The 115,343-nt window shown below is 40.5% G+C and carries 104 protein-coding genes (2 of these 104 running past the window's edge); 65 read left to right on the forward strand and 39 right to left on the reverse strand.

Going from position 1 to position 115,343, the window contains the following annotated elements; all coding sequences use genetic code 11:
* A protein-coding gene (locus BC659_RS08315) for a glycosyltransferase family 2 protein (RefSeq protein ID WP_133474253.1) crosses the window boundary here: on the reverse strand, positions 1–472 show its 5' portion. The gene continues 422 nt to the left of window position 1, outside the view; the window shows 472 of its 894 coding nt (coding positions 1–472); its start codon is at positions 470–472; the stop codon falls past the left edge of the window.
* Between the two features lie 27 nt (positions 473–499).
* Here BC659_RS08315 and BC659_RS08320 point away from each other — a divergent pair, with 27 nt between their 5' ends.
* Both BC659_RS08320 and BC659_RS08325 read left to right on the forward strand, forming a co-directional pair.
* The gene (locus BC659_RS08320) at positions 500–1,405 is read left to right on the forward strand and encodes a glycosyltransferase (RefSeq protein WP_133474254.1); all 906 of its coding nucleotides are present in this window, start codon (positions 500–502) and stop codon (positions 1,403–1,405) included.
* A gap of 34 nt (positions 1,406–1,439) precedes the next feature.
* Positions 1,440–2,393: a class I SAM-dependent methyltransferase gene (locus BC659_RS08325; RefSeq protein WP_133474255.1), complete on the forward strand. Its 954-nt coding sequence runs from the start codon at positions 1,440–1,442 to the stop codon at positions 2,391–2,393.
* A 7-nt stretch (positions 2,394–2,400) separates the two neighbouring features.
* Here the strand turns inward: BC659_RS08325 and BC659_RS08330 are convergent, their stop codons facing one another.
* On the reverse strand, positions 2,401–2,637 hold the full coding sequence (locus BC659_RS08330) for a hypothetical protein (RefSeq protein ID WP_133474256.1): 237 nt from the start codon (positions 2,635–2,637) through the stop codon (positions 2,401–2,403).
* Positions 2,638–2,796: 159 nt separating this feature from the next.
* Here BC659_RS08330 and BC659_RS08335 point away from each other — a divergent pair, with 159 nt between their 5' ends.
* Positions 2,797–4,092 carry an aminotransferase class V-fold PLP-dependent enzyme gene (locus tag BC659_RS08335; RefSeq protein WP_133474257.1) on the forward strand — a complete coding sequence of 432 codons (1,296 nt, stop codon included), beginning with the start codon at positions 2,797–2,799 and terminating at the stop codon, positions 4,090–4,092.
* A 73-nt stretch (positions 4,093–4,165) separates the two neighbouring features.
* On the opposite strand, the gene BC659_RS08340 is transcribed toward BC659_RS08335, so the two are convergent.
* The 5 genes from BC659_RS08340 to BC659_RS08360 form a co-directional block, all read right to left on the reverse strand.
* Entirely contained in the window at positions 4,166–4,291 is a 126-nt protein-coding gene (locus BC659_RS08340; RefSeq protein ID WP_133474258.1) for a 30S ribosomal protein THX, read from the reverse strand.
* Positions 4,292–4,379: 88 nt separating this feature from the next.
* Positions 4,380–4,649 (reverse strand): HU family DNA-binding protein, encoded by a 270-nt coding sequence (locus tag BC659_RS08345; protein WP_133474259.1) that lies wholly within the window; start codon positions 4,647–4,649, stop codon positions 4,380–4,382.
* A 297-nt stretch (positions 4,650–4,946) separates the two neighbouring features.
* Positions 4,947–5,252, reverse strand: coding sequence for a DUF4286 family protein (locus BC659_RS08350; protein WP_133474260.1), 306 nt, complete (start codon positions 5,250–5,252; stop codon positions 4,947–4,949).
* Positions 5,253–5,276: 24 nt separating this feature from the next.
* Positions 5,277–6,047: an exodeoxyribonuclease III gene (locus BC659_RS08355; RefSeq protein WP_133474261.1), complete on the reverse strand. Its 771-nt coding sequence runs from the start codon at positions 6,045–6,047 to the stop codon at positions 5,277–5,279.
* A 10-nt stretch (positions 6,048–6,057) separates the two neighbouring features.
* A complete protein-coding gene (locus BC659_RS08360; RefSeq protein WP_133474262.1) occupies positions 6,058–7,413 on the reverse strand; it encodes a hypothetical protein in 1,356 nt (451 codons plus the stop codon).
* Between the two features lie 79 nt (positions 7,414–7,492).
* Here BC659_RS08360 and BC659_RS08365 point away from each other — a divergent pair, with 79 nt between their 5' ends.
* Entirely contained in the window at positions 7,493–8,224 is a 732-nt protein-coding gene (locus BC659_RS08365) for an LOG family protein (protein WP_133474263.1), read from the forward strand.
* A 96-nt stretch (positions 8,225–8,320) separates the two neighbouring features.
* Here the strand turns inward: BC659_RS08365 and metH are convergent, their stop codons facing one another.
* The 8 genes from metH to BC659_RS08405 all read right to left on the reverse strand — a co-directional run bounded on the left by metH (position 8,321) and on the right by BC659_RS08405 (position 19,907).
* On the reverse strand, positions 8,321–11,038 hold the full coding sequence (gene metH / locus BC659_RS08370; RefSeq protein WP_133474264.1) for a methionine synthase: 2,718 nt from the start codon (positions 11,036–11,038) through the stop codon (positions 8,321–8,323).
* Positions 11,039–11,052: 14 nt separating this feature from the next.
* Entirely contained in the window at positions 11,053–12,069 is a 1,017-nt protein-coding gene (locus BC659_RS08375) for a homocysteine S-methyltransferase family protein (RefSeq protein ID WP_133474265.1), read from the reverse strand.
* A 238-nt stretch (positions 12,070–12,307) separates the two neighbouring features.
* Complete coding sequence (locus BC659_RS08380) at positions 12,308–13,219, reverse strand: DUF5777 family beta-barrel protein (protein WP_133474266.1); 912 nt, start codon at positions 13,217–13,219, stop codon at positions 12,308–12,310.
* 26 nt (positions 13,220–13,245) lie between these two features.
* Positions 13,246–13,776 carry a YceI family protein gene (locus BC659_RS08385; RefSeq protein WP_133474267.1) on the reverse strand — a complete coding sequence of 177 codons (531 nt, stop codon included), beginning with the start codon at positions 13,774–13,776 and terminating at the stop codon, positions 13,246–13,248.
* A 19-nt stretch (positions 13,777–13,795) separates the two neighbouring features.
* Positions 13,796–14,401, reverse strand: coding sequence for an OB-fold protein (locus BC659_RS08390; RefSeq protein ID WP_133474268.1), 606 nt, complete (start codon positions 14,399–14,401; stop codon positions 13,796–13,798).
* Between the two features lie 176 nt (positions 14,402–14,577).
* Positions 14,578–15,192, reverse strand: coding sequence for a recombination mediator RecR (recR, locus tag BC659_RS08395; RefSeq protein WP_133474269.1), 615 nt, complete (start codon positions 15,190–15,192; stop codon positions 14,578–14,580).
* 94 nt (positions 15,193–15,286) lie between these two features.
* Positions 15,287–16,705 carry an Ig-like domain-containing domain gene (locus BC659_RS08400; RefSeq protein WP_162847392.1) on the reverse strand — a complete coding sequence of 473 codons (1,419 nt, stop codon included), beginning with the start codon at positions 16,703–16,705 and terminating at the stop codon, positions 15,287–15,289.
* A 61-nt stretch (positions 16,706–16,766) separates the two neighbouring features.
* Positions 16,767–19,907, reverse strand: coding sequence for an ATP-dependent helicase (locus BC659_RS08405; RefSeq protein ID WP_133474271.1), 3,141 nt, complete (start codon positions 19,905–19,907; stop codon positions 16,767–16,769).
* Between the two features lie 240 nt (positions 19,908–20,147).
* Between BC659_RS08405 and BC659_RS08410 the strand changes: the two genes are divergently transcribed.
* Entirely contained in the window at positions 20,148–20,648 is a 501-nt protein-coding gene (locus BC659_RS08410) for an SRPBCC family protein (RefSeq protein WP_133474272.1), read from the forward strand.
* 104 nt (positions 20,649–20,752) lie between these two features.
* On the opposite strand, the gene BC659_RS08415 is transcribed toward BC659_RS08410, so the two are convergent.
* The 3 genes from BC659_RS08415 to BC659_RS08425 form a co-directional block, all read right to left on the reverse strand.
* Positions 20,753–22,234 (reverse strand): glycoside hydrolase family 10-like protein, encoded by a 1,482-nt coding sequence (locus BC659_RS08415; protein ID WP_246027102.1) that lies wholly within the window; start codon positions 22,232–22,234, stop codon positions 20,753–20,755.
* A gap of 85 nt (positions 22,235–22,319) precedes the next feature.
* On the reverse strand, positions 22,320–22,766 hold the full coding sequence (locus tag BC659_RS08420) for a MarR family winged helix-turn-helix transcriptional regulator (RefSeq protein ID WP_133475111.1): 447 nt from the start codon (positions 22,764–22,766) through the stop codon (positions 22,320–22,322).
* Between the two features lie 122 nt (positions 22,767–22,888).
* Entirely contained in the window at positions 22,889–23,920 is a 1,032-nt protein-coding gene (locus BC659_RS08425) for a radical SAM/SPASM domain-containing protein (RefSeq protein WP_133474273.1), read from the reverse strand.
* Positions 23,921–24,036: 116 nt separating this feature from the next.
* Here BC659_RS08425 and BC659_RS08430 point away from each other — a divergent pair, with 116 nt between their 5' ends.
* The 12 genes from BC659_RS08430 (at position 24,037) to BC659_RS08485 (ending at position 35,421) form a co-directional block, all read left to right on the forward strand.
* Complete coding sequence (locus BC659_RS08430; protein WP_133474274.1) at positions 24,037–24,825, forward strand: glycoside hydrolase family 25 protein; 789 nt, start codon at positions 24,037–24,039, stop codon at positions 24,823–24,825.
* A gap of 67 nt (positions 24,826–24,892) precedes the next feature.
* Positions 24,893–25,603 (forward strand): Crp/Fnr family transcriptional regulator, encoded by a 711-nt coding sequence (locus BC659_RS08435; protein WP_133474275.1) that lies wholly within the window; start codon positions 24,893–24,895, stop codon positions 25,601–25,603.
* An 86-nt stretch (positions 25,604–25,689) separates the two neighbouring features.
* Complete coding sequence (locus BC659_RS08440; RefSeq protein ID WP_133474276.1) at positions 25,690–26,211, forward strand: hemerythrin domain-containing protein; 522 nt, start codon at positions 25,690–25,692, stop codon at positions 26,209–26,211.
* Positions 26,208–28,607 (forward strand): heavy metal translocating P-type ATPase, encoded by a 2,400-nt coding sequence (locus tag BC659_RS08445; RefSeq protein ID WP_133474277.1) that lies wholly within the window; start codon positions 26,208–26,210, stop codon positions 28,605–28,607. The genes BC659_RS08440 and BC659_RS08445 overlap by 4 nt, the downstream gene beginning before the upstream one ends.
* Before the next feature lie 92 nt (positions 28,608–28,699).
* The gene (gene ccoS / locus BC659_RS08450) at positions 28,700–28,852 is read left to right on the forward strand and encodes a cbb3-type cytochrome oxidase assembly protein CcoS (RefSeq protein WP_133474278.1); all 153 of its coding nucleotides are present in this window, start codon (positions 28,700–28,702) and stop codon (positions 28,850–28,852) included.
* Positions 28,853–28,883: 31 nt separating this feature from the next.
* Positions 28,884–31,013 (forward strand): cytochrome-c oxidase, cbb3-type subunit I, encoded by a 2,130-nt coding sequence (gene ccoN, locus BC659_RS08455; protein WP_133474279.1) that lies wholly within the window; start codon positions 28,884–28,886, stop codon positions 31,011–31,013.
* Positions 31,014–31,024: 11 nt separating this feature from the next.
* A complete protein-coding gene (locus tag BC659_RS08460) occupies positions 31,025–31,186 on the forward strand; it encodes a CcoQ/FixQ family Cbb3-type cytochrome c oxidase assembly chaperone (protein WP_133474280.1) in 162 nt (53 codons plus the stop codon).
* 25 nt (positions 31,187–31,211) lie between these two features.
* Positions 31,212–32,372: a cbb3-type cytochrome c oxidase N-terminal domain-containing protein gene (locus BC659_RS08465; protein WP_133474281.1), complete on the forward strand. Its 1,161-nt coding sequence runs from the start codon at positions 31,212–31,214 to the stop codon at positions 32,370–32,372.
* 4 nt (positions 32,373–32,376) lie between these two features.
* Positions 32,377–33,789 carry a cytochrome c oxidase accessory protein CcoG gene (gene ccoG / locus BC659_RS08470; protein ID WP_133474282.1) on the forward strand — a complete coding sequence of 471 codons (1,413 nt, stop codon included), beginning with the start codon at positions 32,377–32,379 and terminating at the stop codon, positions 33,787–33,789.
* A 45-nt stretch (positions 33,790–33,834) separates the two neighbouring features.
* Positions 33,835–34,275 carry a FixH family protein gene (locus BC659_RS08475; RefSeq protein ID WP_133474283.1) on the forward strand — a complete coding sequence of 147 codons (441 nt, stop codon included), beginning with the start codon at positions 33,835–33,837 and terminating at the stop codon, positions 34,273–34,275.
* Between the two features lie 10 nt (positions 34,276–34,285).
* Complete coding sequence (locus BC659_RS08480; protein WP_133474284.1) at positions 34,286–34,726, forward strand: FixH family protein; 441 nt, start codon at positions 34,286–34,288, stop codon at positions 34,724–34,726.
* A complete protein-coding gene (locus BC659_RS08485; protein WP_133474285.1) occupies positions 34,723–35,421 on the forward strand; it encodes a sulfite exporter TauE/SafE family protein in 699 nt (232 codons plus the stop codon). The genes BC659_RS08480 and BC659_RS08485 overlap by 4 nt, the downstream gene beginning before the upstream one ends.
* Positions 35,422–35,695: 274 nt before the next feature.
* On the opposite strand, the gene BC659_RS08490 is transcribed toward BC659_RS08485, so the two are convergent.
* A complete protein-coding gene (locus tag BC659_RS08490; protein ID WP_133474286.1) occupies positions 35,696–36,094 on the reverse strand; it encodes a VanZ family protein in 399 nt (132 codons plus the stop codon).
* 225 nt (positions 36,095–36,319) lie between these two features.
* On the opposite strand from BC659_RS08490, the gene BC659_RS08495 reads away from it, so the two are divergent.
* The 7 genes from BC659_RS08495 (at position 36,320) to BC659_RS08525 (ending at position 45,644) form a co-directional block, all read left to right on the forward strand.
* Complete coding sequence (locus BC659_RS08495) at positions 36,320–37,027, forward strand: hypothetical protein (protein ID WP_133474287.1); 708 nt, start codon at positions 36,320–36,322, stop codon at positions 37,025–37,027.
* Between the two features lie 9 nt (positions 37,028–37,036).
* Positions 37,037–38,569: a M20/M25/M40 family metallo-hydrolase gene (locus BC659_RS08500; RefSeq protein ID WP_133474288.1), complete on the forward strand. Its 1,533-nt coding sequence runs from the start codon at positions 37,037–37,039 to the stop codon at positions 38,567–38,569.
* Positions 38,570–38,677: 108 nt separating this feature from the next.
* Positions 38,678–39,082, forward strand: coding sequence for a DoxX family protein (locus BC659_RS08505; RefSeq protein WP_133474289.1), 405 nt, complete (start codon positions 38,678–38,680; stop codon positions 39,080–39,082).
* Positions 39,057–40,253, forward strand: a complete 1,197-nt coding sequence (locus BC659_RS08510; protein WP_162847393.1) for a sensor histidine kinase — start codon at positions 39,057–39,059, stop codon at positions 40,251–40,253. Before BC659_RS08505 ends, BC659_RS08510 begins: the two co-directional genes overlap by 26 nt.
* A complete protein-coding gene (locus tag BC659_RS08515) occupies positions 40,240–40,944 on the forward strand; it encodes a LytR/AlgR family response regulator transcription factor (protein ID WP_133474291.1) in 705 nt (234 codons plus the stop codon). Before BC659_RS08510 ends, BC659_RS08515 begins: the two co-directional genes overlap by 14 nt.
* A 299-nt stretch (positions 40,945–41,243) precedes the next feature.
* Positions 41,244–44,249 (forward strand): SusC/RagA family TonB-linked outer membrane protein, encoded by a 3,006-nt coding sequence (locus BC659_RS08520; RefSeq protein WP_133474292.1) that lies wholly within the window; start codon positions 41,244–41,246, stop codon positions 44,247–44,249.
* Positions 44,250–44,273: 24 nt separating this feature from the next.
* Complete coding sequence (locus tag BC659_RS08525) at positions 44,274–45,644, forward strand: RagB/SusD family nutrient uptake outer membrane protein (RefSeq protein ID WP_162847394.1); 1,371 nt, start codon at positions 44,274–44,276, stop codon at positions 45,642–45,644.
* Between the two features lie 59 nt (positions 45,645–45,703).
* Here BC659_RS08525 and BC659_RS08530 read toward each other — a convergent pair whose 3' ends face one another.
* The 4 genes from BC659_RS08530 to BC659_RS08545 all read right to left on the reverse strand — a co-directional run bounded on the left by BC659_RS08530 (position 45,704) and on the right by BC659_RS08545 (position 48,053).
* On the reverse strand, positions 45,704–46,504 hold the full coding sequence (locus tag BC659_RS08530) for an anti-sigma factor (protein WP_133474294.1): 801 nt from the start codon (positions 46,502–46,504) through the stop codon (positions 45,704–45,706).
* The gene (locus BC659_RS08535) at positions 46,505–47,047 is read right to left on the reverse strand and encodes an RNA polymerase sigma factor (RefSeq protein WP_133474295.1); all 543 of its coding nucleotides are present in this window, start codon (positions 47,045–47,047) and stop codon (positions 46,505–46,507) included.
* A gap of 69 nt (positions 47,048–47,116) precedes the next feature.
* Positions 47,117–47,494 (reverse strand): glycine cleavage system protein GcvH, encoded by a 378-nt coding sequence (gcvH, locus tag BC659_RS08540; RefSeq protein WP_133474296.1) that lies wholly within the window; start codon positions 47,492–47,494, stop codon positions 47,117–47,119.
* A gap of 205 nt (positions 47,495–47,699) precedes the next feature.
* Positions 47,700–48,053: a hypothetical protein gene (locus tag BC659_RS08545; RefSeq protein WP_133474297.1), complete on the reverse strand. Its 354-nt coding sequence runs from the start codon at positions 48,051–48,053 to the stop codon at positions 47,700–47,702.
* Between the two features lie 72 nt (positions 48,054–48,125).
* Here BC659_RS08545 and serS point away from each other — a divergent pair, with 72 nt between their 5' ends.
* Entirely contained in the window at positions 48,126–49,397 is a 1,272-nt protein-coding gene (serS, locus tag BC659_RS08550; protein WP_133474298.1) for a serine--tRNA ligase, read from the forward strand.
* Positions 49,398–49,418: 21 nt separating this feature from the next.
* Positions 49,419–50,372 (forward strand): alpha/beta hydrolase, encoded by a 954-nt coding sequence (locus BC659_RS08555; RefSeq protein WP_133474299.1) that lies wholly within the window; start codon positions 49,419–49,421, stop codon positions 50,370–50,372.
* A gap of 63 nt (positions 50,373–50,435) precedes the next feature.
* Here the strand turns inward: BC659_RS08555 and BC659_RS08560 are convergent, their stop codons facing one another.
* From BC659_RS08560 to mqnC, 6 genes are all read right to left on the reverse strand, one after another.
* A complete protein-coding gene (locus tag BC659_RS08560) occupies positions 50,436–50,978 on the reverse strand; it encodes a L,D-transpeptidase family protein (protein WP_133474300.1) in 543 nt (180 codons plus the stop codon).
* Between the two features lie 267 nt (positions 50,979–51,245).
* A complete protein-coding gene (locus tag BC659_RS08565) occupies positions 51,246–52,130 on the reverse strand; it encodes an outer membrane beta-barrel protein (protein WP_133474301.1) in 885 nt (294 codons plus the stop codon).
* 106 nt (positions 52,131–52,236) lie between these two features.
* Complete coding sequence (locus BC659_RS08570) at positions 52,237–53,349, reverse strand: anti-sigma factor family protein (RefSeq protein WP_133474302.1); 1,113 nt, start codon at positions 53,347–53,349, stop codon at positions 52,237–52,239.
* Positions 53,350–53,364: 15 nt separating this feature from the next.
* Positions 53,365–53,856: an RNA polymerase sigma factor gene (locus tag BC659_RS08575; RefSeq protein WP_133474303.1), complete on the reverse strand. Its 492-nt coding sequence runs from the start codon at positions 53,854–53,856 to the stop codon at positions 53,365–53,367.
* Positions 53,857–53,968: 112 nt separating this feature from the next.
* Positions 53,969–54,184: a hypothetical protein gene (locus BC659_RS08580; RefSeq protein ID WP_133474304.1), complete on the reverse strand. Its 216-nt coding sequence runs from the start codon at positions 54,182–54,184 to the stop codon at positions 53,969–53,971.
* A gap of 147 nt (positions 54,185–54,331) precedes the next feature.
* On the reverse strand, positions 54,332–55,456 hold the full coding sequence (mqnC, locus tag BC659_RS08585; RefSeq protein WP_133474305.1) for a cyclic dehypoxanthinyl futalosine synthase: 1,125 nt from the start codon (positions 55,454–55,456) through the stop codon (positions 54,332–54,334).
* Positions 55,457–55,607: 151 nt separating this feature from the next.
* On the opposite strand from mqnC, the gene BC659_RS08590 reads away from it, so the two are divergent.
* The 4 genes from BC659_RS08590 (at position 55,608) to BC659_RS08605 (ending at position 59,956) form a co-directional block, all read left to right on the forward strand.
* The gene (locus BC659_RS08590; RefSeq protein WP_133474306.1) at positions 55,608–56,813 is read left to right on the forward strand and encodes an aspartyl protease family protein; all 1,206 of its coding nucleotides are present in this window, start codon (positions 55,608–55,610) and stop codon (positions 56,811–56,813) included.
* A gap of 104 nt (positions 56,814–56,917) precedes the next feature.
* On the forward strand, positions 56,918–58,153 hold the full coding sequence (locus BC659_RS08595; RefSeq protein ID WP_133474307.1) for a M16 family metallopeptidase: 1,236 nt from the start codon (positions 56,918–56,920) through the stop codon (positions 58,151–58,153).
* A gap of 49 nt (positions 58,154–58,202) precedes the next feature.
* Positions 58,203–59,483 carry a M16 family metallopeptidase gene (locus BC659_RS08600; RefSeq protein ID WP_133474308.1) on the forward strand — a complete coding sequence of 427 codons (1,281 nt, stop codon included), beginning with the start codon at positions 58,203–58,205 and terminating at the stop codon, positions 59,481–59,483.
* 110 nt (positions 59,484–59,593) lie between these two features.
* The gene (locus BC659_RS08605; RefSeq protein WP_133474309.1) at positions 59,594–59,956 is read left to right on the forward strand and encodes a phage holin family protein; all 363 of its coding nucleotides are present in this window, start codon (positions 59,594–59,596) and stop codon (positions 59,954–59,956) included.
* Between the two features lie 121 nt (positions 59,957–60,077).
* Here the strand turns inward: BC659_RS08605 and BC659_RS08610 are convergent, their stop codons facing one another.
* From BC659_RS08610 to BC659_RS08620, 3 genes are all read right to left on the reverse strand, one after another.
* Positions 60,078–60,470 (reverse strand): arsenate reductase ArsC, encoded by a 393-nt coding sequence (locus BC659_RS08610; RefSeq protein WP_133474310.1) that lies wholly within the window; start codon positions 60,468–60,470, stop codon positions 60,078–60,080.
* An 11-nt stretch (positions 60,471–60,481) separates the two neighbouring features.
* On the reverse strand, positions 60,482–61,330 hold the full coding sequence (locus BC659_RS08615; protein ID WP_133474311.1) for an arsenite methyltransferase: 849 nt from the start codon (positions 61,328–61,330) through the stop codon (positions 60,482–60,484).
* A gap of 80 nt (positions 61,331–61,410) precedes the next feature.
* A complete protein-coding gene (locus BC659_RS08620) occupies positions 61,411–61,746 on the reverse strand; it encodes an ArsR/SmtB family transcription factor (protein ID WP_133474312.1) in 336 nt (111 codons plus the stop codon).
* Positions 61,747–62,101: 355 nt separating this feature from the next.
* On the opposite strand from BC659_RS08620, the gene BC659_RS08625 reads away from it, so the two are divergent.
* The 7 genes from BC659_RS08625 to BC659_RS08655 all read left to right on the forward strand — a co-directional run bounded on the left by BC659_RS08625 (position 62,102) and on the right by BC659_RS08655 (position 68,380).
* Entirely contained in the window at positions 62,102–62,293 is a 192-nt protein-coding gene (locus BC659_RS08625; protein WP_133474313.1) for a hypothetical protein, read from the forward strand.
* Between the two features lie 82 nt (positions 62,294–62,375).
* On the forward strand, positions 62,376–62,738 hold the full coding sequence (locus BC659_RS08630; protein WP_133474314.1) for a PadR family transcriptional regulator: 363 nt from the start codon (positions 62,376–62,378) through the stop codon (positions 62,736–62,738).
* Between the two features lie 20 nt (positions 62,739–62,758).
* Positions 62,759–64,987 (forward strand): PspC domain-containing protein, encoded by a 2,229-nt coding sequence (locus tag BC659_RS08635; protein ID WP_133474315.1) that lies wholly within the window; start codon positions 62,759–62,761, stop codon positions 64,985–64,987.
* A 98-nt stretch (positions 64,988–65,085) separates the two neighbouring features.
* Positions 65,086–65,481, forward strand: a complete 396-nt coding sequence (locus BC659_RS08640; protein ID WP_133474316.1) for a hypothetical protein — start codon at positions 65,086–65,088, stop codon at positions 65,479–65,481.
* A gap of 196 nt (positions 65,482–65,677) precedes the next feature.
* Entirely contained in the window at positions 65,678–66,502 is an 825-nt protein-coding gene (locus BC659_RS08645) for a hypothetical protein (protein ID WP_133474317.1), read from the forward strand.
* A 203-nt stretch (positions 66,503–66,705) separates the two neighbouring features.
* On the forward strand, positions 66,706–67,791 hold the full coding sequence (gene gcvT, locus BC659_RS08650; protein WP_133474318.1) for a glycine cleavage system aminomethyltransferase GcvT: 1,086 nt from the start codon (positions 66,706–66,708) through the stop codon (positions 67,789–67,791).
* Positions 67,792–67,909: 118 nt separating this feature from the next.
* Complete coding sequence (locus BC659_RS08655; protein WP_133474319.1) at positions 67,910–68,380, forward strand: septal ring lytic transglycosylase RlpA family protein; 471 nt, start codon at positions 67,910–67,912, stop codon at positions 68,378–68,380.
* On the opposite strand, the gene BC659_RS08660 is transcribed toward BC659_RS08655, so the two are convergent.
* Complete coding sequence (locus tag BC659_RS08660; protein ID WP_133474320.1) at positions 68,358–68,759, reverse strand: hypothetical protein; 402 nt, start codon at positions 68,757–68,759, stop codon at positions 68,358–68,360. The two genes, BC659_RS08655 and BC659_RS08660, sit on opposite strands and share 23 nt — an antisense overlap.
* 263 nt (positions 68,760–69,022) lie before the next feature.
* Between BC659_RS08660 and BC659_RS08665 the strand changes: the two genes are divergently transcribed.
* The 15 genes from BC659_RS08665 to BC659_RS08735 all read left to right on the forward strand — a co-directional run bounded on the left by BC659_RS08665 (position 69,023) and on the right by BC659_RS08735 (position 91,031).
* Positions 69,023–69,361, forward strand: a complete 339-nt coding sequence (locus tag BC659_RS08665) for a single-stranded DNA-binding protein (RefSeq protein WP_133474321.1) — start codon at positions 69,023–69,025, stop codon at positions 69,359–69,361.
* A gap of 90 nt (positions 69,362–69,451) precedes the next feature.
* A complete protein-coding gene (locus tag BC659_RS08670; protein WP_133474322.1) occupies positions 69,452–70,180 on the forward strand; it encodes a 2-phosphosulfolactate phosphatase in 729 nt (242 codons plus the stop codon).
* 281 nt (positions 70,181–70,461) lie between these two features.
* Positions 70,462–74,229 (forward strand): DEAD/DEAH box helicase, encoded by a 3,768-nt coding sequence (locus tag BC659_RS08675; protein ID WP_133474323.1) that lies wholly within the window; start codon positions 70,462–70,464, stop codon positions 74,227–74,229.
* Positions 74,230–74,406: 177 nt separating this feature from the next.
* A complete protein-coding gene (locus BC659_RS08680; RefSeq protein WP_133474324.1) occupies positions 74,407–77,268 on the forward strand; it encodes an outer membrane beta-barrel protein in 2,862 nt (953 codons plus the stop codon).
* A gap of 387 nt (positions 77,269–77,655) precedes the next feature.
* Positions 77,656–78,360: a GNAT family N-acetyltransferase gene (locus BC659_RS08685; protein WP_133474325.1), complete on the forward strand. Its 705-nt coding sequence runs from the start codon at positions 77,656–77,658 to the stop codon at positions 78,358–78,360.
* A 38-nt stretch (positions 78,361–78,398) separates the two neighbouring features.
* Positions 78,399–79,622: an argininosuccinate synthase gene (argG, locus tag BC659_RS08690; RefSeq protein WP_133474326.1), complete on the forward strand. Its 1,224-nt coding sequence runs from the start codon at positions 78,399–78,401 to the stop codon at positions 79,620–79,622.
* On the forward strand, positions 79,619–80,620 hold the full coding sequence (gene argC / locus BC659_RS08695) for an N-acetyl-gamma-glutamyl-phosphate reductase (protein ID WP_133474327.1): 1,002 nt from the start codon (positions 79,619–79,621) through the stop codon (positions 80,618–80,620). Before argG ends, argC begins: the two co-directional genes overlap by 4 nt.
* Before the next feature lie 28 nt (positions 80,621–80,648).
* Positions 80,649–81,800: an aspartate aminotransferase family protein gene (locus BC659_RS08700; protein ID WP_133474328.1), complete on the forward strand. Its 1,152-nt coding sequence runs from the start codon at positions 80,649–80,651 to the stop codon at positions 81,798–81,800.
* Between the two features lie 92 nt (positions 81,801–81,892).
* Positions 81,893–82,855 (forward strand): N-acetylornithine carbamoyltransferase, encoded by a 963-nt coding sequence (locus BC659_RS08705; RefSeq protein ID WP_133474329.1) that lies wholly within the window; start codon positions 81,893–81,895, stop codon positions 82,853–82,855.
* A 6-nt stretch (positions 82,856–82,861) separates the two neighbouring features.
* Positions 82,862–83,644, forward strand: a complete 783-nt coding sequence (gene argB, locus BC659_RS08710; RefSeq protein WP_133474330.1) for an acetylglutamate kinase — start codon at positions 82,862–82,864, stop codon at positions 83,642–83,644.
* Complete coding sequence (locus BC659_RS08715) at positions 83,644–84,729, forward strand: M20 family metallo-hydrolase (RefSeq protein ID WP_133474331.1); 1,086 nt, start codon at positions 83,644–83,646, stop codon at positions 84,727–84,729. The genes argB and BC659_RS08715 overlap by 1 nt, the downstream gene beginning before the upstream one ends.
* Positions 84,726–86,063, forward strand: coding sequence for an argininosuccinate lyase (gene argH, locus BC659_RS08720; protein WP_133474332.1), 1,338 nt, complete (start codon positions 84,726–84,728; stop codon positions 86,061–86,063). Before BC659_RS08715 ends, argH begins: the two co-directional genes overlap by 4 nt.
* Positions 86,064–86,139: 76 nt before the next feature.
* The gene (bamJ, locus tag BC659_RS08725; RefSeq protein WP_246027103.1) at positions 86,140–86,862 is read left to right on the forward strand and encodes a BamJ family beta-barrel-assembly machinery protein; all 723 of its coding nucleotides are present in this window, start codon (positions 86,140–86,142) and stop codon (positions 86,860–86,862) included.
* Between the two features lie 146 nt (positions 86,863–87,008).
* Entirely contained in the window at positions 87,009–89,819 is a 2,811-nt protein-coding gene (locus BC659_RS08730) for a TonB-dependent receptor (RefSeq protein WP_133474333.1), read from the forward strand.
* A 117-nt stretch (positions 89,820–89,936) separates the two neighbouring features.
* The gene (locus tag BC659_RS08735; RefSeq protein ID WP_133474334.1) at positions 89,937–91,031 is read left to right on the forward strand and encodes an MBL fold metallo-hydrolase; all 1,095 of its coding nucleotides are present in this window, start codon (positions 89,937–89,939) and stop codon (positions 91,029–91,031) included.
* 72 nt (positions 91,032–91,103) lie between these two features.
* Here the strand turns inward: BC659_RS08735 and BC659_RS08740 are convergent, their stop codons facing one another.
* On the reverse strand, positions 91,104–91,922 hold the full coding sequence (locus tag BC659_RS08740; protein WP_133474335.1) for a GLPGLI family protein: 819 nt from the start codon (positions 91,920–91,922) through the stop codon (positions 91,104–91,106).
* A gap of 167 nt (positions 91,923–92,089) precedes the next feature.
* On the opposite strand from BC659_RS08740, the gene BC659_RS08745 reads away from it, so the two are divergent.
* The 5 genes from BC659_RS08745 (at position 92,090) to BC659_RS08765 (ending at position 97,318) form a co-directional block, all read left to right on the forward strand.
* Positions 92,090–93,913, forward strand: a complete 1,824-nt coding sequence (locus tag BC659_RS08745; protein ID WP_133474336.1) for a sensor histidine kinase — start codon at positions 92,090–92,092, stop codon at positions 93,911–93,913.
* Positions 93,914–93,927: 14 nt separating this feature from the next.
* Entirely contained in the window at positions 93,928–94,611 is a 684-nt protein-coding gene (locus BC659_RS08750; RefSeq protein WP_133474337.1) for a response regulator transcription factor, read from the forward strand.
* Positions 94,612–94,778: 167 nt separating this feature from the next.
* Positions 94,779–95,969 (forward strand): glycine C-acetyltransferase, encoded by a 1,191-nt coding sequence (gene kbl, locus BC659_RS08755; RefSeq protein WP_133474338.1) that lies wholly within the window; start codon positions 94,779–94,781, stop codon positions 95,967–95,969.
* Positions 95,970–96,006: 37 nt separating this feature from the next.
* Positions 96,007–96,843, forward strand: coding sequence for a penicillin-binding transpeptidase domain-containing protein (locus BC659_RS08760; RefSeq protein ID WP_133474339.1), 837 nt, complete (start codon positions 96,007–96,009; stop codon positions 96,841–96,843).
* Positions 96,844–96,919: 76 nt separating this feature from the next.
* A complete protein-coding gene (locus BC659_RS08765) occupies positions 96,920–97,318 on the forward strand; it encodes a QcrA and Rieske domain-containing protein (protein ID WP_133474340.1) in 399 nt (132 codons plus the stop codon).
* Here BC659_RS08765 and BC659_RS08770 read toward each other — a convergent pair.
* The gene (locus tag BC659_RS08770; RefSeq protein WP_133474341.1) at positions 97,308–99,104 is read right to left on the reverse strand and encodes a cytochrome-c peroxidase; all 1,797 of its coding nucleotides are present in this window, start codon (positions 99,102–99,104) and stop codon (positions 97,308–97,310) included. The two genes, BC659_RS08765 and BC659_RS08770, sit on opposite strands and share 11 nt — an antisense overlap.
* 70 nt (positions 99,105–99,174) lie before the next feature.
* Positions 99,175–100,641, reverse strand: coding sequence for a hypothetical protein (locus BC659_RS08775; RefSeq protein ID WP_211340757.1), 1,467 nt, complete (start codon positions 100,639–100,641; stop codon positions 99,175–99,177).
* Positions 100,642–100,829: 188 nt separating this feature from the next.
* Here BC659_RS08775 and BC659_RS08780 point away from each other — a divergent pair, with 188 nt between their 5' ends.
* Positions 100,830–101,327: a deoxycytidylate deaminase gene (locus BC659_RS08780; protein WP_133474342.1), complete on the forward strand. Its 498-nt coding sequence runs from the start codon at positions 100,830–100,832 to the stop codon at positions 101,325–101,327.
* A gap of 108 nt (positions 101,328–101,435) precedes the next feature.
* On the opposite strand, the gene BC659_RS08785 is transcribed toward BC659_RS08780, so the two are convergent.
* Positions 101,436–101,810, reverse strand: a complete 375-nt coding sequence (locus BC659_RS08785; protein ID WP_133474343.1) for a VOC family protein — start codon at positions 101,808–101,810, stop codon at positions 101,436–101,438.
* A 20-nt stretch (positions 101,811–101,830) separates the two neighbouring features.
* On the reverse strand, positions 101,831–102,859 hold the full coding sequence (locus BC659_RS08790; RefSeq protein WP_133474344.1) for an LLM class flavin-dependent oxidoreductase: 1,029 nt from the start codon (positions 102,857–102,859) through the stop codon (positions 101,831–101,833).
* 479 nt (positions 102,860–103,338) lie between these two features.
* On the opposite strand from BC659_RS08790, the gene BC659_RS08795 reads away from it, so the two are divergent.
* From BC659_RS08795 to BC659_RS08810, 4 genes are read left to right on the forward strand one after another with little or no spacing between them, the layout of a single operon-like run.
* The gene (locus BC659_RS08795; RefSeq protein ID WP_162847395.1) at positions 103,339–106,506 is read left to right on the forward strand and encodes a SusC/RagA family TonB-linked outer membrane protein; all 3,168 of its coding nucleotides are present in this window, start codon (positions 103,339–103,341) and stop codon (positions 106,504–106,506) included.
* Positions 106,507–106,523: 17 nt separating this feature from the next.
* On the forward strand, positions 106,524–108,074 hold the full coding sequence (locus BC659_RS08800; protein WP_133474346.1) for a RagB/SusD family nutrient uptake outer membrane protein: 1,551 nt from the start codon (positions 106,524–106,526) through the stop codon (positions 108,072–108,074).
* A 3-nt stretch (positions 108,075–108,077) separates the two neighbouring features.
* The gene (locus BC659_RS08805) at positions 108,078–108,761 is read left to right on the forward strand and encodes a hypothetical protein (protein ID WP_133474347.1); all 684 of its coding nucleotides are present in this window, start codon (positions 108,078–108,080) and stop codon (positions 108,759–108,761) included.
* A gap of 19 nt (positions 108,762–108,780) precedes the next feature.
* Complete coding sequence (locus tag BC659_RS08810) at positions 108,781–109,755, forward strand: hypothetical protein (protein WP_133474348.1); 975 nt, start codon at positions 108,781–108,783, stop codon at positions 109,753–109,755.
* Positions 109,756–109,912: 157 nt separating this feature from the next.
* Here the strand turns inward: BC659_RS08810 and katG are convergent, their stop codons facing one another.
* Positions 109,913–112,126 (reverse strand): catalase/peroxidase HPI, encoded by a 2,214-nt coding sequence (gene katG / locus BC659_RS08815; RefSeq protein WP_133474349.1) that lies wholly within the window; start codon positions 112,124–112,126, stop codon positions 109,913–109,915.
* A gap of 115 nt (positions 112,127–112,241) precedes the next feature.
* Here katG and BC659_RS08820 point away from each other — a divergent pair, with 115 nt between their 5' ends.
* From BC659_RS08820 to BC659_RS08830, 3 genes are all read left to right on the forward strand, one after another.
* Positions 112,242–113,177 carry a hydrogen peroxide-inducible genes activator gene (locus BC659_RS08820; protein WP_133474350.1) on the forward strand — a complete coding sequence of 312 codons (936 nt, stop codon included), beginning with the start codon at positions 112,242–112,244 and terminating at the stop codon, positions 113,175–113,177.
* A 122-nt stretch (positions 113,178–113,299) separates the two neighbouring features.
* Complete coding sequence (locus BC659_RS08825; protein WP_133474351.1) at positions 113,300–114,367, forward strand: Fic family protein; 1,068 nt, start codon at positions 113,300–113,302, stop codon at positions 114,365–114,367.
* A 28-nt stretch (positions 114,368–114,395) separates the two neighbouring features.
* Positions 114,396–115,343 carry the 5' portion of a sialidase family protein gene (locus tag BC659_RS08830; protein ID WP_133474352.1) on the forward strand. It continues 102 nt past the right edge of the window, so 948 of the gene's 1,050 nt are visible here — the first part of the coding sequence; its start codon is at positions 114,396–114,398; its stop codon lies beyond the right edge, outside the window.

Genomic DNA, 115,343 nt, shown 5'->3' on the forward strand with positions numbered 1-115,343 from the left:
ATTTCTCCTCCTGAAATGAATCTATGGAAGTGCCGAAATTTTTTTCGATGGAACAGCTGCTTTGTGCTTTTATTTCGATGGCTGTAGAAGACAGGAAAAAATATTTATGGCCGATTGCCTGTATTTCTTTCAGTAAGGGAGTATCCCAGTCGGGACAAACATACATGTCGTCATTGATATACAGGAGGTAGTCTGTTTGTGCCAGTGTTCTGCAGCTATTGAGTGCATAGCAAACACCTACATTTTCTGAACTGTAAGAATAACTGATATCCGGCTGGGCTTTTACCCAGTCTAAAGAACCGTCCTTCCCTTCATTGATATGTACAATGATTTCATGCTGAAAAGCAGAATGCTTCCTGATACTGTTGATACAGAGTTGCAGGTAAGCCAGATTGTTCCAGCTGGGTATCATGATAGAAAATACCGCTTCCGGATGAGTGTTGCCCTTATGTTTTTCTATATTTACAGCCATGCGATGCGATAAAAGTAAAAAGAGTTCATGATACTGCCTATTTCAGTGGTTTTATGTAGTTATAACGGGGCGCGTTTTATAAAAGAACAGGTGCTGTCTATACTTGGCCAGACTTATGCTATCATGGAACTTATTGTGGTAGATGATGCTTCTACGGATGACACCTGTGGCATTATCGCATCAATGGCGGAAGCTGATCACCGAATCAGGTTGTATCGTAATCCTGTCAATCTGGGCTTTTCCGCCAATTTTGAGAAAGCATTGCGTATGGCAGCAGCAGATATCATTGCTATTGCCGATCAGGATGATTACTGGCATCCCGCAAAAATCGAAAAAATGATGGCGGCATGGCGGACGGATGTACCATTGATTTATTGCGACTCTATTCGTTTTACAGATAAGCTACCTCAAAATCCCCTTCCCAATAAAAAGAACCGCAAACTGGAAGGCGATGACCCTAAATGTATTGGTATCTTCAATACGATCAGTGGTCACGCTATGCTCTTACGTAAATCATTACTGGATAAAGCATTACCTATACCTGCGGATGTGTATTACGACTGGTGGCTGGCCGTGGTGGCTATGTGTAATGGATCGGTACAGTTTTTACCTGAAATACTGGTGTATCAAAGGGCACATGATCAGAATGTAACAATTCAGCACTTATCAGAAAAAGCATTGCGAAAGCAATTCAGGCAAATGCTGGTTAAACACCTGGCAGCTTTTTCTGCAATAAAAGGGATGAAAAGGGAAGATGTATTGTTTTTTCAAAAACTTGAATATTATTGGAAGCAAAGGCTGGAAAGGGGTTGGAGCTTAGGTCTGTTTCTTTTTTTATTGAAGTATAGAAAAGTATTGTATGCATACAAGAAACGAAAACTTCCTCTTATCTCTGAGTTGAAACATAGTTTTCTTTTTGCTTTCGGCAGATAGCAATACTTTTAGAAGAAATAATTATTATCAGGTAATGAAACAGATGAAATGTAGAATATGTCATAATGAAGATAATAACAGCGTATTTTCTACTCGGGAAATGATGTTTGGATTTAGAGATACTTTCACATATATCGAATGTGTATTGTGTGGAACAGTTCAGATTAGCGAGATACCATCAAATATTGGAAAATATTATCCTTCTGATTATTATTCATATACACAAAATAAAAGTGATTCTTTTTCTTTTAAAGATTGGCGGAAGGGTAAAGTGTTTCAATATTATTATGGAAAAAAAACGATCATTGGGTTTTTACTTGCTGCTTTCAGCAGTAAGCCACCTCTCTGGATGAAAAAAGACTACTTTGATCTAAACCATAAAATATTGGATGTAGGCTCTGGCTCAGGAAAATTATTGCTGGAAATGAAGAGAGGGGGTTTCAAATATCTTACTGGAGCAGATCCTTTTATAAATGCAAATATTCAATATGAGAGTGGTGTCACCATTTTTAAAAAAGCATTTACGACTATTGATGAAAAATTTGATTGTGTCATGTTTCATCATTCTTTTGAGCACATGGATAATCCTGAAGAAATTTTCAAACATCTTTTCAATACACTCACTGATAATGGGTTTGCCTTGATAAGGATTCCGGTTGCTGATTCTTTTTCTTATAAAAAGTACCATGAAAACTGGGTGAATCTAGATCCTCCAAGACATTATTATCTTCATACCGATAAAAGCATTGAAATTTTAGCTAAAAAAACCGGACTAAAAATCATGGATAAATTTCGTGATGCTAACCAGTTCCAGTTTTATGGAAGTGAATTGTACAAAAATAATATACCACTGGAAGATTATAATAAAGGCTTGTATCCAGATTATTTTAGTAAATCACAAATTAGGGCTTTTCGAAATGAAGCAAAAAAATTGAATAAAATCAATGAAGGCGATTGGGCATGTTATTACTTGCGAAAGAATAAATAAATATTTATTAATTATTTTCGAAAGATGTCACTTCTTTTTCTTTCTTCCACCATCTCCAGCCAATATAGCCCATAATGGCAAGAGGAGCACCTGCCAGGTAAATAATCGCGGAGTTTAATGCTTTGGCGGGCCCTTCACCTAACTGAGAAGCAGTTTTGGTACAGATAGAACACTGAGCATCTGCGAATTGACTTATCAGCAGTAACAAAGCTCCACAAATCATCATCTTACATACCTGCTTCATACCCAAAAAGTTTTTACAAAGATAAGATTATAAAACAGAGAAATAAGAAACATGGAATAAGGAATCAGGAAGGGCATATTTCACTTTCACTTTCTCGTTTCATATTCCTTATTTCTTTGTTCCTCTGTTTTTCTTATCTTTCTTGTTCAACAATATGCTATGCAACAACGCAGACAGTTTCTACAAAAGATGGGTTTGCTGGCGGGCGCATTTTCAGCAAACAGTCTTTTTGAACAGGCGCATGCCGCTGAATGGGAGGCTGCGCAGAAAAGAGTGGCTTCCATTGCCCCGGAGCTTACGGCGGCAGATGAGGATTACTGGAGTGTGATTCAACAAGGTTATACGGTGAACCCTAATCTGATTAACCTGAACAATGGAGGTGTAAGCCCTTCACCAAGAATTGTACAGGAAGCTGTGGAGCGTTTTAATAAATTATCGAACGAAGGCCCTTCTTATTATATGTGGCGGATACTTGATCAGGGTCGCGAACCACTCAGGTATAAGCTGGCCACACTGGCTGGCTGCTCACCAGAGGAGATAGCCATAAACCGAAATGCTACGGAAGCATTGAATACGGTTATTTTTGGGCTGGACCTGAAAGCGGGTGATGAAGTGATTGGTACCAAACAGGATTATCCCAATATGATTCAAGCCTGGCGACAAAGGGCTTTACGGGAAGGGATTGTATATACACAGATCAATTTTGATTTTCCGATAGAAAATGATGAGGCCATTGTAGCTGCATTTGAAAAAGCCATTACACCCCAAACAAAAATTCTGCACCTCACACATATCATTAACTGGATCGGACAAATCCTGCCAGTTAAGAAAATTGCACAGATGGCTCATAAAAGGGGTATTGAAGTAATTGTAGACGGTGCACATTCTTTTGGTCTTCTTGATTTTGCAATACCGGATCTGGAATGTGATTATTTTGGAACCAGCCTGCACAAATTTCTAAGTGCCCCGATTGGCAGTGGTATGTTATGGATAAAAAAAGAAAAAATTGAAAAGATATGGCCCCTGGTATGTAATGATAAGCCTAGAGGCAATGATATCCGAAAGTTTGAGACCCTGGGAACCCGGAGTTTTCCCATTGAACAGGGAATAGGTGAGGCATTGAATTTTCACAATGCTATAGGTGCTAAAAGAAAAGAAGAACGTATCCGTTACCTGAAAAATTATTGGGCCGGAAAGGCAAGAGAAATTCCCGGTGTAAAAATCCACACATCCTTTAAACCAGCATATGCCTGCGCTATCTGTGGTGTTTCGGTAGAAGGTATGACTCCTGCACAACTTGATCAGGCGCTATTCAATACCTATAAAATTCATACTGTAGGAATTGTATGGGAAAATATCAGCTGTGTGCGTGTAACACCACATGTATATACCAAACCCTCCGATCTTGATAAGCTGGTATTTGCGCTGGAGGAAATAGCAAGGAAGAAAATGTAGGATGTAGGACGTCAGATCTCAGATGTCAGATATAAATTGATATCTGGCATCTGAGATCTGACATCTGCCATCATTAATTGGCTTTCGCGGCAGCCTTTTTTGCTTTTACAGCAGTTGCTTTTGCGTTGGCGGGGCGGCTTTTGCCGAAAGAACCTTTGAATCTTTTACCTTTTGCGGTTTTTTTATCTCCTCTACCCATGGTACAGTTATTTATTAAATGAATAATAGTGAGGGGCAAAAATAGAAAAACCCCGCGAAAGCGGGGTTCAATTCTTTTTTTCGCCAGATTAGATCTTAGCGCTCAGCTCTTTACCAGCTTTGAAGCGGGCAACTTTTTTAGCTTTGATTTTGATAGTCTCACCAGTCTGAGGGTTACGACCTGTACGTGCAGCACGCTTAGATACAGAGAAAGTACCGAAACCTACCAGGGTAACTTTGTCACCTTTTTTCAGGGTTTTGGTTACTGTATCAACAAAAGAATCCAGAGCAGCGTTAGCTTGTGTTTTTGTAATACCTGCATCTTCTGCGAGTTGTGCGATCAATTCAGCTTTGTTCATAGATGTGTTTTTAGATGTATTTTAATAAGAGAAACAAATTTATTGGCTTTTAGCAAACAGCAAAATATTTTTCAAACTTTACCTTCTTTTTGTGAATACATAAAACCCAATTCCCCAAAGGATTTCAGCCGATTTTTCTGAAAATAAAATATGATGTTTCAACGATGTATTTCGCTGAAACCCTTTATTTTCAATGGTTTCAGGCGAAACTCGCTGAAACTCGCTGCCAAAGCGGGTTTCAGAGCAATATAGCGAAGTTTTTGCATTACCAAAATGAATTTGCAAAACTATCCACACTCAATTCACAACCTGCATTAATGACCGAAAACCAGCAAACTGGTCGCCCCATTCATTAAAGGCATCCTGCCGGAGAGCGGCTGCAAAATCGCGGATATAACGATCGTAATCTTCACGGGTAGGTGCCATATACTGCGTAGCATAGGTAGGCCCTTCCGTTTCATCAACTTCGAGTACCCTTACAAACCTGAAATCGGAAAAGCATCCTGTCTGCATTACTTCGGGTATGTGTTTGTCTTTCATCCATGCTACCCAATGATCATGAATGGGCCAGGCAAGCTGAATGGTAACATTATAGATATACATAGGGATATAATTTGCTTACACTGATCAGGTGGTTAGTTCCAAAAAGATCGGACAATGATCGCTGTGTTTTACATCCGGATAGATAGCAGCGGCCTTTAACTTGTCGTTCAGGTTATCGGTAATACTGATATAATCAATACGCCAGCCCTTATTTTGCAGCCTTACGGAAGGGAAACGCTGGCTCCACCATGAATAAGCCCCTTTTGCATCAGGATTTGCATAACGGAAAGTGTCTGTCCATTTACTGGCAAGAAACTGATCCATCCAGGCCCTTTCTTCCGGTAAAAAACCGGATGATTTCTTATTGCCTTTCGGATCATGGATATCTATTTCAGTATGTGCGATATTGTAATCCCCCGTAACAATGAGTTTCTTTCGTGTTTTCCGGAGTTGTTGTAAATAATTGAAAAATTCATCCAGCCATTGGTATTTATAGGTCTGTCGCTCATCTCCACTGGTACCAGACGGAAAATACGCATTGATGAGTGTGAGATCTCCAAAGTCGGCACGTATTACCCTCCCTTCGGCATCGCTTTGCTCAATACCATTGCCATACAAAACATTGTCGGGTTTTATTTTAGTAAAAATAGCCACACCACTATAGCCCTTCTTCTGTGCAGAGAACCAGAAAGTATGGTAACCTAATTTTTCTATGGCAGCAACATCTGCATCTTCTTTGTTGGCCTTGGTTTCCTGTAAACAGATAATATCTGCAGGATCGCTTGCCAGCCAGTCTGTAAAGCCTTTTTTCATGGCAGCACGTATGCCATTAACGTTGTATGATATTATGCGCATGTACTGATTTTTATGGGTAAAACCTGCAAAAAGCGATCATTAATAATTGATTCAGTTTTTCAGTTTCTAAAGATGCATCAAAAATAGCAATCCGCTCAGGTAAATACTTTCCTTTTGCTATAGCAATTTCTTTTTCATCCAATCTGATTAGTTTTAAACTGTTCCTGTCGGCACAGTGAATTACAAATGCCTGATTTCCGAGGAATCCTTTTATCTGGTATTCAAGTAAAATATTTCTGGGTGTAGAAATTCCTTCGATAGTGATAACAGAACTACTGTCGTAACCATTACTTATCTTGTTTAAAAAGATCTTTTTCTCAGGCACACCTATATTTTTATGGATACTGAAACGTGCAATGGTATCATTGTCTTTTAATAGTACGTGTACAGGACCTGGCAAAAATTGAGTAAACACATCTGCCTGACTAAGAAAATTGAAATCCGGATTTATTTCGGTTATCAATTTTAGTGTATAGTTTTTATCTCTGATAACATCGCGACACTCTTGTCTCAACTGAACAAAATCAGATTTATTCTGGTTTCCTGTTGCATTGATTACATTGGCAATAGGGGTATTCTCACCTATATTTTTATTTTTCCCTTTTGCTATTAATTCTTCATAAAAATGATCCCCGAACCTTAGCATTTCAGATTCACTATGGCGTTGATACGAAAAAATATCCTTCTGTGTTTTTGTTTGAATGATAGGATACTTGCTGATTTCCGGCAGAATAAAATTATCTGCATAAAAAGGCGGAGGTGCTTTTATTTCAATCATATCAGTCATATTCTGCTCATCCAGCAAACGACCGATACCCAGATTCAGTATATCAGTAAAGCCTTTTGGTGTGGCAGCAAGATTGGTGGGAATAATGCCAAAACCATTACCGTTTCCGGTACTTACACAAATGGTAAGAACGTCATTTGATAAGATTTTTTTCTGGTGGTTCACAAATAAAACACCTAGCTGAAGAATTGATTTGGCTCGCCTGAATACTAGTGAATCTGACAGGTACTGTGGTTGACTGGAATAAAATGTATATGGATCATATTCATAAATGTCGATGTACAAATGCAGGGTTGAAGTATCGGCATTAGTAAAATAAATGCTGGTATTTGCATTCAGCTTTAGGTTTTCTATTGGAAGGATACGTAAAGCTGTATCGTTGATGCTTGCATTCTTTTTGGCGAGTAACTGCTCATTTAATTGCTTTATAAAAACCGATCTTGTATCAGCCATTGAGAAGTAACTCATCATAGGCCCCATCATTGAAAAGGTTCTCACCTGTTCGAGTATTACATTTTGCTGTGCAGTAGCAGACAATAAACAGAAGATGGATATAATAAAGAGGCTGAATTTTCTCATAAAATTGTTAAGTATGGTTAGCTTTCCAATTAGCAGCAAATTTTATGCTAATTTGAATTTTTTATCAATTTAATACGAAATGGAGAAAACAGAAAGATTCATTCCTGCTCAGGAATCGGTTTATTTGGATGGCCCCAAACCCAGGATTAATGAATTATCATTTGCGTGGCAGATTTTCCGGCAGTTTATAAAAGGGTTCCGTACCCTGCACTTCGTGGGTCCTTGTATTACTGTATTTGGTTCTGCGCGATTTAAAGAAAATCACCCATATTATCAGGCAGCTGTTGAATTTGGTAAACGTATTGCTGCACTGGGATTTACCACCATGACTGGTGGCGGACCCGGTATCATGGAAGCTGCCAATAAAGGTGCCTATGAAAACGGAGGACAGTCTGTGGGTTGTAATATCAAATTACCTTTTGAACAGTACCCTAATCCATTTATGCATAAATGGATCACTTTCGATTATTTCTTTATCCGGAAAGTATTGTTGGTGAAATATTCCTATGCTTTTGTAATAATGCCAGGTGGTTTTGGTACCATGGATGAGTTTTTTGAAACACTAACACTTGCGCAAACAAAAGTGATTAACGATTTTCCGATTGTTCTGTATGGCAAAGATTATTTCCAGCCCCTGTTAGATAGTATTGATGAAATGGCAAAACGTGGTACCATTTCTGAGGAAGATAAAAAACTCATTTTTCTCACTGATGATATCGATGAAGCTATGAACTACATACAGACCTATGTTCGGAAAAATTATACAGTAAAACCGAGAAGACGGTTGTGGTGGTTGTTTGAAAAAAGGTGAGAAACAGAAAAATAAGGAATATGAAATAACAAATCAGGAAGTATAGTCGTTACCAATTTTCTAATTTCTTATTTCATGTTCCTTATTTTTTATTCCTTATTCTAATACCGGACTTAACCATCTTTCTGCTTCGGCGAGTGGCATATTCTTTCTTCTGGCATAGTCTTCCAGTTGATCGCGTTGAATTTTGCCTACGCCGTAGTACTGGCTTTGCGGATGTGAAAAATACCAGCCACAAACGGAAGATGCAGGATACATAGCCAGACTTTCTGTTAGTTCAATACCAATAGTTTCAGTGGCCTGTAACAGTGCAAACAGCTTGTGTTTTTCTGTGTGATCCGGACAGGCAGGATAACCGGGTGCCGGGCGAATACCTACGTATTTTTCTTTGATCAACTCATCATTACTAAGACTCTCTGTTGTGTCGTAACCCCAATATTCTTTTCTGGTTTTCAGGTGCAGGTATTCTGCAAATGCTTCAGCTAAGCGATCGGCTAATGCCTGCAACATGATTTTATTGTAGTCGTCGTGATTGGCTTCAAAGTTTTTGATATGTGTATCTATACCATGAATGGTTACAGCAAAAGCGCCTATAAAATCCTTTTTACCACTGGTTTTAGGGGCAATAAAATCTGCCAGTGATAAATTCGGCTGGCCCGGTGCTTTTTTAATCTGTTGGCGAAGGAAAGATAAAGTGATAATAGTGTTTCCGGCATTTACGCTTACATCATCATCTTCACTGGCGGCTTCCCAGAAACCAATGGTTCCTTTGGCTGTGAGCCATTTTTCAGCTACGATTTTATCCAGTAAAGCGTTGGCATCGTTGTATAATTTGGTAGCTTCCTTTCCAACAATAGTATCTGTAAGTATATCGGGGAAATTACCATGCATTTCCCATGCAATAAAAAAGGGTTTCCAGTCTATATAGGGTCTTAGTTCACTCAGGTCCACATCAGCAAATACTTTGGTACCTGTAAACTGCGGTTGGGTAGCATTGAATCCGGCCCAGTCAATGGCAGCCTTATGTTGCAGTGCTTCCTGGTAAGGCAGGTATTGTTTGATGCTTTTTTTGTTATCGAAACCTTCTTTCAGTTTAATGTATTCTTCTTCCGTCGCTTTCAGGAAAGAGACTTTCTGTTCTTTATTTAACAGCGAACCTGCTACGGTAACACTTCTGGAGGCGTCTAATACATGCACTACACCATGCTGGTATTCGGGAGCAATTTTAACGGCGGTATGCATACGGGATGTGGTAGCACCACCTATTAAAAGCGGTTGTGTCATATTTCTACGCTTCATCTCTTTGGCAATATGCACCATCTCATCCAGAGAAGGGGTAATAAGACCACTTAAGCCAATGATATCTGCATTTTCTTTTTGCGCTGCATCCAGAATTTTGTCGGCAGGCACCATTACACCCAGGTCAACAATATCATATCCGTTACAGCCCAGTACTACACCGACAATATTTTTACCAATATCATGAACATCACCTTTTACGGTGGCCAGTAAAATTTTTGCAGCACCAGCTGCTTCTGTATTAGCGGTTCCGGATGCAAGACTGGCTTTTCTTCTTTCTTCTTTTTCAGCTTCTATATAAGGCGTAAGAACAGCTACGCTTTTCTTCATTACACGTGCACTTTTCACTACCTGTGGTAAAAACATCTTGCCTGCACCAAATAGATCGCCCACTATGTTCATGCCATCCATTAATGGGCCCTCGATTACATCGAGTGGTTTAGGATATTTTAAACGGGCTTCTTCTGTATCTGCTTCAATATAATCTGTGATGCCATTGATAAGGGAATGTGCCAGACGTTTTTCAACTGGTTCATTGCGCCATGCTTCATCTTTTACTTCTACTTTGCCCTTTGCTTTAACTGTTTCCGCAAAAGCGATAAGTTTTTCAGTGGCTTCGTTATTGTCATTGTTTTTGTTCAGCAGTACATCTTCACAAAGCTGACGCAAGGTGGGCTCTATTTCATCATATACTACGAGCTGACCTGCATTTACAATTCCCATATCCATGCCTGCCTTGATAGCATGAAACAGGAATACAGAGTGAATGGCTTCTCTCACATGATCGTTACCCCTGAATGAAAAAGATACATTTGATACACCACCACTTACTTTGGTGAGTGGCATCAGTCTTTTAATTTCACGGGTAGCTTCGATAAAATCTACTGCATAGTTGTTATGCTCCTCAATACCGGTGGCAACAGCGAAAATATTCGGATCGAAAATGATGTCCTGTGGAGGGAAACCTACTTTTTCAGTAAGAATTTTATAGGCGCGATGGCAGATTTCAATCTTCCTTTCTTTCGTATCGGCTTGTCCAACTTCATCAAATGCCATTACAATAACGGCAGCACCAAAGGCTTTGCAGATAAAAGCCTGCTCAATAAATTTCTCTTCTCCTTCTTTCATGGAGATAGAGTTCACAATGCATTTACCCTGTACACATTTAAGTCCGGCTTCAATGATCTCAAACTTGGAACTGTCGATCATAATCGGAATCCTGGCGATATCAGGCTCACTTTGCAGCAGGTTCAGGAAAATGGTCATGGCTTTTACGCCGTCTAGCAGCGCATCATCCATGTTTATATCCAACACCTGTGCGCCGCTTTCCACCTGCTGACGTGCCACTGATAAAGCTTCTTCATATTTATTCTCACGGATGAGTCGTGAGAATTTTTTGGATCCGGTAACATTGGTACGTTCTCCAACATTTACAAAATTGGTTTCCGGACGAACCACCAGTGGTTCGAGTCCTGATAACCTGAGATAAGGCTTGATAGTAATGGTCTCGCTCATGTATAAGTCTTGCATTAAGCCAAAACGGTTTCCACAAGGGGAAGCTGTCTTGGAGTAATTGTTTTAACGTGATCGGCAATATGTTTGATATGATCGGGTGTTGTTCCGCAGCAACCTCCAACAATATTTACAAAGCCTTGTTTTGCCCATTCTTCTATGAAATGTGCTGTTTGATGTGGTGCTTCATCATATTCACCCATGGCATTGGGTAAACCGGCATTGGGATAGGCCGATGTGTAACAGGCTGCGATCTGGCTCAGTTCTTCAATATGCGCACGCATTTCGGCAGCTCCTAATGCACAGTTTAAACCTATACTTAACGGCTCAGCATGCATCACTGAAGTATAAAAAGCTTCCAGTGTTTGTCCGCTGAGTGTTCTGCCAGATGCATCGGTAATGGTACCGCTGATCATAATCGGTAGTTCGGGAATACCTGTTTCTCTGAAAAATTGCTTGGCCGCAAAAATGGCACCTTTTGCATTGAGTGTATCGAAAATGGTTTCAATCAGTAAAATATCAACACCACCATCTACCAAACCCTTAATCTGTTCTTTATAAGCCGTAACTACTTCATCAAATGTAACAGCCCTGAATCCGGGATTGTTAACATCCGGTGAAAGGCTTAGTGTTTTATTCAGTGGTCCGATAGCACCGGCTACATATTTCGATGTGGCACCGGGGTTTTCGGCCATAAATTCAGTAACAGCATCTTTGGCGCATCTGGCTGCAGCCACATTTAATTCATAAGCCAGCGATTGCATATCATAGTCTGCCATGGCAATGGTGGTACTGCTGAAAGTATTGGTTTCAATAATATCAGCCCCCGCAGCCAGGTATTGTTTATGAATGCCTTTAATGATGTTGGGTTGCGTAATGCATAAAAGGTCATTATTGCCTTTTACATCGCAATGCCAGTCTTTAAAACGTTCACCGCGATAATCAGCCTCTGTAAGTTTATGACGCTGGATCATGGTACCCATGGCCCCATCAATCACTAAAATCCTTTTTTCCAGTTCTTTCCGAATACTCATATTCTTTTATTTAGGGCAAAACTTAACTGCCATAATAATATGTTACCGGACTAAAAAACGTAAGGAGAATATGACTATAGGTCTCGTGTACGTTTATTAGTTCGATTTTGTCCCGATACAATCGGGATGACAGGCCGAACAATAAACAAATCCGCCTGTGTAGAATACAAAGATAAATAAAAACCAATAAAAAACCCCTGATTATCAGATCAGGGGTTTTTTACAAGGAGAATAGTAATTACTTGTTTTTCTTTCCGCCCAGTGTGAAAATGCGGGAAATGTTGAAGCCATACCTGATATCGCCTTTACCCCATGAGCCAAAAGTTTCATGAATAAAGGTATGCTCATTCATACCGATAGAATTGGTAAAATGCAACTGGAATACGTGGCCACCCGTTTGTATGTCTACACCGATGGAAAGAGGATTGTAAGTGCCATCAAAACGCTGTGTCTGCACAAAGTATTCGGCATTGATACTTACCCGTTTACTCACTTTTTGACGGGCGAGGAAGCCTATGGAGAAAAGATCCTGTGCGCCCCCGGTTAAAAATAACTTTCTGTTATACCGGGTATAAGTAGGAGATATCTGCAGAGAAGTATGTTCATTGAATTTACGGGCCACCATTAACTGAGCGGTATAATACATCCTGTCTTTGGTTTTTACATTGAGTGTGGGATCAGCATAACGAACGCCACGATAGGCCATAGCACCTAATAGGGAAATGGTGACCGGAACGTTTTTCGTACCTGATTGCTGACGCAGTATCCGGTATTTTAAAAAGCCATCGCCTTCTTTGTTGGTACCTGTTCTGCCAATACCGATCATCAGGTTATCTGATAAACCAAAATCGAAACCTATACGTGCCGACACAAAGTCCAATCCAAACAGGTTATAAAAGCCCTGGTTCAGTGGGGCAAATCGGTGGTTGATGCGAAAATCCATACTGCCTTTTCCCGTAATTTCAACTGTTTGGGTGGTAACAAGGCGGGTGGAATAGAACGTATTCAGTGTGCGTTCTGTTTTGTTCTTGTCTTCTGCGGCACTTGCACTGTCCTGCATTTTAAACAGGTCTACTTGCTGTGCATGGGCAAAAAAATGGGTACAGATCAGGCATAATACTGCCAGTGACCTTTTTAGCAGGGTCTTCATACAGGTGTTTTATATGGATGAAATGATTACTGGTATTGACAGCTTACCTCAACATCTACTTTCTCAGTAACAGAGGATGCGTCGATTTTGAAATCTTTAAGTGAAATCACAAAAGAGCCACGAGCAGTGGGTTTGCCAGCCTTTATTTCTACAACACCATTCACTGTTACATTTTTAGTAACACCATGCATGGTAAGATCTCCTTTTACACTTACTTTATAACTGCCGTCTTTTGTAAAGTTTACTTCTTTCAGGTTAACGATATTTCCCTTGAAATCTGCCCTGGGAAACTTGGTACTTTCGGCATACTGATCGTTAAAGTGCTCCTGCATTTCTGCCAGCTTGAATTTAAAACCTTTCATCAGCAAGCTGAAAGTGAGCTGGCCATTATCGGCAATCCTGCTGGTTACTTCGTTATTTACGGCTTTAACATCACCATCAGTAGGCGATTCGAATGTAATTCTGCCATTACGGGTGGCAAAAACTTTTTGCGCATCGGCCTGAAACCCGATGAATAAAAATGCTGTTACAACTGCTAAAATGCTGATCTGCTTCATACTTACTGTTTGTCCTTTCTTATTTTACTAATACGCCTTCATTGATAACTACATTGGCATCCGGAATATAACCGGTACAAATGCCTTTAAATGTAATGGTATCTCCTGCTTTCAAAGCGCCTGGATCTGTTTTAAATGTACAATTGATCACAAAAAACGGATCGTTCGTTTTAAAATCTACGACAATATTGCCATCCTGGTTTGTCGTTACACTCATTACTTCTCCTGTTATCTGAATGGCTTTATCCAGGTAAAGACCGTTTGCCTTGGTTTCGTCTGCTACAAAAGCTTCAAATAACTGTTGTGCTGTAACCTGTATGCCTTTCTCACTGCTTACATCTCTGTGCTCCCTCGCATACACAAAATACACGGTTAGGCTTACTGAAAGAGCGATTCCTATAAGCCCGATCCATAAAAGGTTTTTAGCCTTCTGGAAATTGGCCAGTATGTACACCAATAAACCTGCAAATGGAAAGAGCAAAATAGCAAGTAACCACAAGATCTTTGTATTATTCTCAATATCAGTACGTCTGAAGACCTGAATCAACGCTAAGATCAAAATAATGATCCAGATGATGCCTGTACAGATCAATCCAGCAACAATACCCGCAAATTCAAATTGCATAACTCTATGTTTAGATGGATGAATAAAACCTCAACGACCTGTTTTGTTCACTGTATGGAAAGGTACAGCAGGATGACGAGGAATAATTCAATGTTTAAACTGCAATTTAAGCAATCCCATCCATACCAACAATTACGAATGCCTCTGTAAAAGGTTGCTTTTGCCCTAAAATTCTGTTATTTCACATATTGCTGAACGGGTAGACGATTGGCAATGCTACGGGCCAGGGTCATTTCATCGGCATATTCCAACTCACCGCCAAAAGCAATGCCCCTGGCAATGGTGGTTACCCGGCAGGGTAAATGAGCCAGTTTTTTCTGGATATAGTAAATAGTAGTATCACCCTGAATATTCGGGTTAAGGGCAAAAACCAATTCTTCCGTTTCTTCTTTTTCGATACGTGAAACCAAAGATTCGATACTCAATTGATCGGGGCCTATACCATCCAGCGGAGAAATAATACCTCCAAGCACATGGTAAGCACCATTAAACTGCTGGGTACTTTCAATGGCTATTACGTCCCTGATATTCTCTACCACACAAATCAGTTTCTGGTTGCGCATGGAGTTGGCACAGATGGAACAAATGTCTCCATCACTGATATTATGGCAACGCTGGCAGAACTTGATATCTCTTCGCATCCTGGCAATGGTTTCACCAAAATGCTGTACATCATTTACTTCCTGTTTCAGTAGGTGTAAAACCAGTCGCAATGCTGTTTTCTTGCCAATACCAGGCAATTTGGCGAACTGTGCCACCGCATTTTCAAGTAAAGAAGAAGGAAGTTGCATAAAGCAAAGATAGCGACCAAGGGAGTAAGTTTCAAGCTACAAGATATGAGTAAGAGAGGCAATTAGCAGCCAGAAGCTCGCAGCTCATAACAGCTTACTGCAAAGCAATCGTAACCTCATTATCCCAATTGGCGCGTATATTGAGTGTTCTGGGTATGCTTATCACACGTTCGGGCTGTTGTTTTTTCCCTGCACTGAAATGTCCGGTATCCCATTTGCCATTTTTATTGGTATCGTACAATATTCTTACATCATAGGTTCCGGGTTTAAACCTTTTAATGGTAAAATCGTTCACAGTTACCGGATAAGAGGCAGTGATCTCCTCATTTTTTACCAGTTGAATAATGGGGTGCAATGAGGTGTCTATATTCGGAAGGCGAAAACGAACCGTACCGTATTCTGTTTCTTTACGTGATAGAATGGTTACGGTATCAGATTTTGGTAGGGTAACTGCATTTGTATCGGCCAATGCTTCTTTCTGCATAATCAGCTTATAAACCATATTTTCTTTCCACGGATAATCAATGATGAGCTTCTTCCGTGTAGAGTCAAGGTTAACCTTATAACCTTGTATCGCTTTGAAATTGCTGTCCAGTAATGCTATTTTAGTGGTATCAACAGCGAATAATTTTCTGTTGAAATACAGGGGCAGGTCACTCATCAGGTCCTGCTGACCATTGTCGAAAACCGGCAGGTATCGTAAGCGTCTGTCATCCTTCAAAGAAGGAGGCAAGGCCGCACCGGCATCTGTAGCTGTTTTCGCTGGTTTGGGTGATTCAATAAATGCATATAAAGTATCGCCTGAAGTATTGCCGTTTATGGTAACCGGTCCATTCCGGAAAGCAAATAATTCAGTGCTGTCAAATACTTTATTATAGCTGTTTTTATTTACTACATAGGCAGCAAAAGTACCAGCAGGCAGGTTTTTGAAACTGAATTCACCCTTACCATTCAGTCTGGTATAAAAACGGGGCTGTAATTTTTGAATGGCCGAATCGGAAAGATCCCGGTGAAGTACTACCCAAAGTGTACTATCTATTTTTCCTGTTTCTGCAACGATCACTTTACCAGCGTAGGTATTGAAATCAATAGTGGGACCCGTTGAAAAAACATACCGGAAGTTTCTGGCAATATTTTCTTCATTCACATCCTTGATGGCTGATCCGAAGTCGATGGAATAAGTGGTATTGGGTTCAAGCGAATCACGAAACTTAATTGTAACATTTCTTAGTTTGTAATCAGCAGCGGGTGTGGACTTAAGTACGGGAGAATAAATAATATTTTCCGAAGTATTGTCCAGTTCTACAAACTCATCGAAACTAAGGGTAATGTTTTTGGTTTTTACGTTAACGGCAGAATCTTTCGGCAGGGCCATTACCAGCCTGGGTGGTAAACTATCTCTATCGCCGCCACTGGGTGGCACAATATTGGCGCAGGATCCTGCGAACATAACCACCGATACAAGCAGTATCAGTAATTGAACAAATGAACTGGTAGATAACTTTCGTTTCATGAATGATGCAAACTTACAGGCTTTCCTCCTTAGTGGGCTGTGCTTCGGATGAAAATTCCTGTTAATCATCTGTTTCTTCAGCAGTATCATGTAAAGCCACTACCATTTCATTGGTTTTTACAAACTGGCACCAGCGGCATTCTTCTTTACCACAACCCGTATAAAAATCTCTCGCCTGAATACTACCCCATACTTTTTCTATTTGTTGGGTAACTGTAGTGATATCGCTTTCGGTAATGATTCTTTTTTCTTTCAGATAACCTTTCTTTTTGTCTGGTTCAATAAAATCGAACTCTGCACTTACCGCCTGCCAGTTTTTAGCCGGATAATGATCAACCAGTATTTTATAAAAAACAGCCTGACGCCAGTAATCCTCGCCATTCGGTTCTTTTTCATTGGGAGGGTTCAATTTTTTAATACCTTTTTCTGCATCACCGGTTTTATAATCTACCACATTCACCTGTTTGCCATCGAATTCCAGTTTATCAAGTTTCCCTTTTAATGGAATACCCTTTACGGTTACATTTCGGATATTGGTTTCCACTGCTACGATCTTATTCCATTCGTTACTGTAGCGGTGATAGTATTCCTGTAACACCTGTTCGCCCTGCTCCATTCGCCTTGCAAATTGTTCTTTGGTGAAATTTTCTCTGTGGCGGTTCATGTACCATTTGAAATCGCCGATAAACTCCTGTACATCCGGAAAAACCTGTTCGCGCTGTTGCATTTTCTGGAATAACGATTGTAATGCATGGTGAACGGCGGATCCAAACTCCGTCGCTTCAGACTTGCCGGAAGGAACACGCACGAGGTTATTAAAGTAAAACTGTAACGGACATTTCAGGTAGTTATTCAATGCCGTTACATTCATCACAAATTTGTCGAGGAGCTGTGTAATGAAGTCGGCTTCAATTTTTTCGATTTCAGGTTTTTGCTCTTTTTCAAGTGCCAGGATGCTGAATTCGGCAATCGTAGATTCGTCCAGATTTACCGAAGAAAAAGGCAGTGAATGCTCTTCTCTTATCTCTGCAATAAACATGGATGGTTCAATCTCTTTGCCATCTTTGTTCGTCTTTGCATACGAAATATGCAGTTGCTTAGCTGCCCTTGTAATGGCCACATAGAATAACCTGCGCAGTTCTTCTTCTTCACTATGTGCCGGTTGTGAGGAAAAAATAGTATCCGGTAAACTATAGCCATCACCACGTTTTCTTTTCTTTTCCCAGTTTGCGGAATTGCAACCTGCGAGAAATACATATTCATACTCGAGCCCCTTGGAACCATGTGCAGTTAATAAGTTCACCGCCTGATCTGTTCCACTCACCCTTACCAATGGAAGCGATAACCCTTCTTTTTCCATAAGGTCGAAAATGTTGATGAGTTGTTGCAGGCTGAGTGTGGGATTACGGTGTGTTTCTTCTTTGATAAAATCAAAAAGCCCGGTAAGCAATTGCAGCAACCAGTGTTTATCCTCACTTCGCATAATAAAAGACAATACACCCGCTTCCCTGATGATATTTTCAAATAATTGCTGAAGGGTACAGTTGGGTACATCTTTAATGAGTTGCTCAAGTGCCGATTGGGCATTTCTTAAACCGGCAATTTCCTGGCTGAACAGATCAGGTAACGGACCCTGCAATTTTTCTGCTATGAGTTGTCGCAGTGATATCTTTTTGTCACCAAATCTCCTGTCTGCTACTTCTGCACTTAACTTGGCAATTTCAATCGGAGGAATACCAAACCAGTTATAGTGTAGAATTTCGAACAGCATTTCATCGCCACCAAAAGGAATATCATGCTCAGCCGCAAGGTATCTTAAAACCTCTACCAGTTGTTTACCCAATGGCTCCTGAAGAATATTTACATTCCGTTTGCTGTAAACAGGAATTCTTTTTTGCTGGAAATACCGTGCCAGTTCTTCCCCATATTTATTCTCGCGATAAATGATGCTGATATGTCCGGGCTGGACCCCCTGCTGTATTAATGACGCTACCTGAAGGGTAATATGTATCATTTCCTGCCGTGGATTTGCATACTCAAATACCTGCGGAAGTTCTTTTAACTGATTGAGTTGTGTGTTGGCAGCAATCAGTTCTTTATTTAAACCTTCTAATTTATTTACGAGTCTTTCCTGGTTTCTTTCTATAAGCGTTTTTGCCGTATCCAATATGGGTTGGGTGGAACGATAGTTATTGGTTAAAATAACGGTATGCAAGGCTTCTACATATTGCCTGGCAAAAGCTTCCATATTCTCAACATTGGCACCCTGAAAACGGTAAATGCTCTGGTCATCATCTCCCACAACAAAAATATTCGGCACTTCCCAGTAATTGATGAGGAGTTTGATCAATTCATTTTGTGTACCACTGGTATCCTGAAACTCGTCTACTAAAATATACTGGTATTGTTCCTGATAACGGGCCAACAGGTTCTTGTTGTTTTTGAAAGCGTCGATCACCCAGTTAATCATATCATCAAAATCATAACGATTTCTTTGGCGCATCATTTGCTGGAAGCGGGAGAATTCGTCTACGGCAGCACGTAGTTTTTCCATCTTCTCTGTTTCTTCATCAATCTTATTCTTTTTAAGATCTCCCTTTTTATTGACCCCGCTATTGCGCTGATAAATAAAAGCTTCTCTGGTAGGTAATTCTGTAATGTATACGTCAATCCGCGATTTAATAAAATCTGCTGTCCAACCCTCTCTTTTCATGGTACTGAACAATTGCTGCAGGTTCTTGATCTCATAATACACATCACCCCTGTAACGTTTCAGTGCATGGTTTTTGGGGAAGCCATCAATCAGTTCTTTGAGTAGAGCAATTCTTTCCAGATCAGAGATAGGATCCAGTGACGTTTTTTCAAACATGGAAAGATTATCCTGGATCACATCATTGCAAAAAGCATGGAATGTGCAGATATTAACCTTATAAGCATCTGGACCAATAAAACCCAGTAACCGCTTACGCATGGCTACCACACCGGCATCTGTATAAGTAAGACAAAGGATGTTTTCTGGCTGTGTATCGGTTTCGAGCCGCAGCTTACCGATTCTGGCTCCCAATATCTGCGTTTTGCCGGTGCCGGGTCCGGCGATTACCATTACGGGTCCTTCCAGCGTATCTACAGCGTTTCTTTGCTGTTCGTTAAGGCCCTCATATATTTTCCTGAATTGTGCCAGTTGCTGTTCACGGGTAATCATGGAATAAAGATAGTTGAAACAGGAGAACAGCAGAAGTGGGGATACAGCATGATTTGGTAGAATGGCGCCTGGAATGATTTTTTTGCAGGGAGAAAGGAAGAAGGGGAGTTGTATAACAGTTGATTAACTAATTGCCAATATGAATGGGAATGGTCACTTCATTTGCTTTTTTAAATAGCAGAAGCACCCTCATGAACTGAACATTTTGGTTGATGGGCTGTTATAAGTTGAAAGAGTAGCATGTCGAAAGTATATTCATTGAAAACAGTGCAACGGATACCCATATCCTTGGATACTGCATGGAATTTTTTTAGCAGACCGGAAAACCTTAAGGAAATTACGCCTTCCAATCTTGGCTTTAACATCATTAGCAAGCATCATGGTGAGCATATGTACCAGGGGCAGGTAATTGAATACAAGGTTAGCCCTCTACTGGGTATTCCCCTTTACTGGATGACGGAAATTACACATGTAGAAGACATGAAATTTTTTGTAGACGAACAGCGTTTTGGTCCTTATAGTTTGTGGCATCACCAACACCATTTCAAAGCTATTGATGGCGGTGTGGAGATGACTGACATTGTGCATTACAAATTACCACTCTGGATACTGGGCGATATTGCAAATACCGTAATGGTACGTAGTCAGCTGCGACAAATATTTGCATATCGTTTTTCGGCGGTTGAAAAACTTTTTGGTATATGGCCAGGTGTACAGAACAGAGAAGTGACTTTTGGTTAAGGTATTATATGGATGGTACCCTGCTTTACACTAACACTGGCAGATATCGCAAAACTCAATGTATAACAGCCCTAACAAATAGTATAAAGAATCTATAGTAAAGCTTAGTATAACAATCTCAGCGGGCTCACATTGTTATCCGTATCTACAGAGGCAACCAATATTTTTTTACCCCTGGCTTCAGGATATTTATTGAGATCTATGATAGCGGTTTTATCTCCAACAATAAATTCAATGAGCTGACTATTTCCAAAGTCCGGGTCTGCAGATCCATGGTTCATGAATACAGCAAAGCCTTTTATTTTTTCTTCTCCTTTATAGGCAAGTTTATAAGTATGTTCATTGGTTTTTTCTATCAGTGGTTGGGGTGGTATGGTATTGTCGATCCAGAACATAGGGGGTACCAGTGCAGGATATCGGTAATAATTTAGCTGCAAACTGTCGTTCCAGCCATTCGGGTTTTTATTGAATATGCTGCTGCTGTAATAAATGCTTCCCTGCGTATTTTCATAACCCCTCAATGCTTTTATCTGCTCAGGTATTTCATTTCTGTTTTTCCAGGCTGTATTCGATCCTGCTCTGTAAATACCATGGCCAATATATAAATGCCTCTCGTAGCTATGTTCGTTCCACCAGCGTAGGAGAATATCATAACTCGCTAATTTATGTCCCCTTTCCCAGTATAATTGTGGTACGATATAATCAATCCATCCCTTTTGTAGCCAAAGTAATACATCTGCATACAATTCATCATAATTGGTTGGGCCGGAGCGGGTTTCACTACCCATCGGATCCTGGCTCTTATTGCGCCATACACCAAATGGACTGATACCGAATTTTACTTTTGGGTTGGCTTTTCTGATCGTTTGTTGTAAGAGTACAATAATACTATCGCAATTACTTCTTCTCCATTCGTCTTTGGTCATTCCTTTTCCATATTGTAAAAAAGTAACCTGATCCGGGAACTCACTACCGGGAATTTTATAAGGGTAGAAGTAATCGTCCATATGAATGGCATCAATCTTATACCTTGTTACAATGTCTTTTACTACTTCAGCAACATGTTTTCTTACTTCCACCAGACCGGGATTGAAATACTTTTTATCTCCATAATTCACGAACCATTCAGGATGTTGTTTGGTAATATGATTAGGTGCCACTGATGAACGAAGAATATTAAATACCGCACGATATGGATTGAGCCAGGCATGAAATTCCATTCCACGTTTATGGGTTTCCGTAATCATAAACTCAAGGGGATCATAATAGGGGCTGGGTGGAAGCCCTTGCTTACCCGTGAGGTACTCACTCCAGGGTTCCAGCGAAGAGGGATAAAAAGCATCTGATGAAGGTCGGATTTGTACAATCAATGCATTCATGCCATTGCGGTGATGCATTTCAACCATTCTGATGAATTCTGCCTGTTGTTCTGCAACGGAAAGGGTTCTTTTACTGGGCCAGTCAATATTTTCAACAGTGGCTACCCAAACACCCCGAAACTCATAGTTGGGAGAATACTGGGCAGACAGTTGCAATGCTTGTGTAGACATAACCAGTATGAGGCAGAAATGCAGCAATAATTTCATACTTCAAAGATAAACCAGCTATGATGGTAATGCCTCTGATGTGGAAGAAATAGAAAAAAGGGTTCCGAAATTAACAATTCAGTATTTATTCCCGCATTTTATCGAGCAGCTTATTGAGGGTGGCAGCTTCTGTTTCAGAAAGATTCTGGATCAGCTGGTCGATCTCTGCATTTTTTTTATCAAGCTTATCAAGCAGCGACAATCCTTTTTTAGAAATACTTACATCGACCAATCGTTTATCTGCTGAACAGACCTTCTTTTCAACCAGTCCCTTTTTTAATAGTCTTTCAACGATCCGGCTGGTGTCGCTCATTTTATCGAGCATACGGGAACGTATTTGCAGTGTACTAAGTGGTTGCTGACAGCCTCTGAGAATACGAAGGATATTATACTGTTGAGGTGTAATGTCATCCGGATCAAGCATGGTTTTGATTTTTTCATTCAACCAGTTGGCAGAATAAATGATATTCACAGAAGCCTTCTGGTATTCATTCCTGAAATGCTGTTGTTGTATATCTTTTTCAATACCCATAGCTGTAAATGTAGTAAAAATTGATAAGGTGGGGAGTGAATGGTGAATGGTCAATGGTGAATCATTTTTTTGCTAAACCTACCAGGTAACTATTCACCATTGACCATTGACCATTCACGACCCTAATCCTGCCACACACTCAACCCCTCACTACAGTTGGCGCAGATATCTATATTTTTTCTGCTCGTCATTAATTCTGTTCTGAACTGACGATAATTATCATTGTTCCAGATTTCCCTGAAGCTTTGTGATTTCAGGTTGCCGAGCTGGTGCATGGCATCTTTATCAAAACAGCAGGGTACAACCAGTCCATCCCAGGTTATTACATTGGCATGCCAGAGTTTCCAGCATCGGTTTGTTAAGCCGCTTTTTACCCTCATCTTACCGGTATTATCCTTTTTGTAGCGGCTGTATTTATGATTGTCGGGAATCAGTTGGTGAGGATCATTTTCATAATCATATACCTGGGCCGTTTTAAAACGAACCTGGTCAACGCCAATCTCTGCACCCAGCTTTTTTACTTCTTCAATCTGGTGCTCATTTGGTTTTACAACCAGGAACTGGAAAAAGATAAACGGTGTTTTACTCTTCAGCTCTTTTTTCCACTTTACAATATTTCTTGCACCTTCCAGTACTTTCTCCAGTTTTCCACCTACCCGGTATTGCTGGTACACATCCTGTGTAGTGCCATCAATAGAAATGATTAATCTGTCGAGACCACTCTCTACCGTCTTTTTTGCCTTTTCATCAGTAAGGTAGTGTGCATTGGTAGAAGTAGCTGTATAAATGCCTTTGTCATGCGCATATTTCACCATTTCCAGAAAATCAGGGTTCAGGTAAGGTTCCCCCTGAAAATAAAAAATCAGGTACAATAGATCTTTATGAATATCGTCGATGGTTTCTCTGAAAAAATCTTTTTGCAACATACCTGTAGGACGGGTAAAAGCACGGAGTCCACTAGGGCACTCTGGGCAACGTAGGTTGCAGGAAGTGGTAGGTTCAAATGAAATGGAAACGGGAAACCCCCATTGAATGGGTTTTTTACGAAAGCGACTGATCTGATAACTGCTATATACTTTTAAAGCATTCCAGCCCTTTCTGAAAGTAAGTTTGCCTAAAAAATTAATGCTGTCGTTCCAGTTAAAATAAGCCATTATGTAAAATTACTAAAAAAGCAGTGTTTACTGCATATCAGGCTCCTTATAACTGAATAATACAGGTTTTGTTTAACAGGTAATACAATGCGGTTTTATCCGAATTTTGCAGATGTATGGCAAGGAAAAGAGCAAAGCGTTTAAGCAGGGAACAAAAATGGTGGCTGGTATTACTGATCGGTGGGTTTGTACTGATTCTTTATTTCAGTTTACTGAACAAGTGGCAGGCAAGGCAGGAAGAAACGGTAGCTACGGTAAAGTATGATGCATTCGGTATACAGCTTCCATCAGGTTATTCCATTCATGGTATTGATGTAAGTGTTCACCAGGGACCTATTCACTGGCCATCTGTTTTTGGTATGGAGGAAGAGGATACCAGAATGGGTTTTGCCTTTATCAAAGCAACAGAAGGATTGAACGATACTGATAAACGTTTTCATAAAAACTGGAACGATGCAAAAGAAGCAGGAATGGTAAGGGGAGCATATCATTTTTTCCTGGCTACCAAAAGTGGCAAAAAGCAGGCTTTACAATTTATAAAGCAGGTGGTGTTAAAAAAGGGAGATTTGCCACCGGTGGTGGATATCGAAAAATTATACGGCGTAAAACCCGCCCTCATGCGTGAGCGGCTTAAAGAGTGTTTGCAGGAAATAGAATCTTATTACAGAGTGAAACCTATTATTTATACCTATGCCGATTTTTATGAGCGATACCTTGGAGAAGAGTTTATTCAATATCCGCTCTGGGTAGCACATTATTTTCAGCCTGATAAACCAAGGATCAATCGCTCATGGCAATTCTGGCAACATAGTGAGGAGGGTAGGATTAACGGGATCAGATCTAAAATTGATTGTAATGTGTTCAATGGCGACTCTTTAAAATTTAAACAAATGCTGCTGCCTTAGCAATGTAACCGCTTTTTAATGTAGCAAAGCGCCCAAATAAGTTTATTTTTGTATCTCAAACCTTCAGATGCAATTTCATCACGACAATACAACCTGTCAGTCCTGCGCACAGCGGTTTAATTCTGTTTTCTGTAAGGCAAGAGAAGAATATGTGAATGCCATCAATGAACAGAAAATCTGCACCGGTTATAAAAAAGGTCAGGTACTTTTTAATGAGGGAGCTTACCCCTTTGGTGTATACTGTATTAATGAAGGAAAAGTAAAATTGTCTCATCAGGGCGATGATGGCAAAGAGCAGATTATCCGTTTGCTGAAATCTGGTGATGTATTGGGTTACAGGGCATTATTGAGTGGTGATAGATATGGTGCATCAGCTGTTGCGCTTGAAGACACAAAAGTTTGTTTTATACCCAAAGACATATTCGTTTCTGTTTTAAAGAATGATACAGGACTTGCTTTTGAAATGATGAAGCTCCTTAGCGATGAATTACATAAAGCAGAAGTGAAACTTACTCATTTGGCACAAAAACCCATCCGTGAGCGTCTGGCAGAAACATTGCTGTTCATCAAGGAAACATATGGGTTTGAAGAAGATGGTATTACCCTCAATGTTCGTTTATCAAGAGAAGAAATCGCCAATCTTGTAGGAACCGCTACAGAATCAACCATCCGCCTGCTTTCCGACTTTAAAAAAGATGGTATGGTAGAACTGGATGGCAAAAAGATCAAAATCCTCCAGCATAAATTACTCCTTCAAACCGCCAATCTTCAGGATTAAACATGACAAAAATCATGTTTGTGGTTGAGTATCATCATAGTTAGGCTTTATTGGTCACACTACCTTGCAGTTAAATTATTCGTATCATGCTGATGCAGGCAGGTGGCCAAATATTTCCGGGTGCCGGTTCAATCGGAGAAATCTGCAGAACCATTCCTTTTGTTTATCATACCCCTATTCTTGAATCATGCGATAAGATAGGCACTTATCTCACACAGCATTCATCTATTGAGGAATTAACTGAGCCGGTTTCTGAAATCGTACAGCTTCTCTTTCAAAAAATTGAAGATGAGTTAACGCATTCTTTCAAAAAAGAGACCGGTATCGTTTTTCCTTTCATACAACAACAAATGGGTGGCGATAAGGTATTGCTACAACCCAGGGTGGTAGATACTATGTTACACACGCATCAGGTATTAATTGAACTGTTGCAGAAACTGCGTCAGCTGATGCATCATTATGTTACCCATCCGAACTGGCCAGCGGCACTAAAAACATGTATACATGAAATGTTTTTACTGGAAACGCATGTGTTACGATGGATTCATTTTGAACAGAGCGCTTTATATCCACTGCTCAACCAGCACCTCATAAATAAAATCGTATGAGCAAAGACAGGTTAATGCCATCTACCGAACTAGCCTGTTATCACTGTGGTGAAAGCTGCAGAAATACAGATATACAGGCACATGATAAACATTTTTGTTGTGAAGGATGTAAAATGGTGTATGAAATCCTGAATGAGCACGGGATGTGTACGTATTATGACCTTAACAGCAATCCTGGGCAGTCACAGAAAATCACGGTTCGTCCAGATAAATTCGCTTTTCTGGAAGATACATCGATCGAGCAATCGCTGATCAGCTTTAAGGATCACCAACACACACATATCAGTTTTTATCTACCACAGATGCATTGCAGCAGTTGTTTATGGCTGCTGGAACAGTTATATAAACTCAGCGAAGGTGTGGTAAGTTGTAAAGTGAACTTTGAACGGAAAGAGGCGGATATTGTTTTTGACCATCGATTGATGACACTCCGGCAGCTGGCTGAATTACTTACGGGTATAGGTTATGAGCCTTATATAAGTTATAATGACCTTGGAAAGAGAAAGCCGGTAACAGACAGAAAAAAAATTTTCAGGTTGGGTGTAGCAGGCTTCTGCTTTGCTAATATTATGCTGATGAGTTTTCCTGAATACCTCGGCATAGATGATAAAGAGGGACAGTTGTTGATTTTCTTCCGTTACCTGAATCTGGTACTTAGTCTGCCTGTATTCTTTTATAGCGCAGGAGAATTTTATACCAGTGCATGGAATGCCCTTAGACAAAAATTTCTCAATATTGATGCTCCTATTGTACTGGCTATCTGGGTAACATTTGCCCGTAGCTTGTACGAAGTACTTACCGGAACCGGAAGCGGTTACTTTGATTCAATGACGGGTATTGTATTTTTTATGCTGGCCGGCAGGGTATTGCAGGATAGAACACATCGTCAGTTAAATTTCGACAGAGATTATACTTCCTATTTTCCGGTTGCAGTAACAAGGATAAACGATGATAGTTCCGATACGGTTACGCTGCCTGATATAAGGTTAAATGACACACTACTTATTCATAACCAGGAACTGATTCCTGCAGATGGAATTATTACGAGGGGGCGGGCTTTGATTGATTATAGTTTTGTTACAGGTGAAAGCCTGCCAGTTGCAAAAGAAATGGGTGAAATTGTATATGCAGGCGGCAAACAGGTAGGAGGTAATATAGAAGTGCTGGTAATAAAAGAAGTGGCACAAAGCTACCTGACAAGACTTTGGAACAAAGACTTATTTAAAAATGAAAGCAATCAGGAAAGCTCATTCGTTCATGGGCTGAGCCGCTGGTTTACCTGGGTGGTTTTTGCTGTAGCCATAGCTGCGGGTGCTTATTGGTTCTGGCAGGATGGTAGCAGAAGCTGGAATGCAATAACGGCAGTACTTATCATTGCATGTCCATGTGCCTTATTATTGAGTAATACATTTACCAATGGTAATATCCTCCGTATTCTGTCGCGTAACCACTTTTACCTCCGTCATGCAACAGTCATTGAAAAAATGGCTGATATAGATACGATCGTTTTCGATAAAACAGGTACACTTACTGCAGGCACAGAAATGGAAGTTGTGTATGATGGAAAGCCTATTGCACCGGAGATCCGTAAGAAGGTGGCTACACTGGCTGCACAGTCTACACACCCTTTAAGTAAAGGAATTGCAGCATGGGCCGGACAAACGCTGAAGGATCCGTTTCTTGCATTTGAGGAGTTTCCCGGTAAAGGAATAGAAGGAATGGTTGATGGCGATCTGATAGCGCTGGGTTCTGCCGTTTTCATAACCGGTAAAACACAAAACGATGAAGCTTCTGTGGTATACCTGTCTGTAGAAGGGAAACTGCTGGGCAGATTCCGTTTCAGAAATCATTATCGCCAGTCGGTTCCCATGCTTTTGCGGCAATTACAATCCCGCTTTCATATTGCTGTAGTAAGTGGTGATAATGATGGCGAATTACTTTATCTACGAAAATTACTGGGTCAAAAATCCGAATTGTATTTTAATCAGCAGCCGGAAGATAAGCTGGAAGTGCTGAAATCAATGCAGCAGGAGGGCCGGAAAGTGATGATGATAGGGGATGGATTAAATGATTCAGGTGCTTTGAAACAGGCAGATGTTGGTGTGGCCATTACCGATAACAGTAACAATTTCACGCCTGCCAGTGATGCTATTATTGAAGCAGGAAGCCTCCCCAACTTATACCAGCTCATCAGGCTGTGCAAGCTTAACCAGAAAATTGTTATGGCCGCTTTTATCATTTCCATTTTATACAACATCACCGGTTTATATTTTGCTGTACAGGGAACCCTTTCTCCTATGATTGCAGCTATTCTGATGCCCTGTAGTAGTATCAGCATATTACTCATCACATTCGGATTAACGAATCTGTCTTCAAAACGACTTAAGCTTGACTGACAAAAACATGACTAAAATCATATGTTTCCTTGAGTAATATCATAGGCTCCCAGATCCGATGAAAATAATTTTACAGTGTTTATTTAATCACTATGAGTGTAATCATACTTCTGTTAATCGCAAGCATCAGTGTGGCCGGTTTATTTCTGGGTGCATTTATCTGGAGCGTAAAAACAGGGCAGTACGATGATGAAGAATCGCCTTCTGTTCGTATGCTTTTTGATCAGCAACCTCCCAAAAAATAGTTACTAACTCTCTTTTATAAAACCACCATTCATGCAATCAGAACAATTTTATTACGACAACAAAACGGTAAAGCTTTTTGCCTATGCAACCATTCTATGGGGAGTAGTAGGTATGCTGGTAGGTTTGTTGGCGGCTATTCAGATCTATCTGCCTGCGGCCAACTTTAATTTACCCATCACTACATTCGGTAGGGTAAGACCGCTGCATACCAATGCGGTAATTTTCGCCTTCGTAGGTAATGGTATTTTTATGGGTGTTTACTATTCACTCCAACGTTTGTGTAAAGCAAGGATGTTTAGTGATAAACTCAGCCGCATTCATTTCTGGGGATGGCAGTTAATTATTGTTGCTGCTGCACTTACATTGCTGGCAGGATACACAACCGGTAAAGAATATGCAGAATTGGAATGGCCCATCGATATAGCCATTACACTTATATGGGTAGTATTTGGTATCAATATGTTTGGTACCATTCTTAAACGCAGAGAGAGCCATTTGTATGTAGCTATCTGGTTTTATATAGCAACATGGGTAACGGTTGCCATGTTACATATTGTAAACTCATTTGAAATTCCTGTTACTTTCCTGAAGAGTTATAGCTGGTATGCTGGGGTACAGGATGCCCTGGTGCAATGGTGGTATGGACATAATGCTGTGGCATTCTTTCTTACCACACCCTACCTCGGTATTATGTATTATTTTCTTCCCAAAGCTGCTAACAGGCCTGTATATAGCTACCGCTTATCTATTATTCACTTCTGGGCGTTGATCTTTATTTATATCTGGGCAGGCCCACACCACCTTTTGTACACCGCTTTACCAGACTGGGCACAGAGCCTTGGTGTAGTATTTAGTGTAATGCTTATTGCTCCTTCATGGGGAGGTATGCTGAATGGTTTGTTTACTTTAAGAGGTGCATGGGATAAAGTACGCGAAGATCCTATTCTGAAATTTATGGTGGTGGCCATTACCTGTTATGGTATGGCAACCTTTGAGGGGCCCATGCTGAGTCTGAAAAATGTAAATGCAATTTCGCACTTTACCGATTGGACAATTGCACACGTTCACGTAGGTGCATTGGGATGGAATGGATTTCTCACTTTTGGTATTCTCTATTGGGTTATTCCTAAAATTTTTAATACCCCGTTGTATTCAACAAAACTGGCAAGTACACATTTCTGGATAGGTACAATCGGTATTGTTTTATATGCAATTCCAATGTACTGGGCTGGTTTTACACAGGCAATGATGTGGAAACAGTTTACAGAAGATGGTACACTCAAATTCCAGTTCCTCGAAACAGTAACTCATATTATTCCATTGTATGTGGCAAGAAGTGTAGGTGGTCTTTTATACCTGATAGGAGTATTTATTATGGTATATAATATCGTGAAAACGGTTAAAGCAGGTAAACTGGTAGCCAATGAAGCTGCTGAAGCACCACCACTGCCAGCTAAAATTGTTACCCATGGTAAACAATACTGGCATCGCTGGATTGAAGCAAGACCCATTCAGATGCTCGTATTCAGTCTGATAGCAGTAGCCATTGGTGGTATTCTTGAGATTGTTCCAACTTTTTTGATAAAAAGTAATGTGCCAACCATTGCAGCAGTAAAACCCTATACGCCACTTGAACTGCATGGTCGTGATATCTATGTACGTGAAGGATGCTATACCTGCCACTCACAAATGATACGTCCATTCCGTGATGAAGTAGCCCGTTATGGTGAATATAGTAAAGCGGGTGAATTTGTTTATGACCACCCATTCCAATGGGGTAGTAAACGTACAGGACCAGATCTGGCACGTATCGGTGGAAAATATCCGGATAGCTGGCATTATAATCATATGCTGGAACCACAAAGTATGAGCCCAGGTTCTATTATGCCATCCTATCCATGGTTATTGGATGATGCCATTGATACAGCAACTACCGGTGCCCGCATCAGAGCTATGCAAACATTAGGCGTGCCATATGAAAAAGGTTACGACCAGATTGCCAATAGAGAACTGATGGCACAGGCAGAGAAAATCAGTAAGAACCTCAAAGCAGATAAAATTGAAACCAGTGCCAACAGAGAAATTGTAGCATTGATTGCTTACCTGCAAAGAATTGGTGTAGATATTAAAGGAGAACAGCCCCTGGCTGCTAAACAATAAAATAACCCAATATGAAATTCATCAACTACCTGGAAAAAATAATCGGTGTAGATATTTATGCACTCAGTTCTTTTTCCATCTTCTTTACTTTTTTTCTGCTGATGACATTGTGGGCCTGGAAAGCAGATAAGAAAATGATAGAAGAAATCAGTCATTTACCCTTAGACAACTAACCTACTGACTTATAAACGAATCGCAATGCAACAGCGTAATTTTCAACGGATCAAATTATTCAGTATTGGGATCATCGGTCTCTTTTGTGTATTGGTTCCATCCAGTGTATGGGCCGAAGGCCCCCCAAAGCCATCTGCTATGGCTAATCCATTGGCACAGGTATTGGTAGTAATCATAGCTGTATTGTTACTGGCTATCGCCTTATTGTCACATGTAGTACTGGGAGCAGCGGAAATGAAAATGAAAGAATTCCGTGAGAAAAGAAAATCAGATGCACAGCCAAAAGTACTAATGGTAATAGTTTTTTTATTAACCAGCTCTTTTGCATTTGCAGCAGATGAACCTGCTTCGTCAGCACCAGTAAGTAGCACTATCAGTGGATTATCACCCACAGCCTTTTATTCATTGATAAGTGTTGTAGGAGTAGAACTTCTGGTATTACTATGGCTATTATACCACCTGAAAAGTTTATTGGCAAAAGAAAAACCAGTAGTAATCGTAGCCGAAAAAGAATCTGCAATTACGAGATGGTGGACTAAGGCAAATAACTTCAAGCCAGTACAGGAAGAAGCTACTATTGATCTTGGACACGATTATGACGGTATCCGTGAATTGGATAACCGCCTGCCGCCATGGTGGTTATACGGTTTTTATATCTGTATCATTTTTGCCGGCATCTATCTATGGCGCTACCATGTTACACATACCGCACCTTCAAGTCTGGAAGAACTGGCAGCTGTTATGAAAAAAGCAGAGGCCGATAAAGAAAATTACCTTAAAAAAGCTGCGAATAATGTTAACGAAAACACAGTTACCTATCTCAGTGACGCGACTGCACTTGAGGCCGGAAAAAAAATATTTGTAACAGCCTGTGCTGCCTGCCATGCAGCAGATGGTGGCGGATTAGTGGGCCCGAATCTGGTTGATGAATACTGGTTACATGGAGGAAGTGTATCAGATATTTTTAAATCAATCAAGTATGGTTGGCCCGAGAAGGGGATGAAGAGCTGGAAAGATGATTATTCTCCTGCACAAATTGCCCAGCTGGCGAGTTATATAAAGTCTTTAAAAGGAACCAGGCCTGCAACAGCAAAAGAACCACAAGGAGAAATATACAAGGAGCAGTCGGTATCTGTTGATTCGCTTACAAAAGAAAGTACCGTCATAAAATCAGGATTGAAATAAGAAGATGAGTGAAATAAAACATAGCAATGTAATTGAAACGGATGCATTTCGCGACAGAATTGCAACAGTGGATGAATCAGGAAAGCGAAAGTGGATTTATGCATATAAACCCAAAGGACGCTTATATAACATACGAACAGTTTTGAGTGTGTTTTATTTCATAATCTTTTTCGGACTGCCTTTTGTAGAAATAAACGGAAGGCCTTTATTTCTTTTTAATATACCGGAAGCTAAGTTCATTTTATTTGGTAAGATATTCTGGCCACAGGATTTTTTCATATTCGGTCTTACCATGGTTACTTTTGTATTCTTTATCATTCTGTTTACAGCAGCTTTCGGAAGATTGTTTTGTGGATGGGCCTGCCCACAGACCAATTTCATGGAAATGATGTTCCGGAAAGTAGAGTATTGGGTATTGGGCGATGCACCGGCACAAAGACAACTGAAAGCAGCTCCCTGGACAACGAAGAAAATTGCAAAACTGACCCTTAAGCATGTACTTTTCTTTTTGCTCTCATTTATCATAGCTAATTTTTTTCTGGCATATATTATCGGTATTAAAGAGCTCGAAAAGATTATTACAGAACCTGTTACTCAGCACGTGGTAGGTTTCGCTTCCATCCTTGTTTTTAGCGGGGTTTTTTATGGTGTTTATGCATTTTTCAGGGAACAGGCATGCACAGTGGTTTGCCCATATGGCAGGCTGCAAAGTGTTTTGCTGGATAAAAACTCGATGATAGTGGCTTACGATTATAAAAGAGGTGAGCCAAGGGGAAGTTTTAAAAAACAAGCAGAACTTTCATTGGGAGATTGTATCGACTGCCATTTATGTGTAAAAGTTTGCCCCACAGGCATTGATATCAGAAATGGTGTACAGATGGAATGTGTGGGTTGTACAGCCTGTATTGATGCCTGTAACCATGTAATGGAAAGTATTGATAAACCTTTCGGACTCATAAGATATGCTTCTGAAAATAGTATCGCCAATGGAGAGCCGCTACGTTATACAACAAGAATGAAGTTGTACACAGGGCTTTGCCTTTTATTGTTGAGTATTCTTTCTGTTATTTTACTGACCAGAAAAGATATTGATGTTACGGTGATAAGAACCACAGGTATGTTATACCAGGAACGGGGTGCCGACAGTTTATCGAACCTATATAACATAAAACTGATTAACAAAACAACTAAAGATCTTTCGGTAGAAATACTGTTACAGGACAAGACCGGACATATTCAGATGGCAGGTAAACCAACGATTCAGATCAGGAAAGAAGGACAGGCTGCAGGAACATTCTTTATTGTTTTACCTAAGTCTGTCATTAAACAGAGAAAAACGTTAGTAAAATTGCTTTTATACAGCAACGGAGAAAAACTGCTTACAACAAATACCAGTTTTCTCGGGCCTTCTTTGTAGTATTGATAACATATCCAGTATCCCTCAATAATAAAACAATTCAAAATGAGTTTAGGGAAAATAATGCTGGTTGTTTGTGGGATCTTTTGTTTTTCATTAGGCGTTGCAATGTATTTGCTGGTTAAAAAAATAAAAGTAGATCTGGTAACAAAAGAATACATAGCAGAAGCAAAAAACTATCAACAAGTAATAGAGGCAAAAAAACGGGCGCAGGAAATAAGTGCTTTCCGAATGGCAAAAGCAGATCCCTTTATCGTACTTCAGGTACCGCACGAACATCTACAGTCCGGCGTAAAAGGGGAAGTATTTTTTTACTGTGTATATGATGAAAAATTGGATAAAACAGTTCAATTAGCACCAGATAATATGGGACAACAGATGGTTCCACAAAGCTGGATACGAGGAAAACGTTATAAGGTTAAACTGAGCTGGCATAATGGAGAACAAAGTTTTTATACAGAACATGAACTTAATATGAATCATTAAACTATAATCTATGAACTGGGGAAATAAACTGATGCTGGTATTTATAGGTTTTGCAGCACTGATGGCTACATTGGTGTATAAGGCCGTAAATACAAAATACGAGCTGGTGAGCAAAGAGTATTATCAGGATGAATTGAGGTATCAGGACAAAATCGACGGAAGAAAAAATGCGGCATCCATTGGTGAGTTGACCGTTACCTATACAAAAGAAAATCTGGCCATACAGTTTCCAAAAGAAATGCTAGGAATGGAGGTAAAAGGGGAAGCCTGGTTTTATTGCAAAACGGCAGCAGATAAAGATATCAGATTACCACTTGCACCTGACAGAGAGGGCATACAAATCATTGAACGGAACAAATTACCGGCAGAAAAATACCTTCTGAAAATTAGCTGGGAAGCGGCCGATAAAAAATATTATCTCGAAAAAGAACTGGAACCAACTATACAATGACAGTAGCGATGCTTATATCAGCTTTATTGCTTGGTCTCGCTAGTAGCCTTCATTGTATTGGTATGTGCGGACCATTGGTAATGAGCGTACCCGTTCAGCATTTACCTGCACATAAAAAGTTATGGGGTGTTTTTTTATACCAGACCGGCCGTATCGGAACCTATGTAATACTAGGTATGGTAGCGGGTTTTATTGGCTGGCGCGTGGGAGTGGCCGGATGGCAACAGGTGTTTTCCATTTGTATGGGTTTCTTAATTATTTTCTTTTTGCTAAGTAGGGTTTTCTTACAAAAAACAGAAGGCTGGGGCTGGTTGAACCAAAAAATTACCAACCTCATTTCCTGGTCATTACACCGCCATAGTTTCTCTGGTATGTACCTGATGGGCGCTGCAAACGGGTTATTACCCTGTGGTATGGTTTATATTGCTATTACGGGAGCTATGGCTACGGGAACTATTATGAGCGCGTCCTTTTTTATGTTCGTTTTTGGCCTCGGAACCCTTCCGGCTTTGTTTTCGCTCGCATTTTGGGGTACCCGGTTAAGCTGGCAAAGCAGGCAGTCTATGCGTAAATTAGTGCCCTATGTGATCGGCTTGACTGCCATTTTATTGATAATCAGAGGCTTGAACCTGAATATCCCCTATCTCAGTCCATTTATCTCCGAACGTAGTGCGGATACGGTATCCTGTCACTAATCCTTTAACAAATCATTGTTAAACCATTGACATTTATTTCTGTCTTTACTATAGTACTTTGTACAAGGCAACAGTGAAGAAACAAAAGGTATCTAAGAAATAGTATTGAATAGATATTTAGAAAGGATTAACAAATCCCGAAAATCTTTTGGCACTGAATTTGCGTTAGTATAGATATAAGCAAGTAGTCAATTTTCTCATAAGCAGTTAGTTTTGGTTGCGTCCCCCGTTTCCACGGGGGACAATTTTTTTTATAACTCTTGAGAATCAATGTTTAGGCTTTATGAGTCTTTCTCTGTAAGAAAAGGGTTTGAGACAATGCAAGAGCTCCCAAAGCGCCAACGGCATCAGCCAGAATATCGGCTTCTTCAAAAGAACGACCTGCAATCAGCTCTCTTTGAATAAACTCCATCCCTACACCGTAAGCAATGGCAAAAAAGCTGATCATCCAGAACCAGCGTTGTCTGGAACTATTTTGTAAGCTGCTTTTCCAGGCGGGTAAATGAAATAGAAAACAGAGCATACCGAACATCCCGATATGTACGATCTTATCAAATTGTGGAATTTTTCTAAACCACCAACTACCCGGAAATCCATTGGTTCCTGGCAGGCACAGTAAAATAATCGTAATGATGAGAAAAACAAAAGCAGGAATAAAATGTAGCAGTTTCAAGATGCCTGTTTTATGCGTTAAAATGGTTACAAATGTATCAATGATGTAACCATGCGCTGCTTTTAATAGGTTAAAATTCTTTCACTGATTACGATATTTCATGATTTTGTAGGCTTTTTGGTTGATTTGGTAGACAGTTATAATAAATACTTTCCTGCCCTGTTTATCTTAGTTATAATGCCATCCGGTAATCGCTTTTATCCCGGTATTGCATTTATCAGCTGTATGAAAAGTTTTTTGAAGAAAATACAGAATTTTTATTTCGGGTATCTTTTTATAGCATTATTACCCTTGTCTGTACTGGCTTTCTGGAAAACTTATTTTTCAGATTTATTGAAAAATGGGAAATCCTTTGATTTTTATTTTCATTTTCATGTCATCATAGCTGTTACATGGTTATTGATGCTAATTATTCAACCGGTTTTATTTCGTTTGAAAAAATTGCGTTTGCACAAACTGTTAGGTAAGATTTCCTATATACTTTTTCCCATCTTACTGGTATCCATTGTGTTACTTGCCCATTACAGGTATCGAACGCTTAAGGATGCAGAACCTTTACAGCTACTCATTCCTTTTAAAGATATTATAATAGCCTTGTATGGTTTTCTTATAGCTGTATATTATAGGAAAAGGGTCTTTATACATGCAAGAGGGATGCTATTAACAGGCATAGTATTTCTTGAGCCTGTATTCGTACGTATTTTCTCTAATTATATTGCTCCCTGGCCATACGCTATGTATCTGGCTATGATTTGCATTTACACGGTGTTGATGCTGATTATAATAGGGGAAAGACACACAAAAGAGGGAAAATGGGTTTTTCCTCCTGTCTTTATTTTCTATATTGTTGTACATCTGGTTATATTGAATCATTGGCAGATTTCTTTTTTAAGGTCTTTTGCCACTTGGTTTTCACAACTTAATCTTACCTAAAATCAAAAAATGAAAAGAATCGTTTTATTAACCTGTATGTTTCTTACGCATTTTTTTGCAACGACACAGTCAACACAGGTGAATACTTATATACAAGCAAATCAAAAACGAATCATCGGTGAACTGATGAATTTTCTGAAAATTCCTAACCATGCAAAAGATGCCGGTAATATTCAGATGAATGCTGAGTTTATTTTTAAGGATATGGAAAGAAGGGGTATAAGCAATGTACAGCTTTTGTATCCTGCATCTAAGAGAATAAACCCTGCTGTATATGGCGAATACCTTGTGCCTGATGCTACCACTACCCTTGTTTTTTATGCGCATTACGATGGCCAACCAGTATCACCGGAAAAATGGCATGCTTCGTTAGAGCCTTTTAAACCGGTTATACTAAATGGCAAAGTGGAAACAGGAGCAAAAACAATTACGCTGGATGAAATAGATACAAAACGGTATCCGGATGCGCGAATCTATGCGAGAAGTAGTAGTGATGATAAGTCTGGAGTTATGGCAATATTGAATGCGTTTTCGGCACTTCAGTCGGCAGGAATTACACCCGGTATTAATATTAAATTCTTTTTTGAAGGAGAAGAAGAGGCGGGTAGTCCACATCTTGAAGAAATATTATCTGCACATACAGCGCTTTTGAAATCTGATGCATGGATTATTTGTGATGGTCCTGTTCATCAGTCGGGAAGAAATCAATTGGTATTTGGGGTAAGGGGAGATGTGAACATGGAAATTACCGTATATGGTCCAACCCGCCCTTTGCATAGCGGCCATTATGGTAACTGGGCACCCAATCCTGGTTTATTATTGGTTAAACTATTGGCGTCTATGAAAGATGAAAATGGTTTTGTAACCATAAAAGATTTTTATAATGATGTACTGAAACTGACGGATAAAGAAAAACAAGCACTTGCAAAAATTCCACCGATAGATAGTATGCTGATGAAAGAGCTGGGTTTTATACGTCCTGAAATGAAAAATATAGGTCTTTCAGAAGCACTGAATCTGCCTAGCCTGAATATTAATGGTATTGAATCAGGAAAATCGGGAACATCAGCGGCTAATGTTATTCCAGTTTCGGCTTCAGCAGTGCTGGATCTCAGGTTGGTTAAGGGGGTGGATTGGAAACAGCAGCAGGAACGTGTAGTACAGCATATCAGAGACCAGGGTTTTTTTATAACTGAACAAGAACCTGATATGCAAATGAGATCGACATATCCGTTGATAGCTAAAGTTCGTTTGGAAAAAGGGTATAATGCGCAGAAAACGGATATGCAATTACCGGTTATGCAAAAAATTATACTAGGTCTTCAGAAAACATCCCAAACAGAATGGCTCTTGCAACCAGGTCTTGGTGGTAGCCTCCCCCTGTATGTATTTGAAAAAGTATTAAATGTATATCCCGTAACCTTACCAATAGCCAATCATGATAATAACCAACATGCTGAAAATGAAAATATATTGATAAGTCGTTTTCTGGAAGGCATTTCGATAATGGCTAACCTGATGATATTATCTTCTGATAAATAACGCTGCATATATAAAGAAGTTTCTGTAGGCGGTTAATGGTTATTCATAGATAAATAATATTTTACTATTCTTTGCAGATTATTTTGCTGTTCATAAATATCAACCATTATGCAACAGTTAACGCCCCGCTTTTTACTAGTACTACATTCATTCAGGATAGTATTATCCTTACTGCTGATTATTCATGGTGTCGTCAGGTTATCTGTAGGCGGAGCTCTTCATTTTGGTGCCTATTTAGAGGAAGAAGGTATTCCGGCAGGTAATATCATAGCTTATTTGCTTACTTTCTTTGAGATTGTTGGTGGATGTCTATTAGCACTCAGGGTATACACAAAATGGATCGTACCAGTTTTTTTGATTGAGATTATCCTTGGACTTATTATGGTACATGCAAAAGAAGGTTGGTTTGTAGTTGGATATGGAAGAAACGGATCTGAGTATAGTGTACTTATTATCATTTCACTGGTTCTTATATGGTTTAGCGAAGATGTATTCAAAAAGACAGTATCCTGATATTGATGAAACCGATCCGTTCGTAGACGGAAAAGGACTTTTTGTAGACAATTGCCGGATTTCTTTCAACGCATATACAAAAACGTATTTTTACAGCAAATACTTTTTAATGCGTAAAAATGGTTTTTACATACTACTATGGACTGTTTATTATCTTGTAGTAGTATTCGTAGAAGCTGAATGGCTTAAGCAGGGCTTTCCTGATATGCCGTTATTGGATGTATATAAAAAAACAGCAAGCGCCAGTGCTATTTTTATCAGTGTTCAGATACTCTTCTTTTATTATCTTATTTTTTTCTGGCTCGATAAAGTAGTTGACGCTACCCGTCTCAAGACCTGGAAAATAGCAGAACTGATTTTTATGTATACACTTACCGTTTTTGTAAAACGGGCACTTTCTGTTTTTATAACGCAGCCATTGATTTATGAACTGGGACCTCCTGTAATAAATAATCTCTTTGATATAAGGTTGTTGTTCACCAGTATGTTATTTCTTTCTTTCCCAATTGGCATAAGTATAGCAATCGAATTTCTCAGTTTCCGGATATATAATCTGCAGAAGGAGAAAGAATTGGTAAGAGATAAACTTACTACAGAGCTCTCGCTACTCAGAAACAAGTTGCACCCGCATTTTTTATTTAATACCCTTAATAATATTTATTCCCTTTCGCGGAAGAAATCTGAATCTACCTCTGATGCAATATTGAAGCTGGCTGAACTACTTAGTTTTATGTTATATGAATCAGGAAGTGGACGGATTAATATCAAGCGCGAAATTGCATTTATAAACGATTATATTACCCTCGAGAGACTTAGGTATGGTACAAGACTTGAACTTCGGTTTGAAACAGATATCGACAATGAAAATGAACTGATATCGCCGCTTTTGTTACTCCCTTTAATAGAGAATGCATTCAAGCATGGATCAGCTCAATCACCGGGTAATTCAACTATTTTCATACAGCTGAAACTTGTAAATGGTAACCTCAGCTTTATTATCAGCAATAACTATAATATACCATCCAATCAGAAAAATGAAGGTATTGGTTTGAAAACACTGAAACGTCAACTCGAATTATTATATCCGGGGCATCAGTTGATAACCGAGAAGGCCTCAGATAAATTCATTGCAAATCTTTCTATTAACCTACATCAGTATGCGGAAATTTAAATGTCTTATCATAGAGGATGAACCTTTAGCAGCAGAGATTATTACTGAGTATATTCAGCAAGTGCCACATCTGCAATTGGTATCGGTCTGTGTCAATGCTATGGAAGGGCTACAGCTACTAAAAACAGAAACCATCGATATTTTATTTCTTGATATTAATCTTCCTCAGATAAGCGGAATTGATTTCATGCGTTCATTGGTAAAAAAGCCTGCAGTTATCTTTATTACTGCACATCGGGAATATGCTATAGAAAGTTATGAGTTAGGTGTGATTGATTATTTATTGAAACCTGTTTCGTTTAGTCGTTTTCTGATGGCAGTTAATAAGATTACTGAACGAATTACTGTTGGGGATGCCGTTGAAACGCAGTCCCAGTATAAAGATTACCTGTTTGTAAATGTTAGTCGTAAAAGGCAGAAGATTCATTTTGATGAGATTATTTATTTCGAAAGTAAACGCGAGTATGTCAATATTGTGACACAACAGGGCTCTTATCTCACAAAAATACAGCTTAGCGAATTGGAAAAACAGCTTAGTGCTGATGTATTCCTGAGGATTCATAGATCTTTTATTATATCTAAAAGGAAAATCAAAGCCTATAATACTACAGAAATCGATCTCGCAGCCGTTCAGGTTCCTATTGGAAGAAACTATAAAGAACATGTGCTTGCACAACTCAATCAATCATAAATAATACTGTTTATACAATGCAACCTGTTTTAAGTATGTTAATACAGGTAACCTGTAGACTATTCTGCGTAAATATTTACGTTTACCAATAGTTTAGCTCAGTGTATAGAAGTTTTCTCAATGTACATTTCAAGTAGTGCGGGGTACATATGTATCCCGCATTTTTATTAAACCCTGTTGTTTGTATTCTTATAATTGCATTCTATCGACAGTTCTTCTTCCTCATGAATAAGCGCAGTTAATTTTCGATACTGTTTAGTAAATCAATCAAACAGTTCATTAATCAATTTAACAAGCTTATGAAAAAGAAAACCTTGCTTTTAATGTACATGCTTGTATCGGTTGTGTGGGTGTATGCACAAACAAAAATCGTTACAGGGAAGGTACAGGATGAAAATGGAGCCCTCTTGGGTAACGTTAGTGTACAGGTAAAAGGAACAAAACTGGGAACAGTAAGTTCAGTCGATGGTACATTCTCATTATCGGTACCTGCTACAGCCAAAACACTAATCTTCTCATTGTTGAATTATGAAACGGCAGAGCTTGCTATAACAGCAACCCCAATAACCGTAAAGTTGACTACGGTTACCAATAATCTTTCAGATGTGGTGGTGGTAGCATACGGTACCACAAAAAAGCCAGAGATAACTGGCTCGATGGGTGTTATAAAGGCGAAAGATATTGAAAACAAACCCTTTACCTCAGTCGACAGGGCATTACAAGGGGCTGTAGCAGGCCTCCAGTCGGTAGCATCATCAGGAACACCTGGTGCTGCTCAGCAAATCAGGATACGCGGTATAGGTTCTATAAATGCCAGTTCTGAACCTTTATGGATATTAGATGGTGTTGTTATAAATACCGGTGATGCATCAAGGTTAACCACTACTGCTAACTTATTGAGTACGCTGAATCCAAACGATATTGAAAGTATTACAGTTCTCAAAGATGCATCTGCCTCTTCTTTATACGGATCAAGGGCTGCTAATGGTGTAATACTCGTGACAACAAAAAAAGGGAAGTCTGGTAAAACAAAATTTCGATTTGATACAGAAGTAGGGTATAGTGATATTGCCTATTTCAATGATGACTACCGACCATTAAAGGCAAGTGAATATTTTGAACTTACACGTGAAGGCTTAGTAAATGCAGGTGCTACACCTGCGGTCGTAACAGCAACCCTCGCGAACCTTGGTTCGGGTAACAATGTTGATTATGACTGGCTAAAGGCAGTTACCAAAAAAGGAACCCAAAGACAGTATAACCTTGGTGCATCGGGTGGTAACGACAGAACTACTTATAATTTATCAGCAGGATACTTCAGGCAGGAAGGGATTACGTTGCAAAGTGATTTTGAAAGATGGAACGGTAATATGAGTATTGTTTCTAAAGCAACTGATCGGCTTACGATCAGTACAACGCTAAATGCCGGTTATGTTCAGCAAAATGCACCTCTGGCAGGTGGATCTTTTGGGAATCCTATATTGAGTTCTTATTTTCTTCTACCATCAAGAGCGGCCCGGAATGCTGACGGATCATTAAATATAACAGCTCCCGACTTCGGACCCGGGAATCTGCATAATACGATTGCAACAGCTGAAATGGATAAGCGTTTCCTGAAGCAGCTGAGTGCAAGAGGTGCATTCACTGCCGAATATAAAATATTGGAGAATCTGAAATTTACAAGTAGATATGGTATGGATTATAATGTATTGGAAGAAGAACAATACAATAACCCTTTTCATGGTGATGGACAATCGGTAGGAGGAAGGGCATTCGTATTTTATACAAGATTATTTAATTATACCTGGACCAATCTTTTAGATTATAAGCTATCTTTTGGTAAGGCAAAAGATTTTTCGACCAATATCCAGGTTGGATATGAGGCACAGGATTCCAAAACCTTAACCAGTAATATTAGTGCAACAGGTTTTCCTGCTACCACCCAGCTTACTTTTCCCGTAGTGGCAGCTACACCTACACAGGCTTCTGCAACAGGTTCTGATTTTTCGTTTCTTTCGGCTTTTTCTTCGGCTTCCATCAACTATAAAAATAAATACGTGCTTTCAGGAAGTTTTAGAAGAGATGGCTCAAGTCGTTTTGGTACAAATAACCGCTATGGAAACTTCTGGTCTATTGGCGGAAGCTGGAATATTGATCAGGAATCTTTTATGAAGGATGTTAGATTAATTAGCCAGCTGAAACTCAGGGCGTCATATGGGGTGAATGGTAATGCTGGAATCGGTAATTACGACTGGCAGCCCACTTATTCCTTTGGTTCAAATTATAACCAACAGCCTGGTAGTGCACCCAATAATATCGGGAACGTATTTCTTACATGGGAAATCAATAAACCATTTAACGTTGGATTGGATGTATCACTGATGAGTAATAAGGTTACACTGACCGCAGATTATTACATCCGCAGAACATCGAGTCTTTTATTAGATGCACCCTTGTCGAGAACCAGTGGTTTTTCTACCCTTCGCGATAATATCGGCAGTATGGAAAACAAAGGCTTCGAAATCAGCCTGAATTTTTCACCAGTAGCCACAAAAAATTTCCAATGGTCTGTGAACCTGAATTATGCCACTAACAGGAATAAGATATTATCACTGGTGAACAACCAGGACATCATTACTGGTATTTTTCTACGCCGTGTAGGACAAGATTTTCAGTCATTTTATGCCCCCCGATGGGCAGGTGTAGATGCTGCCAATGGTGATCCGCTTTGGTATAAAACCGTTACAGGAAAAGAAACGACGAATAATTTTAACGACGCACAAAGAGCAATACTGGGTTCTGCTTCTCCGCGTTTTTTTGGAAGTATTACCAACTCATTACGGTACAAAGGATTTTCTCTGGAGGCACAGGTTTATTTCAGTGGAGGAAACCTGATGCAGGATGCGTGGGCAGCATTTTATATGGGTAGCGGAAATGGACCAACCTTTAATAAAGTGTTACGTCAGTTTACTGATCGCTGGAAAGCTCCCGGCGATAATAAGGCTACACTGCCAAAATATGTATATGGAGGCAATAAGCTGGCACAAAATCCATCTGATTTATATCTGTATAAAGGTGATTACGGCAGGATACGTGATTTAACACTCAGTTATCAATTGCCTGAACTGCTTGCAACAAAAATGAAGCTCAATTCTGCTGTTTTTTATGTAAGAGGAACCAACCTTTTTACAATTGTACGCGACAAAAAACTGCCTTGGGATCCTGAACAGGGTGTGGCAAGTCAGACCAACCTGAATGTCTTTATTCCTAAAACAATCACCGTAGGTATAAACATTGGTTTCTAATCTAAAATCAATTTAACAATGAAAATGAAATATTATTTTATAGGCTGTCTGGTTTTCCTGATGTCTTGTTCAAAAGATTATCTTGAGAAAAAGCCATACAACGCCCTTCCCATTGAAGATGCGTTGAAATCCGAAGCTGATATACTTGTTGCACTGAGAGGTGCTTATGCCAGTTTGCGTAATGTTGACTTATACGGCAGAACAATACCTGTTTTGGGTGATTTAATGGCTGATGTTACCTATCAGTCTTTGAGTAACTCCAATCGATATACATTTTATAATCAGTATGCTACACCGGTAGTAGATGGTAATGCATTAGGTTTATGGACAGCAGGATATCAAACAATTCTGCGGGTCAATAACATCATTGCTTCAAGTGTAGATGGTACGGCTAATGCACGCCAGTATAAAGGCGAAGCACATGCCATAAGGGCACTGGTATATTTTGAGCTTGTTCGTTTTTTTGCAAAACCTTATACGGATGATCCATCTGGCTTAGGAGTGCCTATTATTACTACGTTTAATATTACGGTTAAACCCAAGCGAAATACAGTAGCAGAAGTATATGCTTTGATTCTGGATGATCTTAGTAAAGCATATAGTCTAATAACACAAACAACGAACTCATCTCAATTCAGTAAATATGCAGCTAAGGCACTTGAGGCTAAAGTCCATTTATTTAAGGCTGATATGGCCAATGCCCGAACTGCTGCATTAGATGTTATTACGAATGGAGGTTATACTTTAGTCGGTGCCAATAATTATGTTACGTACTGGCAAAATCCGGCACCACTGAGTAATAAGCTGGAAACCTTATTTGAAGTTTCTTCAGATGGAGTTGCAAATCTTGGTTTCGATGCATTGGGTTATATCTATTCTCAAAATGGTTATGGTGATATGATCTGCGCATCTGATTTATATACTCAGTATGCAGCAACAGATGTAAGAAGATCATTACTCACACAAGGTATCCGTTCCGGACCGGCTGTTTTTGTGAATAAATATACGAATATTATTACCGACAGAGATGATACTAAAGTATTACGCTTGAGTGATATTTATCTGATAGCGGCTGAAGCCAGTTTGGCGAGTAATGAATCAGATGCCCGAAACTATCTGAATGCAGTGGCTACCCGCAGAGATCCTTCTTTTATAGGGTTTACCTCATCAGGTGCAACCTTGCTGGAAGATATTCTTACAGAGCGGAGAAAGGAACTGGCCTTTGAAGGGCATCGCTTTCATGACCTGAACAGGTTGAAACGTACCATTAATAGAAGTACTGATTATCCTGCCTCGGCCAGAACTATACCATATCCATTCAACAGACGTTTACTGCCTATTCCACAGGCTGAAATGGATGCCAATCCTAATATGGTGCAGAATCAGGGGTATTGATTAGTGAGGATTTTTGATAAGGTAAACCAGGCATACCGTAAAGTGTGCCTGGTTTTTATTTATCCATTAACATTACCAATTACCTGCAACTGGTTAAGATTCGGTGTAGGACTACCACCTCTTTTTTCGAGTGTAATGGCAAAGGCTGAAGCGTTGCTGATGTTTTTCATTTTGCATAAACCACTGCAGGTATCAATCATACCGGCATCAACAGGTTTGCCCTCTACAATGGCCCATAATTGATATTGGGTATCTTTACTCGTTTGTGGTAATCTATTCGCAAGAAGGTATACTTCATTCTTTTTCTTATCCCAGAAAACAGTAGCCAGTTTATTTTCTTCTGTTTTTATGCCGGGCATCGATATTTTGGTAAAAGCAGGATCGCTCATGATCAGCATACCATTGTATAAATCCAGTCCTTTGGTCTGTAAAGCTTCATTCTGGGCGAGCAAACTTGTTTTTTCTACAAGAAGTGCCTGGTATTGATTAGAAGCTTCACGGAATTGTTTATAAAAGTAAACATTGGTAGCAGCGCTTACCACCAGCAGGATAACAGAAGCGGCTGCTACATAACGGAGCCATCCCGTTTGAGCGGTGGGCATACTTACCAGTTTGGCTTCGGTTGCAGGATTGAATTCGCTTTCCAGTTGAACAAACAGATCCTTCTTAATACTGGGTGCAGGAGGCATGGCATTTTGCAAAGCGGTTTGCTCGAGCGATAACTCAAAAGCTTCGATGGCAGCCCTGATTTCGGGATGCTTCCTGCTTAATTGTTCCAGCTCGGCACGCTCCTGATCATCGGCCATGCCTAATACATAGCTTTCAATGATCCCGCTTTCTATATATGCCTGTATATTCATTTATGGTTGAATAATGCCTCTTAATTGAATTAATGCTGTTCTCAGCCTTGTTTTCACGGTACCCAAAGGTATATCCAGCATTTTGGATATTTCATCCTGGGTAAACCCCTGAAAATAAGACAGATCAATCAGTACCCGGTACTCCTCTTTAAGCTGGTGTACAATCTTACGTAAACCAATCTGGTCTACCTGTAATTGTTCAACACCTGCCGCACTATATACGTTTTCTGATAATTCGCGGTTTTTCTGGCTGTTCTGGTAGCTCTTACTTCGAATGGTATCTATAGATGCGTTACGGGCAATATTCAGCATCCAGGTAAATAACCTGCCCTTACTGCTATCATAACTTTCAGCCTGACGCCAGATTTTTACAAATACTTCCTGTAATACATCATTGGCCAACTCCTCATCTTTCACAATATTGAAGATAATGGAAAGGAGTGCACCTGAGTAGTTATCATATAGGTAACTAAAGGCCTGCTCGCCTCGCTTTTGCAGCAGGCGTACCAGTTCGGATTCGCTGTATTTTGTGGCTACTTCCAAAAGCAGGTTGGGTTTGTACAAGGTTGACTAACCCATATACGATGAAATTGTTCAGTCGGTTTTCAGAAATTATCCAACAAGGGCTGCATAAGCTTCACTACTCATCAAAGCTTCCACATCAGCTGGGCTGTTTACAGTCATTTTAATCATCCAGCCATCACCATATGGATCGGTATTTACCAGTTCAGGCTGTTTTTCGAGGAGGCTGTTCACTTCCAGAACGGTACCGGCTACTGGTAAAAACAGGTCGCTAACGGTTTTAACGGCTTCTACGGTTCCGAATACCTCTTCTGCCGAAAGATTTTTACCTATGGTATTGATATCAACATATACAATATCGCCCAGCTCATGCTGTGCAAAATCGGTAATACCGATGGTCGCTGTGTTACCTTCTAGTTTAATCCATTCGTGGTCTTTGGTGTAGCGTAATTCTGCTGGGAAGTTCATATAGCGTGATTTAATTGTTTTTGGCCGGTAGCTTATGGTTCATAGCTTATAGCTGATTGTTATTGCCATTTATTATGAACTATTGGCTATTTCCCTGCAAATATTGTTTAATTCCTGAACATGAAAAATTATTCCTTGGTGCTGGCTTATGACTTATGGTTCATAGCAGATGGCTGGCTATTCGCTATGAACTATAAGCCATTAGCTATGAGTTGCTCTCCATTTGCTGGAAATACAATAAAACATGGTCCTTGATAAAATTTTCCTGCTCTGGCAGGGGCATGGGCGGTAATTCTTTTACCTGTTTAAAATGGGGCCATCCTTCTTCGTCCTTTCCTTCCAGTATGTAATAGCCACTTTGCGCCAGTACAGTACAAACAGCCACGTGCATTAGGTCCTGTTTCTGTTCTTTGGATATTTTTTCACGGATAAAGCTGGTTTCCTGTAATCCTATCAGGAAAAGAACCGCTTCCAGATCGGGTTTTTTACCAAAACGCTCTACCAGGCTGGCTTCCAGTGCCCACCAGCGTTGCTGAAGATCATCAGTTACATATTGCATATGGCAAAGGTAAACCCTCAAAGCCTTTCTTCATCAGCCTATAGCTGTTATCTTTGCCGCAAATTGACCCTTATGTTACAAGTGAGTGTTCTGAGAGCGAATCCGGAAGAAGTGAAAAAAAGACTGGCCGTAAAACATTTCAAACAACCGGCACTGGTAGATACCATCATTGGTTTGGATGATGAACGTAAAAAATTACAGCTCGATTTCGATACCGCACAGGCTAAAATAAACGCTGCTTCCAAAGAAATAGGCAAGCTCATGGCACAGGGCAATAAAGAGGCTGCGGAAATCATGAAGGCAGAAGTAGCTGGTCTTAAAACCAGCCTCGACCCCATTAAAGAACAAATGAACGTGGTTGAGCAAACCCTGCTGGACACTTTATTACAATTGCCCAATCTTCCTACCGCAGAAGTACCGGAGGGGCGCACCCCGGAAGAAAATGTGGTTGTTCGCGAAGGAGGATCCAAACCAGCTTTGCATGAAGGTGCACAGCCACACTGGGACATTGCCAAAAAATACAACCTGATCGATTTTGAACTGGGTAATAAAATTACAGGTAGTGGTTTTCCTGTCTATATCGGCAAAGGAGCCAAACTGCAGCGGGCACTGATTCAGTATTTTCTTGATTTCAATACAGCTGCCGGTTATACGGAATACCTGCCACCTTTTATGGTAAATGCAGCATCTGCTATGGGTACCGGACAGCTACCCGATAAAGAAGGACAGATGTATTATATGCCGGAAGATGAATTTTATATGATTCCAACAGCAGAAGTACCTGTAACCAATGTATACCGAGATGTGATTTTGAAAGAAGAAGATTTTCCGGTGAAGATGACTGCTTACTCTCCCTGTTTCAGAAGAGAAGCAGGTAGTTATGGAAAAGATGTGCGTGGACTCAATCGTCTACACCAGTTTGAGAAAGTAGAAATTATACAGATTGTAGAGCCGGAAAAAAGTCAGGCAGCATTGGAAGAAATGGTATTGCATGTTGAGAAACTGCTCAGCACACTGGAACTACCCTATCGAATTCTAAGATTATGTGGAGGTGATATGGGTTTTGCAAGTGCTATCACTTACGACTTTGAAGTGTTTAGTGCCGCACAGGAGCGCTGGCTGGAAGTGAGCAGCGTTAGCAACTTCGAAAGTTACCAGACCAATCGTTTAAAATGCCGTTACAAAGACAGCAATGGTAAAATGCAGCTGGCACATTCACTGAATGGGAGCTCGTTGGCTTTACCCAGGATTGTAGCCTGCCTGCTGGAAAATCATCAGACTGCTGAAGGCATTCAATTACCTGCAGCTATTGTTCCTTACTTTGGATCAGCCCTTATTAACTGATTCACTTAAACAGTATCTGCTATGCTGCCTAAATGGTTAAAAAGAATTGGCTACACACTGCTGGTGATTTTATTGCTGATCAATATCATGGCTGCTTTCCATGCCTATAAGTTTACGCATTTTTATAGCGACGCACCGCAGGTGAAAAAGCCAGCGCAAATGAGCTCAGGGGAAAAGCTGAAAGCTGTTTTCTTTGGTCTGCGTTATCCGAAAAGTAAAGTGATTGATTCGTTGGGGTTGCCACATGATACGGTATTCCTTAAAACAGCAGACAGCCTTCAGCTTGAAGGCTGGTATGCTCAAAATGATTCTGCGAAAGGCACCATACTTATGTTTCATGGTCATGGCAGCAGTAAAAGCGGCATCATTGCAGAAGCCCGTAAATTATATGAAATGGGTTACCATGTGATGTTAACCGACTTTAGGGCGCATGGTAATAGTGAAGGGAACACTACTTCCATCGGAATTTATGAGTCGAGAGACGTAAAAGCGGCATATGACTATGTAGCTGCAAAAGGAGAGCAGCACATTATTATCTGGGGTATTTCTATGGGGGCCGCCACCGCTTTAAAAGCTATTGATGAATTTGGTATAAAACCCGAAAAACTCATTCTTGAAATGCCTTTTGGTTCATTGCATAGTGCGGTACGGGGTCGCATGAAAACCATGGGACTACCTGCGGAGCCACTGAGCAGCCTGCTAACTTTCTGGGGCGGTGTAGAACTCGGCTCATGGGCCTTCAGTCATCAACCCGCTACCTATGCCCTGAAAGTTAATTGTCCTGTTTTACTCCAATGGGGGGCTGGCGACAAAAGGGTAACAGAAGACGAAACCAATACCTTGTTCAGTAATCTTGCCAGCCACGATAAGATCATGATTAAGTACCTGCAAAGCGGGCACGAAAGCCTTTTTAAGAAAGAAACAGGTAAATGGGTTTCGGTAATGAGTACTTTTCTAAATAAGAATACATATTAAGTGAGTAGTGAGTAGTCAGTAGGTATTGAATACTTTTTTTACTCACTACTGACTACTCACTGCTCACTTTCTGATTGTGATCCGTGTGCCAACCGGCAGCGCATCAAAAATTTCTTCCACATACCTATTCTTTGTACTGATGCACCCTTCAGTCCAGTTTTGTAATCCGTCAATGGCATAGTCTTCATTGGGCCAGGTGCCATGGATACCGATGCTGCCACCAATCTGGGCATCCGATGGAATAAGACCTGCAGCTTTCCGCTGATTAAATTTTGCCACACTTTCTGCATTGGGGTAATCGATCAACAAAAAACGGCTCCATTTTTCATGTTTTCTTTTGAAACAGATTTTAAAAGTGCCTTCTGGTGTGCGTCTGTCGCCCTGCATCATTTTATCGCCCATGTCTTTGTTACCAAATACCACCGGGTAGGTAGCCAGACATTCACCTGTTGAATCAAATACTTTCATTTCATACTTTGTTTTGATCACCAGCAGGTAATAAGTGTTTTTGGTAGCATGTTCTGTGTTGAGGTAATGAGTGCTTCTGAAAGAAGTACTGCCAATGAGTATGGCCAGTAGGCAGGGAGCATAGACAAGGGGTTTCATACAAATAGGTTTTTGGTTTGAACCCGAAACTAAAAATCCGCTGCATGCACCCGTGTTGTATGTTGGTTAATTGACAAAAGTTTTGGTTAACAAACGTTATGTTAAGAGAAAGCTGTGAGCCATGAGCTATGAGCCCTGAGTGTTTGCGAGCATTGATTTCATAAAAAAAGGTAAAGGATTCAGGTATTTTTTACTGAACCCTTTACCTTATATATCTGTGTTAACCATTAGCTCATAGCTCACGGCTCGCTGCTCATCGCTTCTTCACTACCACCTGCTGAACCTGATACCAAACGCGTATGGAAACTGTTCTACCCTGGTTATGTCTTTATGTAATTTATTAAGGCTGTAACTGCCGTACAAACGTATGGGTCCCAGACCTACCTCACCAATGGCCGCAACACGGAAGGGTTCGAGGTTGAAATCGCCGGGTGATTTCTGTTTACCACGATCACTGCTTTTCTGTTTGTTCCTGCTGCTGATCAGGTAACCGGCACTCATACCTGCACTGATGCTGAAGCCTCTTCTGTTATTGGGGGAAGTATTGAGATTGATCATAAATGGAACAGTGAGGTAACCTGCATAGAGTTTATTTTTTGAGAAGCTGATGGAATCATTGTACACATAAGGATTTCCACCATCTTTCCGGTAGCTGATACGTGAATCGTATCGGAAATTATACATTTCCAAGCCCAGACCGTATTTCAGGTTTACCACATGCTTTATCACATTTACTTTCTGCATAAAGAACCAGATGTTTACGTTGCTTGATTTAGCTGTACTCAGTTTAAAACTGTTCTGGTTTACAGGGCCATCTGCAGGGCGAAAAGTTCTGAAATAACTGCCCGCCTGTGCATAGGTATAATTGGTTTGATCACGGAAATTGGTAAACCCGAGATCCATGATCCACCAGTTGGTACTGATATTTCTTTTCGGTCTGTTTCTGCGTTCAATGCTGATATCAAAATTGCGGTCCCAATCTTTCCAGATACTCTTATTACCGGAACTGGTATTACCATCTTTATTTTTTTTGATGATAATAAAATTACCCACCCTTACGGTGTCTGAATTGTTGTTGTTCGTGCTGTCTGTCTGGGCAAATAGCGAACCAGAAAACAGGAACGCTGCTGTTGCAATGGCTAAATGTTTCATACAATTGTGCTTTACTCTTTTTTCTTTGCAAAGATTCAGTATTCTCTTTTACACTTCAGTATTGATTACTGCCGTGAAGAAGAAAATAAAATATTGTCAAAGGGGTTTATTTTAATGATCGTGTCGGAACTGTACTACTGGTATTGGTTTCTTCAGCTTTCCTGCTTCGGAATAAGCTGCCGGCCTTCCGGAAGAAACCACGTAGTTTATCTTTATTGATTTCAACAGAACCAATGAATAAGCTTTTGTTGTCGCTATCTGTTTCCGTATCCAGTTCTTTATATACTACCTGTTGAACCATGGCATCTTTTCCGGTTGACTCATCTGCATCTGGGGTAACTGTTGTTTTGATCAGGTCGTTTTGATTGATGGCAGCATTGGCACTAATGCCGGTAAATGCTTTTGCACCCATGGTATTTTTTACAGACTCTTCTGTAGTAATGGTATTCTGTCTTTCAATAACCAGCTCAGGCACTGTTTTACTTTCTTCTCCGGTATTAACAACAGGGATATTGATGGCAACAGATTGCTGTAAAGTCTGAATGGTATGTTGCTCTGCGGCAACACCTGTATGCATGGAACCGGTATTATTTTCTTTATCAGTAGTTACAGGTTCTGCCATCAATGCCGGATTATCAGTAGTATTCCGGTTGTTGGTTTTGCTATCTGTTATAACCGCAAGCTCCTGATTAGTGCCATTTACTGTAGCTGTACGCTGACTAATGGTCCAGAAGAAAAACCCAAACCCGATTACTGCAGCCGCAGCCACCATTCTCATCCAGCGCATATACACAACCGGCTTTTTCTCCGATTCGCTTCTGTATAAACTGCTTTTATCGGGAAAGAATATCTGTTCTTGTGGTAAAACGGTTTGTTTCAGCTGCATAAATGTTTCCTGTAACGAAGGATGCTGTAAAACAAACGTTTCCACATTCTCACGCTCAGCTGAACTGAGTTCATTGTCTACGTATAAAAGAAACTGTTCGGTATGATTGTGTAAACCTATTTCTTCACCGGCAGTCCGATAAAGGGTAGATTTATCTATAGGTGATAAATCTTCTATCGGTAATGTGGTTTGTTGCAATGCATATAACTCATCTGCCAGATCAGGATTTTCCTGTACAAACTGTTCAACAGCCATTCTGTCGGCAGGAGAAAGTTCCTGATCTGTATAGAGCAGGAAAAACTCCTCGTAATTATGTCTGTTGATGTTGATCATTGTATGCGATAAAATTTATAAAACATTTTCAGGGCTAACCAGATAATTACGGAGTGTAAGCCGGGCCCTGTGAAGATAAACTTTCACCTGACTCTCGTTTAAATCCATAATCTGACCAATTTCTTCATAACTATAACCTTCATAGTCTTTCAGCATCACCAGGCTTCTTTGTGTTTCATTGAGTCTGTTTAATGCTTCCATCAGCACTTTTTTCACATTATTTTTATGGTTGCTTATCTGTTCCGATCTGCCATCTTCCTGAAATTCGTCTTTCAGCTGGATCCTTTTTACTTTTCTGATATGGTCAATCATCTGGTTATATGCCACCGTAAAAAGATAGGATTTCGACTTGCTGTTTTCCACCGCCTCACGGTTGCGCCAGAGTTTTTCAAAAGCCGTCTGTACAATATCGCGGGCGTCCTCTTCATGGCGAAGATTCTTCACAATGAAGCGGAATACGTTGTCAGCGTATTGGTTTACACAGTTATTATACTCTTGCTCGGTCATAAACAGCAGCGATAATTCAAATGATTGCCTTGTATAATGTTATACGGATGGCTGGAATTTATGTTACAGTGCAAAGAAAAAAAATCCTGCGTTTCGGGCGCAGGATCAATGATTATCGGAAAGTTGAGACGATTAAACGGTTTAATCCGCCATAATGGATTTCATCCGGACTACTACCCTGCGACTTGGCAGGGGGCTTTTCCTGCTTTGAAGGGCAGTTTTTAGATGTCTGGCAGAGCTTTTTATTACTGAAATTTTCGGTTATATACCCGACTGTGAACAAAACAACAGTTGCTGCTACTGGTAGAAAAAGGTATCTTTTTTTCATAAGCCGGGTTTAAGGAATGGTAAAGTTATAACGAAGATTCTTAAACAGAAAGGATTTATCGTTAAATGAAGTTAAAATCGTGAATGGTCAATGGTGAATGGTCAATATAGCCGTTCTCTCAATTCACCATTGACCATTCACCATTCACTAATAATCAATTACCTGCTCCTGAATGCTCTCCGGAATATCTCTCCAATTGTATTGCTGACCGCGTAGCTGGGGCTCAAAACCGGCTTCACGGATGGCATCCTGCATGGTTTTATAGGTAAAACGGTGGGGGGCGCCGGCTGCGCTCACCACATTTTCTTCGATCATAATCGATCCAAAATCATTAGCACCGGCATGCAGGCAGATCTGAGCAGTTTGTTTACCTACGGTAAGCCAACTGGCCTGAATGTTTATCACATTGGGCAACATGATGCGGCTAATGGCAATCATCCTGATATATTCGTCTGTAGTAGTAAGGTTATGCACACCCCTGATACGCGTTAGCAGGGTATCTACATCCTGGAAAGTCCATGGAATAAAGGCCAGAAAGCCCTTGGCATCGGCCGGCTTACGGCTTTGTACTTCCCTGATACGGGTTAAATGAATAAAACGCTCTTCCAGTGTTTCCACATGGCCAAACATCATGGTAGCGCTGGTGGTAATATTCAGCTTATGGGCCTCATGCATAATATCCAGCCACTCATCTGCTCCGCATTTACCCTTGGAAATGAGTCTGCGTACCCTGTCTACCAGAATTTCGGCTCCTGCGCCGGGTAAGGAATCAAGACCTGCTTCCTGTAAGGTTTTTAATACATCATGATGGCTCATTTTCTCCAGCTTACAGATATGGGCCACTTCGGGTGGCCCGAGTGCATGGAGCTTAAGCTGCGGATATTCCTGTTTGATCTGCCGGAAAGTATGGGTGTAAAAATCGAGACCCAGTTCAGGGTGATGCCCGCCCTGCAGGAGAAGTTGGTCTCCCCCATATTTCAGCGTTTCCTCAATTTTCTTTCGGTAAGTAGGCATATCGGTAATATAGGCCTCGCTATGACCGGGTATTCGGTAAAAATTACAGAACTTACAATTGGCAATACAAACATTGGTGGTATTCACATTACGGTCTATCTGCCAGGTAACTTTACCATGAGGGACCTGCTTTTTCCGTAATTCATCAGCAACATGCATCAGCTCGGTTAGGGGTGCCTGTTCAAACAGAAACATACCCTCTTCAATACTTAAAAAATCAAAATTCAGTGCCCGTTGGTACAAATCAGCTAATTGCATGGAGGAAAATTTCTTATAAATAACAAAGGTAGGATGATAAGGTTGATTATCGCTGCATCAAAAACAGGCATTCGGTTGTCATGGTATTCAGCCTGGTTATTTTTACCATGAAACGGGAAAACTGGCCAAATGGGCTTATTTTCAAAACTGCATGAAACGTTTAACGCTTGCTATACTCCTTGCAGGGCTCACCTGTATATATATGCCTTCGCATGCACAGGAAGAATTTATTTTACCTGAAGCTAAACTACTAACCCGCTTTCCCTTTACCCAGTTAAGTGGGGGTATTATTATTCTGAAAGCGCAGATAGATGATTTCCAGGATACACTCAATTTTGTTTTTGATACAGGAAGTGGGGGTATATCACTTGATTCACTCACCATTCAATATCTCGGACTTAAAAAAGAGCTGAGCGATAAAACCATCAGAGGAATCGCAGGTATTAAACAGGTTGAGTTTGCCTATAACCATACACTCAAACTGCCCGGTTTACAGGTTGAGAAACTGGATTTTCATGTGAATGATTATGAGTTGCTTACCAGCGTATATGGACTAAAGATTGATGGTATTATTGGTTTTAGTTTTCTCAGAAGATTTATTGTGCATATTGATTACGACAGACAAATCATGGAAGTATATACTCCCGGCAGATTCAGGTATCCGAAAGGTGGGTATATGCTGAAACCCGATTTCACAACACTACCCCTTCAGGCAGCAACGATTGAAGATGAAAGAACAATAAACGGAAGATTTATTTTCGATACCGGTGCCGGTCTTACCTTTTTATTATCCAAAGAATTTGTTCAGGATAGCCTCGTGTTTAAACGGAAAAGAAAATTCTATCCTACGCAGGCAGAAGGATTGGGAGGTAAGAAAATGATGGATATTACAGTATCAAAAGGTGTAAAACTGGGGCCATATAAGTTCAGAAATGTACCCGTACATATTTTTGATGATGAGTACAATGTTACATCCTATCCGCTCTTAGGTGGATTGATAGGGAACGATATCATGCGCAGGTTTAATGTGATCCTTAACTACCCTGAACGTTGTATTCATATCAAACCGAATAACCATTACCCTGAAAGTTTTGATTATTCCTATACCGGACTGGGCATTTACCTTATTGATGGTGAAATCAGGGTAATTGATATTATCAAAGGATCTCCCGGTGATAAAGCAGGCTTTCAACCTGGCGATATCATTTTCTCAGTTGAAAATAATTACACCAAGAATATTCAGGCCTATAAAACCCTTTTTCAGAATTCTATCGGAAAAGTGAAGGTTATCATCTTCCGGGAGCAGAAACCGCTGGTACTTACCATGAATATAAAAGACATCAGACGTAACCGATAGCTATTTATGTTTTCGGGAAATGTATCTTTAGTCAAGGTCATCTGGCTTTGATTCATCTTTATGCTACCCGCTTTTCACTTAATTTCGCTGTTTCAATAGCTGATATGATAACATTTGACCGATTTGTGCTGGATAATGGCCTCAGGGTATTGGTACATGAAGACCATTCAACACCCATGGCCGTTGTAAATGTTTTATACGACGTGGGTGCCCGTGATGAAAACCCTGATAAAACAGGATTTGCGCATTTATTTGAACACCTCATGTTCGGGGGCAGTATCAATATCCCCGATTATGATGAACCCCTGCAAAGAGCAGGCGGAGAGAATAATGCCTATACAACCAACGACCTTACCAATTATTATTGCCAGATACCCGCTGAAAATATTGAAACTGCTTTCTGGCTCGAAAGCGATCGTATGTTGAGCCTGGCATTCAGTAAGAAAAGCCTCGACGTACAAAAAAAAGTGGTTTGTGAAGAGTTTAAGGAACATTATCTGAATAAACCCTATGGCGATGTATGGCATAAAATGCGTGAACTGGCTTATACCACACATCCCTACAGATGGATGACAATTGGTAAGCAACTGAGCCATGTGGAAGATGCACATATTGACGATGTAAAACAATTCTTCTTCAAACATTATCGTCCGGTGAATGCTATTCTGGTGGTAACGGGCCATGTTACTACCGAACAGGTAAAACAATTGGCCAACAAATGGTTTGGCGATATACCCATGGGCGATAAGTACCAACGTAACCTGCCGCAGGAACCAAAACAAACAGCTGCCCGCAAACTGGAGTTGCATGCTGCGGTACCCCTGGACGCTTATGTGAAAACATGGCATATGGATGCGCGGCTCGATAAGGGATATTATGCCGCAGATATGATTACTGAAATTTTAGGTGGTGGTGGTTCATCGAGGTTATACCAGTCGCTGGTGAAGGAAAAACAGCTGTTCTCCAACCTGGATTGCTATCATTTTGGTAGCATTGATGCGGGTTTACTGGCTGTAGAAGGAAAACTTGTAAAAGGAGTGAAAATGGAAGACGCCGCTGCTGCAGTCGATGATGAAATCAATAAACTGCAATCGGCTATCATCAGTGAACAGGAACTGCAGAAGGTAAAAAATAAAACAGAAAGCGTGATTGCTTTTGAAGACATGAGTATTATGAGCAGGGCCAATAGTCTGGCCATGTATGAATTACTGGGTGATGCAGAAATGATGAATACAGAGCTGCAGAAATACCATGATATCACTGCGCAGGATATTCAGCATTATTGCAAACAGATTTTTCGTACAGAAAACAGTAATACACTCTTTTATTACGCCAATTAACCGAAAACATTGCGGCCCTTAAGCCAGCGATCGTGAGATATAATAAGGTATGATTAACAGAAAAACAGCCCCAGCTATTACCGATGCCGTTTCATTCAATTTGTCATTGAAACCCTGCGAACGTTATGTATTAGATAACAAAACCCCTGTTTATGCTATTCATGCAGGAGCACAGGACGTAGTAATGGTTGAGTGGGTATTTTATGCAGGTAATTGGTATGAATCGAAAAATATAGTAGCTGGAACCACAAACTTTTTATTGAAAAACGGAACCCAAAAAAGGAATGCTTATTCAATCAATGAGTATTTTGAATTTTATGGCGCCTACCTCAATCGGAGTTGTTATAATGAAACCGCTACCATCACACTTCACTGTTTAACCAAACACCTGCATGAACTTTTGCCGGTGGTGGCAGAAATTATTACGGAAAGTATTTTTCCTGAGGAAGAACTAGCTATCTGTAAACAGAACCAGAAACAAAGATTACAGGTAAACCTTAAGAAATGTGATTTTGTGGCCAACCGGTTGATTGATGAATATGTATTTGGCTTTCATCATCCCTATGGTAAATACACATCAACGATCGACTATGATGCTTTGCAAAGAGAAGAGCTGAAGGCTTTTCATGAACAGTTTTATAAAAACGGCACCTGTATGGTATTTGCTGCCGGCAAATTACCCGCGAACCTTGATCAGCAACTGAATCAGGTATTTGGTAAGCTGCCTTTAAACAGCCAGCCATTACCCGATATGCAATATCCTGTGGTATCTGCAGTAGAAAAGAAATACCGCATCATGAATGATGCAGAAGGTGTACAGGGTGCAATCAGATTGGCACAGCCATTTTTTAACAGACACCATCCTGATTTTCCAAAAGTGCAGGTACTCAATAATATTTTTGGTGGCTTTTTTGGATCAAGGCTCATGAGTAATATCCGGGAAGATAAAGGCTACACATATGGAATTCACAGTTATCTGCAAAATCATATTCATCAGAGTGCATGGATGATCAGTACAGAAGCCGGACGTGATGTTTGTGAAGCAACCATTGCAGAAGTATATCATGAAATGGAAAGACTACGGAATGAACCGATCGGGAAAGAAGAATTGGATTTGGTACGTAATTATATGATGGGCTCTTTACTGGGCGACCTTGATGGTCCGTTCCAGATCATTGGTCGATGGAAAACCTATATTTTAAACGGACTCGATGAGCAATATTTCTATAAAAGCATAGAAACTATTCGAACCGTAAGCAGTGACGAATTACAAATACTTGCAAAACAATACCTTAACCCTGAACATTTCTACGAATTGGTAGTTGTATAACAACCCATTCTTTTTTCTTTCAGCTTGGGATTTGAATCAGGAGCTGTTAAAATTTTGAATTGTTTACTGATTCGGAAAAATAAATGCTATTTTGAAACGTAACTTATCATATGGGACGTTTCTTTACAAAAACAATTGCAAGTACACTTGCCATTTTATTAGCTGCCTATATTTTGCGTGGCATCGATGTTAAAGATCCGCTCACTGCATTAATTGTGGCAGTGGTATTAGGGTTATTGAACAGTTTTATTAAACCTGTTCTCATTCTGCTCACCATACCTATTACCATTTTCACACTCGGACTTTTTCTTTTTGTAATTAATATCATTATTGTAAAATGGGCAGCCACGCTTGTACCTGGTTTTACGGTAGATGGATGGGTTTCGGCACTCTTCTTTAGTTTACTGGTATCATTTGTAACATCCATCATCGAAGCTATCCTCGGAGCAGGTGGTCAACCACAGGAAGACTAAAAAAACGCTGCGTAAGCCCTCCGTCTTCATGTTCTCTGCGGTTCCATCCTTCGTCGGGATGACGTTAGAAATTCAACCGCAGAGAAGATGAGAACGGGGAGGAAACGCAGAGGCGTAAAGATTATAATGAATCAATCAGGTTTTTCACTTTCTCACTAATCAAGTCTCTGATTTTATTAAACTCGGCTGGTTCCATATGTTTGGGATCGGGTATCTGCCAGTCAATGAATTGTTTGGCAGGCATCCACGGACAAGCATCGCCGCAACCCATGGTAATTACTGCATCAAAAGGAGCAAAAGCCTCTACTTCCTCTAATGATTTACTATCATGTGTGCTTAAATCATACCCAATTTCTTTCATGGCTGCAATGGCTTTCGGGTTTACAATGCCACTTGGCTTGCTGCCGGCGCTGTAAGCCTCTATGCCATCACCACCATGTATGAAAGCAAAAGCCTGACTCATCTGGCTGCGGTTGCTGTTTTCAACACAAACAAAAAGGAGTTTTTTCTTCATAGTATTCTGTTTTAGTTACAGCAACCGGGTGCGCAACAGGGGGCTTCTTCTATTAATGGTTTTTCGGCATACACTGTAATACTGTAAATACCGGCTTCACTGTTTCTGAAAGACTGTATTTCTTCCTGTGAGAAATAATGGGTAAGAATATCGTCCGGGAGTAGGATACTTTTTTCTTTTTGCACGGTAATATTTTTAAAACCCGTAGCTTCAATGAGTTCGAGGTATACATTTTTTTGTATGGCACCCGATACACAACCCGCATACATTTCAGCTGCTTCTTTGAGTTTAGCAGGTAATTCACCTTCCAATACAATATCTGAAATACTGAAATGACCTCCAGGCTTTAATACCCGGAATACTTCCTGCAAAACCGTAAATTTATTCGGTACAAGGTTTAATACACAATTACTCACTACTACATCGGCTACATTGGCTGATACCGGCATTTGTTCAATATCACCAAAACGAAACTCTACATTATTAAAACCAAGCTTCTCTGCATTGGTTCTTGCTTTCTCCACCATACGCTCGGTGAAGTCGATGCCTATTACTTTACCATTTTCACCTGTGAGTGCCCGGGCAATAAAACAATCGTTGCCAGCGCCACTACCGAGATCAATCACAGTATCCCCTTTTTTAATTTTTGCAAATTCAGTCGGTAAGCCACAACCCAGACCCAGGTCTGCATCCGGATTATAACCTTCTAACCGCGAATAATCATCGGCCATGATATTATATACTTCCGTGCTGCATCCGCCGGCACCACAGCAGGACGCTGCATTCTGTGTACGTGACTGATCGGCAATTTCACCATACTTTTCTTTAACAAGTGCCTTTAAGGCTGTTTCTGTTTGCATGTTATTTGTTTTTATGATAATAAAAACTGCTCCCGGTCACTATTGTCTGCGATTCCATGGCCCGCAGGCAGTGATAACCATTAGCAGCAAGATTTAGCCTGCTGGTCTTTTAGTTTGTGAAACAGGGACGAAAATTCTGCATTGAATTTTTCAAATGCTTTCCAGTTGATGCAGTAGCAACTACGCGGCCCATCTACATTGCCATCTATTAATCCGGCTTCTTTTAATTCTTTCAGGTGTTGTGAAACGGTAGATTGTGCCAGTGGTAATACTTCAACAATCTCACCACAGATACATTCATTGTTTTGTGCAAGTACTTTCAGTATTGCGATACGTGCTGGATGGGCCAGTGCTTTTGCAAACGCTGCGAGGTCCTGCTCTTTTCTTGAAAACGCTTCTGTTTTTGGGGTAGCCATTTCTTATCGTTTTTATACGATAAAGCAAAGTAAATGCCTTTTTTTCTTTTATCGTACAAAAACGATAAATATTTTTTTAGCCCATGAGCAGACATATATGAACCGATGTAAAGAATCGCCGTTTCTCACGAAATAACACCATTCATCCTATTTCAAAAACTCGAAAAATTCATAAGTATCTGTTTATCAATTAATTAAGTTTAGCCAGTTATTAAGTTCTGCCCATTACCTAAAAAAACTTGGTACTATGTGTTGCATAGTACCAAAAAAGTCCCCATCTTTGTGTTATGAAAGCAAGGGTATAAAACCCGGACCTTCAGAAAACACAAATCGAAAACACTTTAAATAAAGAGTCATGAACACGCAAAACACAAACTTCTTCAAGCAACTGGGTCAGGAGCAACTGAACAATCTGGTGAAAGAAGTAAAAGAAACGGTGGCCACAGGTATCAACATCAACAACAAAAATGTATTTGGTGCCGTTGATTACTGGAAGATGCAACGCAACCGCAGAACAAGAATCAGCAGAAGGCATCTTGTTGCTTAATTAAAACAGAACAGAAACCATTTTATAAACTGTTGTTCTCCTTACCCCCCGAAAAGTAAGTGAACAATAAAAAACTCCGGCTATGGACATTCAGAACACACAAAGTCAGATGCGAAAGGGTGTATTGGAGTTTTGCATTTTATCCATCATCAGGCAGGGTGAGGTTTACCCCAGTGATATCGTGGACCGAATGAAAGCTGCTAACCTGCACATCCTGGAAGGAACACTATACCCGCTTTTGACGCGTTTAAAAAATGCAGGTTTACTTACCTACCGTTGGGTAGAAAGTAATAGTGGACCGCCCCGTAAATATTTCGTTATGACTGATAAGGGTCTGGAGTTCTACAACGAACTCGAAAGAACCTGGCAGGAACTGGCAGATGCAGTACAGGCACTTACCCAACCGGTAGGATCGGCAAACGAAGAAAATCCAACCCAACCTTAACCAACAAAACTGAACAGAAAATGAAAAAGGTAATCAATATAAACTTTCAGGGCAGGGTAATACCCATTGAGGAGTCTGCCTACGACATGCTGAAGCAGTATGTAGAAAGTTTGAGAAAGTTCTTTGCCAACGAGGAGGGACGTGACGAGATCATTAACGATATCGAAGGACGTATCGCTGAATTATTTGGCGACAGTCTGAAAAAAGGTGCTACCTGCATTACAGATGATACCGTAAACGAGATCATCAACAGTATGGGACGCCCTGAAGATTTCGAAGGAGAAGAATCCAATGTACACTCACAATTAGGTGGTGAAGAGAAAGAAAAAGAATACAAATTTAATGCGGCTGGTGCTGCTGAAACCAGTGCACGTGGCAGATTGTACCGTGATGATAATGAAAAGATACTCGGTGGTGTGTGCGGTGGTTTAGCCAATTACCTGCGTATCGACCCAACGATTGTACGTCTGGTATTTGCGTTGATCACTTTTATGGGAGGTTCAGGCATACTTCTCTACATCTTATTATGGATCATACTTCCTTCCAGACCCCTGGAAGGAATTTCATCCACCAAAAGATTATACCGTAATCCGGATGAAAGAGTGATTGCAGGTGTAGCCAGCGGTATTGCTTCTTATTTTGATATCGCCGTATGGGTACCCCGTCTGATATTCGCATTCCCACTTGTATTGGGTATCATCACTTCTATTTTCCGCGGTGCTTTCTGGATGGATGTTGATCCATTCCCCGGCATCATCTTTGGTTCGTTCGGCGGTACTTTATTTGTGGTGTATGCTGTATTGTGGGCCGTGATTCCCGAAGCCAAAAGCGCTTCTGAAAAATTGGAAATGCGTGGTGAAAAAGTAGACCTGAATACCATTAAAAATACCATTCAGGAAGACCTCGAGGGATTCAAGAGTCGTGCAGAAAAATGGGGCGGTGAGTTTAAAGACAAAGCACAGCAGTTCGGACAGGAAGTAGGCCAGACCGTAGGTCAGAAAGGTCAGCAGTTTGGTGCAGAAACAGGATCAGCCCTCAAGAGAGGGGGCAGAAGACTTGGAGGTATTATTGCCATTCTCTTTAAAGCCTTCTTTTTATTCATCGCTGGTATATTGGCATTCGCACTTCTGGTAACATTACTGGCCTTTATGGTGGCAGGTGTAGGCGTATTTCCCTTGAAAAACTTTTTCCTGGAAGGCTTTAGTCAGAACTTCCTGGCATGGGCCACACTCTTATTATTCCTTGGTGTACCTGTGGTAGCTTTTATTACCTGGCTTATTCGCCGCATCATGGGTGTAAAATCGGGTAACCGTTACCTCGGATTTACATTCGCCGGTCTCTGGTTTATCGGATTGGTTTGTGGCGGTATCCTTACTTACTCAATCGTACGCAACTTCGATGCTACTGCCAGAGAGAAGCATGAGTACAGCATTGTACAGCCTTCTACAGGAAAGTTAATCGTAAAAGTACCCGACAGCAAAGTAAAGGTATACGGACGCTGGTTTAAAATGGACGGAATTGTAAGCATGAACGACGATAGTCTTTTCCTGAACAATGTTCGTCTTCGTATCGTGAAAAGCCCTGATTCTTCTTATCATATCTACTCACATAAATTCAGCAGCGGGAGAGATGAAGGGGCTGCTGTGAAAAATATCCATGAGATATCCTATAATATCAATCAGTCCGACAGTACTGTATGGTTAGATCGTGGCTTCGCACTGAAAAAAGGAACCAAATTCCGTAACCAGGGTGTACAGTTAACCATTCAGGTACCTGTTGGAAAAAGAATTCTGATCGACAGAACCGTTTCACGCAGACTCAACTGGTTCCACGTAGGCAATGGTTACGATTGGGAGTGGGATGAAGAATGGAACAGCAATAATGAAGACTGGAACTCGAACGTCGAATATATCATGACACCCGGCGGACTGGAAAGAATAAAAACCAAAGAGGATATTGAAGAAGAAAAAAGAAGAAAAGCTGAATCGGAGTCTGATGATAATAATGATGCAGTAGAGCAATATAAAAAGAGCAAAGAAGAGTTACAGAAAGAATACGAACGCAAACAGCGTGAGGCAGAAGAACTAAAAAAAGAATTAGATAAACCCGTTGATACAACCCGTTACCGATACAAAAAACAAACGGTAATGAACGAAAAGCAGGTACAGCCAGCAGTAGCAGAAGAGCAAAAAGCAAATGTGTTACCTATTGAAGCTTCCAGGTTACTGATGATGCAAATGGTTTATTAAAGAAGGTTGAAGTTGGGAAAAAAGAACCCCGTCCTGTTCTCACGAGGGGGTTCTTCCCTTCTCTTATCCAACATCAAATAAAAAACTGTCTTATGAAAATGAAGTACGCTCTAGCCATCGCCATTTGTATCATGATATTAACAGGATGTGTTCGCTATCATTCAGAACGTATCCGTGAAGGAAGAACCAGTATCACCATAAAAGAAAGTGATCATCAATACAGGATGGATGCAAAATTCAGCCGTTCAAAAACAAGTCAGGTGGCGAGCATTATCGATCAGGAACTTGATCGTAATTCGAGCCTCGATCCTGAGGACTTAGATGGCACTATTACATTGGAAGATGACTCAAAAGTATATGTAAAGCTTCGCTCGGGCAGGTTAAAAATCAGGTTCGATAAAGATGATAACAGCGAAACAGCTTACGACAGAATAAAGGACCTCGGCGATAAAATTAAAGCCACTATCCACAACAGTCAGGCCCAACTTCAATAAGTTTTAATGCTTCGGATGATGCACCCACTTGCAACCGGTTATTCACCCGGTGGGATGGTGGAGGGATATACTTATGTGCCTAAGACTGCACTATCATAATAAAAGTGTAGTGATGATATAAACTCGCGGCTCAAAGCTCATAGCTCGCAGCAAATAGTATGTATGCCCTGCCAACATATCACCACAAATCATCTGTATGAAAAAATTATTATTCAGGCTCATCTTTGTAGTCGTACTTATCCTGTCTATAGTTTACCTGATGGCATGGAAATCACCCAGGTATTATATCCCCCAAAATGCTTATAACACTGCTGATAGTATTGTTCCCTTTTTACAATATACAGGTGAGCATGAACGACCTTTTCTTGTAGAAACAAAAACGGCTATTGTTTTCGGTGCTACACATACCAAAGACCGTAAAGATCCGCAGCTGATACAAATGGAAAATCTGTGGTCAGAATTTAAGCCTACCATTGCATTGGTAGAAGGAAGACTGGGTTTTTTGCTACCTCCTTTTATGGACCCGGTACAAGAACTGGGAGAGGGAGGTATGCTGAAAGCGTTGGCACACAGAGATGGTGTGAAAATCATGAACTGGGATCTTTCCAAAAAAGCATTGGCAGATTCATTACAACTTTATTTTACACGTGAACAGATTGCTTTGCAGCAAATCCTGAATCCTTATTTCGGTAATCTGCGTTTTGGTAAACCCTCTTCACCGGATGGTTTTATCGAGGAGTACATAAAACGCGCAGCTTATGTAGGCTTAGAGGATAGCATTAAAACCGTTGCCGATATAGACCGTATCTGGGTAAAATATTTTCCGGCAGGCCCCGATTGGCGCGAAACTTCAGATGAGTATGCATTACCGGGTTATCTGGCAAAGCTAATGGCCACTTCAAACGATATCCGCAACCGGCAACTGGTTGCATCGATAAAAGAACTTGTGAAAAAAGGCGAAAGAATTTTTATTGTCTGCGGCTCAAGTCATGCCTATTGTATAGCGCCGGCCTTTAAATAACTCATCTACGTTAACTTTCCATCTTCCTTTCTCCCTGTTAAACTTCTTCAGCAATACAGTAGTTCTCCTTAGAGAAGCTTTTTTAAACAGGGAGAAGGAAAGAAGGGGATTTGTTTATTATTAACCGGGGAGAAGATGTATTCAAAACATTTTACGCTCCCATCATCCTTTCGCTTATTTTTGCGGCACGATAAACGATAGACATGAAAAATACACCCTTCACAGAGAAACACATTGCTTTAGGTGCGAAGATGGCCCCATTTGCCGGTTACAATATGCCCATCAGTTATACCGGTATTAATGATGAACATGCAGCGGTTCGTAAAAATGCAGGTGTATTTGATGTGAGCCATATGGGTGAGTTTATCCTGAAAGGCGATAAAGCCCTGGATCTTATTCAGCGTGTAACATCGAATGATGCGTCGAAGCTTAGCAATGGGAAAGCACAATACAGTTGCTTACCCAATAAAGAAGGGGGTATTGTAGACGATCTGATTGTGTATTGTATTGAAGAGAATAAAGTGTATATGCTGGTTGTGAATGCATCGAATATTGAAAAAGACTGGAACTGGATCAGTCAATTTAATACTGAGAATGTGGAGATGCATAATATCAGCGATAAGACCTGTTTGTTGGCTATACAGGGACCGAATGCTACAAAAATGCTGCAACCCCTTACCGATATGGATATTATGAATCTCAAATATTACACTTTTACAAAAGGGGTGTTTGCAGGAGTTGAAAATGTGCTGGTAAGTGCTACAGGCTATACCGGTGCAGGTGGTGTTGAAATTTATTTTGAAGACAGTAACGGGGCAGCCGATAAAATATGGAACGCCATTTTTGAACTGGGAGGTCCACAGGGTTTGAAACCGATTGGTCTGGGTGCAAGAGATACACTTCGTTTGGAAATGGGTTACTGTCTTTATGGTAATGATATAGATGATACAACTTCACCACTAGAAGGTGGGTTAGGCTGGATCACTAAATTCACCAAAGACTTTACCGCAAAAGCCATACTTGAAAAACAGAAAGCAGAAGGGGTGACCCGGAAACTGGTAGGTTTTGAAATGATAGACCGTGGTATTCCACGTCACGATTACCTGATAAAAGATGCAGCCGGTAATACCATTGGTAAAGTAACTTCCGGAACACAGGCGCCTTCTTTAAATAAGGCAATAGGATTGGGATACGTAAATACGGCTTTTACAGCAGTAGATACAGAAATATATATTGATATCAGAAATACATTGGTAAAAGCAAAAGTGTCAAAATTACCTTTTGCATAATCATTAGTACCTCCCAGTAAAAAAGCCGAAGTATAACCATGCTTCGGCTTTTTTATTGTCTATCTGCGTAATCGCTGCATTCTCTTGTTCTCGGCGGTGAATATCCAGTAAGCTTTTCATGCAGTATTTTACAACCGTAAGTGATGTACATATAGTGGTTCACAACCATTTTAAACGTATTTTTAAGAACCCAATGTTAACTGTTATCCGATATAGCGCCATGGTATGCTTGCTGCTTTTCATTGCATGTAAGCCCCGGCAGCATACTGCACCCGGTATACAGGATGTTGGGTCTATCGGCACAGAAATCGGACAGGCCATACTTATCAGGCCGCAGCTGCAGGGGCTGCCAACAGCTAATGGCGATAAATACGATAGTTCAAAATTTACGGGGGCACATAAAAAACTCAAATTCGGAACAAGGGTAGTGGTAACCCATACCATAACAGGTGTTTCTGTTACAGTGAAAATTACAGACCGTGGTCCCATTGGAGCAGGGCAGGTAATAGGCCTCAGTAAAGCAGCTTTCAGAAAACTGGATACTACAGGTGCAATCCTTATTCCTGTCAGGATTCGCTATAAGGAATAGATGTGGCAGTTGCTTTTGTATGCAATCGGATAATAATCAGTAGCTCGTTTTGCGGTTCACTATACGCGTGATCATAACAGCAGAAATATTTCATGCCGTCGGCAGCATGCCAGGTATGGGTACAGAAACCGAACTGAAAACCTTTTGATGCAAGTGCGTTACGCATAATAGAAATACTCGACGTGCTTCCTGCGAGTAAGGCTTCAAGAATGCGCCGGTTCTTCAATAATAAATAATTGACACGCCGGATTAATCCTCTTTCTATAATATACTTTTTATTGTTAAAAGCACTTCTGCAGTAATCATCACAAAATTTTTTATCAACCCTTCCTGTCAAATGTTTTTTGCAACTCATGCAACGATGTGGTTTCTTTTTCATACAAAAGATTTCAGTTGATGAAAATAGTGTTAATAGACTGGTGCCAATTGCTTTGCTGCTATGCTTTTATGAAAAAGCAGTAGTTGTATCAGTTATATTCCTGTATTTATACCTGATACTTTTTTACTACAATCTTATCGCTTCGGTTGAGGCAAAGTCATTTCTGTAAAAGATTATAATCGGAAATATCCGTTTGTGTTCCGGCTATTGGAAACAGGTGATCAGATATTCGTTCTCGATTCCTGATACTTAAACCTTACGATATGAATACAATGAAAAACAAAGTTCAGCTGATTGGTCACCTCGGGCAATCACCCGAAATCAAAACATTGGAAACCGGCAGAAAAGTAGCCAATATGAGTCTGGCCACCAATGAAGACTATAAGGATGCGAATGGCACTAAAATCAGTGAAACCCATTGGCATACATTGGTCGCCTGGGGTAAACTGGCAGAATTTGCTGAGAAATACCTTTCCAAAGGATTACAGATAGCAGTTGAAGGAAAGCTGGTAAACCGAAGTTATACCGATAAAACCGGTGTAAAAAGAACCGTCACGGAAATCTTTGTAAACGAGATGCTGATCATTACCCCCAAAAAATAGTAGCCTTTCTTTTTAAACGGCCGGCTTGTCGAGGCTGGCCTTTGTTTAACCTCAACAATAGCTTTGAGATTGGATGTATATTTGCAGCCCATGAGTACAAAACCTGCATTACATACCATTCTTTCTCCAAAGCTGTTGGATATCTATGATGTTTCTGACAATATTGTTGTGATCATTGATGTTTTCAGGGCAACATCAACCATTGCCACTGCATTGTACAATGGTGCTAAACGGGTAATACCTGTTGATGTAGTCGATAAGTGTATTGAAATAGGCATGCAAACCGGTGGTATTACAGCAGGGGAAAGAGATGGTAAAATCATTCCCGGACTGGCGCATGGTAACTCGCCGGCAGAATATCCGCGTTCTTTTATAGAGGGTAAAACATTAGTACTCACCACCACCAATGGTACCAAATTATTGCATATGGCCCTTAATAAGGGTGCTGCAGAAGTAGTAACCGGCTCCTTTCCGAATCTGTCAGCTGTTTGCAAATACCTTGTATCACAGCAAAAAAATGTGATTCTGGGCTGCTCTGCCTGGAAAGATCGGTTTAACCTGGAAGACACTTTATTTGCAGGAGCCGTTATTCAGCAGGTGAAAGAACATTTTACCATTCATTGCGACAGTAGTCTGATGGCTGCCGATATGTACGCGCTGCATCAAAATGATATACATCAGTTTATACGTAAAACCACACACTGGCACCGGCTGGCATCTTACGGACTTGAATCTGATCTGGAATACTGTGTAACACCCGATGTGGCCAATATATTACCTATTTACAGGAATGGGGATCTGGTGGTAGCGAATAGCTAATAGCCTATGGCTTATGGTGTGTAGCTAATGCATATTCAGGAAATAGTTAATAGCCTATGGTCTAGTATCAATTCGCCATTAGCTATATGCTATCGGCCATTAGCTTTCTTAACAAACATTTCATCCACATTCTTTCCATTTTCCTTCTTTAACTCGGTTGCTTTCCTTTACTTTTGCAAATTGCCCTTTTCGAAGCGGCAAAATCGTTTTTTAAGGGTATACAGGGTGTAGAACGGTCAATTACCGGCTCGCCTGTCTGCTGCTAACAATTTATTTGATGTATGGCGCTTCCGTATCTGGTTAAACATATTTACAACAGCGGCACTGAAGAAGTGATTCGCAGAGGAAAAAAAATTCATGCATTGGGCAATGTGGAGTTGGTAGAATATGATGAACTCATGGCCAATGTAATATTCCGGGTAAAAGATGATGGATATGCTACTTTCTACAAAGTTCATATCAACCAGTTTAAGGATCCGAAAACATTATCCCTTCGTTGTTCCTGTCCGTATAATCTTTCCGAAATATGTCGCCACAAAGCTGGTGCACTTTTCCATTTACAGGATCTGCTCGACCGAAATCAGTTAGGTGAAAAAGAAACCAGTTACGATCAGAAGCATACAGTGGTGAAGATGAAACAACTCGATCTGAAACTGATCAAAATGTTATCCTCACAGGAGAGTGTTGAAAAAGCAGAAAATTTTTTAAGAAGTAGTCGATCCAATATTCTTGAAGCAAAAGATGAAAGGGTACTCGCAGAACTGGAATATGAGGGGGCCACATACAAGGTATTGCTTCAGAAAAATGAGGAGAGAAATTTTGACACCAGCTGTAACTGCTCGTCCGATACCGAACATCCGCTTTGTATACACAAAGACATTGTTTTATTACAGCTCCTGCATAATTATGGTCCGACCTATTTCGATAGCATCAGAAACTGGGATAAGGAAAAAAATAAATTACTGGCCTTATACGGTTATTCGTTAAGTGATGATCTGAATGGTAAATTTGAATTTACTTATACCGATGGAAAACCTTTTTTACGTGTACTGGATACCAGTATTAAACGTGTATCGGTAAATACAGTTTCAGAAATAAGACCCAGACAGGAAGAAGAAATAAAACAGCCGGTAACACTGGTAGAAGAGCCCGAAGAAAAGGAAAAAGAAGTACTGAAGCTGGGTGTAGTTGTAACTTTTAATGAACAGCAATATCCCTATGTACAGTTAGAAGCTATACAGGGAGAAGCAGATGAAAGCCGGGAGAATTATATCGGAAAAGTGACCAAGCTTGATTTATCAAGATTTGTAAACACGGAAGTTTTTGATGAAGACGATAAAACAACCCTGCAGCAACTACGGAAACTGATGCCGTCAGAAGTGAGCAGATACCTCGATCGCAACTCGCCTTTCAGCGGTATCTGGGAAAATATTATACAGCAACACAATGATGAGCTTCCGGAAGAAACCAGGCATCTGATGAATGAATACCTGCATCCTAAGATCAAAAAACTATTTACCGATCTTGCAGGTAGTAAATTTGTTTTCAGTTTACCGGAGCGGAAACCTTTTACAACAGCCAATCTTCAACCGGTAGAACTGTCTATCAATTTTATCAGCCCGGAGTTTGAGGTAACCTATCAAAAGGGGCAATATGAAATCAATTGCCGTGTGAAACTGCCACTTGCAGATCTGAACATTGCAGAGAATGAAAGCAACTCATCTCTGTTGTTCAAGTATCATAGCCAGTTTTTTACCTGGCAGCGAACAGAAGATATATTAGTATTGGAAAAATTTCTCCCATCCGGAAAAATTATTATTGCAGCAGAAGACTGGTCAACACAGCTCCAACAGTTTATACTTCCTTTATCTAAAGAGTTTAATGTGCATTTCGGCAATGTGCAGAAGGAAGAAGTAAAAGATATTAAACCTGAAGTAAAAGTATTGTTGAAGGAGAAGGGAGATTATCTTTTATTCCAGCCTGTTTTCAATTATAAAGGTTATGATGTTCGCTCGGTAGATAAAGAAAAAATCATCATACCTGTTGAAGATAAATTACTGGTGATTCAAAGAAATCTGGAAGCGGAAAAAGAATTTGTACAGAAACTGGAATCCCTGCATTCGCAATTTGTGAGGCCACAGGAAAGTGACGTGCTGGCATTAAAAGGAACAGAAGTGTTACGTAACAACTGGTTCTTTTTATTTGTAGATGCAGTAAAGGAAATGAATATACCTGTATATGGTTTTGAGGCATTGAAAAATTTTCGTTTCAATACTGCCAAGCCATCTACAAAAATTTATATCAGTAGCAATACAGACTGGTTTGATGCCAAAGTGGAAATTCATTTCGGTGAACAGAAAGTAACAGTGGATGAAGTAAAAAAGGCGTTGAGTAACAAACAACAGTTTGTTCAGTTGGGCGACGGAACTTTGGGTATTCTTCCGGAAGAGTGGATCAAAAAATATTCACTGCTTTTCAGGGTAGGCGAAGGGAAATCAGGCTCTATGAAACTCAGTAAATACCATTTCAGTGTGGTAGAAGAGTTGTATATGCAGCGTGATGAAGAGGAATTATTTTTTCAGTTGGAAGAAAAATACGATCGTCTTAAGGAAAATCATTCTATCAAAGCCATAGCTGCACCAGAACATCTCAAATCGGTGCTACGGCCTTATCAGGAAAGTGGGTTCCAATGGTTAAATTATCTGCGCGAAGTGCAATGGGGTGGTATATTGGCAGATGATATGGGTCTTGGTAAAACCATACAGGCGCTGAGTTTTTTATACCACCTGAAACAGGAAAATGGTTCATTAAAAGCACTGGTGGTATGTCCTACAACCCTTATGTTTAACTGGCAGAATGAGATTAAGAAATTTACACCTGAAGTAAGTTTTTATGTACATCATGGTGGACAAAGAACACGTGAAAGCCTGGCGGCAACAGGAGCAGATGTGATCATTACTACTTATGGTACACTTAGAAGCGATATCAAACAATTTGTGGAAGTGGCATTTGACTATGTTGTATTGGATGAGAGTCAGGCCATTAAAAATCCATCCAGCAAAGTAACCAAAGCAGCAGGTCTGATTAAAGCAAAAAACAGGCTTTGTTTAAGTGGAACACCTTTGCAGAATAATACCTTCGATATCTATGCGCAAATGAATTTCCTCAACCCGGGTATGCTGGGTAGTGTGGAGTTTTTCAAACAGGAGTTCTCTATACCCATCGATAAGTTTGGCGAAAAAGAACAAAAAGAGCATTTGCGGAAACTACTGTTCCCTTTTATACTTCGCAGAACAAAAGAACAGGTGGCAAAAGATTTACCTGAAAAGCAGGAAATGGTGCTGTTTTGTGAAATGGGTGATGAACAGCGCCGTATTTATGATGCATTCAGAAATGATTACCGAGATAAGATTTTAGGTGTGGTTGATAACCAGGGTATTCAAAAATCGCAACTCACCATTTTGCAGGGGTTGATGAAGCTTCGGCAGATTTGTGATAGTCCGGCCATTATTAAAGACGAAGAGAAATTTCCCAATGTATCAGTTAAGCTGGAAGAAATAGGAAGGGAGATCACGGAAAATATCAGTAATCATAAAGCATTGGTTTTCTCCCAGTTTTTAGGCATGCTTTCATTGATTAAAGAAAAGATGAAGGAATTGGGCGTTGAATATGAGTATTTCGATGGAAGTAGTACAGTAACGGAGAGAGAAAGAGCTATTCAGCGCTTTCAGAATGATGATAGCTGCCGGGTATTTTTAATTTCCCTAAAAGCAGGTGGTGTGGGACTAAACCTTACAGCTGCTGATTATGTTTATATAGTAGATCCCTGGTGGAACCCGGCGGTAGAACAGCAGGCCATTGATCGGACCCACCGTATCGGACAGACAAAAAATATTTTCGCCTATCGTATGATCTGTACAGATACGGTTGAGGATAAGATTTTGAAACTGCAGGATCGAAAAAGAAGTCTGGCACGTGAACTGATTACCGATGATGAAGGTTTTGTGAAGAATCTTACCAGAGAAGATGTGGAATACCTCTTCAGCTAAAAAGCCGGGGTATGCAGATTAGGTAAGAGGCTTATTTACCGGGCGACCTATACATGTCTGTGCTTCACCGATTTTAACAGTAGGCTTTCCAATCATCCTTATAGCTTTCCGTTAATCTTTTTGTGTTCCGGGCAGTCAAACCCGCACAATAGTTTCGTAATTCATAATAAACTGAGCATGACCAAAATTCTAACCGCTTTTGTATTCCTTCTCATTGCCAGTACGGCAACGGCACAAACCAGTGCTACACTAAAGGGTAAACTGGTGGATACAGTCGGTAAACAATCATTAAAAGACGCTTCGGTAACCATTTTAGATGCCAAAGACTCAACTTTGGATGTATTCGGACTTACCAAAGCCGATGGTAGTTTCCTGATCAGCAATATCAGTTTCGGAGAAATGATTGTTGATATCAAGTTTCAGGGATATGCTCCTTTTTCTAAAAAAATCGTCTTTTCCAAAACAAACAGTTCCGTTGATCTGGGAAATATATATATGCAGATAGCAGCCAATGATCTGGGTAATGTAACGGTAACCCAGTCTGTTATAAGGATGAAAAACGATACCATGGAAGTATCGGCATCTGCTTTCAAAACAAAACCCAATGCGGTGGCAGAGGATCTGTTGAAAAAAGTACCAGGTATTCAGGTAGATAAAAATGGAAATATCACTGCGCAGGGTGAGCAGGTACAAAGAATATTGGTGGATGGAAAAAGGTTTTTCGGTGATGATCCACGCATGGCTACCAGAAACCTGCCTCCTGATGTTATCGACAAAATTCAGGTATTTGACCAGGCCAGCGATCAGAGTGCTTTTACAGGTTTTGATGATGGCAATCGTGTTCGTACCATCAATATCACGACCCGTAAAGATAAACGTAAAGGATATTTTGGTCGTGGAACACTGGGCTTCGGCGCCAATGCAGATGAAGGATTGTACGATAATAGTTTTAACCTGAGCCGTTTTAATGGGGATCGCCAGATTACATTTACAGGCCAGGCCAACAATGTAAACAAGCAGAATTTCTCCGTACAGGATATGTTGGGTTCATTAAGTGCTGGCAATTTTGGCGGCGGCGGTGGTAACCGTGGCGGCGGAGGTGGTGGAAATATAGCTCAGGCTTTATTGGGTAGTGGTGGTGGCGGTGGCCTCGTGAATACATGGGCCGGCGGTATCAACTACCGTGACACCTGGAGCCCGAAAACACAGTTCTCCGGCAGTTATTTTTACAATGACCAGAAAACCTACCGCGATCAGAAAAGTCTGGTACAGAACCTGATTCCCGGTGCACCGGATTCTTCTATTTTTAATGACCAGACACAGTCGTCAAAAACATACAATAAAAACCATCGTATCAATTTCAATATCGAACACAATTTCGATTCTATGAATTCATTGATCATTCGTCCGAATATCAGTTTCCAGGATACATGGTCACAGTCATTGCAGCAAACCAGTTCAACCAGAGGAAAAATTACAGCCCTGAATAGTTCAGACGCTGAATCGATTCGTAAGAACAATGGTTACAATGCATCGGTAGATGCCACTTTCCGTCACCGCTTCCCTAAAAGAGGACGTACCTACTCTATTAACATCAATACCGGTGGAAGTGCCAATGATGGAACAGGTACCAACTATTCGCGCAACCAGTATAATCCTAGCAATCGTCCTGCATACAGTGATACGATTGATCAGATATATACAACTAACCGGGATGCCAGAAATCTCAGTACCACTCTTTCTTACACAGAACCCATTGCTAAGAATCAGCAACTGGAATTCAACTATAACTATTCTTATAACCTGAATAATTCCGGAAGGGAAACCATGGAGTTTAATTCGGGTTCCGGTAAATATGATGTGCCAGTTGTAAACCTTACCAATACTTTTGAAAACACTTTCAGTTCAAACAGAATGACGGTGAACTATCGTTTGCAGAATGCGAAGTTCAATTTCAGTGTGGGGTCAGGTGTACAGGTAGGTGACCTTACCAGTAATAATGTCACTAAAAATACCGTGATCAAACAGCATTTTGTAAACCTGTTTCCCGCAGCTAATTTCAGGTATGAATTTACCAAAACAAAGAGCCTGCGTATTTTCTACAATGGCCGTACCTCACAGCCTACAGCCGATCAGTTACAGCCTGTAGCCGATAACAGTAATCCGCTGAATATCAGAACCGGTAACCCCAATCTGAAGCAACAGTTTACACATAGCGTTCGCTTCCTGTATAATTCATTTGATGTATTTACACAGAAACTGATTTTTGCTACCATCAATGCCAACTTTATACAGAACGATATTCAGAACGCTACTACCTTCCAACCCAATGGTGCACAGCTAACCATGCCGGTGAACCTGAGTGGTACTTACAGCATCAATGGTATTTTTAACTACGGTTTCCCCTTAAAAAGACCCAAGAGCAACCTGAACCTGATTGCCAATGTATCGCGTAACCAGTCACAGACACTGATCAACAATGCCAGCAATTATACGCGTAATACAACTTTAGGTGGAACGGTTTCATGGACCACCAACCTGAAAGAAGGATTTGATATGAACTTCTCATCCAACTCATCTTTCAGTATGGCACGTTATACGCTGCAGCCACAACAGAATGGCGACTTCTTTACACAAACGGTTTCAACCGAAGCGACTGCCTACTCAAAAAGTGGATGGGTATTCTCAGTTGATTTTGATTATATCTATAATGGTGGTCGTGCACAAGGCTATAACACCAGCATCCCCTTGTTAAATGCCAGCCTCTCGAAACAGATGCTGAAAAACAAAGCCGGTGAACTGAAGTTCTATATGTTCGACTTACTGAACCAGAATGTAAGTATATCGAGAAATATTACCGGTAATACCATTCAGGACGTACAAACAAGGGTACTGACGCGTTATTTCATGGTAAGCTTTACCTATAACCTGCGTCGTTTTGGTGCCAATAACCAGCAACAGCAGCGCGGGCCAATGAATATGATGATGCCAGGTGGTAATATGCAGCAGATGAGGATGATGAGAGGTGGGGGAATGTAACCAGGGATTATCCTGAAACGATAATAGAGCCGTCCCGCAGAAAGCGGGATGGCTTTTTTGTGCTAACAGCTGTAAGTATCAGCAATATTTAATATTCCTTTCATAAAATTTTTGATCCCGATATCTCAAACTGTTATACTTTTACATTTACAAAGTCAAATTCTTTATACAAAGTGAAGCAGATACTGGCAAATAATACCACCATTTTACTGAATACACCCCGTCAGGTGTTTTCAATAGAAGCTGCTTTTAACTTTCTCCCGCGACCCCGACGTGGTTGCTGATAGGACGAGCAACTGGCACTTGCCCCTATCAGTGGAAAACTCCCCGGAATTGTTTTTCTGACAGATAGCTGTCGTTCCCTTTACGTTATTTAATTTTTTTAAGTTGGAACAAAATATCATTGTTCGTGTAGCCAATAGTGGCGACACTGGATATGCACAAACCATTACTGATGAAATGGAATCATCAGCCAAAGCGCGTGGAACAGGTATTGCCAAACGCAGTCCTGAATACGTAGCCAAAAAAATGGAAGAAGGTAAAGCTGTGATTGCTTTATTACCCGATGGTACCTGGGTAGGCTTTTGCTATATAGAAGCCTGGGGCCACGATTCTTTTGTGGCCAATAGCGGACTCATTGTGTCTCCTCCCTTTAGAAAAAGCGGTGTGGCCAAACTCATCAAGCAGACCATCTTTAACCTGTCGAGAGAAAAATACCCAACTTCAAAAATTTTCGGTCTGACTACCGGACTGGCTGTTATGAAAATTAACAGCGATCTGGGTTATGAGCCAGTAACCTATAGTGAACTTACGGATGACGAAGAATTCTGGGCAGGCTGTAAAAGCTGTGTGAACTATGAAGTATTGATGAGTAAAGACAGAAAAAACTGCTTCTGTACCGCCATGTTATACGATCCTGCTGATCATTATGAGCCGGAAGAAACATCGTCAGATTTCAAAACGAAATCAAAAATATATGAGCGTTTTATGAAACTCAAGCAGCATAAACTGTTGCGTATGTTTCGTAAAAAAGAAAATGGCGGTGCAGCCATTAAACCAAAATCTTTTTTTCATCACCTGTTTCATCTCTGATCTAACAACGAATCGTAATAAGCAAAGCAAAGAATCGTATGAGCAACTTACCTACATCACTCCCGGCCGGTACCAAAGTAGTATTGGGTTTTAGTGGCGGACTCGACACATCTTACTGTGTTAAATACCTTACTGATGAAAAAGGCTATGAAGTACATAGCGTGATTGTAAATACCGGTGGTTTTACATCAGAAGAGCTACAACAGATAGAAGCACATGCCTATAAACTGGGTGTGAAATCACATACTACCGTTGATGCGGTAAAAAGTTATTACGACAGTATCATCCGATTCCTCATTTATGGAAATGTGCTGAAGAACAATACTTATCCATTAAGTGTAAGCGCTGAAAGATTAAGTCAGGCGCTGCATATAGCCGAACATACCAAAAAGCTCGGTGCCAAAGCCGTGGTACACGGAAGTACCGGTGCAGGTAATGATCAGGTTCGTTTTGATATGGTGTTTCATATTATGATACCCGGTGTGGAAATCATTACCCCGATACGCGATATGAAACTCAGCAGGGAGGAAGAGATCAGCTACCTGAAATCGAAGGGTGTGGAAATGAATTTTGAAAAAGCAGCCTACTCTATTAATAAAGGTCTCTGGGGAACCAGCGTAGGTGGTAAGGAAACCCTGCATTCAAAAGGCATGCTACCTGAAGAAGCATGGCCCACGCAGGTAACCAAATCGGCAGCAGAAGAAATAAAACTAAGCTTTGAAAAAGGAGAACTGCGAAAAGTAAATGAACAGTATTTCTCACATCCAGCCGAAGCCATACAATACCTGCAAACAATAGCCGGTCCATTTGGTATTGGAAGAGATATTCATGTGGGTGATACAATTATTGGTATTAAAGGTCGTGTAGGTTTTGAAGCCGCAGCACCAATGGTGATATTGAAAGCGCATCATGCACTGGAAAAACATGTACTTACCAAGTGGCAGTTAAGCTGGAAAGATCAGCTGGCGCAGTTCTATGGTAACTGGCTACATGAAGGACAGATACTGGACCCTGTAATGCGGGATATCGAAGTCTTCCTGCAGCATTCACAGGAGCAGGTAACCGGAGATGTGTTTATTCAATTGGCGCCGTATCGTTTCACCGTTATAGGTATCGAGTCACCCAATGATTTAATGAGTAGTAAGTTCGGAAAATACGGAGAGATGAACAGTGGCTGGACAGGTGAGGATGTACGTGGCTTCTCCAAAATTTTTGGTAACCAGACCGCTATTTATCATAGTATCAAAGCCGATCAGTCATGAGTAAAATAAAAGTAGCCATTACAGGTGCAGCGGGTTATACCGGCGGAGAACTGATTCGTATTTTACTGAATCACCCACAGGTAGAACTGGTAAATATTCATAGTACCAGTAATGCCGGTAAACAACTGTACACTGTACATGCTGATTTGCTGGGTGAAACAGAAATGCTATTTAGCCATGAGCCATATGCTACTGCCGATGTATTGTTTCTTTGTGTTGGCCATGGTGATGCCAGGAAATTCCTGGATCAGCACAGTATACCTGCCTCAACAAAAATCATTGATCTTTCACAGGATTTTCGTTTGTCAGCAACAGCAACACATGGTGAAAGGGCCTTTGTGTATGGTTTGCCAGAATTACATAAAGAAGCCATTATCGCCGCACAGAATGTTGCAAACCCAGGCTGTTTTGCAACAGCTATTCAGCTGGCTCTATTACCGCTTGCAAAAGCAGGCGTATTAGGTCATGTACACACAACAGGTATTACCGGTTCAACAGGAGCCGGACAATCATTGAGCAATACCTCGCATTTTAGCTGGAGGGCCAATAATATTCAGGCCTATAAATCACTGAGCCATCAGCATATTAAGGAAATTACAGAATCGCTGAATCGTTTACAAACCCATGCGCCACTTTCTGTTACCGGAGAGGGGACAGGTGTACACTTTGTTCCCTGGAGGGGCGATTTTACACGTGGTATTTATACCAGCTCTGTTATAGATTGCAGTATACCACTTGAAGAAGTAAAGAATATATACCGCACTTATTATACTGCTGCAGCATACACGTATTATAGTGAACAGATGATAGACCTGAAACAGGTGGTAAATACCAATAAATGCCTGATTCATATTGAAAAGCAGGGAAATAAATTAGTAATACACAGTGCGATCGATAATCTATTAAAAGGTGCCAGTGGTCAGGCCGTACAGAATATGAACTTACTGTTTGGTCTCGATGAAAAAACCGGGCTTCAGTTAAAAGCCAATTATTTCTAATAACCCACAAGGGGAAATATGATACGTTATGAAACTCTTTGATGTATATCCGCTCAATAATATCGTAATCGAAAAAGCCGAAGGTTCTTGTCTTTGGGACAATCAGGGTACACGTTATCTTGATATGTATGGTGGTCATGCGGTTATCAGTATCGGTCATACACATCCGCACTGGGTGAAACGAATTGAGGAGCAATTGCACAAGATTGCCTTTTATTCAAATTCTGTTATCATACCGCTGCAGCAGCAACTGGCAGATAAACTGGCGGTTCTGAGTGGCAAAACCGATTACCAGCTTTTCTTATGTAACAGTGGTGCAGAAGCCAATGAAAACGCATTGAAGCTGGCATCTTTTCATACAGGGAGGAAAAAAATAATAGCGTTTACCAAATCATTTCATGGCCGTACATCACTGGCAGTGGCAGCAACAGATAATCCATCGATTGTAGCGCCGGTAAATGAAACAGAGAACATCATATTTCTTCCGTTTAATGATATCAATGCCTTGCATGAATGTTTTGCAAAAGAAGGAAACAGTATTGCGGCAGTAATAACTGAAGGCATACAGGGTGTAGGTGGTATTATGGTGGCGTCTGATCTTTTCCTGCAAACCATTCGTTCTTTATGTAATCAATACGGCGCAGTATTTATTGCAGATAGTGTTCAGTGTGGTTATGGACGTACAGGTAAATTTTTCGCACATGACCATGCAGGGATAGATGCAGATATTTATTCCATGGCAAAAGGAATGGGTAATGGATTTCCCATAGGTGGAATATTAATTGCGCCACATATCCAGCCAAAACATGGTATGTTGGGTACTACATTCGGAGGCAATCACCTGGCTTGTGCAGCTGCATTAGCTGTGTTAGAGGTAATGGAGAATGAAGAGCTGATGAAACAGACTGCTGAAAACGGTGCCTACCTTATAGAACAATTAAAAACCATTCCTGAATTGCAGAATGTAAGAGGGAAAGGATTGATGATAGGATTTGATGTATCCGAAAAAGTCAAGAACCTGAAGAAGGTATTACTACAGGAATATAAAATATTTACCGGCGAAGCCAAGCCCAATGTAATCAGACTCTTGCCATCATTGGCTTTGGATAGAAAGCAGGTGGATGAGTTTTTACAATCTCTGAAGCAGGCCATAATATTTCTGAATCAAAACCCTGCATAAATCAATTCCTGCTCCGTACTTAAGTCTGGATCAGGAATTGAAAACCGAATAGCATATAGGAAATCTATCGAACTTCAACCCACCATTCAACCATGAAACAATTTATCTCCGTAACCGATGTAGCCGATATCAATGCACTCATCAAAAAAGCAATGGTATGTAAAGCTGAACCACTTAAATATCAGCAGTTGGGTGCGGGAAAACGTATTGGTTTATTGTTTCTGAATCCGAGTCTTCGCACCAGACTAAGTACACAGGTAGCAGCCCGTAACCTGGGTATGGAAGCGATTGTATTCAATGTAGACAAAGAAGGCTGGGCATTAGAATTTGAAGAAGGCGCCATTATGAGTGGTAATACGGTAGAACATATTAAGGATGCAGGGCCGGTATTGGGTCAGTATTTTGATATTCTCTGTATACGAACATTTCCCTCGCTCAAAAACCGCGAAGATGATTATAGTGAGATGTTTATTCATCAGTTTATTAAATATGCAGGCGTACCTGTTATCAGTCTGGAAAGTGCTACTCTGCATCCACTTCAGTCGCTAACAGATCTACTCACTATTTCAGAGCAACTGGGGATAAAGCCATTGAATAGAAAACCCAAGATTGTTTTAACATGGGCCCCACACATTAAGCCGTTGCCTCAATGTGTGGCCAATAGTTTTGCTGAATGGGTGAATGCCTGGGGTGAAGCTGATTTTGTGATTACACATCCGCAGGATTATGAACTGTCTGAGCAATTCACAAAAGGGGCTACCATTACACAGGATCAGGATGCGGCATTAGCAGGTGCCGACTTTGTATATGTAAAAAACTGGAGTACATACACAGATTATGGGAAAGTGTATGAAAATGATCCTGCCTGGATGCTCACGGAAGAAAAAATGAAAAATACCAATCAGGCAAAAGTGATGCATTGTTTGCCTGTGAGAAGAAATGTAGAATTGAGTGATGAAATACTGGATGGGTCACATAGCCTTGTAACAAGGCAGGCGGGTAACCGTGTATGGGCAGCCCAGGCCGTATTACACGAAATCCTAACTTCAAAATAATTTACTTTGGAACCGGTATATATCATAAAAATCAGTGGTAATATTATTGACGATGAGCAAAGGCTACATGCTTTTCTAAAACAGTTTGCTGCTTTAGAGGGGAAAAAAATACTGGTACATGGAGGTGGAAAACTGGCCAGCAAAATGGCCGAACAAATGGCTATTCCACAGCAGATGATAGATGGCAGAAGAATTACCGATGCAGACACCCTGAGAATTGTAACCATGGTATATGCCGGCTATATCAACAAAAATATCGTTGCCACACTCTATTCATGCGGAACAAATGCGATAGGATTAACCGGTGCGGATGGAAACGCCATACTGGCACATAAAAGAAAACATCCTGTTATTGATTATGGATATGTAGGAGATGTAGATGCAGTAAATGCCGAATTATTACAACAGTTTTTGGAACAAAATACTGCGATTGTGGTGGCCCCTATTACACATGATGGTAAAGGACAGCTGCTTAATACCAACGCAGACACCATTGCCCAGGAAATAGCTAAATCGCTAAGTGGGTTTTATCAGACAATATTGGTGTATTCTTTTGAGAAAAAAGGTGTTTTGTTGGATGTGAATGATGATACCTCGGTGATTGCTACCATGAACAAAGAGAAATACGGACAACTGAAAGCAGCAGGAAAAATATTCGCAGGTATGATACCCAAACTCGATAACGCATTTTCAGCTATTGATGCAGGTGTTGGAAAAGTCATCATAGGACAGGCGGAAGAATTACCCCTACTCATTAATACCATAAGTGGTACTACGATTGAAAAATAATGAATCAGTCCATCAACATATTATACCAGGATAGCGTCCGTTTGCTTAAAGAACTGATTGCTATACCTTCTTTCAGTAAGGAAGAATCTGCTACGGCCGATAGTATTGAAAAATTCTTTCAATCAAAAAATATCAAGGCTAATCGTTACCTGAATAATATCTGGGTAGCCAACCAGTACTTTGATGAAACAAAGCCTACTATTTTATTAAACTCCCATCACGACACCGTAAAACCGAATAAAGCATATACGCTTGATCCTTTTTCGCCTATTGAGAAAGAAGGGAAACTTTTCGGATTGGGTAGTAATGATGCAGGTGGTTCACTCGTATCGTTGCTTGCTTTGTTTATGTATTATTATGCAGCGGAAGATCTTACTCATAATCTTATTTATGCAGCAACAGCTGAAGAAGAAATATCGGGTAGAAATGGAATAGAAGCTTTATTGCCAAAGCTGCCGGCTATAGCATACGGTATTGTAGGAGAACCAACACAAATGCAAATGGCAGTAGCAGAGAGAGGTTTACTGGTGCTTGATGCTGTAGCTACGGGAAAGCCAGGTCATGCAGCACGTAATGAAGGAGAGAATGCACTATATAAAGCCATAAAAGATATTCAATGGATCGGGGATTATCAGTTTGATAAGGTTTCAGACCTGCTCGGACCGGTAAAAATGACTGTAACAGTTATTGAAACAGAGAACAAAGCGCATAATGTCGTTCCTGCATCCTGTAATTTTGTAATTGATGTGCGGGTAAATGAATGTTATTCATTCGCAGAAATTATTCATACTATACAGTCGAATCTAGTGTCTGTTATTCAGCCAAGAAGCCTGCGGATGAAATCGAGTTCCATTCCATTGGATCATCCGCTTGTACAGGCCGGGAAACAACTCGGCAGGATCTGGTATGGATCGCCCACTACCTCCGATAAAGCACTGATGCCTTTCCTTACCCTGAAAATGGGCCCTGGTGATTCTGCAAGAAGCCATAGTGCAGATGAATTTATTTACCTGAAAGAAATTGAAGAAGGTATACAACTTTATATAAGCATACTTGATCTCATCATATTAAAGCATTCAACATGAAGCTCTGGCAAAAAAATACCACTGTATCTGCCGCTGTAGAAAATTTCACAGTAGGAAAGGATCGTGATATGGATGTGTTACTGGCGGCCCATGATGTATTAGGCTCTATTGCCCATGTAACCATGCTCGCAGAAGTAGGCCTCTTAACAAAAGAAGAATCAATATCTATTAATAAAGAACTCCGCAATATTTACAAAACCATTGGTCATTCACCATTCACCATTCACGAAGGCATTGAAGACATCCATTCCCAGATTGAATTCATGCTTACAGCGAAAATAGGAGAAGCCGGTAAAAAAATTCATAGTGCTAGAAGCAGGAACGATCAGGTATTGGTAGATATTAAACTGTTCCTTCGTCAGGAAATTCAGTTGCTTGCAGAGGAAACATTCAAATTATTTCATTTATTACAGACGCAAAGCGAAAAATTTAAAAATCATCTTTTGCCAGGATACACGCATTTGCAATTGGCAATGCCCTCTTCTTTTGGTTTATGGTTTGGCGCTTATGCCGAAAGCCTGGTAGATGATGTTATCACTTTACAGGCGGCCTATAAAGTGGTGAATAAAAATCCATTGGGATCAGCTGCTGGATATGGCTCTTCTTTTCCAATCAACAGAACATTAACGACTCAGTTATTAGGGTTTGATGATCTGAATTATAATGTGGTGTACGCACAAATGGGAAGGGGGAAGGCAGAAAGAATAACAGCCATGGCAATGGCCAATATCTCAGAAACGTTGAGTCGTATGAGTATGGACATGTGTTTGTACCTGAACCAGAATTTCGATTTCGTAAGCTTTCCGGCTGAATTGACTACCGGATCTAGCATCATGCCACACAAAAAGAATCCGGATGTTTTTGAATTGATCCGCTCACACAGCAATCGTATCAAAGCTTTGCCTAATGAAATTATGATGATGACTACCAATTTGCCATCAGGTTATCATCGTGATCTTCAGTTATTGAAAGAGCACTTATTTCCGGCATTTACCACACTCAGAAAATGCCTGGAAATGGCACAGCTGATGCTCTCGAATATTGAAGTGAAGCAGGATATTATGAAGGACAATAAGTACCTGTATGCATTTAGTGTGGAGGAGGTAAATAAACTGGTATTACAGGGTATACCATTCAGGGATGCCTATAAAAAAGTGGGGATATTAATTGAAGAAGGAAAGTTTGCAGCCGACACCAGCCGCTTACAACATACACATGAAGGAAGTATCGGTAGTCTCTGTAATACTGAAATAAAATCAATGATGGAGCAGGCAATGGCAGGATTTGGTTTTGACAAAGCAGTAAAAGCCATTCAAATGTTGCTGGAAGATTAAAGTTTATGAAAGCCTGCTATCTTTCTTGGTGCAGTGCCTAAAATATTGTTGTTTTGATGTTTCTAAACCAGAAATGATGCGAATTATTCTCTCTTGTACAATCGGAATGCTTTTTATGGGTGCAGCATATGCACAGACAAAAACGGTAAAACCTGCAGCGCCCAAGGCAGGGGTATCACAGGCTGTAACGAATCCATTGAAAAACAGTAAGGACTCAGCCAGTTATGCTTTGGGTATCAGGATAGCACAAAACCTGGAGAATCAGGGATTGGGTAAAATCAATATTGCCATATTACAACGTGCACTGGCTGATCAGTTACAGAAAAAGAAAGTCATTATTCCTGAAACAGCCCTTAACCAGTGCATTGAAGGGTTTGTTGAAAAAGCCAATGAAGAAAAACTGGGTGAAGCCAAAAAACAGGCTAAGGCTTTTTTAGAAGCCAATGCAAAGCGCCCGGGTGTCATTACACTTCCGAGTGGTTTGCAATATGAAGTGATTAAAAACAATCCTGATGGTGCCAAGCCAGTTGCAACCGATCAGGTGAAATGCCATTATCATGGAACATTAATTGATGGCACTGTTTTCGATAGTTCCATTGACCGTGGAGAACCCATTGTTTTTTCAGTAGGTGGTGTAATTCGTGGCTGGCAGGAAGTTTTACAATTAATGACAGTAGGTAGCAAATGGAAAGTATATATTCCCGCTGATCTCGCGTATGGCGATTCGCAGGCAGGACCTAAAATTGGTCCTGGTTCTACATTAATTTTTGATCTCGAATTGATTTCAATCGAAAAATAACCCGGATCTTATTTTGATGTAAAAAATCCTCTGCTAAACAGCAGAGGATTTTTTATTCTATTAACCTTCATTAACCTTTCCCCAAAGTTTATTAACCGCTTTTGGAAAGACTCAACATTACTTTTGAAATATAAAAACCAAAAGGAATGTTGAAATACATCGCTACCCTGCTTGTGATCGTTTTACTGCCTGCATTTGTACAGGCCCAGAATACCGGTACCGTAAAAGGACATGTTTTTGATACCGCTACTAACCGTGGATTGGCTTATGCAACAGTCTCTATCGTTAACAGCAAAGATTCTACCCTTGTAACATTTACAAGAGCAGATTCAACCGGAAAATTTACCATCAAAGCACTGGAAAAAGGTAATTACCTGCTTTCAGCCTCTTATGTAGGCTTTATACCTGTATGGAAACCGATTGATGTAAAAGCCGGTCAGGAACTCGATATGGGGCAATTAATATTGACCGATTTATTAAAAAGTGGAGATGTGACCGTTACTGCGCGCAGGGCTCCTGTTACCATTAATGGTGATACAGTGGAGTTCAATACCGAAAACTTTAAAACACAACCCAATGCAGTGGTAGAAGATCTTTTAAAAAGATTGCCGGGTGTAACGGTAGATACAGATGGAACAGTTCGGGTGAACGGACAACGCATTAACCGTGTACTGGTAAATGGGAAAGAATTTTTTACAGGTGATCCGAAAATAGCAACTAAAAACCTGGATGCAGATGCAGTAGATAAAGTGCAGGTTTTTGATAAAAAAAGTGACCGAGCTGAGTTTACGGGTATTGATGATGGTAATTCGGAAAAGACGATTAATCTCAAACTGAAAAAAGACAGGAATAAATCTACTTTTGGAAGAGTAGCGGGTGGGGCAGGTGCTGATGATGGAAGGTATGATGCACAAACCAATATCAATCGCTTCAATGGCGATCAGCAATTATCGCTGCTGGGTATGGCCAATAATGTAAACAAACAGGGATTCAGTTTAAATGATATTATGAATTTCTCTGGCGATCTGGCAAGAGGAATGCGAAATGGTAGTGGTGGCGTAAGTATTAATATAGGTGGAGGTGGAAGTGACAATGGATTGCCTGTATCGGGATTGGGGCAGAATCAACAGGGAGTAGCTAATACTTATGCAGGTGGTGTGAATTATAATGACCTCTGGAACAAGAAATCGAATGTAAATACAAGTGGTATGTTCAGTGATATTGATTTGCTGACCAATCGTACTACCAACAGGCAGAATTTATTGCCAGGTAATAGTTTCGACTACATGAGTAATAGCAGTTCATCAAGAAGAGTGCAGCAACAAAGATGGAACGGAGCTATTGATCATAAGTTTGATAGCATGATTTCTTTAAAAGTTACCCCACAGGTATCAGCACAACAGAATGCTACGCGGTCATACAGTAATTATGTTTCAACTAATACTAGCGGACAAAAAATTAATGATGGTTTTACAGATAGTAAAACACAATCAGATGCATTGAATCTTTCTGCAACAGCATTGTATCGTCAACGGTTAAAGAAAAAAGGCAGAACTATATCAGGAAACTTTACATTTAATTATAATGATAGTAAACAAACAGGAGATTTATATACAAAAAATACGTTCTATGCAGCAGGTGTTCCATTACGCGATTCTATTACCAACCAGAAAAATACCCGTAATGCTATTACCCGTAATGCTGGCGGAACGATTACCTATACTGAACCTATCGGAAGAAAATCATTATTAGAGATATCTTCCTTCTACAATGTGAATAGCGGACAAAGTGATCGTAAGACCTATGATTACAATAGCGGATCTGGAAAATACGATCAGTATAACACCATCCTGAGTAACGATTTTACCAGTAGTTATAATTATGGTGGTGGTACACTAAGCTTCAGATCGAATATGAGCAAAGTAGCACTCACGCTTGGTACTTCCTTTCAGGCTGCCACTTTAAAAAGTACCAACAATACAAATGGAAATGTTATTGAACAACATTTCTCTGATCTTTTGCCCATGGCAAATATCCAATATAAAATTGCTTCCAGTAAAACATTGTCTTTAAATATCAATACATCTACTACACAGCCTTCAACGACGCAGTTGCAGCCTATTGCCGATGTTAGTGATCCATTGAATACTTATACAGGTAACCCCAATTTAAAGCGCAGTTATGTACAAAGCCTGAACCTGAGTTTTTTTTCAACCAATATTTATACGCAGCGTAATTTATTTGCTTTTGTATCAGCAACAAAAACCAATAATGCTATCGTAAATTCAGATGTAATACAACCAAATGGATCACGTTTATCAATGCCTGTAAATGCAGACGGACAGTATTTCATATTTGGTAGTATCAATGCAGGTTTCCCAATTAAAAAAATAAAATCAAGAGTTGATATTGGCATCAATACCAACTATATCAGAAATATTGCCTTTCTGAATGGCGCCAGGAATAATATTGGAAACCTTGGTATAGGCCCTTCATTGTCGTATAGTTTTGCTCAGGATGGATTAATGGATATTAATGCCTCTGCGAGATTAACGATCAGTAAAGCCACATACTCATTACAACCCAGGCTTAACAGCAACTACCTTCAGCAGACCTATAATATTGAAATGAATAATTATCTTCCATGGGGACTTGTAATGAATAATGGCTTTAATTATGTGGTTAATTCTGGTAGGGCCGATGGATTTAATACGAAAATACCTTTCTGGAATGCATCACTCGCCAAAGGATTTCTGAAAAACAAGAGAGGTGAATTGAAGTTGTCAGTATTTGATCTGCTGAATAAAAATGTTGGTATCAACAGAAATGCGAATCAGAACTATATTGAAGATACAAGGTATAATGTATTACAACGTTATTTCCTGATTAGTTTTACTTACAGACTTAATAAGGCTGCCACAAATGGAGGTGCACGCATTATTACCAGAACATTCTAAAGATTAGTAGTTTCTATTCTCTCATATTTATCAGTTACTCCCCTTCCGGAAAGAAGGGGAGTTTTTATGCAATATTTGATCGCCTAATACGTCTTAACAATTGAAATCATATACTGCATGATACTGATACTCGCAATCTTTTTACTCTTTGTCCTTGCTGTTTATACTTTTGTACATACAGAACCCTTTGGGAGTCTTTCGTCAGGTGCAAGAAAGGAGCGGATCGAACAATCACCACAGTACCGTGAAGGCCGGTTTCAAAACCTGCATTACACGCCAGATCTTGCGGAAGATGCCAGTTATTACAGTGTGTTGAAGGAATTTTTCTTCCGCCGTAAAGAAAGACCCAGACCTTTATTTCCATTACCATCTGTAAAGACAGTATTGAAGGAAATCGGTCCGGAAGAAAATGTATTGATCTGGATGGGGCATTCTTCTTATTTTATTCAGGCTGATGGTAAGAGAATATTGGTTGATCCTGTACTCAGTGGTGCAGCTTCTCCACTTTCATTTACTACAAAAGCATTTACCGGCTCAGACATTTATACAATTGCTGACTTACCCGATATTGATTATCTCTTCATTTCTCACGATCACTGGGATCATTTAGATTATAAAACAGTTATAGAATTAAAAAATAAAGTTAGTAGTGTAATTACAGGTCTGGGTACAGGTGCACATTTTGAACGTTGGGGCTATAGCGTAGAGCAGATCCTTGAATTTGACTGGTATGAAAAAGCTGTTTTGTCAGAAGGGGTGGAAGTAACTGTATTACCCGCGAGGCATTTTTCAGGTCGGGGCTTCAAGCGAAACCAAAGTTTGTGGGTATCGTTTGCCTTACAGTTGCCTTCGATGAAACTATATCTGGGTGGTGATAGTGGCTACGATGATCATTTTACACAAATAGGAGCTGAATATGGTCCATTCGATCTGGCAGTGCTTGAATGTGGGCAATACGATAATAACTGGCGATACATTCATATGCTCCCTAACCAGATTATGCCTGCTGCCAGGGCATTAAGAGCTGAAAAAATGGTACCTGTTCACTGGTCTAAATTTATGCTGGCGAACCATGCATGGGATGAGCCGGTAATTAAGTTAATGAAAACGGTCAAGGAAAATGATCCGCTTGTATTAACACCCATGATTGGTCAGAAGCTTGACCTGAAAAATCCTTCAGGTACATCACGCTGGTGGGAACAACTATCCTGAACATAAAAACGGCTTTTAGTTTTCTGCCTTACAGAAAATTAAAAGCCGTTTTTGATATAAGTGGATCATGTATTAACCACCAATACGGAAGCTTCCATTGCCACCCTGCATTTGCTGCTGTATCATATCCATCCGCATTTTATTAAACTCAGCAGCGGTTACGGTCTTTCCTTTTTTAGGCTCTTTCAGTAATTTCTGATCTACTTCTTTTTTTATTTCGAGCGCAGTAAAAACCGTAGCGCCATTATCGCTGTCAAGCTGCAGAATAACACCTGGTAGCTGGCCATAGCTGTCTGGGCCTACCGGGCTGATAATATCCTGTGCATACCAGGCCACTACTTCTATTTCACGGGGTTGAGGTCGGGAAGTATCCCTTACCGGGTTTGCATTACCACCGCCAAAAACCATCATCCTGGGTGCTGCTACCTGAACTGTGAGTTTACGCGTAGCTTTTAAACAGGTATAACCTAAAATCTTTTTGGTTTCATTGGTAAGTTTCCAGGGTTGCTGGAGAATAGAATCAACAATCAGGTAATTTTTGCCTGCCAGTTCAGAACTCAGGACAGATTTTGACTGTGCAAAGTTTTTAAATAAATCTCCACCATCAGAACCACCTATGCTGAAGTTCATTCTGATGCCACCGCCACCACCGCCTGCAAATGGATCGGGGGCTTCGTCTTCGGGGATTAATTTATAAAGGGAAATACTATCGCTAAACATCAGTATGTGTTTACTGATACGGAATTCAGGGATCATGGCCCTCATTTGTTCACTGGTAATGGTACGATGTGTATTAACTTTTCGTTCATAGACAATAGTACCCTGCTTTACCTGTGCCTGAATGCCACCTGCGCTGATAGCGGCAAAAAGCAAAAAAAATAACTTCTTCATGTAATGGAGTTTATATTAAAAACGATATAGGGTCAGATACCCCGTTTTAAGAGGTTCAAAGCTAATAGCAGCCTGTGTTAAGCATTCTTGCTCAAAGGTTAATTTAGGTTAATGAAAAGTACCTGCAGCCTGAATTAGACATTACCTTTGTAAGGAGATTATACAACATGAAAAAATTACAGCTTTCGCTACTGTTAATGATGGCCACCGTACTGATGCTTGCGGCATTTGAAGGCTATTGGCTGCATAAGCTGTATAAGGATGAATATGCCGGACTCAGAAAAGAAGTAGATGTGAGTTTCCGGGAAACCATGAATAAGCTTCAGCTAACCCGTTTTGAAAAAGATACAGCTCTTATTACGCAAACCGTATTATTACCTCCTCCCGGTACAAAAGCAACAAGAAGCTTTATACAAAACATTCAGCAAGACACACCTAAAAGACCCAGACCAGGCAATATTGTTTATAAAACAATTTCCGGTCCTGATATGCTGAAAAATATCCCGCCCGATTCAATCCAGTCTATTTCTGTGTTCAAATCAGGCTTCAGTTTTAAAGGAGCACCAAATCCGGCACTGATTGAACTTATCATGAAACAGGCCAAGGGGCAAATGGATTCTGCCAAACGCTTTGTATTTACTGTTGATTCTACTTTTAAGGAAAGCCTTGGCGGTACAGTAAACCAATTTTCTAAAGGGCTAACCATCAGTATTCGTACTAAAGACAGTACACCGCCATTGTTCTTAAAAGATAGTCTTAAAAAAGCGATGGTACAGATGGGGGAGCACCCAATGATTCGTGCTGCTGAAAGCATACATAACAGCAGGATGAAAACAGATAGTATTGGTAGCGTTACCATCGTAAGGCCACAGGCGAATATCATGCTTACACAAAATGTATCGAATACACAAGGGGCGGGTTCTCCTATTATTCGCTTTCTTTCTAATAATAAAACCATCAACGATTCTATTCCTGTTAAACAGGTTGACTCGGCCTATAGGGTAGAACTGGGAAAAAGTAATAAGAAATTGAAATTTTCTATTTCATTCGAGTCATTCAAAGATAGCATACCTGGTAAATGGCATTTCAAAAGAGATAGTTCAGATGCCGTCATCACCGATAAGGTTTTTGTGGGGTATAATACTCCCTATGCATACCAGGCCAGATTTGAAGGTACCGGTAAATATGTTTTAGGAAAAATGCAGATGCAGATTGGAGGTTCGGTATTACTGCTTTTACTGGTAGCAGGTTCTTTTGTTATCTTATACCGTAACCTGTTGGCACAGCAAAGATTGGCTGAAATTAAAAACGATTTCATTAGTAACATAACGCATGAACTTAAAACGCCAATTGCAACAGTTGGTGTAGCAATTGAAGCATTGAGAAACTTTAATGCTATCCAGAGTCCGGAAAGAACCAAAGAGTACCTGGATATCTCAGCAGCCGAATTACAACGCCTGAGTCTTTTGGTGGATAAAGTACTTAAGCTTTCCATGTTTGAAAAGCAACAGATAGAACTGAATAAAGAACCATTTGATCTGAAAGAACTGATTGAAGAAAACCTGCGCATCATGAAGCTGCAGTTCGATAAACACAAGGCAAAAGTAACGTTTACTGCGGCTGATAATAGCTATATGATTGAGGCTGATAAGCTGCATATGACAAGTGTTATTTACAACCTGCTTGATAATGCCCTCAAATACAGTAGTAATAAACCGGAGATACAGGTTGTCATGCAAATGCCCGATACCGAAAGAATTCAATTGCAAATTTCGGATAATGGAATAGGCATTGCACCACAGCACCAGTCAAAAATATTTGAGAAGTTCTTTCGGGTACCAACGGGTAATAAGCACAATATAAAAGGCTATGGTTTAGGACTGAGTTATGTAGCCCAGGTAATCAAAAGTCATAAAGGAAGCATCCGGGTAGAAAGTGAACCCGATAAAGGCAGTACATTTATAGTAGAACTTCCGGTACGAGATCAATAAAAGCTTAATGCCCCATGCCTATTAAAGTTTTATACGTAGAAGATGAATTGTTCCTTGGTAAAATTGTAAAGGAAACCCTTGAAACCAGAGGTTTTGAAGTAGTAATGGAATCAGATGGTGCGGATGTGATACGTGCTTTTGAAGATGAGCAACCGGATATCTGTATTCTGGATGTGATGTTGCCCAACAGAAGTGGATTTGAACTGGCAGAAGATATCCGTAAAATCAACGACGATATACCTATCATTTTTTTAACGGCCAAAACCCAGACCGAAGATGTAGTCCAGGGTTTTAAAATCGGCGGTAATGATTATATCCGGAAACCATTCAGCATGGAAGAACTGATCGTCAGAATAGAGAATGTGTTAAGGGTAAGAAAAGAAGAAGCGCCGGTCGATAGCAGTGATAGTATTGTTATGGGTAAATACAGTTTTCACGTCAATAAACAGGTATTGAGCAATGGAGCAGGCGAAAGAAAACTATCCTACCGTGAGGCTGAGCTTATTAAATACCTTTATAAAAACCGGAATACGGTAATTGACCGCCGCGACCTCCTGAACCATATCTGGGGAAACGATTCCTTCTTTAACAGCCGGAACCTTGATGTGTATATCACCAAAATCAGGGGCTACCTGAAAGAAGACCCCAGCCTGGAAATTATTACCATAAAAGGGGTAGGGTATCGGTTTGTGGTCTGAGAAACAGACAAAATAAGAAATAAGAAATATGAAATAAGGAATGAGAAAGTAAGTATCCGATTTCGGTTGACTCACTTTCTCATTCCTTATTCGACTGTTTCTTATTCCTCTGTTCTTTTCTCTTCTGTTCTTTATTCTTCTATCTTTGCAGCCACAATCGCAAAGCCATGAATGAAAAATTCGTAACCCGTATCAGGGAAGAACTACAGGAGATAGAAGCCGCCGGACTCTTTAAAAAAGAGCGTGTTATTACCAGTGAACAGGGGCCGGAAATTATTGTAAACGGGAAATCGGTATTGAATTTCTGTGCCAATAATTACCTGGGCCTCTCATCGCATCCCAAAGTAATAGAAGCGGCCCATAAAGCTATTGATACACATGGTTATGGTATGAGCAGTGTTCGTTTTATCTGTGGTACACAGGATATTCATAAAGAACTGGAAAAAAAGATTGCCGATTTTCTGGGTACAGAAGATACCATCTTATATGCGGCAGCTTTTGATGCCAATGGTGGTGTATTTGAGCCCTTATTTAATGAACAGGATGCCATTATCAGCGATGCATTGAACCACGCCTCTATCATAGACGGTGTTCGTTTGTGCAAAGCACAACGCTATCGTTATGAGCATAATAATATGGATGATCTGGAGGCAAAGCTGAAAGAAAGTGCCGGCTGTCGTAGCAGAATTATTGTAACCGATGGTTCATTCAGTATGGATGGCACAATTGCCCAGCTCGATAAAATATGCGACCTCGCGGATCAATATGATGCCATTGTAATGATTGATGAGTGCCATTCATCAGGCTTTCTGGGTAAAACAGGGCGCGGTACCCACGAATACCGTGGTGTAATGGGTAGAATTGATATCATTACCGGAACACTCGGTAAAGCATTGGGTGGGGCAAGTGGTGGCTTTACTTCAGGTAAAAAAGAAATTATTGAAATGCTGCGTCAGCGCAGTCGCCCATACTTATTTTCCAATACCGTTGCTCCTTCTATTGTGGGTGCTTCCATAGCAGTACTGGATATGCTCACAGAAACTACCGAACTTAGAGATCAACTGGAGTATAACACAAAATATTTCCGCACAAAAATGACGGAAGCCGGTTTTGATATCAAACCCGGCGATCATCCGATTGTACCTATTATGTTATACGATGCTGTGGTGGCGCAAAACTTTGCAGCCAAACTCCTCGATGAGGGTGTATATGTAATTGGATTCTTTTACCCTGTGGTAGCAAAAGGCCTGGCACGTATACGTGTTCAGCTGAGTGCTGCACATCAGCAGGCACATTTAGATAAAGCTATTGCTGCTTTTACCAAAGTAGGTAAAGAGCTGGGTGTTTTAAAAGCATAAATCATATAACCTTTCATGGGTTATTAAAACAAATACAATGAGATCTGTAAAAAATATCTTTTCAATTGCTTTGGTCCTTGGCGTGGTGTTAGCGGCCTGTTCACCTAATAACGTGAAAATAGAGGATGGATTTAAAAAGTATTTTGATGAAAATAAGATAACGGGGACTTTTGGTCTTTTTGATAACGGAACAGGACAGTTCACCATCTATAACCTTTCCCGGTTTAAAGATTCTGCTTATCTCCCCGCATCTACCTTTAAAATTGTAAACTCTCTGATCGGTATTGAAACCGGTCGTGTTACCAATGAAAAAATGATGATTAAATGGGATGGAAAGATCCGTATTATGCCGGGTGGCGATACGGCGCACGGCTGGAATCGCGATCTTACTATGGAAGAAGCTTTTGCTGTTTCAGCATTACCATATTATCAGGAAGTGGCGAGAAGAATCGGAAAAGATACCATGCAACATTGGTTAGACAGTCTCCAGTATGGTAATAAAAAGATCGGCAGTGCTATTGATTCATTCTGGATCAATAATACATTAAAGGTAACGCCAGACGAACAAATGGGGCTCGTAAAACGCCTGTATTTTGGCCAGCTGCCTTTTCAGAAAAGAACACAGGACATTGTAAAGAAAATGATGATCAGGGAAAACAATGCCAATTATCAACTTGCTTATAAAACAGGTCTGGGTTTTAAAGAAAATGGTAACCTGATCGGATGGATGGTAGGTTGGATCGAAGAAAATAAACATCCTTATTTCTTTGTACTGAATACAGAAGGAGATAAGGATGCGAAAATGATCGATGCGCGTATGAATGTATTGAAGGCTATTTTAAAAGAACAGGGCTTTTTTGAAGGGAAACGTTAAACGCAAGAACAAAAAATTAATAATTTGATGTAGCTGTTTTTCAGTAAATGTTCATTTTACTCGATTCATTTGTAAAATGAAACGTAGAAAATTTCTTGTACAGGCAGCAACACCTTTTCTGGTCTTTTGTGCTTCCTGTGGTAAATCAGGAGACACACCCAGAAAAGATACAGTTGATTTTATGATTGACCTTAATAACGATCTACTTGCGATTGGCTCTAGCATAGTTCGTTCGGGGGTAATTGTAGTGAGGAGGAATACCGGAAATCTGATTGGTTCATTCATTGCCTTTCAAGTTGAATGCACGCACGCCGCTAATCCTATTGTCTGGAATCAAGCACAGCAACAATTTAATTGTAATCTTCACGGAAGTATATTTAGCAGCACGGGAGCTGTAGTAAATGGTCCTGCAAACAGATCCCTGCAGCCTTATAATCTTCAGTTAAATGGCACACAACTCCGTATCAGCGGTTAGATAAACTCTTCATAAAGGCAACTAATGATGATTGTTCATCCTTTGTAAGATGTAAGGTTTCGGAAGGAAGGGTTTGGTTCGTAACATGCAATCCCAGGCCTGCACCGCCTCCTTTATTATAAAACTCAAGTAAATCAACCAGATTTTTCATGGAGCCATTATGCATGTAAGGAGCTGTGTGTTCAACATTTCTTACCGTAGTTGTTTTAAATGCATTTTTATAGGGTTCGGAAGCGATGATGGAAAATTTACCGGGATCGCTATCTAAGCGATAAGGCTCGCTATATTTTTCTGGAACCCCCAATACTTCTGTTTCTATTTTTAGAAAGTTTGGCGGAACTGTTCCATTGAACAAAGGCATAAAATGACAGGTGCCACATTTGGCTTTACCCATAAATATATTAAAGCCTTTTATCTCTGTAGCGGTAACTGCATGATCATCTCCGTTCATATAATCATCGAACCTGCTGTTTAATGACGACTTAGTACGAATAAAAGCTGCTAAAGCAGTCTGTATTTCTATTTCACCTATTTCAGTTGTGCCAAAAGTTTTATTGAGCAGGTTACTATATTTTTTTTCTTTTTTAATTTTTTGAGCTGCGTGCTTTAAATTATTATGCATTTCTTCTGGATTTTCTATCACCTGTTTGGCCTGATCTTCCAAAAAACTTACCCTCGTATCTGCAAACTGAGCAGGTTGCAAAGCTGAAAAAAGAATACTGGGCGTATTTCGTAGAATTACTTTTTTGCCATCAAAGCTTTTATTTTTTGTAAGTCCATCTGTAAATGCTTTTTCAGGAATATGGCAACTGGCACATGTTCTCATATTATTACCTGAAAGAAGAGGTTCGTAGAACAAGGAAGCACCCAGTTCTTCAAGTAATTTACTGTTGTCGGGTTTACGATAATTGGTAGAGTAATACCATGCATTCCATACTTTTGAATCGAAAAGATTCGAAGCGTCTGCTGCCAATGGTCTGGGTTCAGTAAAATAGGGTATTCCGGTTATTGTCTGTGTTTCATTCAACAGACTTGTAACTTTATTCATATGGCTTCTAATGAATGAAGCACGATCAAAATTATCAAATGAAATATTGCTTTCAAGCAATCTAATGGATGTTTGTATAGCGTCTGTTAGTTTCTTATAATTATTATTTTTATCCTGATCATACACCAATAAGTAAGTAATACAGCTCTTAAGTATCTCAGCTGATTCAAAAAGTGATAATTTGGCAATTGGGGAGTCATAGCCTGAAATACCCAATGTTTCTATTCTAAACAGCTCAAGTCGTAAAGCATCCCAGATATGTGCATCGGTCAGTAAAAGTGATTCAGCTGTCTTCTCAAGCCTTATAATGGCATCCTGTAATAAACTGGATTGTAGCACTAAATAAGAGGTATCCCTGATCACCGAATCTGCAAATATCAATTCTTCAATTACCTGAAACCCACCAGGCTCAACCGGATACTTTGGATTATCGGCCTCTACTTCAGGTATGGGGGCACCATTGATGGCTTTCGAAGTAGTGGGGAAATAATATTCAGATAAAAACTCTATCCGCTTATAGGCAAACCTCGCATCTTTGAATGCATTTCTTAAGGATATAATATCTATGTCTGCCGAAGATGATAATGTAAAAAATCTATCAGCCTTCGCTTTAAGCTCCTTGATACCGGATATATATAATTGTCTTATCTGCTCGTGTTTGGGACTAACAGCTCGTGTGCAATGAATGAGGTAAAAAGTAAAACTGGTTACAGCCAGAAGTATGCTTATTTTTTTCATCGGTACTCCGCTACTAAAACGCTCCCATGTTAGCGGGAGCGTTTTATATGAAAGAATTTAAAAATGAAACTTATTTCTGCAAGCCTTTGATGATTAAAATCTGACTGGCTTGATTTTCAGTAGGACGAATGGAACCACCGTCTACACCTTTATATTTATCACCTCTCCATGTATGTGGCTGAACACACAACATAAAAGTATTCGGAACTGAAATAATATCTGAAATATCAATCATAGAACCATACTCCCAGCTACCAAAGGTAGAGGTACCACCTACATTATATTTTGCAGCATCTGTAGCTGTACGACGGTGATCAAGTTCTAAAACCTTCTTTAATTCTTTTGTATTGATATTATACTGATAAATGTAGGCATCGTGTGTTTCATCTCCATAGCTATTGGCATCCTCCTGGATATAAACATAATTTTGTGTAACCAGTATATTGTCAGGATTTTGGAAATCTTTTGCTTTGCCGGTTGTTCTGTTATCGCCGTCTAAAATGCACTCTATTCTACCAGCTAATGGATTGGTTGCGTCCAGACTTAATTTATAAACCCTACCGTATTTTGTACGACTAAAATCTGCATTTGCACCTGTAGTAGCCTGTCCGGTAACATTAAAATAGATATCTCTGTTTGAAACGGCACTTCCTTTTCCGTAGTCAAGATCTTCTACACGTCCAAAACGAATGGAGTTCAAACCTACTGCAGCTAATTGAAGCTGACGCCCGGTGAGTGTTGATGCATTCGGAATTTCGACAAACTCAACATCATAGCCAGTACCTTCTAACATGTCTCTTTCTTTGATATTAGCATCTTTTCTCCGTAAAGTGTACAATTTACCATTTGTCAGATCGCCAACGGTATTCGATACATACATCAGAACCTGTCCTCCTTCAGCACCGCTATCATCATCACCAATCAGGATAACAGTTTTACCTGGGTATGCATTCTTATTTAGCGGAACGGCATTTTCAGCACTGGTTCTTCCCAAACCGGGTAGTTCTTTCGAGGTGTTAGCGTTAAAGTTTGTTTCCAGTGGATTAATACCATGTGTGCGACTTTCTTCACCACTTTCGCCAGAAGTAAGAAATAGTGGTCCAAAACCATGTTCAGCCTGTGTAGCCATGGTAGCAGAACATAAGCGCCAGGTACCACCGGTAGAGTTCAGGATATATTCTCCTTTGGTAGGTTTAAAACTTTTGTCGAGTGTAATTCTTGAAACAGCAAAATTATCTTCGTGATTTACAAGAAAAGTATAGGTGCCATCCGCATTTTTAAGTAAGCCACTACCATCTGCAGATCCCCCAAATACAAAATTTGGACTCCCGCTTAATACATCATCACTACCAATCAGACTATACACATCCAGGTTTTCAAAACCTGTTAATTTCTTTACAAGGGATGGGGTAGTGGAATGATTTGCAAGCACAATTTCTGAGGAATTGTTGCTGTCTGAATTTTTTTTGCAGGCTGTCATTGTAGCGGCTATCGCCAATATCAATACACCTGTTCGATTTTTCATTCTGGAATTCATATACTTGGGTTTAAGGTGCAAATATCAACCTGGTAAATAAGGGAATCGTTAAGCCCTTGTGAAGAGAATATCAACTAATTGTTACCCGTTTTGTGATTCTGCTTTGTTTTAGTATTCATTGTTGAACAATATTATCTTTACATTAATACTGAACCTGTTTTGTCATTCGCAATCGTTATTAGTAAAACATGGAAAAAAGAAAAGATTACATTTCCTGGGATGAATATTTTATGGGTGTTGCCCTGCTTTCAGGTAAACGCAGCAAGGACCCCAGTACGCAAGTGGGTGCCTGTATTGTAAATGATCAGCGTAAAATTGTAGGAGCTGGTTACAATGGATTACCGATTGGTTGCAGTGATGATGAATTTCCCTGGAGTAAACAGGGCGATTTCCTCGATACCAAATACCCCTATGTATGCCATGCCGAATTAAATGCCATCCTGAATAATATCGGTATGGATCTGAAAGGCTGCAAAATTTATACAGCACTCTTTCCCTGTAATGAATGTACCAAGGCCATTATACAGGCAGGTATTGCAGAAGTAATTTACCTGTCTGATAAGTATGATGGCACAGAAGCCTCACGTGCATCCAAATTGATGTTAGACAAAGCTGGGGTTAGTTACCGTAAAGTGGTGTCTGGTATTACAGAACTCACTTTATCTTTCAATGAAGCAGATGTGTAATTCGTAAAACCTCTGCGTAAACTCCGTTTCCTCTGCGCCTCTGCGGTGATCTTTCCTCTATGTATTCTCTTCGTGCATCATACGCAAAAGGAAATAGTCAGAGAACATTTATTTCTTTTGCATAACCTGAAATACATTTCCTTCAGGATCATTACCCATGAATAAACGATAAGGATACTGATCAAAACTGGTAATATTCTGAACAGTTATATTTTTTGCATTAAACATAGCGTGTAAGGACTCAATGTTTTCAGCTGTTTCAAAAATTAGTTTGGTATTGGTTTCAATCGATGTATGCACTGTTATACTAGTATAACCTTCTCCTATTTTGTGTAAGCCAATTTTTACGGTACCGGCAGATAACAATACCCATTCTCCTGGTATTTCTTCCAATATGCTCAGGCCAAACACCTCATGGTAGAATTGTTTCATTTTGCTGATATCTGAAACAAATAACAAAACAGTATCTAATGTTAAAAGCATGGTATTTTTTTAAAATATTATCAGAGTAAAGCTTTTTTAATAGCAGGTGCAATTTTGTTTCCGAATATTTCAATCGACTTCAGTAATTGTGCGTGGGAAGGTCCTCCTACATCCATATGAGCTACAAAGCGGGTAAAGCCCAATGTTTCATGGAGGTATAAAATCTTATCAATGGCTTCATTCGCCTCACCAATAATCAAGGCGCCATTTTTGCTTCTGCCCATTTCAAACTGTTCACGTGTAAAAGGCGACCATCCGCGTTGTTTCCCAATGCGGTTCATCTGTGAAGCGTACTGTGGAAAGTAAATATCGGCAGTAGCTTTACTGTCGTCTCCAAACAATGCATGCATATGTACACCTGTTTGCATTTGTTCAGCAGGGTGATTAAAATGCTGGTATACACGCTTATAATATTCGAACAGCGGTTTGAACTGGGCGGGGCTACCACCAATAATGGCAAAAATAATGGGTAGTCCAAGTGTGCCAGCTCTTAATACCGACTCAGGTGTGCCACCAACTGCAATCCATACTTTTAGCAGGTCTTCATAAGCGCGGGGAAATACTTCCTGGTTTACCATGGGTAAGCGGAATTTACCTTTCCAGTTTATTTTCTGCTCCTTATTTATTTTCAATAGTAAATCGAGCTTTTCCTCAAAGAGTGTGTCATAGTCTGCCAGGTTGTAGCCAAAGAGGGGGAATGATTCTGTAAAGCTCCCTCGACCAACTACCAGTTCGGCCCGGCCATCCGATAAAAGATCAATGCTGGAATACTGTTGGTATAATTTTACAGGATCAGCTGAACTCAACACGGATACAGCACTACCCAGTTTTATTTTTTTTGTAACAGTAGCGGCAGCTGCCAGTATAATTTCGGGAGCAGAAACAGCATATTCAGGACGATGATGCTCGCCGATGCCAAAAAAATCAAGCCCCAGTTCATCCATAAGCCTGATTTCTTCCATCATTTCTTTTAACCGCTCACCTGCAGGAATGGTTATACCCTGTTCATTAACATGCAAATCACCAAACATACTGATACCTAGTTCCATAGCTATTTTTTGCAAAGGTACAACCTCACCATTCTTTCTATAGTATAGTGGCAGTTGTGATACAGCGTACTGAGTATAAAAATGAATTGTTCAATGCGGACAGGCAGGCTTTTTGCTAAATCATAAACAACAAAAAGAAAATGTTAAATTATTTCTACACCGAGATAAAATCCGCAAACCCAATATTAATTGTCATAAGTACATTTATTCATCGGATGAATTAATAAATGTCAAAAATACAATTATAACTCAACCGGATGGGTTCACCAAACTTTAAACCCTAAGTAAATACTTTATGCTACGTTGCCTCGCCAACATTGTACGAAAGTACAGTGAACACTACTTTTTTGCCTTTAACATAAGGTATACATTCCTTTTACAGGATGGTTAAAAGGCTTTTCAACTACTATAACTATATATACCCCAGTTATTCTGATAAATTAATAACCAACCAACGTTTCATTTTTCAAAACTACATTATGAGTAAAGCTGCACGATTTATTATCCGGAAGCACTCATTCATGCTGATGCTGGTGCTGTTTTCCTGTTTGTCTGCAAATGCGCAGGTAAAGGTTACCGGTAAAGTATTGAATAAGAAAACCAATACACCGCTGGCCGGTGTAGCCGTTGTTGAGAAAGGAGGTACCAATGGTACCGAAACACTTGAAAACGGAACTTTTTCCCTTACTGTAAAAAGCGGGAATGCAACACTAGTTATTTCAACATTAGGTTTTGCCACGCAGGAAGTTAAGCTTGGTGGAAAAGCAAATGTGGAAGTATCGATGGATGAGGATATAAAAGGGATTGATGATGTTGTCATCATCGGTTACCAGAACGCTACCCGCAGAACTACTTCTGCGGCCATTGCGAGTGTAAAAGGTAAAGACATTGAAAATACACCTTACCCTACATTCGATGCCATGTTGCAGGGACGTGTAGCGGGTCTGAATGTATTATCCGTATCTGCTGAGCCTGGTGCCAGTGGTATCGTTAATATCAGGGGTAACAGTAGTGTGGCGGGGTCTAATGGTGCAGGAACGGCAACAGGCGTATCGGCTCCTTTGTATGTAATTGATGGAGTAGTATTTGATGTAAGTGATTTACGTACAGCTTATGGTAACAGTAACCCACTCGCTGCTATTAACCCTAATGATATTGAATCAATAGATGTGCTACGAGATGCCTCTGCCGCCGCTATCTATGGTGCAAGAGCTGCCAATGGTGTAATCATTGTAAAAACAGTTCGCCCCAAAGGTGGTAAACCTCAGTTCAGATTGTCATCTTACGTAGGTCTTACTACCAAACCCAGTATGAAACCTGTTATTATAGGTGCTGAGGAAAGAAGACTTAAGATGGATATTCTTCGTGAACAGGCCACTTATCAGCAACAGGGTATTATGTCACAGTTTCTCACAGACAGTCTGAATCCGGCTTTTAATAATGCCACCGACTTTCAGGATCTCTTTTTTCAGGATGCTTTACTGCGTAACGTTGATTTTAGTGTAGCGGGTTCTTCGCAGGGAATGCAATACCGTTTATCTCTGAACAGTTATCTGGAGAATGGGTTACAGCCGGGTTTCAGTATCAAAAGACTTGCACCCAGGCTCTTTGTAAGCATGAAGCCTTCCAAAACAGTGGAACTAACTTCAGATACCTATATGGGTTTTATCAAAGAACAAAGAGGTGATGGTACAGGGAATGTTACCCCTTATAATATACAAACCTTTCCTTCTTCTTTCTGGCAAATTGATGATGTAACCAGAAGTAACTATGCCGGTAAAAATGATAAGGTAAGAGATGATGCCAAAACAACCAGTATTAATGGTAACCTGCGTCTTACCTGGCGGCCATTTGAAAACATCACTTTTGTTAGCTCACTATCTTATAACCTGGGTTTTGTAAGAAGAGATTATCTGCGCGACAGATCAGTGGTAACGAATAATCGTTCCGATGCTTTTCTTACCGAAAGCAACTCAAGCCGTTATGAAATTGAAAACTATGCCACCTGGAGTAAGTCTTTTGGCCGCTCGCAGGATCATAGTGTAAGTGTATTGTTAGGTCAAGGTGCTGAAGAGCAGGTGGTAAAAAGTACATCGGCCAATGCCAATGGTATTCCCTTTGATGCCATCCGCATTATTGCAGGTGTACCTACGGGTCCGAACCTGAACGTGTCTACCAATTATGAAGACCGTTCAAGGGTATCGTATTTTACAAGGGCCAGTTATAACTATAAAGGAAAATATGGTGTGGACGTAAGCTTCAGAAGAGATGCTTCTTCGCGTTATGCACCCACCAGCCGCTGGGGTACTTTCCCGGCATTTTCTGCCAGATGGAACATTTCTGATGAACCTTTTTTCAAAAAATTCAGCAAAGTGGTTTCATTTGCTAAACTGCGTTTCAGTTATGGTGTAACAGGTCGCGATCCGGGTAGTTATTATGCTCAGTATCGCCAGCTGAATACCAATATGAACTATCCTACTTCTTCCTTAGGTTTTGGTGCTGCGGGTAATATTATTACTTATGGTGGTATTACAGCCGTAACCCCCAACTATGCGGGAGCAGCTCCTGCCACCAATATTACCTGGGAAAAATCGCCACAGACCAATCTGGGTATCGATCTGAATTTCCTGAAAGACAGGATCAGTCTGAGTGTTGATTTGTATCACAAGGAAAGCAAAGACCTCATTTTTAATATACCTGTTCCGGTAACTACCGGTTATACCACAGCCACCAACAACTTCGTTGATATTGCTAACCGTGGTATTGAAATTTCATTGAATACGAATAACCTGTCAGACCGCAGCAAATTAAAATGGCAGACCAGTTTGAACGTGGCTTTCAATGATAACTATGTAACCAAATTACCTGATGGTAACCGTGATTTCACTTATGGTCCTGTATTCCTGTCGAGAATACTAACCATTGGTAAACCATTGTATGGTTATCGCGTATTTAATATCAATGGTGTATACCCTACTACAGGAGATGTACCAGTTGATCCGCTTACAGGTTTGCGTACCCGTATTTATGGTGGCGCACAGTTTATCGGAGGCGATAATGCCAAACAGGATATCAATGGCGATTATAATGTGGATGATAATGACATGATTATTCAGGGTGATCCCAATACCAAAATCTATGGTGGTTTCATCAATACATTAACCTATAAAGGCTTCTCAGTACAGATACTGTCAACTTTTATCCTGGGTAGAAGTGTATGGAATGGTTATCTGTCTGATAAGCTGGCATCGGCCAGTAATAACCCGCCAAACTTTTTCGGAACAAGATCAGGCCCTGCTGCTGAGTTCAACGGACTGAATTTATGGAGAAGACCAGGTGATATTGCAACATTGGGTAGTCTTTTCAGTACTAATGACCCATGGACCATTCGTTCTTCGATGTTTGTGGAAGATGCGAGTTTCTTCCGGATTAAAACCATCAACCTCTCTTACAATTTCCCTGTGAGCGAAAGACTTAAAAAACTGGGTATCCGTATGATTCGGCTGTATGGTGTGGCCGATAACTTAAAAGTGTTTTATGGTGCCAACCTGCCCGATCCGGAGTCGATTGGTATCGACGGATTTACAACGGCAAACGGTTATCCTGTTCCTAAGAAATTTACACTGGGTCTGGATATTCAGTTTTAATCTCAAAAAAAGAAACCATGAAATATAAAAATTCATATCATAAATACGTATTCGCACTGGTTACGCTCATGGCGGTAACGATTTCGTGCAGTAAAAAATTCTCGGAGCGTATACCCATTAATGCACCAACCGATGCTAATTTCTGGAAGAACGAAACCGAAGCAACCAGTGCTGTTGCAGGTTCCTATGCTACTTTACGAATTGCCATGAACGAAATGGGAATGGGACATTATTATTATGGTGATACCCAGACCGATCAGTTTGTTGCAAGAACCAACGGTGAAGATTATCCGGCTATTACACAAATACAATGGCAAACTTTCGTAGCACCTTCACAAACATTCCGTGCATTGATTAAGTTGCGTCGCTGGGATAACTTTTATCGTGCCATTGATCAGGTGAACCGTTGTATCAAATACATCGAGCCCATTCCACTGGCTAATTTTACTTCAGTAGATAAACAGGGAGCCAAGAATGCATTGATTGGTGAAAACTATTTCCTGCGTGCATTCACCTATTTCTATATGTCACGAATCTGGGGCGATGTGCCATTGGTGCTGGAAACAGCAGATGATGCTGCTGCGGCACCTAATCAGCCAAGAGCCAAACAGGTAGATGTATTGAATCAATGTATCAAAGATTTACAGGAAGCCATCAAATTACTGCCTTATGTAACAGCAGCCACCACAACACGCCCCATCAGGGCCAACAGGGGAACCTGTTATGCATTACTGGCACATATTTATGCATGGAGAGGTGAATACGATAAAGTAGCACCTGCTGCTGACTCAGTGATCAACAATGGTGGATATTCACATGTAAGCCGTGCTACAAGAGCATCTTATACAGCTATGTTCAAAGGCAATTCATCTGAAGGTATTTTCGAAATATCACAGAATGCTGCCAATGAAGGCTCTTTGATTACTGCGAATTATGGCGATATCAATAACAGTATAGCTGCAAGAACATTGAAGTCTCCTTATTTACTTACACAATTGGGTAATTCACTGTTTACACTGGATGCAGGTACACTTACTACCTTATTCCCTAATAATGCAGATAGCGTGGACCTGAGAAGAAGAAATGGATTTGATTTCTGGGGAACCACCGATCCTATCTGTACCAAATATGCCAATATTGTTTATACAGGACCGAATAATACATCTCCACTGAGCCAGAATAACATCATTGTATTCCGGTTGGCAGATATCAAGTTATTGAAAGCAGAAGCATTGGCAGCATTAAATAATCCTTCAGGTGCAAGAACCATTGTCAATGAGATTCGTGCATTGGCAGGTCTGGGTGCTACTACTGCTACCGATGCCAATATGTTTGAAGAAGTGATTCAGGAAAGAGGCCGTGAACTGTTTATTGAAGGACACCGTTTCTATGACCTGGTTCGCCTGGCACGTAAAACAGGGATCATTCGATTTAATGGAACTGGAACCATTACAAGGATGACAAGTACAGATTTTAACCTGGGCAAATACTACTGGCCCATCGATCCAATCCTGATTTCTCTGAACCCATTACTGACCCAAACGCCATTCTGGGCGGATAAAATGTAAGCCATGACCCTAAAAAAAATCAGTATGTCTTATAAAACAATCATAACCGCATTCATCGTAATCTGTTTATTCGGCTCCTGTAAAAAGGATTACCTCACAGGCGGCAGTCTGCACCAGGCCATTACGCCACTGAATAATATGGATTATATGAAAGCCAATTCATTTAAACTGTTTGATACGGCCGTGGTAGTGATTGAGAGATTGGGTATGGCCACACAGGTAAACAATGCAAAATCCTTTTTTGCATTCACCGATTATTCCGTACTCAATATGATCAATCTGCGGCTACAGCAGAAGCAACAGGTAAATCCACTCGCAACCTATACACTGGATAGTTTAATCCGGGATATTAATGAAGACTCTGTAAGACAGTATATCCTGAATGAAACGGTTGAATTGAAAACAGCGCCGGAATTGATACCCGCTGTTTATACCAGTGCTGGTAATACAACCATGGGTGTATTGAAGCAGGTACAAACAACCGCTCAGTATCTGGAGAGAACACAGGCACCTACTTATTTATTGTTTTATGTAAAAGTAAGAGGGGCATTGGATCAGCCGGGTGTTACGCCTCCACCCAATCAAAATGATATCTCAGTGTTATGTCAAACTACAGGCATTAAAACCTCCAATGGAGCTACTACCATGCATGTACTGGCCAATACACACACATTTGTAAGATTCTGACCACTCAAAAAAATTGATTATGAAGTTTAATTATAAATATTGCCTTGCAGCACTTGCCATCATTGTAGCAGGCTATGCATGCTCCAAGAAACCGTCAGAAGGTTTTTTAGGAAATAAATTCTATTACCTGTCTAATCCATTTGTAGGTATTAAAGGAAGGGTAACCACATCTGTACCTATTCAGGCAGATGGTTCTACCAATCCGCTCTATGTAAAACTGCTGCAGGTGCGTAACCGTGCCGGACAGGTAACAGATGCTTTAACCAAGGAATATGAGATTCCTATTTACAAAGGAGAAGTAACACCACAGGATTCTACGCCACAATTGCTGGCGGCCAAACTGGGTACAGCTATGTACAAGCCCTTTAATATTAATTCTATTGGAGGACGGCTGGAGTTAACACCAGCAACTGCGATGGTAGATACAGGTTTATATGATTTTGATATTGAAGTAAGCAATATCCGTGGATCTAAAACCATTAACAGTGTGGCGAAAGTGCAGATTACACCTGCCGTACCTTCACAACTCATCAGGCAGTTTGCCAATAGCTCTGCACCTGATCAGGAAGTAACTTTTACCACACAGGCTAATTTCACTATCACGCTTGAAAGAAGAACCGGTCCGAACCTGATTATCATACGTTTTGTTGATCAGAATGGTGCAACCTTCAATCCCAGACTGGGGCAGGTAATTCCAAGGGTAGGAACGGCACAGGCGCCGCGCTATGTATTTAAACAATTCGCTCCTTATTATCCGGAAGTGGTGAATGATACTGCTTTCATTTATCAATACCCGGAGAAAACACCCACATTCCCTTTGTATTTATTGAACAATGCCTACCTCAGTTCTTACAGAATTCCGGCGGCAGCGAATACACTGAATCAGAATATCAATCCGGAGTTTGCATTCCGTTTGTATCCTACTGATGGCGTAACATCTGTATCGGGTACATGGGTCATTACCAACCGCATTGGCTTCGCAGCTAAACGATAGTTTCTTTAGCAGGCGTTTTTTATATGCAAGAGTGAAAAAGTCACCTTATGGTGGCTTTTTCTATTAAAGAGATTTTTATACGGAGAAAAGTTTTCCCTTCAAGGCAATAAAAAAGGTGATCCAGGAAGGATCACCTTTTTTATTCTTTATAGTGTGATCATGCAATGTCGAAACGATCGAGGTTCATCACTTTGCTCCATGCGGCCACAAAATCTTTCACGAACTTCTCTTTACTATCGGCACAGGCATACACTTCCGCCAATGCACGCAGTTCAGAATTAGATCCGAAAACCAGATCAGCACGGGTAGCTGTCCATTTCAGTTCTCCTGTTTTGCGGTCACGTCCCTCAAATTCCTGTTGATGGCTGTCGGCTGTTGCAGACCATGTGGTGCTGAAGTCGAGCAGGTTTACAAAGAAATCATTGGTAAGTACACCCGGTGTTTTGGTGAATACACCATGTTTTGAACGGTTATAATTGGTATCGAGTACACGCAGACCACCCACCAGCACTGTTAATTCAGGTGCAGTAAGGGTAAGCAGATGTGCTTTATCGATCAATAAAGCTTCAGCAGTTGCCATTTGTTTTGGTTTCAGGTAATTGCGGAAACCATCTGCCTGAGGCTCCAATACAGCAAATGATTCCACATCTGTTTGCTCCTGCGATGCATCTGCACGACCCGGTGTAAATGGAACGCTGATGTTATGACCAGCCTCTTTCGCTGCTTTCTCAATAGCGGCAGCACCACCCAGTACAATCAGGTCGGCCAGTGATACCTGTTTCTTACCACCTGCTGCATTGAAAGCAGATTGGATACCGATGAGTACATCCAGTACTTTCGATAACTGTTGCGGATTATTGGCTTCCCAGAATTTCTGCGGAGCCAGGCGGATGCGTGCACCATTGGCACCACCACGTTTATCTGAACCACGGAAAGTAGCAGCAGAAGCCCAGGCAGTAGCTACCAGTTCACTTACTGATAAGCCGGATGCCAGTATCTGTGTTTTTAAACTTGCTATATCTGCTTCATTAATCAGCTCATGCGTTACAGCTGGAATAGGATCCATCCAGATCAGTTCCTCAGCAGGTACTTCTTTACCGAGGTAACGTGCACGTGGGCCCATGTCTCTGTGTGTGAGTTTAAACCAGGCACGTGCAAAGGCATCTGCAAACTGATCGGGGTTCTCATAAAAACGTCTGGAGATTTTTTCATAAGCCGGATCAAAACGCATCGATAAGTCGGTAGTGAGCATAAAAGGTGCATGACGCTTGCTGGCATCATGTGCATCAGGTACCAGTCCTGCACCTGCACCATTCTTAGGCTGCCACTGATGAGCACCCGCCGGGCTCTTGGTGAGTTCCCACTCATACCCAAACAGGTTTTCAAAATAGTTATTGCTCCACTGTGTAGGTGTAGTGGTCCATGCGCCTTCCAATCCGCTGGTAATGGTATCGGCACCTTTACCAGAACCGTAGCTGTTGGTCCAGCCCATACCTTGCTCTTCAATACCGGCAGCAGCAGGTTCTTTGCCTACATATTTACCGGGGTCGGCAGCACCGTGTGTTTTACCGAATGTGTGTCCGCCAGCAATCAATGCCACCGTTTCTTCATCGTTCATGGCCATACGACCAAATGTTTCGCGGATGGCTTTGGCTGCCAGAATCGGATCGGGGTTGCGGTCGGGTCCTTCAGGGTTTACATAAATCAATCCCATTTCTGTTGCACCCAGTGGCGATTCGAGGCTCTCGGGATTTCTGTGGCTGGCCACAAATTCTTTTTCACTTCCCCAGTATACATCTTCATCTGGTTCCCATACATCGGCACGACCACCTGCAAAACCAAAGGTTTTAAAGCCCATCGATTCCAGTGCTACATTACCTGCCAGTATCATCAGATCGGCCCATGAAATTTTCTTTCCGTATTTCTGCTTGATGGGCCATAAAAGTAAACGGGCCTTATCAAGATTGGTATTGTCGGGCCAGCTGTTCAGGGGTGCAAAACGCTGCATACCTGCACCGGCACCACCACGACCATCATAGGTACGGTAAGTACCAGCACTGTGCCATGCCATACGTATGAAGAAGGGGCCATAATGACCATAGTCTGCGGGCCACCATTCCTGTGAATCGGTCATCAATGCGGTAAGGTCTTTTTTAATCGCATCCAGGTCCAGCGACTGAAATTCTTTTGCATAATCAAAATCCGGGTCCATTGGGTCAGACAGTTCAGAATGCTGACGGAGGATGTTGATGTTAAGCTGGTTGGGCCACCAGTCGCGGTTGCGGGTACCACTACCTGCTGCCTGTTTCAGGCTGCCATTGTGAAAGGGGCACTTGCTGATGTCGCCATTGCCATGTGTACCATTTTCCATATTGATCAATTTTAATGTTTAGAGGTTTTTACGGTTACAATCTTAAACAGCAAGATTACAGCTAAATAACTGATAGTTCAAATTGATTATCTTTATAATCATATAGATATTATCTATGACATTGACCCAGTTGGAATATATGATTGCGGTAGACACTTACCGGCATTTTGTACTGGCAGCAGAAAAGTGTTTTGTAACCCAGCCAACCCTCAGTATGCAATTACAAAAACTGGAGGAGGAGCTGGGTGTGAAAATATTCGATCGCACCAAACAACCGGTGATACCCACCGAAATTGGTACCCGAATTATTGCACAGGCAAGGGTGGTATTGCGTGAAGCGGGTATGATCAGTCAGCTCATCAATGATGAAAAGAATATTATGACGGGTGAGTTGCGTATAGGCATTATTCCCACACTGGCACCCTATCTTTTGCCGACTTTGTTTAAACAGATCAGACAGAAATATCCGCAACTGGAACTGGTTATCAAAGAAACCATTACTGAAGAAGTGATTCATGAACTGAAAAACAACCGGCTCGATTGCGGATTGGTGGTTACTCCTTTAAAAGATCCGTCTATTCGTGAAGACGTATTGTTTTATGAAGAGCTTTTTGTGTATGTATCCAGAAAGAATGCCCTTTACGATAAAAAATATGTACTGGCAGATGATATTGATCCCGATCAGTTATGGTTACTGGAAGAGGGGCATTGTTTTCGTTCACAGGTATTGAATTTATGTGAGCTGCGTAAAAGCGGCGACCTTCATTTTAAATATGCCACCGGTAATATTGAAACGCTGAAACGAATGGTCGACAACAGTAACGGGCTCACCATACTACCCGAACTGGCAGTAATGGAATTTACCAAAACACAGATGAAAATGGTGAAGCGGCTAAAAGAACCCAGTCCCGCAAGAGAAGTAAGCCTGGTAACACACCGCAACCATATTAAAACCAAACTCATACAAACACTGAAAGAGCAAGTATTACAGGTGGTTCCTAAAAACATGCAGCAGTTACGGAACAAGAAAGTGGTGGAGATTAGTGAGTGAGCGGTTAGGGCTTTATTATTTTGAGAAATAGACTCCGATTTTGATTTTTTTGACTCATATCACATATATATGATTCAAAAATCTACTTTTTTGACTTATATTTGTATAGTAGACCGTTAACCATGGCCATTCAGTTTTTGCCACTTCATCTAGACCTTGAGACAAAAGCGGTGCTAAAAAAATTGGCACAGGCAAACAGGGCCCTGGCAGAACTGAAAGGTGTTATAACCAGTATTCCGAATCAAAGTATTTTACTTGAAACACTTACGCTAAGAGAAGCAAGGGAGAGTTCTGCTATTGAAAATATCATCAGCACTTTTGATGAAGTATACCAAAGTAGTTTTTTAGGAAATCATTTTGCGAGTCCGGCAGCAAAAGAAGTACATCAATATGCTACAGCTTTGCGCAAGGGCTTTGAACTTGTTACGCAAAATAACCTGCTTACGAATAATCATATGCTGGAAATACAAGCAGTAATTGAGCAGAATGAGGCTGGGTTCAGAAAACTACCAGGTACAAAATTACTAAATGACCAGACAGGAGAAGTTGTATATACACCTCCGCAGGATTATGATACGATAGTAGCATTTATGAATAATCTGGAATTGTTTATAAATGATGATGAGATGATGTCGATAGATCCCCTGATTAAAATGGCTGTGATTCATCATCAGTTTGAAAGTATTCATCCTTTTTACGATGGAAATGGACGTACAGGTCGGATCATTAATATTTTGTATCTCGTTCAAAAAAAATTGTTACATCTACCTGTTTTATACCTGAGCCGTTACATTATCCAGCATAAAAAAGATTATTACAGATTGTTACAGGAAGTAAGGGATACTGAAAATTGGGAAGAATGGATTTTATTTATGTTGGATGGGATAGAAAAAACGGCTAATGAATCAGTGATACTAATAGGAGCCATCAAGCAGTTGATGCAGGAATACAAAAGCAAAATCAGGAGCCAATATCCAAAATTATATAGTCAGGATTTACTCAATAATCTTTTTAAATATCCATACACAAAAATTGAATTTTTACAGGCTGATTTGGATATTAGCCGAAGTACTGCCATTCGTTACCTTGATACATTGGTACAGTCAGGGCTGTTGTTCAAACGGAAGCTGGGTAGGGATAATTATTATTTGAATAAACCATTGTTTGTATTATTGACGCAAAGCAATTGATAGAGAAACCATAACACCCTACCCAATCATGCTAGTGTATCTAAGAACAAAATTTATTGCTATTGTTCTCCTCCTTTGTATAGGTACTATTAGCATACAGGCACAACAAGCCCTGCATTTGGTAACAACAGAAAATATTTTTACCAATGCCCCTTTCCAATCCTGTCATGCTGCCACCATCTGTTCACTCAATAAAGGCGAATTAATGGCAGCCTGGTTTGGTGGCAATTTTGAAGGAGATACATCGGTTGCTATCTGGACATCTTTCCGGAATGCCGATGGATGGACAGCTCCACATAAAACAGCAAGGGGTATGCTTAACGGTAAACCCTATGCCTGCTGGAACCCGGTATTGTTTACCGATGCAAAGGGAAAACTTTACCTGCATTACAAAGTAGGTGCCAATCCGCGCCAATGGAAAGCATTCTATAAAACATCAACCGATGGGGGACGCAGCTGGTCTGATGCAGTGCAATTGCCCGATAGTTTACTGGGTCCTATCAGAAGCAAACCCCTGTTGCTATCGAATGGTGATATACTCTATCCTTCCAGCCGTGAAAGCATCGATGAGAAAAGCTGGACGGCGCATTTTGAAAAATCGGATGCAGCTGGTATTCACTGGAGAACCTATTCGCTACCTTCTACTGAATATGGCATTATACAGCCCACACTATTGTTGTATAAAAACAAAGCTATCCAGGCACTTTTCCGTAGCAGACAGAATATGATTGTACAGAGCTGGTCAACCGATGAAGGCCAGCATTGGTCGGCACCCGAGGCAACGGGGTTACCCAATCCCAATGCAGGTATCGATGCCGCAACATTATCTGATGGTACACAGCTGCTGGTATATAACCCGTTGAAAGCAGGCGCCAACTGGTGGGAGGGAAGAAGTGTATTGAAAATAGCGGCTTCTACCGACGGTGTTAACTGGAAAGATGTATACACACTCGAAGAACATGCAGATGGAGAATAC

This window comes from Sediminibacterium goheungense (assembly GCF_004361915.1).
In the GTDB taxonomy this organism is placed as follows: Bacteria; Bacteroidota; Bacteroidia; order Chitinophagales; family Chitinophagaceae; genus Sediminibacterium; species Sediminibacterium goheungense.

Excerpts from the sequence above, each read along its gene's own strand:
- serS (WP_133474298.1), top strand. The coding sequence starts at position 48,126 with ATGTTACAAGTGAGTGTTCTGAGAGCGAATCCGGAAGAAGTGAAAAAA.
- BC659_RS08525 (WP_162847394.1), top strand. The coding sequence starts at position 44,274 with ATGAAATATTATTTTATAGGCTGTCTGGTTTTCCTGATGTCTTGTTCA.
- BC659_RS08350 (WP_133474260.1), bottom strand. The coding sequence starts at position 5,252 with ATGTATATCTATAATGTTACCATTCAGCTTGCCTGGCCCATTCATGAT.
- BC659_RS08560 (WP_133474300.1), bottom strand. The coding sequence starts at position 50,978 with ATGAAACCCCTTGTCTATGCTCCCTGCCTACTGGCCATACTCATTGGC.
- BC659_RS08760 (WP_133474339.1), top strand. The coding sequence starts at position 96,007 with ATGAGATCTGTAAAAAATATCTTTTCAATTGCTTTGGTCCTTGGCGTG.
- BC659_RS08460 (WP_133474280.1), top strand. The coding sequence starts at position 31,025 with ATGAAATTCATCAACTACCTGGAAAAAATAATCGGTGTAGATATTTAT.
- BC659_RS08390 (WP_133474268.1), bottom strand. The coding sequence starts at position 14,401 with ATGCAATTTGAATTTGCGGGTATTGTTGCTGGATTGATCTGTACAGGC.
- BC659_RS08605 (WP_133474309.1), top strand. The coding sequence starts at position 59,594 with ATGGGACGTTTCTTTACAAAAACAATTGCAAGTACACTTGCCATTTTA.
- BC659_RS08595 (WP_133474307.1), top strand. The coding sequence starts at position 56,918 with ATGATAACATTTGACCGATTTGTGCTGGATAATGGCCTCAGGGTATTG.
- BC659_RS08570 (WP_133474302.1), bottom strand. The coding sequence starts at position 53,349 with ATGATCAACATCAACAGACATAATTACGAGGAGTTTTTCCTGCTCTAT.
- BC659_RS08435 (WP_133474275.1), top strand. The coding sequence starts at position 24,893 with ATGCAATTTCATCACGACAATACAACCTGTCAGTCCTGCGCACAGCGG.
- kbl (WP_133474338.1), top strand. The coding sequence starts at position 94,779 with ATGAATGAAAAATTCGTAACCCGTATCAGGGAAGAACTACAGGAGATA.
- BC659_RS08615 (WP_133474311.1), bottom strand. The coding sequence starts at position 61,330 with ATGCAAACAGAAACAGCCTTAAAGGCACTTGTTAAAGAAAAGTATGGT.
- BC659_RS08705 (WP_133474329.1), top strand. The coding sequence starts at position 81,893 with ATGAAACAATTTATCTCCGTAACCGATGTAGCCGATATCAATGCACTC.
- ccoN (WP_133474279.1), top strand. The coding sequence starts at position 28,884 with ATGCAATCAGAACAATTTTATTACGACAACAAAACGGTAAAGCTTTTT.
- BC659_RS08740 (WP_133474335.1), bottom strand. The coding sequence starts at position 91,922 with ATGAAGAAGTTATTTTTTTTGCTTTTTGCCGCTATCAGCGCAGGTGGC.
- BC659_RS08445 (WP_133474277.1), top strand. The coding sequence starts at position 26,208 with ATGAGCAAAGACAGGTTAATGCCATCTACCGAACTAGCCTGTTATCAC.
- gcvH (WP_133474296.1), bottom strand. The coding sequence starts at position 47,494 with ATGAACTTCCCAGCAGAATTACGCTACACCAAAGACCACGAATGGATT.
- BC659_RS08520 (WP_133474292.1), top strand. The coding sequence starts at position 41,244 with ATGAAAAAGAAAACCTTGCTTTTAATGTACATGCTTGTATCGGTTGTG.
- BC659_RS08565 (WP_133474301.1), bottom strand. The coding sequence starts at position 52,130 with ATGAAACATTTAGCCATTGCAACAGCAGCGTTCCTGTTTTCTGGTTCG.
- BC659_RS08355 (WP_133474261.1), bottom strand. The coding sequence starts at position 6,047 with ATGCGCATAATATCATACAACGTTAATGGCATACGTGCTGCCATGAAA.
- BC659_RS08805 (WP_133474347.1), top strand. The coding sequence starts at position 108,078 with ATGACCCTAAAAAAAATCAGTATGTCTTATAAAACAATCATAACCGCA.
- gcvT (WP_133474318.1), top strand. The coding sequence starts at position 66,706 with ATGAAAAATACACCCTTCACAGAGAAACACATTGCTTTAGGTGCGAAG.
- metH (WP_133474264.1), bottom strand. The coding sequence starts at position 11,038 with ATGAGCGAGACCATTACTATCAAGCCTTATCTCAGGTTATCAGGACTC.
- BC659_RS08770 (WP_133474341.1), bottom strand. The coding sequence starts at position 99,104 with ATGAAAAAAATAAGCATACTTCTGGCTGTAACCAGTTTTACTTTTTAC.
- BC659_RS08375 (WP_133474265.1), bottom strand. The coding sequence starts at position 12,069 with ATGAGTATTCGGAAAGAACTGGAAAAAAGGATTTTAGTGATTGATGGG.
- BC659_RS08330 (WP_133474256.1), bottom strand. The coding sequence starts at position 2,637 with ATGAAGCAGGTATGTAAGATGATGATTTGTGGAGCTTTGTTACTGCTG.
- BC659_RS08545 (WP_133474297.1), bottom strand. The coding sequence starts at position 48,053 with ATGCAATATGTAACTGATGATCTTCAGCAACGCTGGTGGGCACTGGAA.
- BC659_RS08700 (WP_133474328.1), top strand. The coding sequence starts at position 80,649 with ATGAAACTCTTTGATGTATATCCGCTCAATAATATCGTAATCGAAAAA.
- BC659_RS08660 (WP_133474320.1), bottom strand. The coding sequence starts at position 68,759 with ATGAAAAAGAAACCACATCGTTGCATGAGTTGCAAAAAACATTTGACA.
- BC659_RS08730 (WP_133474333.1), top strand. The coding sequence starts at position 87,009 with ATGTTGAAATACATCGCTACCCTGCTTGTGATCGTTTTACTGCCTGCA.
- BC659_RS08320 (WP_133474254.1), top strand. The coding sequence starts at position 500 with ATGATACTGCCTATTTCAGTGGTTTTATGTAGTTATAACGGGGCGCGT.
- BC659_RS08680 (WP_133474324.1), top strand. The coding sequence starts at position 74,407 with ATGACCAAAATTCTAACCGCTTTTGTATTCCTTCTCATTGCCAGTACG.
- ccoG (WP_133474282.1), top strand. The coding sequence starts at position 32,377 with ATGAGTGAAATAAAACATAGCAATGTAATTGAAACGGATGCATTTCGC.
- BC659_RS08645 (WP_133474317.1), top strand. The coding sequence starts at position 65,678 with ATGAAAAAATTATTATTCAGGCTCATCTTTGTAGTCGTACTTATCCTG.
- BC659_RS08380 (WP_133474266.1), bottom strand. The coding sequence starts at position 13,219 with ATGAAGACCCTGCTAAAAAGGTCACTGGCAGTATTATGCCTGATCTGT.
- BC659_RS08425 (WP_133474273.1), bottom strand. The coding sequence starts at position 23,920 with ATGGCTTATTTTAACTGGAACGACAGCATTAATTTTTTAGGCAAACTT.
- BC659_RS08750 (WP_133474337.1), top strand. The coding sequence starts at position 93,928 with ATGCCTATTAAAGTTTTATACGTAGAAGATGAATTGTTCCTTGGTAAA.
- BC659_RS08785 (WP_133474343.1), bottom strand. The coding sequence starts at position 101,810 with ATGCTTTTAACATTAGATACTGTTTTGTTATTTGTTTCAGATATCAGC.
- BC659_RS08465 (WP_133474281.1), top strand. The coding sequence starts at position 31,212 with ATGCAACAGCGTAATTTTCAACGGATCAAATTATTCAGTATTGGGATC.
- BC659_RS08335 (WP_133474257.1), top strand. The coding sequence starts at position 2,797 with ATGCAACAACGCAGACAGTTTCTACAAAAGATGGGTTTGCTGGCGGGC.
- BC659_RS08360 (WP_133474262.1), bottom strand. The coding sequence starts at position 7,413 with ATGAGAAAATTCAGCCTCTTTATTATATCCATCTTCTGTTTATTGTCT.
- BC659_RS08630 (WP_133474314.1), top strand. The coding sequence starts at position 62,376 with ATGGACATTCAGAACACACAAAGTCAGATGCGAAAGGGTGTATTGGAG.
- BC659_RS08420 (WP_133475111.1), bottom strand. The coding sequence starts at position 22,766 with ATGGGTATTGAAAAAGATATACAACAACAGCATTTCAGGAATGAATAC.
- BC659_RS08325 (WP_133474255.1), top strand. The coding sequence starts at position 1,440 with ATGAAACAGATGAAATGTAGAATATGTCATAATGAAGATAATAACAGC.
- BC659_RS08780 (WP_133474342.1), top strand. The coding sequence starts at position 100,830 with ATGGAAAAAAGAAAAGATTACATTTCCTGGGATGAATATTTTATGGGT.
- BC659_RS08405 (WP_133474271.1), bottom strand. The coding sequence starts at position 19,907 with ATGATTACCCGTGAACAGCAACTGGCACAATTCAGGAAAATATATGAG.
- BC659_RS08480 (WP_133474284.1), top strand. The coding sequence starts at position 34,286 with ATGAACTGGGGAAATAAACTGATGCTGGTATTTATAGGTTTTGCAGCA.
- BC659_RS08430 (WP_133474274.1), top strand. The coding sequence starts at position 24,037 with ATGGCAAGGAAAAGAGCAAAGCGTTTAAGCAGGGAACAAAAATGGTGG.
- katG (WP_133474349.1), bottom strand. The coding sequence starts at position 112,126 with ATGGAAAATGGTACACATGGCAATGGCGACATCAGCAAGTGCCCCTTT.
- BC659_RS08800 (WP_133474346.1), top strand. The coding sequence starts at position 106,524 with ATGAAATATAAAAATTCATATCATAAATACGTATTCGCACTGGTTACG.
- BC659_RS08340 (WP_133474258.1), bottom strand. The coding sequence starts at position 4,291 with ATGGGTAGAGGAGATAAAAAAACCGCAAAAGGTAAAAGATTCAAAGGT.
- BC659_RS08675 (WP_133474323.1), top strand. The coding sequence starts at position 70,462 with ATGGCGCTTCCGTATCTGGTTAAACATATTTACAACAGCGGCACTGAA.
- BC659_RS08715 (WP_133474331.1), top strand. The coding sequence starts at position 83,644 with ATGAATCAGTCCATCAACATATTATACCAGGATAGCGTCCGTTTGCTT.
- BC659_RS08745 (WP_133474336.1), top strand. The coding sequence starts at position 92,090 with ATGAAAAAATTACAGCTTTCGCTACTGTTAATGATGGCCACCGTACTG.
- argC (WP_133474327.1), top strand. The coding sequence starts at position 79,619 with ATGAGTAAAATAAAAGTAGCCATTACAGGTGCAGCGGGTTATACCGGC.
- bamJ (WP_246027103.1), top strand. The coding sequence starts at position 86,140 with ATGCGAATTATTCTCTCTTGTACAATCGGAATGCTTTTTATGGGTGCA.
- BC659_RS08825 (WP_133474351.1), top strand. The coding sequence starts at position 113,300 with ATGGCCATTCAGTTTTTGCCACTTCATCTAGACCTTGAGACAAAAGCG.
- BC659_RS08415 (WP_246027102.1), bottom strand. The coding sequence starts at position 22,234 with ATGAAATTATTGCTGCATTTCTGCCTCATACTGGTTATGTCTACACAA.
- BC659_RS08365 (WP_133474263.1), top strand. The coding sequence starts at position 7,493 with ATGGAGAAAACAGAAAGATTCATTCCTGCTCAGGAATCGGTTTATTTG.
- BC659_RS08620 (WP_133474312.1), bottom strand. The coding sequence starts at position 61,746 with ATGGCTACCCCAAAAACAGAAGCGTTTTCAAGAAAAGAGCAGGACCTC.
- BC659_RS08655 (WP_133474319.1), top strand. The coding sequence starts at position 67,910 with ATGCAGTATTTTACAACCGTAAGTGATGTACATATAGTGGTTCACAAC.
- BC659_RS08625 (WP_133474313.1), top strand. The coding sequence starts at position 62,102 with ATGAACACGCAAAACACAAACTTCTTCAAGCAACTGGGTCAGGAGCAA.
- BC659_RS08475 (WP_133474283.1), top strand. The coding sequence starts at position 33,835 with ATGAGTTTAGGGAAAATAATGCTGGTTGTTTGTGGGATCTTTTGTTTT.
- ccoS (WP_133474278.1), top strand. The coding sequence starts at position 28,700 with ATGAGTGTAATCATACTTCTGTTAATCGCAAGCATCAGTGTGGCCGGT.
- mqnC (WP_133474305.1), bottom strand. The coding sequence starts at position 55,456 with ATGCAATTAGCTGATTTGTACCAACGGGCACTGAATTTTGATTTTTTA.
- argG (WP_133474326.1), top strand. The coding sequence starts at position 78,399 with ATGAGCAACTTACCTACATCACTCCCGGCCGGTACCAAAGTAGTATTG.
- BC659_RS08810 (WP_133474348.1), top strand. The coding sequence starts at position 108,781 with ATGAAGTTTAATTATAAATATTGCCTTGCAGCACTTGCCATCATTGTA.
- BC659_RS08790 (WP_133474344.1), bottom strand. The coding sequence starts at position 102,859 with ATGGAACTAGGTATCAGTATGTTTGGTGATTTGCATGTTAATGAACAG.
- argH (WP_133474332.1), top strand. The coding sequence starts at position 84,726 with ATGAAGCTCTGGCAAAAAAATACCACTGTATCTGCCGCTGTAGAAAAT.
- BC659_RS08515 (WP_133474291.1), top strand. The coding sequence starts at position 40,240 with ATGCGGAAATTTAAATGTCTTATCATAGAGGATGAACCTTTAGCAGCA.
- BC659_RS08820 (WP_133474350.1), top strand. The coding sequence starts at position 112,242 with ATGACATTGACCCAGTTGGAATATATGATTGCGGTAGACACTTACCGG.
- BC659_RS08635 (WP_133474315.1), top strand. The coding sequence starts at position 62,759 with ATGAAAAAGGTAATCAATATAAACTTTCAGGGCAGGGTAATACCCATT.
- BC659_RS08590 (WP_133474306.1), top strand. The coding sequence starts at position 55,608 with ATGAAACGTTTAACGCTTGCTATACTCCTTGCAGGGCTCACCTGTATA.
- BC659_RS08530 (WP_133474294.1), bottom strand. The coding sequence starts at position 46,504 with ATGAATATACAGGCATATATAGAAAGCGGGATCATTGAAAGCTATGTA.
- BC659_RS08440 (WP_133474276.1), top strand. The coding sequence starts at position 25,690 with ATGCTGATGCAGGCAGGTGGCCAAATATTTCCGGGTGCCGGTTCAATC.
- BC659_RS08600 (WP_133474308.1), top strand. The coding sequence starts at position 58,203 with ATGATTAACAGAAAAACAGCCCCAGCTATTACCGATGCCGTTTCATTC.
- BC659_RS08775 (WP_211340757.1), bottom strand. The coding sequence starts at position 100,641 with ATGAATTCCAGAATGAAAAATCGAACAGGTGTATTGATATTGGCGATA.
- BC659_RS08505 (WP_133474289.1), top strand. The coding sequence starts at position 38,678 with ATGCAACAGTTAACGCCCCGCTTTTTACTAGTACTACATTCATTCAGG.
- BC659_RS08495 (WP_133474287.1), top strand. The coding sequence starts at position 36,320 with ATGAAAAGTTTTTTGAAGAAAATACAGAATTTTTATTTCGGGTATCTT.
- BC659_RS08670 (WP_133474322.1), top strand. The coding sequence starts at position 69,452 with ATGAGTACAAAACCTGCATTACATACCATTCTTTCTCCAAAGCTGTTG.
- BC659_RS08385 (WP_133474267.1), bottom strand. The coding sequence starts at position 13,776 with ATGAAGCAGATCAGCATTTTAGCAGTTGTAACAGCATTTTTATTCATC.
- BC659_RS08510 (WP_162847393.1), top strand. The coding sequence starts at position 39,057 with ATGTATTCAAAAAGACAGTATCCTGATATTGATGAAACCGATCCGTTC.
- BC659_RS08555 (WP_133474299.1), top strand. The coding sequence starts at position 49,419 with ATGCTGCCTAAATGGTTAAAAAGAATTGGCTACACACTGCTGGTGATT.
- BC659_RS08765 (WP_133474340.1), top strand. The coding sequence starts at position 96,920 with ATGAAACGTAGAAAATTTCTTGTACAGGCAGCAACACCTTTTCTGGTC.
- BC659_RS08795 (WP_162847395.1), top strand. The coding sequence starts at position 103,339 with ATGAGTAAAGCTGCACGATTTATTATCCGGAAGCACTCATTCATGCTG.
- BC659_RS08610 (WP_133474310.1), bottom strand. The coding sequence starts at position 60,470 with ATGAAGAAAAAACTCCTTTTTGTTTGTGTTGAAAACAGCAACCGCAGC.
- BC659_RS08735 (WP_133474334.1), top strand. The coding sequence starts at position 89,937 with ATGATACTGATACTCGCAATCTTTTTACTCTTTGTCCTTGCTGTTTAT.
- BC659_RS08400 (WP_162847392.1), bottom strand. The coding sequence starts at position 16,705 with ATGAAACGAAAGTTATCTACCAGTTCATTTGTTCAATTACTGATACTG.
- BC659_RS08345 (WP_133474259.1), bottom strand. The coding sequence starts at position 4,649 with ATGAACAAAGCTGAATTGATCGCACAACTCGCAGAAGATGCAGGTATT.
- BC659_RS08575 (WP_133474303.1), bottom strand. The coding sequence starts at position 53,856 with ATGACCGAGCAAGAGTATAATAACTGTGTAAACCAATACGCTGACAAC.
- BC659_RS08640 (WP_133474316.1), top strand. The coding sequence starts at position 65,086 with ATGAAGTACGCTCTAGCCATCGCCATTTGTATCATGATATTAACAGGA.
- recR (WP_133474269.1), bottom strand. The coding sequence starts at position 15,192 with ATGCAACTTCCTTCTTCTTTACTTGAAAATGCGGTGGCACAGTTCGCC.
- BC659_RS08410 (WP_133474272.1), top strand. The coding sequence starts at position 20,148 with ATGTCGAAAGTATATTCATTGAAAACAGTGCAACGGATACCCATATCC.
- BC659_RS08500 (WP_133474288.1), top strand. The coding sequence starts at position 37,037 with ATGAAAAGAATCGTTTTATTAACCTGTATGTTTCTTACGCATTTTTTT.
- BC659_RS08580 (WP_133474304.1), bottom strand. The coding sequence starts at position 54,184 with ATGAAAAAAAGATACCTTTTTCTACCAGTAGCAGCAACTGTTGTTTTG.
- BC659_RS08665 (WP_133474321.1), top strand. The coding sequence starts at position 69,023 with ATGAATACAATGAAAAACAAAGTTCAGCTGATTGGTCACCTCGGGCAA.
- BC659_RS08485 (WP_133474285.1), top strand. The coding sequence starts at position 34,723 with ATGACAGTAGCGATGCTTATATCAGCTTTATTGCTTGGTCTCGCTAGT.